This window comes from Natrarchaeobaculum sulfurireducens, assembly GCF_003430825.1.
In the GTDB taxonomy this organism is placed as follows: Archaea; Halobacteriota; Halobacteria; order Halobacteriales; family Natrialbaceae; genus Natrarchaeobaculum; species Natrarchaeobaculum sulfurireducens.
Genome location: NZ_CP024047.1, coordinates 2,083,120 through 2,197,642, shown reverse-complemented (window position 1 = coordinate 2,197,642; position 114,523 = coordinate 2,083,120). Strand labels below are relative to the sequence as shown.

108 protein-coding genes, 2 tRNA genes, 1 other RNA gene and 1 pseudogene (2 of these 112 running past the window's edge) are annotated in these 114,523 nt (G+C 61.4%); 61 read left to right on the top strand and 51 right to left on the bottom strand.

All coding sequences use genetic code 11. From position 1 onward, the window contains the following. On the bottom strand, positions 1–551 hold the 5' portion of the coding sequence (locus AArc1_RS11975) for a cobyrinic acid a,c-diamide synthase (protein ID WP_117364585.1). Its footprint begins 760 nt before the window's first position; the window shows 551 of its 1,311 coding nt (coding positions 1–551); the start codon lies at positions 549–551; the stop codon falls past the left edge of the window. Positions 552–694: 143 nt separating this feature from the next. On the opposite strand from AArc1_RS11975, the gene AArc1_RS11970 reads away from it, so the two are divergent. Then, positions 695–1,522 carry an alpha/beta fold hydrolase gene (locus AArc1_RS11970; protein ID WP_117364584.1) on the top strand — a complete coding sequence of 276 codons (828 nt, stop codon included), beginning with the start codon at positions 695–697 and terminating at the stop codon, positions 1,520–1,522. 416 nt (positions 1,523–1,938) lie between these two features. Beyond that, positions 1,939–2,094, top strand: a complete 156-nt coding sequence (locus AArc1_RS19080; RefSeq protein WP_186336597.1) for a hypothetical protein — start codon at positions 1,939–1,941, stop codon at positions 2,092–2,094. A 401-nt stretch (positions 2,095–2,495) separates the two neighbouring features. Here AArc1_RS19080 and AArc1_RS11960 read toward each other — a convergent pair whose 3' ends face one another. Beyond that, a complete protein-coding gene (locus AArc1_RS11960; protein WP_117364583.1) occupies positions 2,496–3,605 on the bottom strand; it encodes a PAS domain-containing sensor histidine kinase in 1,110 nt (369 codons plus the stop codon). Positions 3,606–3,852: 247 nt separating this feature from the next. Here AArc1_RS11960 and AArc1_RS19075 point away from each other — a divergent pair, with 247 nt between their 5' ends. From AArc1_RS19075 to AArc1_RS11950, 3 genes are all read left to right on the top strand, one after another. After that, the gene (locus AArc1_RS19075; protein ID WP_133412229.1) at positions 3,853–4,056 is read left to right on the top strand and encodes a DUF7511 domain-containing protein; all 204 of its coding nucleotides are present in this window, start codon (positions 3,853–3,855) and stop codon (positions 4,054–4,056) included. A gap of 1,035 nt (positions 4,057–5,091) precedes the next feature. After that, positions 5,092–7,236: a catalase/peroxidase HPI gene (gene katG, locus AArc1_RS11955; protein ID WP_117365881.1), complete on the top strand. Its 2,145-nt coding sequence runs from the start codon at positions 5,092–5,094 to the stop codon at positions 7,234–7,236. A 334-nt stretch (positions 7,237–7,570) separates the two neighbouring features. After that, the gene (locus tag AArc1_RS11950; RefSeq protein WP_117364582.1) at positions 7,571–8,887 is read left to right on the top strand and encodes a methyl-accepting chemotaxis protein; all 1,317 of its coding nucleotides are present in this window, start codon (positions 7,571–7,573) and stop codon (positions 8,885–8,887) included. Between the two features lie 250 nt (positions 8,888–9,137). Here AArc1_RS11950 and AArc1_RS11945 read toward each other — a convergent pair whose 3' ends face one another. Next, entirely contained in the window at positions 9,138–9,548 is a 411-nt protein-coding gene (locus AArc1_RS11945; protein ID WP_117364581.1) for a universal stress protein, read from the bottom strand. A 255-nt stretch (positions 9,549–9,803) separates the two neighbouring features. Continuing rightward, positions 9,804–11,021 (bottom strand): CBS domain-containing protein, encoded by a 1,218-nt coding sequence (locus AArc1_RS11940; RefSeq protein ID WP_117364580.1) that lies wholly within the window; start codon positions 11,019–11,021, stop codon positions 9,804–9,806. 242 nt (positions 11,022–11,263) lie between these two features. Between AArc1_RS11940 and AArc1_RS11935 the strand changes: the two are divergent. From AArc1_RS11935 to AArc1_RS11925, 4 genes and pseudogenes are all read left to right on the top strand, one after another. Next, positions 11,264–11,903 (top strand): annotated as a pseudogene (locus AArc1_RS11935) (dienelactone hydrolase family protein). A gap of 101 nt (positions 11,904–12,004) precedes the next feature. Next, a complete protein-coding gene (locus AArc1_RS19385; RefSeq protein ID WP_228442322.1) occupies positions 12,005–12,196 on the top strand; it encodes a hypothetical protein in 192 nt (63 codons plus the stop codon). Between the two features lie 18 nt (positions 12,197–12,214). Further along, positions 12,215–12,373, top strand: coding sequence for a universal stress protein (locus AArc1_RS19380; RefSeq protein ID WP_228442435.1), 159 nt, complete (start codon positions 12,215–12,217; stop codon positions 12,371–12,373). A gap of 93 nt (positions 12,374–12,466) precedes the next feature. Then, positions 12,467–13,300 carry a universal stress protein gene (locus AArc1_RS11925; RefSeq protein WP_117364579.1) on the top strand — a complete coding sequence of 278 codons (834 nt, stop codon included), beginning with the start codon at positions 12,467–12,469 and terminating at the stop codon, positions 13,298–13,300. 375 nt (positions 13,301–13,675) lie between these two features. Here the strand turns inward: AArc1_RS11925 and AArc1_RS11920 are convergent, their stop codons facing one another. Both AArc1_RS11920 and AArc1_RS11915 read right to left on the bottom strand, forming a co-directional pair. After that, positions 13,676–14,098: a CBS domain-containing protein gene (locus AArc1_RS11920; RefSeq protein ID WP_117364578.1), complete on the bottom strand. Its 423-nt coding sequence runs from the start codon at positions 14,096–14,098 to the stop codon at positions 13,676–13,678. Between the two features lie 1,116 nt (positions 14,099–15,214). Beyond that, complete coding sequence (locus AArc1_RS11915) at positions 15,215–15,571, bottom strand: helix-turn-helix domain-containing protein (RefSeq protein ID WP_117364577.1); 357 nt, start codon at positions 15,569–15,571, stop codon at positions 15,215–15,217. A gap of 1,008 nt (positions 15,572–16,579) precedes the next feature. Between AArc1_RS11915 and AArc1_RS11910 the strand changes: the two genes are divergently transcribed. From AArc1_RS11910 to AArc1_RS11895, 4 genes are all read left to right on the top strand, one after another. Beyond that, the gene (locus AArc1_RS11910) at positions 16,580–16,978 is read left to right on the top strand and encodes a helix-turn-helix domain-containing protein (protein WP_117364576.1); all 399 of its coding nucleotides are present in this window, start codon (positions 16,580–16,582) and stop codon (positions 16,976–16,978) included. A 413-nt stretch (positions 16,979–17,391) separates the two neighbouring features. Beyond that, entirely contained in the window at positions 17,392–18,027 is a 636-nt protein-coding gene (locus tag AArc1_RS11905) for a vitamin K epoxide reductase family protein (protein ID WP_117364575.1), read from the top strand. 226 nt (positions 18,028–18,253) lie between these two features. After that, positions 18,254–19,366 (top strand): MFS transporter, encoded by a 1,113-nt coding sequence (locus tag AArc1_RS11900; protein WP_394341246.1) that lies wholly within the window; start codon positions 18,254–18,256, stop codon positions 19,364–19,366. Positions 19,367–19,481: 115 nt separating this feature from the next. Then, on the top strand, positions 19,482–20,720 hold the full coding sequence (locus tag AArc1_RS11895; protein ID WP_228442321.1) for an MFS transporter: 1,239 nt from the start codon (positions 19,482–19,484) through the stop codon (positions 20,718–20,720). Positions 20,721–21,058: 338 nt separating this feature from the next. Here the strand turns inward: AArc1_RS11895 and AArc1_RS11890 are convergent, their stop codons facing one another. The 4 genes from AArc1_RS11890 to AArc1_RS11875 all read right to left on the bottom strand — a co-directional run bounded on the left by AArc1_RS11890 (position 21,059) and on the right by AArc1_RS11875 (position 24,271). Continuing rightward, positions 21,059–21,757, bottom strand: a complete 699-nt coding sequence (locus AArc1_RS11890) for a TOBE domain-containing protein (RefSeq protein ID WP_117364573.1) — start codon at positions 21,755–21,757, stop codon at positions 21,059–21,061. A gap of 85 nt (positions 21,758–21,842) precedes the next feature. Further along, the gene (locus AArc1_RS11885; RefSeq protein WP_117364572.1) at positions 21,843–22,610 is read right to left on the bottom strand and encodes an amino acid ABC transporter ATP-binding protein; all 768 of its coding nucleotides are present in this window, start codon (positions 22,608–22,610) and stop codon (positions 21,843–21,845) included. Then, positions 22,607–23,323, bottom strand: coding sequence for an ABC transporter permease (locus tag AArc1_RS11880; protein ID WP_117364571.1), 717 nt, complete (start codon positions 23,321–23,323; stop codon positions 22,607–22,609). The genes AArc1_RS11885 and AArc1_RS11880 overlap by 4 nt, the downstream gene beginning before the upstream one ends. A gap of 12 nt (positions 23,324–23,335) precedes the next feature. Continuing rightward, entirely contained in the window at positions 23,336–24,271 is a 936-nt protein-coding gene (locus tag AArc1_RS11875; RefSeq protein WP_117364570.1) for a substrate-binding domain-containing protein, read from the bottom strand. 425 nt (positions 24,272–24,696) lie between these two features. Between AArc1_RS11875 and AArc1_RS11870 the strand changes: the two genes are divergently transcribed. Further along, positions 24,697–26,928, top strand: coding sequence for an N-6 DNA methylase (locus AArc1_RS11870; RefSeq protein WP_117364569.1), 2,232 nt, complete (start codon positions 24,697–24,699; stop codon positions 26,926–26,928). 388 nt (positions 26,929–27,316) lie between these two features. Here AArc1_RS11870 and AArc1_RS11865 read toward each other — a convergent pair whose 3' ends face one another. Beyond that, positions 27,317–28,018 carry a hypothetical protein gene (locus AArc1_RS11865; protein ID WP_117364568.1) on the bottom strand — a complete coding sequence of 234 codons (702 nt, stop codon included), beginning with the start codon at positions 28,016–28,018 and terminating at the stop codon, positions 27,317–27,319. Between the two features lie 103 nt (positions 28,019–28,121). On the opposite strand from AArc1_RS11865, the gene AArc1_RS11860 reads away from it, so the two are divergent. Next, positions 28,122–28,484 (top strand): hypothetical protein, encoded by a 363-nt coding sequence (locus tag AArc1_RS11860; protein WP_117364567.1) that lies wholly within the window; start codon positions 28,122–28,124, stop codon positions 28,482–28,484. A gap of 74 nt (positions 28,485–28,558) precedes the next feature. On the opposite strand, the gene AArc1_RS11855 is transcribed toward AArc1_RS11860, so the two are convergent. From AArc1_RS11855 to AArc1_RS11845, 4 genes are all read right to left on the bottom strand, one after another. Further along, positions 28,559–29,194: an IS6 family transposase gene (locus AArc1_RS11855; RefSeq protein WP_117364566.1), complete on the bottom strand. Its 636-nt coding sequence runs from the start codon at positions 29,192–29,194 to the stop codon at positions 28,559–28,561. A gap of 151 nt (positions 29,195–29,345) precedes the next feature. Then, positions 29,346–30,392 carry a tyrosine-type recombinase/integrase gene (locus tag AArc1_RS11850; protein WP_117364565.1) on the bottom strand — a complete coding sequence of 349 codons (1,047 nt, stop codon included), beginning with the start codon at positions 30,390–30,392 and terminating at the stop codon, positions 29,346–29,348. Next, a complete protein-coding gene (locus tag AArc1_RS19530) occupies positions 30,389–30,511 on the bottom strand; it encodes a hypothetical protein (RefSeq protein ID WP_267130069.1) in 123 nt (40 codons plus the stop codon). The genes AArc1_RS11850 and AArc1_RS19530 overlap by 4 nt, the downstream gene beginning before the upstream one ends. Then, positions 30,508–30,765: a hypothetical protein gene (locus AArc1_RS11845; RefSeq protein ID WP_117364564.1), complete on the bottom strand. Its 258-nt coding sequence runs from the start codon at positions 30,763–30,765 to the stop codon at positions 30,508–30,510. Before AArc1_RS11845 ends, AArc1_RS19530 begins: the two co-directional genes overlap by 4 nt. Before the next feature lie 392 nt (positions 30,766–31,157). On the opposite strand from AArc1_RS11845, the gene AArc1_RS11840 reads away from it, so the two are divergent. The 6 genes from AArc1_RS11840 to AArc1_RS11825 all read left to right on the top strand — a co-directional run bounded on the left by AArc1_RS11840 (position 31,158) and on the right by AArc1_RS11825 (position 35,647). Continuing rightward, complete coding sequence (locus tag AArc1_RS11840) at positions 31,158–31,403, top strand: ArsR family transcriptional regulator (RefSeq protein ID WP_117364563.1); 246 nt, start codon at positions 31,158–31,160, stop codon at positions 31,401–31,403. A 190-nt stretch (positions 31,404–31,593) separates the two neighbouring features. Further along, complete coding sequence (locus AArc1_RS18505; protein ID WP_133412352.1) at positions 31,594–32,436, top strand: hypothetical protein; 843 nt, start codon at positions 31,594–31,596, stop codon at positions 32,434–32,436. After that, complete coding sequence (locus tag AArc1_RS18500) at positions 32,433–33,092, top strand: hypothetical protein (RefSeq protein ID WP_133412351.1); 660 nt, start codon at positions 32,433–32,435, stop codon at positions 33,090–33,092. The genes AArc1_RS18505 and AArc1_RS18500 overlap by 4 nt, the downstream gene beginning before the upstream one ends. 198 nt (positions 33,093–33,290) lie before the next feature. After that, positions 33,291–33,884, top strand: a complete 594-nt coding sequence (locus AArc1_RS11835) for a hypothetical protein (RefSeq protein ID WP_117364562.1) — start codon at positions 33,291–33,293, stop codon at positions 33,882–33,884. Between the two features lie 507 nt (positions 33,885–34,391). Then, entirely contained in the window at positions 34,392–34,940 is a 549-nt protein-coding gene (locus tag AArc1_RS11830; RefSeq protein ID WP_117364561.1) for a hypothetical protein, read from the top strand. A 116-nt stretch (positions 34,941–35,056) separates the two neighbouring features. Continuing rightward, positions 35,057–35,647, top strand: a complete 591-nt coding sequence (locus AArc1_RS11825; protein ID WP_117364560.1) for a tyrosine-type recombinase/integrase — start codon at positions 35,057–35,059, stop codon at positions 35,645–35,647. A 137-nt stretch (positions 35,648–35,784) separates the two neighbouring features. Here the strand turns inward: AArc1_RS11825 and AArc1_RS11820 are convergent, their stop codons facing one another. Next, entirely contained in the window at positions 35,785–35,973 is a 189-nt protein-coding gene (locus AArc1_RS11820) for a hypothetical protein (protein ID WP_117364559.1), read from the bottom strand. 105 nt (positions 35,974–36,078) lie between these two features. Between AArc1_RS11820 and AArc1_RS11815 the strand changes: the two genes are divergently transcribed. The 9 genes from AArc1_RS11815 (at position 36,079) to AArc1_RS11780 (ending at position 44,638) form a co-directional block, all read left to right on the top strand. Then, on the top strand, positions 36,079–36,501 hold the full coding sequence (locus AArc1_RS11815; RefSeq protein WP_228442320.1) for a hypothetical protein: 423 nt from the start codon (positions 36,079–36,081) through the stop codon (positions 36,499–36,501). Positions 36,502–36,605: 104 nt separating this feature from the next. Beyond that, positions 36,606–36,728: a hypothetical protein gene (locus AArc1_RS19525; RefSeq protein ID WP_267130068.1), complete on the top strand. Its 123-nt coding sequence runs from the start codon at positions 36,606–36,608 to the stop codon at positions 36,726–36,728. Next, positions 36,729–38,624: a hypothetical protein gene (locus AArc1_RS11810; RefSeq protein ID WP_117364557.1), complete on the top strand. Its 1,896-nt coding sequence runs from the start codon at positions 36,729–36,731 to the stop codon at positions 38,622–38,624. Between the two features lie 2 nt (positions 38,625–38,626). Next, positions 38,627–39,379, top strand: a complete 753-nt coding sequence (locus AArc1_RS11805) for a hypothetical protein (RefSeq protein ID WP_133412350.1) — start codon at positions 38,627–38,629, stop codon at positions 39,377–39,379. Further along, positions 39,376–40,173, top strand: a complete 798-nt coding sequence (locus AArc1_RS11800; protein ID WP_117364555.1) for a hypothetical protein — start codon at positions 39,376–39,378, stop codon at positions 40,171–40,173. The genes AArc1_RS11805 and AArc1_RS11800 overlap by 4 nt, the downstream gene beginning before the upstream one ends. Further along, positions 40,170–41,390 carry a hypothetical protein gene (locus AArc1_RS11795; protein WP_228442319.1) on the top strand — a complete coding sequence of 407 codons (1,221 nt, stop codon included), beginning with the start codon at positions 40,170–40,172 and terminating at the stop codon, positions 41,388–41,390. The genes AArc1_RS11800 and AArc1_RS11795 overlap by 4 nt, the downstream gene beginning before the upstream one ends. Before the next feature lie 165 nt (positions 41,391–41,555). After that, positions 41,556–41,939, top strand: a complete 384-nt coding sequence (locus AArc1_RS11790; RefSeq protein ID WP_117365879.1) for a hypothetical protein — start codon at positions 41,556–41,558, stop codon at positions 41,937–41,939. A 122-nt stretch (positions 41,940–42,061) separates the two neighbouring features. Further along, positions 42,062–42,418: an ArsR family transcriptional regulator gene (locus AArc1_RS11785; RefSeq protein ID WP_117364553.1), complete on the top strand. Its 357-nt coding sequence runs from the start codon at positions 42,062–42,064 to the stop codon at positions 42,416–42,418. A 450-nt stretch (positions 42,419–42,868) separates the two neighbouring features. After that, positions 42,869–44,638 carry a transposase gene (locus tag AArc1_RS11780; RefSeq protein WP_117362399.1) on the top strand — a complete coding sequence of 590 codons (1,770 nt, stop codon included), beginning with the start codon at positions 42,869–42,871 and terminating at the stop codon, positions 44,636–44,638. 263 nt (positions 44,639–44,901) lie between these two features. On the opposite strand, the gene AArc1_RS19070 is transcribed toward AArc1_RS11780, so the two are convergent. The 8 genes from AArc1_RS19070 to AArc1_RS11745 form a co-directional block, all read right to left on the bottom strand. Next, complete coding sequence (locus tag AArc1_RS19070) at positions 44,902–45,153, bottom strand: hypothetical protein (protein ID WP_186336595.1); 252 nt, start codon at positions 45,151–45,153, stop codon at positions 44,902–44,904. Between the two features lie 782 nt (positions 45,154–45,935). Next, positions 45,936–47,594, bottom strand: a complete 1,659-nt coding sequence (locus AArc1_RS11770; protein ID WP_117364551.1) for a winged helix-turn-helix domain-containing protein — start codon at positions 47,592–47,594, stop codon at positions 45,936–45,938. Next, positions 47,591–47,791 carry a hypothetical protein gene (locus AArc1_RS11765; protein WP_117364550.1) on the bottom strand — a complete coding sequence of 67 codons (201 nt, stop codon included), beginning with the start codon at positions 47,789–47,791 and terminating at the stop codon, positions 47,591–47,593. The genes AArc1_RS11770 and AArc1_RS11765 overlap by 4 nt, the downstream gene beginning before the upstream one ends. Beyond that, positions 47,791–48,300, bottom strand: a complete 510-nt coding sequence (locus AArc1_RS11760; protein WP_117364549.1) for a DUF488 family protein, N3 subclade — start codon at positions 48,298–48,300, stop codon at positions 47,791–47,793. Before AArc1_RS11760 ends, AArc1_RS11765 begins: the two co-directional genes overlap by 1 nt. Next, entirely contained in the window at positions 48,297–48,812 is a 516-nt protein-coding gene (locus AArc1_RS11755) for a hypothetical protein (RefSeq protein WP_117364548.1), read from the bottom strand. The genes AArc1_RS11760 and AArc1_RS11755 overlap by 4 nt, the downstream gene beginning before the upstream one ends. 112 nt (positions 48,813–48,924) lie before the next feature. After that, the gene (locus tag AArc1_RS19520) at positions 48,925–49,056 is read right to left on the bottom strand and encodes a hypothetical protein (protein ID WP_267130067.1); all 132 of its coding nucleotides are present in this window, start codon (positions 49,054–49,056) and stop codon (positions 48,925–48,927) included. After that, entirely contained in the window at positions 49,049–49,288 is a 240-nt protein-coding gene (locus AArc1_RS19375) for a DUF7563 family protein (RefSeq protein WP_117364547.1), read from the bottom strand. Before AArc1_RS19375 ends, AArc1_RS19520 begins: the two co-directional genes overlap by 8 nt. A 165-nt stretch (positions 49,289–49,453) precedes the next feature. Next, positions 49,454–49,528: transfer RNA gene (locus AArc1_RS11745), tRNA-Arg, on the bottom strand. 167 nt (positions 49,529–49,695) lie between these two features. Here AArc1_RS11745 and AArc1_RS11740 point away from each other — a divergent pair. The 5 genes from AArc1_RS11740 (at position 49,696) to AArc1_RS11720 (ending at position 52,565) form a co-directional block, all read left to right on the top strand. Continuing rightward, positions 49,696–49,878 carry a DUF7511 domain-containing protein gene (locus tag AArc1_RS11740; RefSeq protein WP_117364546.1) on the top strand — a complete coding sequence of 61 codons (183 nt, stop codon included), beginning with the start codon at positions 49,696–49,698 and terminating at the stop codon, positions 49,876–49,878. Between the two features lie 127 nt (positions 49,879–50,005). Next, positions 50,006–50,857 carry a geranylgeranylglycerol-phosphate geranylgeranyltransferase gene (locus AArc1_RS11735; protein ID WP_117364545.1) on the top strand — a complete coding sequence of 284 codons (852 nt, stop codon included), beginning with the start codon at positions 50,006–50,008 and terminating at the stop codon, positions 50,855–50,857. 160 nt (positions 50,858–51,017) lie between these two features. Then, positions 51,018–51,638: an RAD55 family ATPase gene (locus tag AArc1_RS11730; RefSeq protein ID WP_117364544.1), complete on the top strand. Its 621-nt coding sequence runs from the start codon at positions 51,018–51,020 to the stop codon at positions 51,636–51,638. Between the two features lie 63 nt (positions 51,639–51,701). Beyond that, on the top strand, positions 51,702–52,112 hold the full coding sequence (locus AArc1_RS11725; protein ID WP_117364543.1) for a CoA-binding protein: 411 nt from the start codon (positions 51,702–51,704) through the stop codon (positions 52,110–52,112). Between the two features lie 177 nt (positions 52,113–52,289). Beyond that, entirely contained in the window at positions 52,290–52,565 is a 276-nt protein-coding gene (locus AArc1_RS11720; RefSeq protein ID WP_394341239.1) for a hypothetical protein, read from the top strand. Between the two features lie 67 nt (positions 52,566–52,632). On the opposite strand, the gene AArc1_RS11715 is transcribed toward AArc1_RS11720, so the two are convergent. Beyond that, the gene (locus AArc1_RS11715) at positions 52,633–53,613 is read right to left on the bottom strand and encodes a PLP-dependent cysteine synthase family protein (protein ID WP_117364542.1); all 981 of its coding nucleotides are present in this window, start codon (positions 53,611–53,613) and stop codon (positions 52,633–52,635) included. Positions 53,614–53,695: 82 nt separating this feature from the next. Continuing rightward, on the bottom strand, positions 53,696–54,016 hold the full coding sequence (locus AArc1_RS11710; protein ID WP_117364541.1) for a DUF5798 family protein: 321 nt from the start codon (positions 54,014–54,016) through the stop codon (positions 53,696–53,698). Between the two features lie 138 nt (positions 54,017–54,154). Between AArc1_RS11710 and ffs the strand changes: the two genes are divergently transcribed. The 4 genes from ffs to AArc1_RS11690 all read left to right on the top strand — a co-directional run bounded on the left by ffs (position 54,155) and on the right by AArc1_RS11690 (position 57,277). Then, an RNA gene (gene ffs / locus AArc1_RS11705) (signal recognition particle sRNA) lies at positions 54,155–54,466 on the top strand. A gap of 130 nt (positions 54,467–54,596) precedes the next feature. Then, on the top strand, positions 54,597–55,391 hold the full coding sequence (locus tag AArc1_RS11700; RefSeq protein ID WP_117364540.1) for a helix-turn-helix domain-containing protein: 795 nt from the start codon (positions 54,597–54,599) through the stop codon (positions 55,389–55,391). A 91-nt stretch (positions 55,392–55,482) separates the two neighbouring features. Further along, on the top strand, positions 55,483–56,433 hold the full coding sequence (locus AArc1_RS11695; protein WP_117364539.1) for a DMT family transporter: 951 nt from the start codon (positions 55,483–55,485) through the stop codon (positions 56,431–56,433). A 49-nt stretch (positions 56,434–56,482) separates the two neighbouring features. Further along, positions 56,483–57,277: a LolA family protein gene (locus AArc1_RS11690; RefSeq protein ID WP_117365878.1), complete on the top strand. Its 795-nt coding sequence runs from the start codon at positions 56,483–56,485 to the stop codon at positions 57,275–57,277. A gap of 67 nt (positions 57,278–57,344) precedes the next feature. Here the strand turns inward: AArc1_RS11690 and AArc1_RS11685 are convergent, their stop codons facing one another. The 3 genes from AArc1_RS11685 to AArc1_RS11675 form a co-directional block, all read right to left on the bottom strand. Beyond that, positions 57,345–58,247, bottom strand: coding sequence for a mechanosensitive ion channel family protein (locus tag AArc1_RS11685; protein WP_117364538.1), 903 nt, complete (start codon positions 58,245–58,247; stop codon positions 57,345–57,347). After that, entirely contained in the window at positions 58,244–58,492 is a 249-nt protein-coding gene (locus AArc1_RS11680; RefSeq protein ID WP_117364537.1) for a YhbY family RNA-binding protein, read from the bottom strand. Before AArc1_RS11680 ends, AArc1_RS11685 begins: the two co-directional genes overlap by 4 nt. Positions 58,493–58,554: 62 nt before the next feature. Further along, positions 58,555–58,833 (bottom strand): ribonuclease P protein component 4, encoded by a 279-nt coding sequence (locus tag AArc1_RS11675; protein WP_117364536.1) that lies wholly within the window; start codon positions 58,831–58,833, stop codon positions 58,555–58,557. Positions 58,834–58,974: 141 nt separating this feature from the next. On the opposite strand from AArc1_RS11675, the gene AArc1_RS11670 reads away from it, so the two are divergent. Both AArc1_RS11670 and AArc1_RS11665 read left to right on the top strand, forming a co-directional pair. Continuing rightward, positions 58,975–60,747 carry an ABC transporter substrate-binding protein gene (locus AArc1_RS11670; RefSeq protein ID WP_117364535.1) on the top strand — a complete coding sequence of 591 codons (1,773 nt, stop codon included), beginning with the start codon at positions 58,975–58,977 and terminating at the stop codon, positions 60,745–60,747. Continuing rightward, entirely contained in the window at positions 60,747–61,565 is an 819-nt protein-coding gene (locus AArc1_RS11665; protein ID WP_117364534.1) for a phosphatase PAP2 family protein, read from the top strand. The genes AArc1_RS11670 and AArc1_RS11665 overlap by 1 nt, the downstream gene beginning before the upstream one ends. 21 nt (positions 61,566–61,586) lie before the next feature. Here the strand turns inward: AArc1_RS11665 and AArc1_RS11660 are convergent, their stop codons facing one another. After that, positions 61,587–62,057, bottom strand: coding sequence for an MGMT family protein (locus AArc1_RS11660; protein WP_117364533.1), 471 nt, complete (start codon positions 62,055–62,057; stop codon positions 61,587–61,589). A gap of 191 nt (positions 62,058–62,248) precedes the next feature. Here AArc1_RS11660 and trpC point away from each other — a divergent pair, with 191 nt between their 5' ends. From trpC to AArc1_RS11640, 4 genes are read left to right on the top strand one after another with little or no spacing between them, the layout of a single operon-like run. Continuing rightward, positions 62,249–63,031 carry an indole-3-glycerol phosphate synthase gene (trpC, locus tag AArc1_RS11655; RefSeq protein WP_117364532.1) on the top strand — a complete coding sequence of 261 codons (783 nt, stop codon included), beginning with the start codon at positions 62,249–62,251 and terminating at the stop codon, positions 63,029–63,031. 49 nt (positions 63,032–63,080) lie between these two features. Beyond that, positions 63,081–64,385 (top strand): tryptophan synthase subunit beta, encoded by a 1,305-nt coding sequence (gene trpB, locus AArc1_RS11650; protein WP_117364531.1) that lies wholly within the window; start codon positions 63,081–63,083, stop codon positions 64,383–64,385. After that, a complete protein-coding gene (trpA, locus tag AArc1_RS11645; RefSeq protein WP_117364530.1) occupies positions 64,378–65,319 on the top strand; it encodes a tryptophan synthase subunit alpha in 942 nt (313 codons plus the stop codon). The genes trpB and trpA overlap by 8 nt, the downstream gene beginning before the upstream one ends. Before the next feature lie 24 nt (positions 65,320–65,343). Next, positions 65,344–66,141 carry a 2-amino-3,7-dideoxy-D-threo-hept-6-ulosonate synthase gene (locus tag AArc1_RS11640; RefSeq protein WP_117364529.1) on the top strand — a complete coding sequence of 266 codons (798 nt, stop codon included), beginning with the start codon at positions 65,344–65,346 and terminating at the stop codon, positions 66,139–66,141. Positions 66,142–66,261: 120 nt separating this feature from the next. Here AArc1_RS11640 and AArc1_RS11635 read toward each other — a convergent pair whose 3' ends face one another. Next, the gene (locus AArc1_RS11635) at positions 66,262–67,236 is read right to left on the bottom strand and encodes a radical SAM protein (protein WP_117364528.1); all 975 of its coding nucleotides are present in this window, start codon (positions 67,234–67,236) and stop codon (positions 66,262–66,264) included. A 164-nt stretch (positions 67,237–67,400) separates the two neighbouring features. Between AArc1_RS11635 and AArc1_RS11630 the strand changes: the two genes are divergently transcribed. Further along, the gene (locus tag AArc1_RS11630; RefSeq protein ID WP_161958294.1) at positions 67,401–69,527 is read left to right on the top strand and encodes a PAS domain-containing protein; all 2,127 of its coding nucleotides are present in this window, start codon (positions 67,401–67,403) and stop codon (positions 69,525–69,527) included. A gap of 80 nt (positions 69,528–69,607) precedes the next feature. Here AArc1_RS11630 and AArc1_RS11625 read toward each other — a convergent pair whose 3' ends face one another. After that, entirely contained in the window at positions 69,608–71,833 is a 2,226-nt protein-coding gene (locus tag AArc1_RS11625) for a PAS domain S-box protein (protein WP_228442318.1), read from the bottom strand. Beyond that, positions 71,830–71,988: a hypothetical protein gene (locus tag AArc1_RS18730; RefSeq protein WP_154670599.1), complete on the bottom strand. Its 159-nt coding sequence runs from the start codon at positions 71,986–71,988 to the stop codon at positions 71,830–71,832. Before AArc1_RS18730 ends, AArc1_RS11625 begins: the two co-directional genes overlap by 4 nt. Before the next feature lie 164 nt (positions 71,989–72,152). Here AArc1_RS18730 and truD point away from each other — a divergent pair, with 164 nt between their 5' ends. Continuing rightward, positions 72,153–73,523 carry a tRNA pseudouridine(13) synthase TruD gene (gene truD, locus AArc1_RS11620; RefSeq protein ID WP_117364526.1) on the top strand — a complete coding sequence of 457 codons (1,371 nt, stop codon included), beginning with the start codon at positions 72,153–72,155 and terminating at the stop codon, positions 73,521–73,523. A 91-nt stretch (positions 73,524–73,614) separates the two neighbouring features. On the opposite strand, the gene AArc1_RS11615 is transcribed toward truD, so the two are convergent. The 5 genes from AArc1_RS11615 to AArc1_RS11595 all read right to left on the bottom strand — a co-directional run bounded on the left by AArc1_RS11615 (position 73,615) and on the right by AArc1_RS11595 (position 76,581). Next, the gene (locus tag AArc1_RS11615; protein WP_117364525.1) at positions 73,615–73,800 is read right to left on the bottom strand and encodes a hypothetical protein; all 186 of its coding nucleotides are present in this window, start codon (positions 73,798–73,800) and stop codon (positions 73,615–73,617) included. A gap of 213 nt (positions 73,801–74,013) precedes the next feature. Next, entirely contained in the window at positions 74,014–74,655 is a 642-nt protein-coding gene (locus tag AArc1_RS11610) for a 30S ribosomal protein S3ae (RefSeq protein ID WP_117364524.1), read from the bottom strand. Further along, positions 74,648–74,932, bottom strand: a complete 285-nt coding sequence (locus AArc1_RS11605) for a KEOPS complex subunit Pcc1 (RefSeq protein ID WP_117364523.1) — start codon at positions 74,930–74,932, stop codon at positions 74,648–74,650. Before AArc1_RS11605 ends, AArc1_RS11610 begins: the two co-directional genes overlap by 8 nt. Then, complete coding sequence (locus AArc1_RS11600; protein WP_117364522.1) at positions 74,929–76,104, bottom strand: exonuclease; 1,176 nt, start codon at positions 76,102–76,104, stop codon at positions 74,929–74,931. Before AArc1_RS11600 ends, AArc1_RS11605 begins: the two co-directional genes overlap by 4 nt. 6 nt (positions 76,105–76,110) lie before the next feature. Next, the gene (locus AArc1_RS11595) at positions 76,111–76,581 is read right to left on the bottom strand and encodes a 30S ribosomal protein S15 (protein WP_117364521.1); all 471 of its coding nucleotides are present in this window, start codon (positions 76,579–76,581) and stop codon (positions 76,111–76,113) included. Positions 76,582–76,866: 285 nt separating this feature from the next. Between AArc1_RS11595 and AArc1_RS11590 the strand changes: the two genes are divergently transcribed. The 3 genes from AArc1_RS11590 to AArc1_RS11580 all read left to right on the top strand — a co-directional run bounded on the left by AArc1_RS11590 (position 76,867) and on the right by AArc1_RS11580 (position 79,759). Continuing rightward, positions 76,867–76,938 (top strand) — tRNA-Ala (locus tag AArc1_RS11590). A 220-nt stretch (positions 76,939–77,158) separates the two neighbouring features. Next, complete coding sequence (locus AArc1_RS11585) at positions 77,159–78,640, top strand: PAS domain S-box protein (RefSeq protein WP_117364520.1); 1,482 nt, start codon at positions 77,159–77,161, stop codon at positions 78,638–78,640. Positions 78,641–79,090: 450 nt separating this feature from the next. After that, positions 79,091–79,759 carry a nitrous oxide reductase accessory protein NosL gene (locus tag AArc1_RS11580; protein ID WP_117364519.1) on the top strand — a complete coding sequence of 223 codons (669 nt, stop codon included), beginning with the start codon at positions 79,091–79,093 and terminating at the stop codon, positions 79,757–79,759. An 18-nt stretch (positions 79,760–79,777) separates the two neighbouring features. Here AArc1_RS11580 and AArc1_RS11575 read toward each other — a convergent pair whose 3' ends face one another. Next, entirely contained in the window at positions 79,778–80,116 is a 339-nt protein-coding gene (locus AArc1_RS11575) for a hypothetical protein (RefSeq protein ID WP_117364518.1), read from the bottom strand. Positions 80,117–80,262: 146 nt separating this feature from the next. Between AArc1_RS11575 and AArc1_RS11570 the strand changes: the two genes are divergently transcribed. After that, entirely contained in the window at positions 80,263–80,601 is a 339-nt protein-coding gene (locus tag AArc1_RS11570) for a hypothetical protein (protein WP_117364517.1), read from the top strand. A 101-nt stretch (positions 80,602–80,702) separates the two neighbouring features. Here AArc1_RS11570 and AArc1_RS11565 read toward each other — a convergent pair whose 3' ends face one another. Next, complete coding sequence (locus AArc1_RS11565) at positions 80,703–81,107, bottom strand: CBS domain-containing protein (RefSeq protein WP_117364516.1); 405 nt, start codon at positions 81,105–81,107, stop codon at positions 80,703–80,705. Positions 81,108–81,883: 776 nt separating this feature from the next. Here AArc1_RS11565 and AArc1_RS11560 point away from each other — a divergent pair. The 5 genes from AArc1_RS11560 (at position 81,884) to AArc1_RS11540 (ending at position 91,310) form a co-directional block, all read left to right on the top strand. Beyond that, entirely contained in the window at positions 81,884–83,533 is a 1,650-nt protein-coding gene (locus AArc1_RS11560; RefSeq protein WP_117364515.1) for a thiamine pyrophosphate-binding protein, read from the top strand. 67 nt (positions 83,534–83,600) lie between these two features. Further along, complete coding sequence (locus AArc1_RS11555; protein WP_117364514.1) at positions 83,601–85,913, top strand: PD-(D/E)XK nuclease family protein; 2,313 nt, start codon at positions 83,601–83,603, stop codon at positions 85,911–85,913. Next, a complete protein-coding gene (locus AArc1_RS11550) occupies positions 85,906–86,979 on the top strand; it encodes a PD-(D/E)XK nuclease family protein (RefSeq protein WP_117364513.1) in 1,074 nt (357 codons plus the stop codon). The genes AArc1_RS11555 and AArc1_RS11550 overlap by 8 nt, the downstream gene beginning before the upstream one ends. Further along, on the top strand, positions 86,972–90,712 hold the full coding sequence (locus tag AArc1_RS11545) for a UvrD-helicase domain-containing protein (protein WP_117364512.1): 3,741 nt from the start codon (positions 86,972–86,974) through the stop codon (positions 90,710–90,712). The genes AArc1_RS11550 and AArc1_RS11545 overlap by 8 nt, the downstream gene beginning before the upstream one ends. Positions 90,713–90,782: 70 nt before the next feature. Then, on the top strand, positions 90,783–91,310 hold the full coding sequence (locus AArc1_RS11540) for an 8-oxo-dGTP diphosphatase (RefSeq protein WP_117364511.1): 528 nt from the start codon (positions 90,783–90,785) through the stop codon (positions 91,308–91,310). Between the two features lie 88 nt (positions 91,311–91,398). Here the strand turns inward: AArc1_RS11540 and AArc1_RS11535 are convergent, their stop codons facing one another. Both AArc1_RS11535 and AArc1_RS11530 read right to left on the bottom strand, forming a co-directional pair. Then, positions 91,399–94,242 (bottom strand): PAS domain-containing protein, encoded by a 2,844-nt coding sequence (locus AArc1_RS11535; protein WP_117364510.1) that lies wholly within the window; start codon positions 94,240–94,242, stop codon positions 91,399–91,401. A gap of 237 nt (positions 94,243–94,479) precedes the next feature. Continuing rightward, on the bottom strand, positions 94,480–95,451 hold the full coding sequence (locus tag AArc1_RS11530) for a quinone oxidoreductase family protein (RefSeq protein ID WP_117364509.1): 972 nt from the start codon (positions 95,449–95,451) through the stop codon (positions 94,480–94,482). A 228-nt stretch (positions 95,452–95,679) separates the two neighbouring features. Between AArc1_RS11530 and proS the strand changes: the two genes are divergently transcribed. Both proS and gltB read left to right on the top strand, forming a co-directional pair. Next, on the top strand, positions 95,680–97,164 hold the full coding sequence (proS, locus tag AArc1_RS11525) for a proline--tRNA ligase (RefSeq protein WP_117364508.1): 1,485 nt from the start codon (positions 95,680–95,682) through the stop codon (positions 97,162–97,164). 702 nt (positions 97,165–97,866) lie between these two features. Continuing rightward, complete coding sequence (gene gltB / locus AArc1_RS11520; protein ID WP_117364507.1) at positions 97,867–102,474, top strand: glutamate synthase large subunit; 4,608 nt, start codon at positions 97,867–97,869, stop codon at positions 102,472–102,474. Between the two features lie 63 nt (positions 102,475–102,537). Here the strand turns inward: gltB and AArc1_RS11515 are convergent, their stop codons facing one another. The 5 genes from AArc1_RS11515 to AArc1_RS11495 all read right to left on the bottom strand — a co-directional run bounded on the left by AArc1_RS11515 (position 102,538) and on the right by AArc1_RS11495 (position 105,881). Then, complete coding sequence (locus AArc1_RS11515) at positions 102,538–102,876, bottom strand: HalOD1 output domain-containing protein (protein ID WP_117364506.1); 339 nt, start codon at positions 102,874–102,876, stop codon at positions 102,538–102,540. A gap of 157 nt (positions 102,877–103,033) precedes the next feature. After that, positions 103,034–103,522 (bottom strand): hypothetical protein, encoded by a 489-nt coding sequence (locus tag AArc1_RS11510; RefSeq protein WP_117364505.1) that lies wholly within the window; start codon positions 103,520–103,522, stop codon positions 103,034–103,036. A 155-nt stretch (positions 103,523–103,677) separates the two neighbouring features. Beyond that, positions 103,678–104,277: a peroxidase-related enzyme gene (locus AArc1_RS11505; protein ID WP_117364504.1), complete on the bottom strand. Its 600-nt coding sequence runs from the start codon at positions 104,275–104,277 to the stop codon at positions 103,678–103,680. Positions 104,278–104,342: 65 nt separating this feature from the next. Further along, the gene (locus tag AArc1_RS11500) at positions 104,343–104,765 is read right to left on the bottom strand and encodes a GIY-YIG nuclease family protein (RefSeq protein ID WP_117364503.1); all 423 of its coding nucleotides are present in this window, start codon (positions 104,763–104,765) and stop codon (positions 104,343–104,345) included. A gap of 117 nt (positions 104,766–104,882) precedes the next feature. After that, positions 104,883–105,881, bottom strand: coding sequence for an RAD55 family ATPase (locus AArc1_RS11495; RefSeq protein ID WP_117364502.1), 999 nt, complete (start codon positions 105,879–105,881; stop codon positions 104,883–104,885). Between the two features lie 221 nt (positions 105,882–106,102). Between AArc1_RS11495 and AArc1_RS11490 the strand changes: the two genes are divergently transcribed. Continuing rightward, positions 106,103–107,164, top strand: a complete 1,062-nt coding sequence (locus AArc1_RS11490; protein WP_117364501.1) for an NAD(P)-dependent glycerol-1-phosphate dehydrogenase — start codon at positions 106,103–106,105, stop codon at positions 107,162–107,164. 38 nt (positions 107,165–107,202) lie between these two features. On the opposite strand, the gene AArc1_RS11485 is transcribed toward AArc1_RS11490, so the two are convergent. Then, positions 107,203–108,228 carry a lysylphosphatidylglycerol synthase transmembrane domain-containing protein gene (locus tag AArc1_RS11485; protein ID WP_117364500.1) on the bottom strand — a complete coding sequence of 342 codons (1,026 nt, stop codon included), beginning with the start codon at positions 108,226–108,228 and terminating at the stop codon, positions 107,203–107,205. Positions 108,229–108,345: 117 nt separating this feature from the next. On the opposite strand from AArc1_RS11485, the gene yqeC reads away from it, so the two are divergent. Continuing rightward, a complete protein-coding gene (gene yqeC, locus AArc1_RS11480; protein WP_117364499.1) occupies positions 108,346–109,074 on the top strand; it encodes a selenium cofactor biosynthesis protein YqeC in 729 nt (242 codons plus the stop codon). A gap of 27 nt (positions 109,075–109,101) precedes the next feature. On the opposite strand, the gene AArc1_RS11475 is transcribed toward yqeC, so the two are convergent. Next, on the bottom strand, positions 109,102–110,907 hold the full coding sequence (locus AArc1_RS11475) for an aldehyde ferredoxin oxidoreductase family protein (RefSeq protein WP_117364498.1): 1,806 nt from the start codon (positions 110,905–110,907) through the stop codon (positions 109,102–109,104). Positions 110,908–111,065: 158 nt separating this feature from the next. Further along, complete coding sequence (gene mobA / locus AArc1_RS11470) at positions 111,066–111,749, bottom strand: molybdenum cofactor guanylyltransferase (RefSeq protein WP_117364497.1); 684 nt, start codon at positions 111,747–111,749, stop codon at positions 111,066–111,068. Positions 111,750–111,883: 134 nt separating this feature from the next. On the opposite strand from mobA, the gene AArc1_RS11465 reads away from it, so the two are divergent. Next, on the top strand, positions 111,884–112,732 hold the full coding sequence (locus AArc1_RS11465) for a hypothetical protein (RefSeq protein ID WP_117364496.1): 849 nt from the start codon (positions 111,884–111,886) through the stop codon (positions 112,730–112,732). 11 nt (positions 112,733–112,743) lie between these two features. On the opposite strand, the gene AArc1_RS11460 is transcribed toward AArc1_RS11465, so the two are convergent. After that, positions 112,744–114,523 carry the 3' portion of a S9 family peptidase gene (locus tag AArc1_RS11460; RefSeq protein WP_117364495.1) on the bottom strand. Its footprint extends 128 nt past the window's final position, so the window shows 1,780 of its 1,908 coding nt (coding positions 129–1,908); its start codon lies beyond the right edge, outside the window; it ends in the stop codon at positions 112,744–112,746.

Sequence of the window (114,523 nt, the reverse complement as noted above, 5' to 3'; positions counted from 1 at the left end):
TGACGGTCGGGAATCTCGAGGTCGGGATTCGGCGGAATCCGCCCGAAGAACTCGAGGTCGTCCGGCAGAGCGTCGCGGATGCCCTGTTCGTGACGGCCGCCGTGGGCGCGCTGGGCGACGATGCCAGCGACCTCGATGTCGCGACCGATCTCCGCGGCGAACTGCTGGAAGCCGAGTGCCGTCGCCGCGACGCTCTCCATGCCTGCTTTGGCGTCGACAACGAGCACGACCGGGAGGTCGAGCGCCTCGGCGACCATCGCGGTGCTCGAGCCGTCACCGTCGTACAGGCCCATCACACCCTCGACGACGCAGATGTCCCCCTCGCCGCGGGCGTAGTTCCGGCGAACGCCGTCGTCACCACAGAGCCACAGGTCGAGCGTCCGTGACGGCCGACCGGCGATCGCCTCGTGGTGACTCGGATCGATGAAGTCGGGACCTGCCTTGGCGGGCTGGACGTCGTACCCGGCGTCCTCGAGCGCCTGTACGATCGCGAGCGTCGCGACAGTCTTTCCGACCCCGGAGCTGACTCCACCGAGTACGAATCCGTTCATTGGTGCCCTGTTCGCACACCCCGACTTGAAAGCGTCGGTGACGGTGGCACACGTGTGCGTTCGATCAACGGTGTAGCTCGCCTGTCTTTCACCGTGGGTAACGCAACCAGCCAACCTATATGCACAGCGCCCGCACAACGTCTATGGCAGAACTCTCGCTCGATGACGGCACCCTCTGGTACGAACGAACCGGCGAGGGACCGCCGCTCGTTTTCGTCCACGGTGGCTGGATGAACGGACAGGCCTGGCAGCCACAGGTCGAACACTTCGCAGAGGACTACCAGGTCATCACGCTCGACGTTCGCGGACACGGACGGACCGGCCCGACCGACGCGACCCGGTACACGATCGACCTCTTTACGGACGACCTCGAGCGGTTGCTTTCTCACCTCGAGATCGAACGACCGACCCTCTGTGGACTCTCGCTGGGATCGATGGTCGTCCAGGAGTATCTCTCTCGCTATCCCGACCGGGCGACGGGAGCGGTTCTCGCCGGGGCAGTCCGGTCGATGCCGCCGGTTGACCTCCCGAGTGGGATGAAACCGTTTCTCTCCCCGACGCCAGCGCTCGCGACGGCGCTGTCACTGACCGGACCACGGACGACGTTCCGATCATTGCTGGTTTCGATCCAGGGGACGACCGGTGAACAGTGGCTTTCGGTCGACCCGGCCGTCCGGGCGCAGGCGCTCGAAGCCGTCGATGACGTCTCTCGATCCGAGTTCCGGAAGATCTTCGAGGCACTGTTCCGGTACGATCCGTCGGACCTCACCGGCGTCTCGACGCCGACGCTCGTCGTCCACGGCGAACAGGAGGCCCCACTCGTCAAAGGGCAAGGCGAAGCGATCGTTTCTGAAGTCGACAATGGCCAGCGGTTCACGTTCGACAACGCCGGTCACCTCGTCAATCAGGACCGACCGGTGGCGTTCAACGACGCGACTGGAGCGTTTCTCGACAGGATCGACGTCGCATAGCAGGACGGTGTGAGCCGAGTGGATGCTGCCCCTCGTCCGTTCTTCCGTTCTGCAGGCGGTGACTGTTAGTGAGGGCGGGGCAATACACTTGTCAGTAGTTCAAAGAAGCGAGACACACTATAGTGTCTGGCGTTCGTGAAGCATCATCCCCATCCGCCAGCAACACATGGGCAGTGAACATCCGGAGTCAAACGCTGTAGAGGCCCCGTTAGGGACGAACCGGTGGCAATCTCGAAACACGTCGTCAACAGTTACGTCGAGGCGAACAACGCCCTCCTCGCGACGATGGGAGTTAGCCACTCGAGCGAATCATCACCTGCGACCAATGGGGGCATCGTCCCGAACGTGTCGTTCACTCGTGGTCCCAAAGCAGATTGGAGCAACCGTGATACCCGTCTCGGCCATACCCTGTGTCAATGAGCAAGTCCCAGTCGAAGTCGAAAGTCGTCGCCAAGTGCCGATCGTGTGGGTCCGTGTTCGTCTCCGAGCAACTCTCTGACGGGACGATCCGCCCCATCGGCGTCTCCGCGGACTGCACTTGCGGCGACGGTGCCTTCGACCGACTCTCCTGAGCACGCCGATACTGGTTGTTCCACCGCCCCAGAGCAATCCACTCGTCCGCCGACCGGCCCCGGTAACCGTCGGTCAGCCGCGCTCTCATCGCCGCTGCCGGACGTAGCCAGTCGTGTCACGTCCGGGCTGACCCGGCCGCTAGAACTTGGCGCGTCGTGGCGAGGCCGACTCGAGTTCGCGTACACCGTGACCGGCTGGTGGCTGTGCAAGCGGTCACTCCCTGTACACGAACTGAACGACGTGGGTGAGTTCGATCCAGAAATGGGGGGCGCAACCCCGTGTATCATGCACAGGTGTGCGCCAGAGTCGTGCCCAGAATCGAGTTGGGCGTAGTGATCTGCCGTCGCGGGTGACAGACCAGCCCTGTATTTGGAACTATCCTATATAACAATTGTTCATCTCACACGCGTTCGGCTCGATCGACCGGCGCTCGAGGCTCGAGGTCGAGTGCGATCTTGAAAATCGATCCTCTCGGCTCGTTGTCCTCGATCCAGATCTCACCGTCGCTCTCTTCGACGACGTTCTCCACGAAAAAGAGCCCGAACCCGTTTCCGTGGTGCAGCTGATCGGTCTCTTCGCGTCCGAAGACGAGATCCTTCCGCTCGTCCGGAATCCCCGGACCGTTGTCGGCGACCGAGAGGACAACACGCTCTTCGCCGACGGTCACGCCGAGTTCGATACGCGGTCGTTCGCTGTCGTTGTGGAGGATCCCGTTCGAGAGGACGTGTGTGATCGCCTGGCCGAGATACTCGGCGGCGCGAACGCGAACCGGGCCCGGATCTACAGTCTCGACGTCGACGCCCGGAAACTTCGTTCGAACCCTCGCGAGCGCTTCCTCGAGCAGGCGGTCCAGACGAACCATCTTCGTTCGTTGGCTCGGTCCACTCGCAGACTCATCGAGAAGGTTCTCGAGGCGACGGGAGTTCTCTGAGGTCGCGAGCAGGTGTTCGATCTCGGTCTGGATGTGTGTGAAGTGATCGTGAAGCTCGTCAGTCGAATCGAGTTCGAGTTCGATGAGGTCGACGTACCCCGAGACGACGTTGAGTCGGTTTCGGAGGTCGTGTCGGAGCACGCGACGGAGGACGTCTAGCTGCTCGCGACGCCGTTCTAGCTCGGAGATGTCCTGAATCGTGCCGACGTTCACCGGTTCACCGCCGATCTCGACCCGCGTCACGTTCGTTCTGACCGGGACCGTCTCACCGCTTGCAGTTCGATGTACCGTCTCCGCGACGTGCGTTTCGTTCATCGAAAACGAGTGCCAATATTCCTCGAAGCGGGCTTGATCGAACGCCGTATTTATTTCTCCAACACTACGACCGATGAGATCTTCCTTCGTACGCCCCAGCATTCCGGCGTAGTGGTCGTTCACGTAGATGAACGTCCCATTGGTCCCGACCGCGGCCACCCCGACTCCGATGTCTTCTACTAACTGGCCGAAAAACTCCGAAACGGACTCTTCGGCACAGTCCTCGCTGCCGACGTATTTCGTCAGTTCGTGGCGTGGGTGCATGGTGTCGAGTGGATTGTCGATCGTCGTCCTAATGGTAACGGTTTAGCATGAAATACATTGTGGCACGTCGGCAGGTCTGGGAGCGCGTAACCGCCCGGCCCGGCGGGAGTTCGGCGGCACAGTCACGATCCGGCGTGTCCGGGCTTGTGCGTGGGTCCGCAAGCAGCGTCACACATTTCGCGATGAGATATCGCCCCGGACATAGTGGGCCAAAAGACAGATTTCATACTACATCCCAGCCACTTGTATGACTGAGGGGGACCAATTCGACTGGGGGAACGTAGTGTCGACGCCGTTCGAGGATCAGCCGCCGTTCCGGCTCGGCTTCGTAGTGATCCAGAACGACGATGCGCCGGACGAACTGGCTATTTACACGACCGACGAGACGGCCCAAAACGAGTGGATCGTCGCCAGTGAGGACGCGTTCGTGTCCCTCGACGACATGCAGTAGCCCGTTTCGATCAGCGTGCGGACACTGTCACGACGCTAACCCCTTCTGAGGACTGCCCGAACGGATTCTACAGGCGCTTTGAGGTGAGTGCGTCGGGGCTCGCCCTCGGGATGCCTTCACTCCCGTTGTGGCAGGCGTCTCTGTCCACGCCTCGTGGTCGACAGGAACTGACTGCTCTGAGTCGGTGTTCACCCCACCAGTTGCACCAGTCTTACGCTAGTAGTCACTGCACGTCAGTGCGCACCTGCTCGCCAGACGGATCGGCGATCGGTGTACTAATCGCTGCAGTTGGTACTATACCTGTGACCTGCCAGTTCTGGTAAACCCGTGACCGCACTACGGATAGTCCTCGAGTGTCGACTGGAACCAGTACACGGGGGCAATCGATACAGTGGCTCGAGGCCAGTCGAGTACAGGTCGTCGGGACGACTACCGCTTTCGAACGCGAAGCCACCGACAACTCAGGTGGAAAACGACCTCCACACTGGAAAGAGAGTGCAGGGTGGGTGATGGGCGTGGCGGCCCGTTGATGGACTTCAATAGAGGTTTGGGCGTGCCACGCCCGGTGGTTGGGCGACGGAACAAGTAAGTGATGTAGTACATTGTTCGAAACTGGGAATCGTCGAAAGATCCGACATGTCGGTGAAACTCGAGCGTCGTCTCGTTCGTGGGCACGCACGGGGTCAATCAAACCATTTGGCCCAGCCGAACCGTTCGACCACGAGGAGGTATTATAGGCGGATCAGGCGCAATACCACGGCCTCGTCACTGCGTACTGTGTCGAAACTGAACCGGAGTACGAGCCGGATACTCGAGCGCTCAGCGTGGCCTCTACTGCGCAAAGAGTCATACTCAGGCATGTAGTAACTCCAGTTGGAACGATAGCGTGCATCGAGGACCACCGTGTCTCGTAAATAGACGGTTCAAATATACCGGCAACAAAAATTCATAAATCGGATGGATTGGTTGGGCTGTACGAACACTTCCTTTCTGAGATAGACAATCTTATCATGCGAAAGCCGCAACTATCTGATGATGACCGACTCCGATCAAGATTGGTGGCCAGAACAGTTGAACCTGAAGATCCTCGATCAGAACGCTCGTCCGGTCGATCCGATGGGCGAAGAGTTCGATTACGCCGAGGAGTTCGAGAGCCTTGACCTCGAGGAGGTCAAAGCGGACATCGAAGAAGTGTTGCGGACGTCACAGGACTGGTGGCCGGCCGACTACGGTCACTACGGGCCGCTTATCATCCGGATGTCGTGGCACAGTGCGGGCACGTACCGGACGACCGACGGCCGTGGTGGCGCTGCGGGCGGCCGACAGCGATTCGCTCCGCTCAGCGCCTGGCCGGACAACGTCAACCTCGACAAGGCACGCCGCGTACTGTGGCCGATCAAGCAGAAGTACGGCCGTAGCCTTTCGTGGGCCGACCTGCTGGTCCTGTCCGGAAACGTCGCCCTCGAGTCGATGGGCTTCGAGACGTACGGCTTCGCTGGCGGACGCGAGGATGCCTTCGAGCCCGACGAGGGCGTCGACTGGGGCCCCGAAGAGGAGATGATGGGCGACGAACGCCACGACGAGGAGGGGACCCTCGAGGGCGACCTCGCCGCCGATCACATGGGCCTCATTTACGTGAACCCGGAGGGGCCGGGCGGCGACCCCGATCCCGAAGAGTCGGCGAAGTACATCCGCCAGTCGTTCAAACGGATGGCGATGAACGACGAGGAGACGGTCGCGCTCATTGCCGGTGGACACGAGTTCGGGAAAGTCCACGGTGCTGCCTCCGACGACCACCTCGGCCCGGACCCAGAAGAGGCCCCCATCGACATGCAGGGACTGGGCTGGGACAGCGACTACGGTACCGGAAAAGGTGACGACACGATCACCAGCGGCCTCGAAGGCCCCTGGACGCAGTCGCCGATCTCGTGGGACCACGAGTACTTCAAGAACCTCTTCGAGTACGAGTGGGAACTCGACGAGAGTCCCGCCGGCGCCTACCAGTGGACGCCGGTCGACGAGGAGGCACAGGGTGCTGCACCAGCCGCCCACGACCCCGAAGGCAGCCAGACGCCGATGATGCTCACGACGGACATCGCCCTCAAGGCGGATCCGGACTACCGTGAGATCTCGAAGCACTTCTACGAGAACCCAGAAGAACTCGAGGAAGCCTTCGCGAAGGCCTGGTTCAAGCTCATCCACCGTGACATGGGTCCGAAAGAGCGCTACCTCGGCCCCGACGTTCCCGAAGAGGAGTTCCTCTGGCAGGACCCAATTCCGGACGCCGACTACGAACTCATCGGCGAGGAGGAGACCGCCGAACTCAAAGAAGAGATCCTCGAGTCCGAACTGTCCGTCTCCCAGCTGGTCAAGACCGCCTGGGCGTCGGCCTCGACCTACCGCGACAGCGACAAACGCGGCGGCGCAAACGGTGCGCACATCCGCCTCGAACCCCAGAAGAACTGGGAGGTCAACGAGCCTGAAGAGCTGGCGACGGTACTGACGGTCCTCGAGGAGATTCAAGACGAGTTCAACAGCGCACGATCCGACGACGTTCGCGTTTCGCTCGCCGACCTGATCGTCCTCGGTGGCACTGCCGCAGTCGAGCAGGCCGCAGCCGACGCTGGCTACGACGTCGAGGTTCCGTTCGAACCGGGCCGCACCGACGCGACTCCCGAACAGACCGACGTCGAGTCCTTCGAGTGGCTCGAGCCAGACGCCGACGGGTTCCGCAACTACTACACCGAAGGTGACGTGATGGACCGCTCGGCAGAAGAGCTACTGGTCGACAGAGCCGACCTTCTGACGCTGACCGCCCCCGAGATGACTGCCCTTGTCGGCGGGATGCGTGCACTGGACGCCAACTACCAGAACACCGACCTCGGCGTCTTCACCGACGAACCGGAGACGCTGAACAACGACTTCTTCGAGGTCCTCCTCGACATGAGCTATGAGTGGGAAGCAGTCGACGAGGACGAAGAAGTCTTCGAGCTGATCGACCGTGAAACGGGTGACGTCGAGTTCAAGGCCTCTCGCGTTGACCTCGTATTCGGATCGAACTCCCGACTTCGTGCCCTCGCGGAAGTGTACGGTGCCGAAGACGGCGAAGAACAGCTCGTCGAGGACTTCGTCGACGCCTGGAGCAAAGTGATGAGCCTCGACCGCTTCGACCTCGAGTAATCGACGTAGAGCGCTCGAGTCGGTGGCTGTCTCCGACGCTCACCGACCTCTCGTCGCGGTTCCCGGTCCGAGCTCGCGACCGTGTCGGCACGGTAGTCGACTCTTTTCGGAGCGATCACCACGACGTAGTTCAGTACTATCGCATTCGTAGGTCGACGGGACCTGGTTTGCTAGTCATGTTTGATTCCACGCAGATCGAGTTTTACCGACGAACCGGTAGTGACGCCACACGAATCAAGAAACCGATGGACGAACGACGGATAGCCCACGAGTGGCGTCACAGGCCGGGAAGTCGGCCAACAATGTGATGTGTATACTCTAGAGTTGTACCACTATGGCCGACTCAGAAGGCTCTCACCTTCCCTCAGAACATTTTCAGTTACACGACGACGTCAGTACGCTCTCCGAAGTCGAGGCCAAAGTGAAGCTTCAGGAACGGTCAAAAGAACTCGAGGCGATCCAGCGGGCCAACGACCTGTTCGGCGAGGTCGACCGACCGATCGACGAACTCGTCCGGACGTACGTCGCTGAACTCCCGGAGTGGTTTCAGTACCCCGAGGTGACCGAAGCACGGATCAGCGTCGGCGACGTCGTCGCCGAGTCGGCACGGTTTCAGCGGAGCGGTCACCCGCTGACTACCGAGGTCAGCACCGACGCCGGAACGCCGGTCAGTATGGAAGTCGTCTACACGGAACGGCGACCAACGGAGGACAACGGCCCCTGGCTTTCAGAAGAGCAGGAGCTGACCGAGACGCTTGTCACGTTCATTCGCAACTACGCTACTCAGCTCGAGCAACGCCAGGCCATCACGGAGAACGTCGAGAGCGCCGTCGATGACGTGCTGGAAACCGCCGATAGCGCCGCCAGACGCACCGAACACATCAACGACCTCGCCCAGCAACAGGCGTCTTCGATGGACGGCGTCGCGAGCGAGGTCGCTGGCATGTCGGCCTCCGTCGAAGAGATCGCCTCGACGGCCGAGGAGGTCGCCGCGACGAGCGAACGAGCCGAGCAACTCTCGGATGAGGGACGCGATGCGGCGACCGAGGCGATCGACGCGATCGAGCAGGTCGACGATTCCACCCAGGAGGTCGTTAGTGACATCGGACAACTCGAGAACCGTATCGACGAGATCGACGAGATCGTCGACATCATCAACAACATCGCGGATCAGACGAACCTGCTCGCGCTCAACGCGAGTATCGAGGCTGCAACGGCCGGCGAGGCGGGAGACGGCTTCGCCGTCGTCGCAAACGAAGTCAAGTCGCTCGCTGAGGACTCCCAGTCTCACGCCAGCGAGATCGAGACGATGGTCGAGGAGATCAAAGACGTCACCTCCGCCACTGTCGACAGCCTCGAGGAGACGACCCGCGAAGTCGACCGGGGGATCGAGAAAGTCGACGACGCGATGGACACGCTTCAGGAGATCGCGCAGGCAGTCCAGGAGGCCTCGCGGGGCATCCGGGACGTCTCGGAGGCGACCGACGATCAGGCGGCCAGCACCGAAGAGGTCGCGAGCATGATCGACGAACTCGTCGAGGAGGCGGAGACGATCGCCACCGAGATCGAATCCGTCGCCAGTGCGAACGAAGAACAGGTCTCGAAGGTCCAGGAGATCAACCAGACGGTTCGAGACCTCTCGAGCAACTGATCTATCCCGAGGACAGCCCCGACGTTCTTCTGATCGAACGGACTGTCTCAGGTGAGTCCAGGCACCCTTCGACTGGTTCGGCCAAGGGGTGAGACAGCTGCTCGAGGCCCCTGTCACATCCGTCGGTTTCTGCGCGCCAGGAGGGGTACTTTCCGCTTGGCGGTCCCATCGGGAGACGAGCATGGATTCGATCGAGCTTCCGCAGCCGACTCCCGACAGTCGGCTGAGAACGGGTGGCTTCGTTTGTCGGTCAGCGGACGACGGTAACGGGAACCGGTGCGCGTCGAACGACCGTCTCCGCGACGCTCCCCAGTAACACCCGCGAGGAGCCCGTTCGTCCGTGGCTCCCGATGACGACCTCGTCGATGTCTTCGTTTTCGACGTAGGTCGTGATCTCCTGGGCCGGCTTCCCGACGACGGTGTCGGTCTCGATCGTGACATCATGGTCGGCTGCCACCGCTTCGAGTTCGGCCAGCAGTTCGCTTCCCTCCTCCTCGAGTTTCTTGGGGAACTCCTGTCCACCGAGCCACGACGAGACACTCGTCTCGTAGGGATCGATCACGTGCAACGCGGTGATCTCGGTATCAGACGCGTTTGACACTGCATACTCGAATGCGGCCCGAGCCGGGTCAGAATCGTCAACCGGGACGAGAACGTTCATGTCAGTATATTCTCCTCATTTCATAAAAAGGTAGACCCCGATGTCGACGAGCCTGGATCGCCGCCGGGCCGTTGCGTCGGGTTCAGCGGCGCTCCTGATACTGTCAGACAGATGTTATTAAAGCGCATTCGCCAGAAAGTACGGCGAACCCTCACACTATCCGGCAGTATGACAACGGCGTCGTCCCGGCGGCCGTCGACCGTCTCGTCGCGACACTCGAAACCGACCTCGTGCGTGGGTGACCGCCCCCATCGTTTACTCCTCGAGCAGCCAGCCGAAGCGTTTCTCCCAGAACGTCTCGTCCGGGGGCTTTTTCGTCCGGCCGTGGGTTTTCCGGTCCCTGATCTGGCGCTCGAGGACATCGCGTGCCTCGTTCATCGCGTGTTTCGCCCCGTAGCCCTCACCCGATGCGACGTACAGCCCGCGATCGGTGTGCAATCGCACTCGAGCGAGCACGAGCGGCGTGCCGCGTCGCTTCTCGTCGTGCTCGTGAAGGTGGACTTTCGTGTCGAGGACGTTCATCCCCTGGTCTCTGTCGTCGAACTTCTCGACCATGGCGACGATCTCGTCGTAGGTCACGTCGTCGATCAGGTCGGTCCCGTAGACCTGTACGCCGCGATTTCCGCCCGCCTCCCACGTGAGCGACTCGAGGCAGTCAGTTTTCGTCACGATCCCGTGTGGAGAGCCGTTCTCGGTGACGACGAGCGACGAGGCACCGGCGTCGAACATCTCCGTGACGGCGACGTCGAGCGTTTCGTCCGGTCGGATCGTCCGGACCGGCGATGTCATGAGGTCCCGAACGGGAACGTCGAGCATTCGCGTCGACTCACCTTCTCTCGCGCCGTACCCGCCGCGACGGGATCGAGCGGTACTACTCGAGATCTCGCCGCCGAACGGGTCGACGCCGCCGGCGTCACCGCCCTGACTCTGGACTTCGGACCGAACTGTGATCTCGGTCACGTCGTACAGGCTCAGGACGCCGGCCGCGGAGTCGTTCTCGACGACCGGGAGGTGTGTGATGCGGTTCTGCCTGAAGACGTTGAGCGCGTTGCCGAGCGTCGACGACGGCTCGAGCGAGACGAGCTCACCCGAGTAGGCTTCGGCGACGGCCGCGGCGTCGAGGTAGGGTTCGACTTTCTGTAAGATACCATCGGCCGTGACGACGCCGATCAGTTCCCGCCCTTCGAAGACTGGCAGGAGCTGTGATTCGCTGTCGATCATGAGCTGTGCGACCTTTCGGATGTCTTCGTCGGGTGTGAGACGCGGTACGTGCCAGACGAGCGACCGCAGTTTCTCGTTCGGCTGGCGATGTGACGTGGCGAGTTGTCGTCGCGTGACGATTCCCTCGAACTCCTCGTCCTGAACGACGACGCCTCTGACGTCCGAGTCCGCAAACGTCCCGACGAGCTTCGAGACGGTTGTCTCCGGGCTGTGTTCGACGTACTCTTCCGTGACGATGTCGGCAATATCCATGGGTTAGTCCGTTTCTGTTGCTGGTCGATCTACGATGCGGTTGCCGGCGACTGACAGAGAACGTCTTCGTCACAGGCCCTCAAATAGCCGCGGGTCGGTCTCGAGGCGCTCGTACTTGGTATCTAGTACATCTCGTTCGACGACCGATCGGTGGCCGAGGTCGTCTCGAGGGGCTGGCCCGTGTCACGGTGTGGTGACCGCCCACCCTGGCCATCAAGTCATTCGTTGTCGTCCATCGCGACATGGGACTACATGATAGCACGCTGGTTACGATTCCGGTCGACGACGTCACGCTCGAGGGGATGCTCGAACTGCCGCCGGCTACCCCTGGCGTGGTCGTCTTCGCCCACGGCAGCGGCTCGAGCTGGAGGAGTCCACGCAACAACTACGTCGCCGACGTCATCCGCGACCACGGACTGGGGACGCTGCCGTTCGACCTCCTCACCGAGGCAGAAGATCAACAGCGAGAGAACCGTTTCGACATCGCGTTGCTCACTGACCGCCTCGTCGGTGTCACCGAGTGGATACGAGAGCGCGAGGTGACACAGGACGCCGGTGGGCTACTTCGGCTCGAGTACGGGCGCTGCGGCCGCGCTTCGTGCGGCGACGCACCTACAGGACGACGTAGCGGCTGTCGTCTCACGCGGCGGTCGCGTCGACCTGGCGTCAGAAGTCCTCGAGGACGTCCGAGCGAAGACGCTGTTCGTCGTCGGTGGAGCCGACAGCCAGGTCCTCGCGCTCAATCGTGAGGCTGCAATGCGACTTTCCTGTGAGCACGACGTCCACGTGGTCAAGGATGCGGGTCACCGCTTCGAAGGACCGGGCGAACTCGAGGAGGTCGCTGACGTCGCCACCACGTGGTTCGCGGAGGCTATGACGTGAGCCCGATGTACGAACCGTTCTCATCGCAACTGACAGAAGCCAGGGGGCAGAGCGAGCGATCGAACACACACTCGACCTCGCACAGTCGTGTGGGGGCCTCCGTGTACGCACTGTCCGTGATCGACACCGCCGACCTCCTCGGCGTCGGCGTCTTCGGCGACCGAGCCGACTTCGAGCCGTCGGTCGAACCGCTCGGGGGGGCAGCCAGCCGTGCCGTCGGGGCGGTCGAGGAGCGTGCCCGGGAACTGAGCGAGCACGGCGACGACGTGGAGGGAGTCACCGTGGTCCGCTAGGGGTCACCGTGCGAGACGATCCTCGAGTACGCGGCCGAAATCGATGCCGACCTGATCGTACTCGGGACCTATGGTCGACGGGGCCTCTCGAGGGCACTACTGGGCAGTACGACTGAACGCGTCGTCCGAACGGCCGACGTTCCCGTCCTGGCAGTGCAGATGGGCGACGCTGGCTAGCGACCGGTCGACGCGGTCCTCGACGCCGGACGGCACAGGGGACACGTCAACGGGTGCAACAGAACAAAGACCGTGGTCGACATACCGGGAGATATGTACGACGACGTTCTCATCGCGACCGACGGCAGTGACGTGGCGACGAACGCCGCGACGGCGGGGATCACGCTCGCCGCAACGCTCGAGGCAGACGTCCACGTCGTCTCGGTCGTCGAAAGCGGGCTACGGCGTGAAGAATCACGACGAGAGCGCCACGAACGCGACGCGAGGGAGATTGCAGACCGGGCTCAGGATGCCGGCTGTCACGCCGAGGCCGTCGTCCGATCGGGCCGTCCGGCGAGTGAACTTCTCTCGTACGCCGACGACGCTGACGTCGATCTGATCGTGGTCGGCACTCAGGGTCGAACCGGCCTCCGGCAAGCCCTGCTCGGGAGCGTCGCCCTCGAGGTTATCCGGGACGCACGCCGACCCGTCCTCACGGTCGGACCGGACACGTCGTGGGAAGTCAACGACGGACCGATCGACGACGTCTGTCTCGCGACCGACGGCGCTCCAGGTGCAACGGCGGCGACCGAACACGCCCTTTCGATGGCCGACGTCTGTGACGCACGGCTCCACGCCCTCTACGCGGTGGCCATCTCGTCCGAGGCCACCGAGATCCGCGAGGCGTTCGCGGAGTACGGCGAGAAGATGACCTCGGAGGTCGTCGACCGTGCCACCGACCGCGGACTCGAGACGACGCGAACCATTGAGCACGGCGCTGCGACCGACGTCGTCCTCGAGTACACCGACGACGCCGGCGTCGACCTGCTCGTGATGGGCACCGAGAGCAAGTCGAACGTCGAGCGCCTCGTCCTCGGCAGCGTCTCCCAGCGTGTCGTGCCGAACGCGAACGTGCCGGTTATGACTGTCCGCACGCTCAAGCCATAGTCTGCAACCAGCGCCGCTTACAACGGGCGCCGTTCCGCGTCGACGAACAGCGACAGACACCGCTCGCGGACGCAACTCGAGTTCGGTCGCGGACACGGATTCGCCGTCGAGGCCGTCGAGTCGCCCGTTTTCCTCGAAAATCGTCACCTCGAAGCGTTCGTCCGTCCCACCGTGCTCTCCTCGGTTGGTGAACGACAGCCGCCTGAAGGCGTTTCCAACGAGGACGAGCACCGCGGTCCCCTGCCACGTCTCGGATGTCTCGTCCGCTGTGGCGTCGCCGTTCGCCGTCATCGAAAGTTCGACGCCATCGAGCGCCAGACAGACTGGAGGCGAGACTGGAGGCGCGCCGTTCGAGTCTGCGGCCGGTCGGTCAGCTCAGTACGGCGGTCGCTGGGCCTGGACGACGCTTGCGAGTTGCTGATGTTCGTCTGCGAGCAGTTCGTTCAGGTCGTCGACCGTGATGATCCCCTCGAGTTGTCCCGACGTGTCGACGACTGGAAGCCGACGGATTCCGTGTTCGCTCATGAGTTCGGTCGCTCGATAAAATCCCTCGTCAGACTCGATAGTGCACAGATCGGACGACATGACGTCCGCTGCGGTGACGCTGTCGGCACTCTTGCCCGCCGCGACCACTTCGATCGTGAGGTCGCGATCCGTCACGATCCCGACTGGCTCGTCGTCATCGGCAATTACGACGCTTCCGACGCTGTGGTCGTCCATCATCGACGCGAGGTTCTCGATCGACTCGTCTTTGCTGGCGGTAACGACGTCGCTTCGTGCGAGATTTTCTACTGGCATGATCCGACAGCACCTCCAATCCTCGAGCGTATAATACCGGGCCCCAGCCATTCGCTGTCCGTACTATCCGTCTCCCCAATACGTCGAGTCACGGAGAGCAGTAAGTTACGAGCAAGAGACCAGTTCAGTCGGTCGTTCCAGTGAGCTATGCGCTTGTCGAGTCATTTGATCCATTCATATATATTCAGTTTAGTGCTAACAAAATAGACTATATTGTGAGATGAACGACTTGAACCCTGGTAGGTGATTGCTTTTATACGGGTTCCAATCGGCCTATACTATAGTAACAACTGCACCGATGTACACACTGATCGCCGACCCGTCTGGCGATCGGGTGCGCTCTGATGTGCAGTGGCTGCTATACCCTACTAGCGCGTTCGTCGGGAAAACTGGCCAGAGGGGTAATGACTCGACTCTGAAAGGCGCTCAAACAGCGCCAGAGACCTCAGTCATGTGTTGGGCGCCGCACATCCCTCGAATATCCTTTCTTTCGACTCCTGAGACGACTATAGAGTATGCAGATGGGACCACTTCCTCACGAGTGAACAGCAGCTCAGAAAATCAGTAAAACGTCATGAAGCCATTCCCATCATAATGACAATCAATCTGTGGACGAAGGGAACGATCCCAGCCATCAGCATCTGGGGAGGTGACAGTGTCGATCGGACAGGAGTTCGGTCTCGAGAGACGGCTTTGCGGCTCGCCCCAGAGCACTCGACGGTGAGGCTCAGCCGCCAGCGGAAACGAATTGAGTGGTGGTCGCCCGACTAATATAATAACGCGTCATATACGGGGTTACAGAGGTACCACTGTAAACAGGGGAGGGGAAAACACAGCCGATCTTCCGAGGGGATGACCGCGAAGACTGGCCGAGAAATTGCACCTCACCGACCGACACGCGTGGGCGCTGGCAAAACCGATCGCTACGTAGTGTACCTAAACTTCCTTGTCGTAGTGGCTTCCGAATTCGATCACCCTTGAGCACCACGAGCATCTGGTTTTAGTTTCGACCGATTCCGTACGCTCCTGGGTGCCTGGCTGCTCACAGAGAGAGCGGACACCGGGTATCGATGCAGCGAGCAGCCGAATTACGAGCTTCGTGCAGACGCATACGGGTCACCGACTGGCCGTCACGATTGCCGTGACGAGCGTCGACTCGGCTGCCCGGAGGCGCTGAGAGACTGCCGACTTCGAGATCTCGAGTTCGGTCGCCAGATCTGCGAGGTCTGCTTTCCGTGGCTGGTCGTAGTAGCCCCAACGATAGGCCAACTCGAGCGCCTGCCACTGTTTGACCGTCAGATCGCTCACGTCGACCTGCGTCTTGGCGTCTACCGCGTCAGTTACCTCGAGGCTGTCGGGATGGACCGTTCCACCCATCTCGTCGAGGTGACGCAAGACTTCGTGTGCGGATTCGATCTCCGATACCAGCAGCGAAACGTGGAGCAAATCGGGTTTGGGCTCGAGTTCAGTCATCGGTGGTGAGGCTCAGGTGCATAGTTAACGTCGGTGTGAAACGCCATGGGCACGTTGCGTGGCCGGCGGTGTCCCGGTTGTGACGAGAGCGGGGTTGTCACGCGTGAGACGATCATCAACCACTATCGTCCCCCACAGCTACTCTCGACGGGCGACCCTACACGGGTTGTAGCGGTCGGAAGTAATTAAATAGCCATCCTTGCTGTAGCGAAGTGGGAATACGTTTTTCACCACGGTGGACCGGTCTTCCGTGACCCGAACTCGACCAGGAGACAGCATGCATCGTAGTCAAAACCGGGGGCTGTCTCTAACTCATGCTGCGAACGGCGACGAGCAGTGATGGGCGGCGTGTCGACAGGGCTATAGTAACAACTGCACCGATGTGCACACCGGTTGCCGATCCGTCTGGCGAGCAGGTGCGCACTGACGTGCAGTGGCTACTATAGAATCACGTATCGGACGGGCTTCGAGGAATGGTTGTACTGTCGGATAGCAGTCACTGAAGGAAATTCGCTGGACGGTGTGGCAAACCCTCACAACAGGTCTGTTCGATAGTGTGGTTCCCGGAGACCGACACCCTCGAGCAGCCGTAATCGTACAAGTATAAATCAGGGCGCAACTGACAACTATTATCAAATAAAAGAATAAATAAATTTGTTAGACCGAACGGTGTGTCTGTTATAGTACTTTTCTCAACGGTTTAGTTTGAACGCTCGGTTCGCGGCCACAGAAATCAGCATCCAACTTGGAGCAGGATTTGATCGGTTTTACCAGTAATTACTGATTCTGAAAGTATGTGAATGTAGTATTCGGAGAAGTTAGGCATCGACAATTAAATAGCTAATATAATATTCCAGTATAGTATATTATGTTGATGTGAACGTGTCAACGAGACGTGAGTGATTGGTCGAGAGTCTACTCGAGTGGTGCACCGCGAGTGTTTATCTAATATATTGTGCAATACGCACAAGGCTTATCACGGCAACGAGCCAAGTCGAACGTACGAATATGGCGAACTCGATGGCCGAGCAACTCCAGCAAGAGATGGTGTGTGAGGGGCTACTGGAGTGTATCCACGGCCTCAAAGGACTCGACAAGGCGTGCTTTCGCGTACTGGTCGAAAGTGAGGAACCGCTACCGATCGACGACGTTGCTGATCAGGTCGATCGTGAGCGATCCACCGCGTATCGATCGATTCAGCGACTACTCCAGAGTGGCTGCGTTCAGAAAGAACAGGTCAACTACGATGACGGCGGCTACTACCACGTCTATTCCCCGACCGATTCGTCCGACATCGCCGCCGATATGCAACGGCAGCTAAACGACTGGTACGCGAAGATGGGCCTACTCATCCAGGAGTTCGAGGAGACGTACGAACGCGGCGGGAAACCGGATACCGACGAGTGAAGGGGAGTAGCCACTGAACGTCAGTGTACACACGATCACACAATGGCTGTGTGATCGGTGTGTAAACCGTTTCAGTTGGTAGTATAGCAGGATGGCAACCTCGGTCGGCCTGCGTTGGGACATCCCGGCTAACTCGTCACGACGACACGTTGTTCTCGCGATCGCTGTCACAAACCCGCCCAGTGACGCTCGCGTAACGGCGAGTCAGCAAACGTCGTAGCGACCGTCAGTGGCAACCTGTGAGGCGTGCGGTCCCGACCTCATCGACGATGGGGCCACTCGCTGTCGGCTGTGTTCCCATCGCTCGACTCATCGGCTGCTACGGGGCGCTCGACTCGACTCTCTCATCACTTTGTATGGAATTGGGAAGACACCACAATACTTTTGTACTCACCCAGATAAGGAGATACTGTATGTCAACAGAAGCCTCGAGTACACTGGCGTTCGACTACGAATGGGACTACTCACCGAGAGTATCGAGCCTGTTCGGGACGTTCACGTTCGTTGCAATAGTGGGTTGGATGGTGACGGTCGCCCTCACGGCGATCCACCTGTTCGCGCTGCCAGCAATTCCCGCGGACGCTCCAGTTCAGGGGAGTATCGAAGTGATCACGAGTCCGTGGGCGTACATCTTCGGCGTGCCACTCGCGACGCTCGGTGGGTTTTACTACCTGACGACGATCGGGCTCGCCCTCTGGTGGTTCGATACGCGCCACCCGCTGATCATCAAGATCCTGACGCCCATCACGGCAAGCGGCGTGGTCTTCTCGTCGTACTTCGTCTACCTGCAGCTGGGCGTCATCGGAGAGATTTGCCCGTTCTGTATGATGTCGGCGGGCGCAACGGTGATCCTGTTCGCCCTCGAGCTGGTGATCCTGCGCAAGAGCGTGACGCCGTCGCTGTCGAACATGACCGGCGACCTCGGACGCGTCGTCGGGACGACCAACTTCGCAGTCGTCGTCTTCCCCGTGCTCATCGGACTGGTCACGCTCGCCGGCATGTTCATGGTGCCGATGCTTCCGCTGCCCGACGTGGTCCCGTTCGTCTAATCGCGCATTCGCTGGTTATTCCGGTCGAAATCTACTCGGTTCGAGCTTTTCTGGCACTGTCTCGTGACACCAACCGAGTGCAGCCCTCGAGCCGACCGTCGTTGAGGCCACTGGGAATCAGAACGCTTTCGGCTGCGCCCACGAGAGAGAGGCTGTGTACTCCGAGCGCGCAGAACGGCCCGACAGTCGCCAAAGTTGGGTCGTTGCGGCCATCGGTGCCGTGGCGATGGTGTTCACGTTCGGAACGCCGTTGTCGTACGGTATCTTCCGCGAACCGTTCAGCGACGCGTTCGGCATCTCGCCGCTCGCCCTCTCGGGCGTGTTCGCGGTCATGCTCTTTACCTTCTTTATCGGATCTGGGCTCGTCGGCGTCTTCGGTGCCCGGTTTCCCGCTCGAGCGGTGTTGCTCAGCTGTACCATCGCGACTGGCGTGATCGCCCCCTCGCTGTACGTCGTCGACTCGCTAGCTGGACTAACCGTCGTCTTCGCCGTCCTCGGCCTTGCACTAGGGACGGTCTTCGTCCTCGTCGCGTCGGTCGTCCCACGATGGTTCGACCGCCGACGTGGTGCGGCGACAGGGCTCATTTTCGTGGGGAACGGCCTCGGACTCGCCGTCCTCCCGCCGGTCTGGCAAGTCACGATCTCTGCAGTCGGCGTTCGGCAGGGCTTCCTGCTTATCTTGTCGGTGACCACGGCTGCGTTCCTCCTTGCTGGACTCGTCTGTCGCCGACCACAATGGGCGAGTCACTCGAGTGCGACCGCCGGTGAACTGCTCGAGTGGCTGGCCCGGCTCGGCGGGACGCGAAGCTTCCAGCTACTGTTCGTGGGCATGGCCCTCTCGTTCGCGTGGTACCAGTTGCTCGCGGCCTACGCGGTCGACCTGTTCGCACACCGTGGGCTGACGGCGGCTGGCGCCTCCGCAACGTTCGGTCTGATCGGCGGCGTGAGCATCGTCTCGCGAATCGGAAGCGGTTACCTGGCCGACACGATGGGGTCTCGTCGTGCGTTCCTCGCCTCGCTCACCAGTGCGGCTGCGGGGATCGCCCTGCTGTTCGTCCCCGCCACGGCGGCACTCCCGGCCGCGATCGCCCTCATTGGACTCGGACTCGGCGGCACCGCGACGCTTTACATCCCGCTGCTGATGACCGTTTACTCGCCCGAAAAGGACACCGCGATCGTCGGCCTGTTCAACGTCGCGATCGGCGTCGCCGCCCTGGCGATGCCGCCGCTCGGCACGGCCAGCGTCGCGTACACTGAAAGTTTCACCATCGCAGTGCTTCTGACGTTCATCGCAAGTATCGGTGGGTTCTGGGCTATCGCTGTCGGAACCGCTACGTGAAGCGAGTTAGGTCGATTACTCACCGCTACTGCCGACAAATCGAGCTGCATCCGACGCAGATTGATCGGTTTCCGGCTTCACAACGTTGATACTACGCTCCGATAACCTCTCACAGGTGTCACCGTTACCTGTGCCCGTTCTTTCCGTTCTGACGCGCGAGGCGAAGGGGCTCTGGAGCGACGGTCGAGGAACGATTCTGGTTGCGATCGCCGGTGGCTGGTTCCTCTCGATCGGGGTCCGAATGATCTACCCGATTTTACTCCCGCATCTGCGAACTGCCTACGGGCTCGATCTCACGACAGCCGGACTCCTGTTGACCGTGTTGTTCGTCGCTTACGGCCTCGGGCAGTTTCCAGGTGGTCTGCTAGCCGACCGGTTCGGCGAGAAAGCGATCTTGATACTGAGTTCGACTATCTCGGCGGGCACACTCGTGTTGATCGTGACCGCCCGATCGACTGTCGTACTCTTCGTCGTCACGGCACTGTTCGGAGTCGGCGTTGCACTATACGCGGTCGCCCGATACACCATCCTCGCCGACCTCTATCCAGAACGGGTCGGGGCTGCAAACGGCGTGGTCTCCGGGGCAGCCGACGCCGGCCAGTCGATCCTCCCACCGATCGCTGGATTCCTCGCTGCCGGGGTAGCCTGGCAGTTTGGCTTTGGCTTTGCGATCCCGCTGTTCGCCCTCGCCGCTGTTGCACTCTGGCTCGCCGTCCCCTCAGCCCAGTCCGCGTCCGCCCGAAACGTCGAACCACCGTCGCTCGAGTCCGCTCGAACCGTCCTCTCCGGCCTCCATACGCCGCCGGTCGTCTACGGCACCGGATTGCTGTTGCTCGGTGTAACGGTCTGGCAGGCGTTTACGGGATTTTACCCGACATATCTGATTGACGAGAAAGGGCTCTCTGCGACCCTCGCTGGCGTCCTGTTTGGACTCTTCTTCGCGCTCGGCGTCGTGATCCAGCCGCTTTCGGGGGCGGCCTACGATCGTGTCGGCGTCGCACGGACGCTGCTGTTCGTAATGGGAGTTGCTGCCGTCGGCCTCGTAATTCTCACCCGACTCGAGAGCTTTTGGCCACTCGCTGCCGTGACGGTGTTTTTGAGTTCGTTGCTCGGCTTTGCGACGGTCACCCAGACACACCTGATTCTCGCACTCCCCGAAGACATCCAGGGAACCGGGTTCGGTATCCTTCGGACCATCTCGTTTACCGTCGGCGCAATCAGCCCGGTGCTCGTTGGAGCGGCAGCCGATCGCGGGTTCTTCGACGAAGCGTTTCTGGCACTTGCAGCGCTGGCCGGACTGACAGTCCTTCTCGGACTCGTGACGCCAACCGCGAGTGGCCAGCACTCGAATTGAGCAGTCCCCAGTGTGGCCGTCGACGTCTCGACTGTCATCTCGAGACGGTCAGCCGCTGACGCAAACTCCGCCATCGGTTCTCTTCGTGCATCCCCAAGACTCTACGAACCGTGATTCCCCAAAGCTCTACGAAGTTGCTCACCGTCACGGCGAAGACAGTCACCTCCAATACACAGTCGTTGTATGATGTATCAGATAGGTACCTACAGAAACGATAGTAGCCACTGAACGTCAGCGCACACACGACCGCGCGAGTAGAGCGCGGTTCGGACCGACAATCCGAACGAGAACCGCGGACAGTGCGATCGATATGTACTCCGTTGTAGTTGTCACTATAGTTATGACTCGTTCTCGAGAGGGATTGCACGAGCTGCTGTCGCTTTAAACGAGGCATGGATCGGATTCCCCATCTCGATCGCCAACGAGCGCAGACTCGAGTGCGTGATGAGCGTTTGAAGTTCTATTCCGCCCTCGAGTTCGAGCGTCACGTTGGCGACTGCTTCTGCGGTTTCGATCGACGAGACGGTTCCCAGAAACTGGTTCCGAAAGCTCGTCTGCTTCTCTTTGTCGCCCACTGTAGGATCAGAAAGGACGACTGTATCGGATCGAACAGTAACCTGAACGGTCGTCACCCCATCTGGTACGAGCACAACGACCGGGCCGGCAGCCGTCGCTACTGTTCCAAGTTCTCCAGTCCGGTTCTGGACCGTTTCGGTAAAGACTGACTCGGTCACTCGGGCAACGCCTTCGAGTTCAGTCTGGTGGCGTTCGAACTGCTGCAAGACCTCGCGTGCTGTTTCCGTGAGATCGGTTCCACCACCACCTTTTCCACCACGGCGTCGCACCGTCAGCGCTCCGAGGACGGCCTCGAGTTCGACGACTCGCCGCTGGAGGTGGGCGTACGACCGGCCAAGTGACTCGGCTGCTGCGTGCAACGATCCATGCTGGTCGATCGATTCGAGCATCTCGATGTCACGCCGATCGATCGTGATATCGTCGACCGTCAGTTCAGCTTTGTACCCTTTTTCTATAGTCATGTGTGAGTGGTTCGTGCAGGGGGTTTTCCATCTGTTACGTGTATCAGTGCGTAGACAGCGAGGCCGAGTCATCGGATAGCATCACTTAGTATACTAGTTCCCCCTCGATGAATTTCTGCGTGCGTTCGTCAGTCGGATCCTCGAAAATGTGATCCGTGGCACCGATTTCGATAATGCCGTCTCCGAGGAGTACTGCAACCCGGTCAGCGACTCGTTCGGCCTGATGCATATCATGTGTCGCGATAGCGACGCCGATGCCACGATCTTTCGCCTGAAAAACGGCCTCTTCGATAACTGCCGTGTTTCGTGGATCGAGATCCGACGTCGGCTCGTCGAGGAGCAAAACGTCCGGTTCGTACGCTAACGCACGAGCGAACGCGACCCGTTGTGCCTCCCCGCCGGAGAGCGACGACGCGTCCTGATCAGCCAGTTCTCGTAGCCCGACGGCTTCGAGTGCCTCCATCACCTCACCCGTTCCGTTACGCCTCCCGACGAGACTCGAGAGTTCGTGGCGGAGCCGATCGGCCCACGGTTGTCGGACCCGCAGTCCATACTCGACGTTTCGACGAACGCTCGCATCGAAGAGACTCGCCTCCTGAAAGACCATTCCGATTCGTCGGCGGTACTCGAGTTGCCGTTGTTTTGAGAGTTGCCAGACGTCTTCGTTTTCGTACTCGATCGAGCCCCGGTTTGGCGCGTCAAAGAGCGCGAGCAGCCGCAAGAGCGTCGACTTTCCAACGCCGGACGGGCCGATAATCGCGACGACCTCTCCAGGCGTCACCGACAGCGAGACATCTTCGAGCACAGGTTCGTTCCCGTACCCGTGGTGTATTCCCCTGGCTTCGAGTGTCATTCGTACCGGCCACCTCCGTTTCCAAGGCGAACGACGATTGCATTGACGATCAACACGAGGACGACGAGAATTGCGCCGAGTATCATCGCCGTCTCGAATCGACCCTGCTGTGCCTCGAGCTGGATCGCAGTCGTGAGCGTCCGCGTGTAGGAGGTGCCGTCCGAACCCGCGATGTTGCCGCCGACGATGAGGACGCCCCCGACTTCGCTAATCGCCCGTCCGAATCCCGCCAGTACTGCCGTGGCAATTCCGTAGCGAGCCTCTTTGATCGTCACCAGTGCAACGTCGAATCGCGTCCCGCCCATGGCGTACGCCGCGTCGCGGACGTTCTGCTCGACACTGCTTACCGCAGCGAGGCAGACACCGGTGATCACCGGGGCTGCGAGAACGAACTGCGACATGATCATCGCCTCGGGTGTGAACACGAGGTCCCACGATCCAAGCGGTCCTTCGTTGGAGACCGTGAACAACACGAGCAAGCCGACGACGACGCTTGGAAAGCCCATTCCCGTATTGATAATCGACGTAAGGAGCGTCTTTCCGGGGAACTCTTTGAATCCGACCAGCAATGCGACTGGCAGGCTGACGAGCGTACTGAGCACGACGGCCGTCACGCTCACGTAGAGCGACACCTCGATGATACTCCGAATGTAGTTCCACTCGAACGGGAACTCGACGATCAATGGAGCGTGTATTGGGAGCCCGAGTGGCATTGGCAATCGATCTTATTCGTTACTATCTGAACCGTCCCAGCCTTCAGGAACGTACTGTTCGAAGTTCGGGTCTTCTGTGAGTGCTTCGGGGAAGAACAGTTGTTCGCCCTCCACGGTGTACCCCTCGATGATCGCCTGCCCTTCGAGGCTCGTGATGAATCCGATGTACGCCATCGCGAGGCCGTAGTCGACGGTGTCGTGGATCTCTGGATTGATCGCGAAGATTCCGTACGGATTTGCCAGTATTTCTGGCCCATCCTCGACCGGCCCTTCGACGTGGATCTCGAGGTCACTCTCGTTGCTCATCGAGAGATACGTCCCTCGGTCAGCGAGTGTGTATCCTCCGCGTTGACCAGTCTGTATGACCACTTCGCCCATTCCCCCTCCGGCTTCCCGATACCACTCGCCAAAATTCCCATCCTCGAATCCCGCTTCTTCCCAGATCTCGAGTTCTCGTGTATGCGTTCCTGAGTCGTCCCCGCGTGAGACGAACATCGAGTCCGAGTCGGCGATTCGGACGAACGCTTCGACGGCATCGTCACCGCCGGAGATTTCAGCAGGATCATCGGGGTCACCGATGATGATGAAGTCGTTGAACATGATCTCGCGACGATTGATGCCGTAGCCGTCGGCCATGAACTCGTCCTCCTGCGAGCGAGCGTGTACCATTACTACGTCAGAATCACCGCTCCGTCCGGTCTGGATCGCCGCGCCCGTTCCCTGCGGGACAGTGTCGACCGTGACGCCGTAGCGGTCCTCGAACGCGACGTTGAGTTCGTCGAGAAGGCCTGTATGGTACGTGCTCGTCGTCGTCGAGAGCGTTAGCGTCTCGCCGACAATTTCTGGCCCAGAATCGACGTCATCACCACCGAGTGCTGTACATCCAGCGAGTCCTACTGCAGTCCCACCACCGATTCCTGCGAGGAGCCCCCTTCGATGTATCGGCATAGATACTTCGAAACAGAGCGCGCATATATAGCTACGGGACACCGAAGAAACCAAATATGGTTTACAAAATTAGTATCCTACGTCTTACACTGGTTACTGAAACCGTCTATAGTTACTTGGTGCATGTACTCATTCAGCAAGATAGTCCCTCGGACGAATCGTATTAGATTTCTGGTCGAGAAATCGAGGGTAATTCCTGATGACGGTCTGCCAAGAACGCAGCTACAACGGGAGACGACCCACACAGTCGTCGTCAATTCTCTTAGTCGAGGACACGCCGAAGATTCAGTCTGTCGAGAGCACACCCAAATGGCCCTTGGTCCAGTCCACGTGAAAGACGTCCTGGCACAGTCGAAGCGCGCGTTCATCGAACGTTTATACGATAGGACACGAAAATTAGTTCCAAGGCAGTACAACGCTCTCTAATGACGGGTAACACATCGATGTTCAACACGTGGGGAAGGAACAGTCGTCTATACGAACGCTATACGTCAAACGCGGCAGAGGCACTTTCATCCGATGACGGGCTTCAAGAAGCACAGTCTGAGTGGGAACAGTTCTTCATCAACAGCCACGGGGACATCTTCAGCGGACTCGAAATCACCAACCCTCGGGAAAGCCTGTTCATCGATACTCTCTACTACGACTTCATTGTCGACCAAATCATCGAGTTTGTCGAACGCCAGGTTGGGTCCCACGTCGTCAATCAGGAAGCAACCTATAACACAAACGCTCTCTCGTTCAGCTTCCAATCGTTGCATAGTACCATCATTGACACGGACTCCATCGAGCGGCATGTCGACGAATTTATGCGTGAGGTCGACCTGGCGAACCTGGATCTAGATTTTCTACGTGGACTTTACGAGAGCATCATCTCCCACGAGATGCGTCTTCAGCTCGGGGAGTACTACACACCCAGCGGGGTCGCTCAACTATCCGTGGGAGAACTCACTGTCAACGATTATGAGACAGACACATTCCTCGATCCGGGATGTGGGTCGGGAATTTTCCTTGCCACGTGCATCGACGAAAAGAGAGAGGCATTGGAAGACGACCTCTCACCGAAGGCACTCGTGGACGCTATCACAGAGACAGTGTTTGGTGTCGATCTAAATCCAGTAGCAGTTAAGAGCGCAAAGCTCAGTTATCTTCTCTCTTTGCTCCCTCTCCTCGAGGAGGCCAGTGTTGATCGTCTTGAGCTACCCGTTTTCCTGGCTGACTCGCTCAAGCTGACAAGAGACGATCAGATCCAGTTTGGCGGTGAGGTGCTTGAGCTCAGCGTTGACCACTTGGTTGGGAATCCCCCGTGGATTACGTGGGGGAACCTCTCGGAACAAGTGCGCGACGCGTGGAGAGAAAAGTACGTGAAGCAGTTGGATTTGCTTCCACATCAGGGTGTTGAGACGCGACTGGGACACGCCAACGACGACATTTCAGTGCCGTTCATCTGGGTATGCATTCACCACTATCTCAATAAGAATGGCCATGCCAGCTTCGTTCTGAAGCGCGACATTATGAAGGGGCCGGCAGGACGTTTGCTTCGTACGCAACGGGTGAATTCACGCCCGGTCGCGGTTCGTCACGTTCACGACTTTAACCGGTTGCAGCCGTTCGGTGACGACGTGGGGGTGCATTCGGCTATCTATACTCTGCGCGCCGATAGCAAGCCCGAATTTCCAATCGTGGCCACTTCATGGAAGAAAGTGAGCGGAAAGCCCTCGTTCACCAACGTTGATGTCATGCGAGAGACGTTGAAACACGAAGAGACCGGAATGATTCCAGTGGAGGAAGACGACCCATCCTCATCGTGGGTCAGAGAGGATGCAGAAAACCGGGCTCTTGGTGAGTGTGAACACGACATCCGACACGGTGTTAAAGACGACGCAACGGATGTGTATAGCATCGATCGAGACCAACTCGGCGATCTGGAGCCTGATTTTGTCTACCCCTATCTCAAGTCGAAGCACGTGGTGAAGTACGGGTTGTTCGGTCACGAATTACACCTCGTCCCCATCAAGAAAGCCAACGAGGACAACGAAACCGAGATACAGAACAACTGTCCCAAGACGTATGAGTACCTGAAGTCGCACAGACAGGCCTTAGAAGATCGATCCTCGACGTGGCTTGATAAGGGCACTTTCTACAACGTTTTCGGGCTCGGCGAGTACACGTGGTCGGATTACAAAGTAGTCTGGTGCCGGCTCGGATTCAAGCCACATTTTACTGTAGTCAGCACCGTTGATGACGAGGACTTGGGCGAAAAGATGGTCGTCCCTGGCGACCACTTCATGTTTATCTCAACCGATGACGAGTACGAGGCTCACTTCCTCTGCGGGCTGCTCAACTCGTCTATTTACCAGAAGTCAATCAAAGGAATCGCTTCCGAGGGGAAATCAAGTCTCTCGAAAACGGTGGTTTCTAAGCTTGAACTACCTGAGTACAAGCAAACTGAGGACAGCGAGCGGCTCGCTGAACTCTCGATGGAAGCCCACGAAATCGTTCCCCAGCACACGAACGTAAGCAAGCGTAAGTACAACAAGAAAACTATCGAGGAACTGGAGATCGTACAGGCAAAGATTGACGAGTTGGTGGAGGAGATGCTGTCTGAGGGATCTCTATTCCCTGACGTTGGACAAAGCACTTTGGCGTCGTATTAAGCCGCAGATTCGATTAGTTGGCTCTGGTGAATCGCCATACTGCGCCGAGTTGTACTGTCTTGTCCTCTCGGTAAGACCGGCAAATTAGTTCGTCATCGTTGAGTCTGTGGAGGTTGCAGCCATGATTGCTCCAGCGTGGGGCCTCGAGCGACCTATTTCCCACCCGAAGTCGCCGCTGTCTAGTTATTCACCAGAGCCGTAAATTCTTCATCTCTATTACGTATCGATATTTGTTGACATTCTAGAACGTAACTCGAGAAGGCGAGTTTGTGTTCAGCAAGCTTGCCCGTGTCACCCAACAGGGCGTCTCGCTGAAGCATCGACTCGCTTTCGACCACCCACACGTATGAATTCAGGCATCTAATCAAGGCCGAAGGACGGTAAATTGCTATTCGTTTGTATCAGGCAAAGTGGTCTGATCTCCTATTGAGCCGTAGATCCGCTTAGTTCCCTCGGGGACCTCTTTTTTGACCATCTTGTTGTAGTTGAACCGCCATTGCAGGGCAGGGGTCATTGTGATCGCGCCTTTTTCGGGAGGACTCTCTTTGATTTCCTTGAATTTCTCATCACTAATCGCACCGACGCCTGTTAAATTCTCTAACTGTTCTCGAAGGTCAGCCTCGGACAGCTTGCCATCTCTGTAGTCCGCAACCAATTTGACGGCATCTTCGGACTTACGGTAGTCACTCGCGCGTTCTTTCGGGATGTAGGCACACGTCATAATCTCGAACTTGTTCCCACCGTCGACGGGTTGTTTGTCGTAGACGATCAGTAGAATGTTGTAGTCCACTCCGACGATCCTTTCACCAGGATCGTCAAAAGTGCTTGACGACTGTGGTTGGCGGTTCGAGGTCGTTTTCAAGTCTAAATTAAATGCAGGCAAGTCGAGGTCTTTAGCAACAGAGCCCTCTGAGACAAGGCCGTGTTTATCCTCGAACCAGACACGAAGTTCTTTCTCGAAGTACGTACCGATCTGTTTGGACGTGCTGCTCTTGCCCTCAGGGACGGTTCTGGACTCTATTTCCGCACAGAACTCGGCGATTGAGCCGAGATAGTTTCTGAGGTCACGTTCACTGTTTTTATCATTCATACAACACAATGTGAATCCAAGACATAAATCGGTTATGAGTTTTCCGCAATGCTGGTGATAGATTTATAAGTTCTGAATTCGAAACCCTTCGAAGGGTGTGCAAATGAGTGGCGTATCCGAGTCAGATGAACTCATTATTGCTGAAATCAAGAAAGAGACCGGAATCTCATACAACCCCGATACTGAAAATGTTGAATTCACAGGTAGTGCCAGCGACACAGAGCAGTACATTTCATTTGTCAACTATCTCGTCGAGAACAAATACATCACAAAAAGCGATCTGCCTATCTCGGCGGCGCGGGCACAAACCCGGCATCTAATCAATTCAACGGCAACTCACGAAGATCGGGGTATGGTTCGTCCCCGCGAGATTGGAGATGGTATTTATTTAGAGACGAATCACGATTCAGCGTCGAAGGCGCGGTACTCGAGCAGAGTTATTCAAGACTACGTTCTTCACGGCTAACGATTGGCGAGTTAGTCAGTCTCCTCTTCGGCTAGGCCCGGTCGCAGCAATTAGGGAACCTGAAACGATCGTGTTCAAATAAACTGGTTCCATGCGAACGCGAACGACTTGAGCCACTGATCGGCAGTTGTTGCCTTGGCGTTGCTGAAGCAGTTCGAGAACGAGGTTGTTCGTCGTTTTATCCCACAAAAGATACGTTCGACGCTGTTCCGATCACCGTGTCGTTCGTACCAGAACTCGAGGTCGTGACGCTCACAGGCGTACTGTAACAAGAGATTTCCATCGATGAGAAATACGGCGTTGTCGACGTCGTGTTTCTCTCGGAGCTCTCGAACGAAGTTGCTCGCAATAACCTTGGTTCTCGTCGGCTCGAGCTTCGTATGGAGCAATTCGTTCGATTTCGGATTGACGGCGGCGTACAGCCAGTACTGTTCGTCGTCGAGTCGGATCACCGTCTCGTCAACCGCAACATGATCCGGGTTTCGACCTGACTCCGGCTGTAGATCGGTCTTGTGAACCCAGTTGTGAACGGTCGACCGAGCCCGTTCAACACCGAAATCCTCGAGGACTCGAACAGTATTCGAAAGCAAGGGTCCAGCAAGGTGAAGTTGAATACTGAGCTTCATCAACAGCCGCAGCGTTGCTTCCCGCTCCACAGAATCCAAGTCGATCTGGCCGATGCTTCCTGTGATGCATGCGTTTTCGGGCATAGACACTCAGAAGACGCCACCCTTCACTTCCTGAACCGTATCTGAACACCGCCCCTGAAACGCCAATAGAATTGAACTAAGTGCCGATCATGGGCGCTGCAGGCCTTGCTTGGGCGGGTCGTAACTACTTTCTTGCTTGCAGTTTTCATGGTTATTTCCCCTTGATAATTTTCCAGCGTCGTGCTGCTCGCTCTCGCCGACTGGCGCGGTCGTAGTGCTTATCGAGGATTTCCTCAGAAGCGTTGAGTCGGTCCGAAACCACACCGCGTGGAACGCCGTCGTTTCGGTACTTCGTCACCCTTGCCTTCCGGACGTCGTGAGGCGATCGGCTCGAAGGACACTTGCTCATATGCGTGTGATCGATTGCCTGGCACGTGTTCGGGTCGCGATCGTGCGGGCACTCTTCTCCACGGTGGCACGGGCGGGTCCATCGATAGACTGCATCACAAACGCAGCTCCGGCTCACTCGTCCTCGCTTCGTCGTAATGAGCGGGTCGCGTCCGTGCTCGTCTGTGACGTCCGCTCTGGGACCATCGATATAATCCTGTAACATCGTCGCAGTCTGTTCGGCGAGCCGATTGTATCGCTCGCCCCCTTCGTCATTCTTCAGTGGTGTCTCGGTGTCCGGCCGGTGGACAAAATCGATACCGGGCTTACGACCCTCGAGTTCGCAGTCCTGTAGGTCGATTGCTCGGATGCCACCGAGTCGAGCACCTGTTTCCCACATCAACGTCCAAACAACGTGGTCCCGGCTCGCGTACTCGTAGCGCGAGAGATACTCGAGGATCGGCGGCACTCGCTCAGGGACGATCTTACTGTCACTCACCTCGTCACCGAGCGAGAGATCCGGCAGCGGGACTTTGAGATACAGGTCCTCGTGAACGGCCTCGATATCGCCACAGAACCGGAGGAACGCTCGAATCGTCGTCAGGTTCGAGTGCAGCGTCTTCTTTGCAAGTTCACTGTCTTTCCCGTTCGAATAGCCGCCTTCCCGTCTCCAAACCCGGAACTCGTAGAGGTGGCGGCCGTTGAGTTCGTTCATATTGTCGATGCCGCCTTCTTGACGACACCACTCGACGAACGCCCGAAGGTCGCTCTTGTGACTCGTCCGCGTCCACGCTGCAGCCCCGTCTTTCATCGCGTCGAGGTGCAACTCGACTGCCTTAGACGGGGAAATCGGCTCAAGGTCGCCGCTCATCGTTCTCCCTCCTCGAGCGCGTCGGCGATTTGCTCCAGGTCAGCTGCGATGGCCTCGAGCCGTTCGGCCATCACGATCTCCGGCGGATCCGTCGGCGTGTGGGACTCGTAGCGCTTCATGCTTCACCTCCGTTGCGGGCGTCGAGCGATCCACCGGGGCGAAGCACGAGGTCGTCGCGTTCGATGCGTTCGCCGGTCTTCTTGTCCAGTAGGACGCTAAACTCGGGGTCAACGTCGTCGCTGTAGTTGCTCGCGCACTTCTGACACCAGAAGTGGTTATTCGTCGGTTCCCAGCTACGGTGACCAACGGGACAGACGAACCGCCAGCGATCCGTCCGGTCGGCCAGCCGTATCTCTTCTTTGCTCGCAGGCATCACAAGCCCGGTATCACTATTGGATATAAACATTGGGTCAAATGCGCGGAGTGAAAGTGAAACTGAATCTCTCGACTGTCGATACGTCGTCGCTCGAGCGGGGGACTTACTTCCCCGCAGGGTGGAGTCTATCATGCTTCCGTACCTCACTTACGGAGGCCAGCGGGCCGGTGGCGCAACACCGGGTCCGCGTTTTTGCGAGGACCCGATCGGGTAGCGACGGGTCCGTTTGGCGTCCGTTGCCATCACCCAGGAACGGTGACTACTTCAAACTAGTGCATTGAACAATGCACCATGAGGAATTGAATGACGCTAAGAGCACATCATACCGAGGAATCTAACACATCTCACCACCTCGAAGGGTACGAATGCGACGCCCACGGGTGGACTGGATGACGCGAGCTGACGACTCGATCCTCGAGTTTCTACTGAACGAAGGCAATGAACCGCTCGTTGCTAATCCAGCTACTGTCGAAGCTAACATTGATTACAAAATCTCTCATGTCCGGCGGCGGCTCCGAGCACTTGAAGATGCAGATCTTGTAGAATACCACGATCCAGACCGAGGGCTATACCAGATAACGGATAGGGGCCGGGCCTACCTCGCGGGTGAGCTGAAAAAAGACGACCTTGAGTAACGGCTCTGTTGTAAATTTAGCTCAGCGATAGACTCCGTAATAGTCTTGAATTTATTACATTTTCCACCCATCAACCATCCATGTCTAAGAGTTATATTAAGAAAAGAGTGGGGGAGGAAATCAATAAAAATGCAAAATCGTAGTCCGGGGCCAGATTATTTAAGCCTACCAGCAGGAGAGATTCATCAGGATGTCTGAAACGAATCAGAATACAGGTGGAAACTTTTCATTTACCCCTTATATTTCAGAGGTGAAAGGCGAGTTACAGGGAACAGAAACACAAGAGCGGCTTGAATTAATTGAAACCAAATTACCCGGCTTATCAGATATCAATGCCAACGAACCCGGAGAAGGATATCGCAATTTCAAGTTATTATCAGAGTCGCATTCCGAAAGCCAGCTGACTAACCATCTACTAAAATCTGCATCGAAAGTAATCCATTTCGAATACATATATGAAAAGCCTGAGATCATTCAGAATATCCATGAAGGTGAATTAGTAAATGTGGAGACACTGACTGCACACTTAGTAGACATATATTGGTTTGGAGATATAATGTTACTCTCTGGAAGATCGGAAGACACCTCAAAAGCGAGAAACAGACTCCAATCCGAATTGGTTGGAGAGTTGCGAATTAAGAAGGTATCTTTCTCAACTGAAGTTCTCAACAATATCCTGAGTGGTAAGTATGATCAAGGTCTTTTAAATGAAAAGAAGCCAGAGATAACCGATATAAGGAGTCTGACGGCAAAAGGGAACGAGAACGTTTCCCAAGTCAGCATTCATGGGGGGAAAAAGATCAAGACATACGAAAAATATCTGGAAGACACAAGCAAAGTCACCCAGATGATTGCCAACTTCAAATATTTCGATTATTTAATTCTAGCAAATATATCCGAAACAAATATACATGTTTATTCGGTCACTCCAAGTGAGTCGCTGGATAACAAAGAAAAACTCCTCGTTAGCGTACTATTTTCAGTTGCGTTTCTGACAAGCTTTCACAGCTCAAGGTCGAGGCTGGCTAAATGAGGAATTCAAGGGCCATCTCCTTTATAATCTCGAACTTGAGGAAGCCAACTTGGGGAGGATTGACATTTTTCTTAACTGTGGCTGGTGGAGGTCTTTCTTTCGTGTTTACATCCGGAATTGGTCGCATGTTCAGTGTGGGGTTAGGAGTGGCTATTTTGTCGGGTGTGGCAGTAGTAAATCTCTATCTCAAAGATATCACAGTTGGGTTTGTACAGACCCAACCAACTACGTCCGCTGAGGCACACTATAACAAGAAATACCCAGTATCGGACGGCTTCGCTGAGTTCAACGTGTTCCTCAACATATCAAGTTGGGTCAAAGATTTCAGAATAGAAGTTCAAGCAAATGGTCCGTTCAACGTGAATGTATGGGAAGGACCTGCCCCAATAAAGTTAGATGACGGGATCATATATTGTAACGATAATATAGATGAAATAGCCTTCACACTTCAATTTGCAGCAGATCCTGATGACCTTGGAGAGGGTAGTTACCTCGTTAATCTCAAGAATCTTGATAATCATAGGAGTCTCTACTCTTTCAAGCTCAATACTAACCCAAAATTAAACACAGATCATGAATTGGACGATTTGCCATCTGAGGCATTAGACGAACTAAATTTAGAGCCCAACGAAGGAACAACTAGATCTGCAGGATGAAAAGGCCGACGTCGCCACGGGCGTCGTTGACCACGACCGACATTGGTGGGTCGTCGTACTCGTCGGCGGCCACAATCTCGGGGCCTGGTCAGGTAACGGGTTTGGTGATGTCTACTTTCGAGAAGGTTGCACAGTTGCTCATTGATCCCCCAAACCTTTTGCTAGTCCGTAGCCGAGTGTAGACTTGAGAAAAGCACGATGGCAACCGCTGAATCCGAATTAGCCGGGACCTGGAAATGGATGGGGAAGACCATACGGGAATTCATCGGGTATAATATCCTGGCACTGGTGTCTACGCTCCTGTTCGGACTACCAGCTCTCGCTTTCGTATTCTACTATACGCCGTCTGCTATTCCTTATGTTGGACTAGCATTTTTTGGCTTAGTGGTCTCGTTTAGCTCTCATCTCCGAGAAACAGACAGTGTGGACCCGATCGTGACTCCAGAGGAACTGAAAGAAATGACTCGCTCCGAGTTGTTCAATTTGGTCGTCTCGCTGTATGTGATTGTACTGTCGATATTAGCAGGTCCAATGCTGACAGCAACCTTTGTGGGATTATACATCGCAGAATTTGCTGGATTTGCGCTTGCTGGAGTCCTCTTCGCAATCGTCTACCCACACACAGACATGCGCTTAGCCAAGACTCTCGGGTTTTCGGCTGGTTCGCTGACAATGTGGGCCGGAATCGGAATAATTCGCTCGATGAACCAACTTTACGGAATGTCTGATGAAATCTCAAAGCAGGCGGAAGACATGGCTCGTCCCTTCCTCTATTCCAACGTAGACGTGTAGGTACAGAGAACCCACGTTTTCCATATCAATAATGCAAACCCAAGTTGAATTCCTTGTGAACCGTCTAACCCGTATGCTTCTATTCTTGGGACCTCGAAGAGAAGACCAAATACGAGCAGTGGGACCGTGGATAATGATACCGCAAGTACAAATTCGACACCTCCTTTGATAGCCATCCCAACTGCCCATTCAACAGTATTCCCATCGTTGACTGCCTCCGCAACCCGCTTTCTGATGTGAGGCACCACTTTTCAGATATGCTAATACACAGGAATTACTTAACCGTATTCATAATCATGGCCCGACACATCGCTACTGCAACTTTCGATGTCCGCTATTCGGGAGAAGCCGGACGATCTCCTCTGCTGTGCGCAGTAGATGAACATAAGGCACATGTTCTCAAAGTTGGAGTAAGCACTGTTGTTGCCACGCGATCGGCCAAAGACCAGTACCTTCGGAAATACCCAACGAAACAGTAAAATGGCTTAACTGACTGTTCGCTAACGGATGCAAGATATTCAGAAATCCCAACAAGAGGCTCTACAGTCGTATCTTAGCAAGAGCGAGTCGATGATTGATGCTCATGCATTTTCTAAAGAGTTGTCCGGTGAGAAAGCCATCCAATACATTTACCTACTCACTAGCAGTCGGTTTTTGACCTTCGAACAAAGGCTAAAAAGCGGTTCAACAACAGTTGAATCTACGTTTCTGGATACTTTAGGTTCTGTCGAGATTGAACACGTAGAATCTGAAGAGCCAGACATGACGACGATCGTGATTGGTGGTGTTCTTCTTGTTGTGGGTGTCCTGTCTTTCGGGATGTTAGGTCAGGCAGATGGGACAGTGACGGCGTTGCTTTTATTGATCGGAATTGGCGCTGCAGCTATTGGGATTTTTCTTCTTGCGGGAGCCTTCAATACCGAAGATGGGACAGTCACCGTTACGATGCGGACGATAGAGGGAGAGACTGTGGAGCATTTTTCACTTAGTGAGGACCATCTGGAGTTCGCTGAAAGCATCTCAAAAACCGCAGCAAACTCACACAGTAGTCGATAAGCCGGTTTCCGCTATCACCTGAAAGTCGGACGTGATCGGCCCCGATCGCCTCGTCCAACCCCTCCGAAACACTGACTATCCACCGGGTTGCCGTCCGCCTTACTCGCAACCCGGACATGAATCTCCAACAGCACGCCAACCGCGACGACATGAAGGTCTGGCTCAGCCAGGCTGAGGTAGCACAGTTGCTCGAGGTCGCCCAAGACACTCAACAGCGACTCGCGTTCTCGCTCGGTGCCCGCTGCGGGCTCCGCTCGCACGAAGTGCTCGACGTCTCACCGGAGGACGTCGTCGACACCGACGCGGGTACGGTTCTCCGCGTCTGGCACGGCAAGGGCGACCAGTTCCGCGAGACGCCCGTCCCGCGTGACCTCGCGACGACCATCCGAACCGTGGCCGACGTTCGCGACGCCTCCAGGAGTGCGCCGCTGCTCGAGATCTCGACGACGCGCTCGTTGCGGCGGTGGCTCGCTTCCGCTGCAGAGCAACTGGCCGACGAGACGAACGACGACGGTTGGCGCTACCTGGGCTTTCACGATCTCCGGCGGACCTGGGCGACCGCGCTGGCGGCCGCCGACGTTGACCCGTTGCTCGTGATCGACTGGGGCGGGTGGAACGATTTAGAGACCTTCCTCGAGCACTACCGCGGGACGTACTCACCAGAGGCTCAGCAGCGAGAACGCGAAAAAGTCGCCTGGTTAGGGTAGCTCGAGGTGGTCGAACTTGGGTGGCTGGCCTGCTGGTTCTTTGATTGGCTCGTCACGTTGGTTAGCCCGAGCGGGTCCAGTTTGATGCATCTCGGCCCACCGCCCACGACTTGAGGACCCGATTGCAGTGGTCTGGCTCATTCGTCAGTCTCGAGGTCGATGAGCTGAAGCGACCATTCTCCCTCTCCCTCGTACGTGACATGAGCGAAGTGTGCTCCCTCGAGTTCTCCCTCGTCGTTGAGGATGTCCTCGAGCACGAGGTCGTCTTTCGGGAGGGTCACACCGGTCGATCCGCCGCCTACTTCCTGCAGTTTTCGTATCGCCATACCCGGCGGGCAACCCGTTACCTATTATACCTAATGACTACCCAATTAGTTGAGATTTAGGGTGAAGGGGTGGAGTCCTCGAGCGTTGGGACTATGGCAACAAGTATGACTTCAGCAGCGTCAAACGCGCTGCGACGTGAGGACGGTATCGACCTTGTAGACAGTTTTCTGGCCCCGCTGTTCCTGCTGGCGACCATCAGCATGACGGGGCTGTTCATCCTCGAGACGGGCACGTTCCCGTTCGACTGGCACATGAACGCGGTGATCTACGAAGCGCACGGTTCGGAGATTACCTGGGCGTTCGTCATCACGATGGTGACGATTCTGACCGCGTGGCTCACGAACGGCGTGACGAGCTGGGATGATCTGAACGACCTCGAGTCGATGGTGGTCCTGCTAATGGTGATTCTCAACATTCTGATCGCGCTGGTTCCGGCCGTCTCGGAGACAGTCCAGACGTTCTGGTGGGTCGGCATGTTCATGATGATGCTCAACGCGGCCGGGTTCTGGGTGCTGGCGTACAAGTAGTGAGGTGCCAGAATATGGAACTTTCAAACAGACAAGAGTGGATCATCGGCCTACTCTCCGGATTGGGTATCGGGCTCGGACCCGCCTACGTGGGGGTGTTCTGAGTGCGATTCGTGACGATCTCCGAGGTGACCTACGACCTGCTCGCCGCACTCGGCGCGGCGACGGCGGGTGCTATGGCCGTCTACCTGCTGCTGCTCGTGGTGATGTTCCTGGGGGTGCTCTGAATGACGACCGCTGACGACTCGAGCCCACGGCCCACAACCCACGACCACCCGGCTGATGTAGACCAGTTGCTCGAGAACGATGCGACCCGGCGGGGTATCCTGCGCGGGCTCGGCGCTGCAGGGACAGTGACCCTCGCCGGTGCAGCCTCGAGCGGGACAGTTGCTGCTGATGCGCGGACCGATCCTGCATCAGGGAGCACTGGCCGCTTCTACACCGCTGCGGGCTGGGCCGTCGACACGTTCGACTCGTTCACCTCGAGCGGCTACGACGAGGAGGAGGTGAAAGAACAACTCGCGGACCAGCAACGTCACGAGATCGCCATGAGTGCGGACCAGCTGAAACGGCACGTCATCGAAGGCGACCTGCACGACTTCCTTCAGACCGTCCAGCCTGATGACGTCGAATCAAGTGAGTTCTTCGGCGTGTTGCTCGGCGAACTCGACACGGCTGTCTTCGAGACGGTCGTCGACGGTGGTGACCCGATCGACGCAGAGAACGAGGCGATGGATCGGATTAACGAGGTGGCTTCCGATCGCGTTCGGAACCTCCTCCGGTCGCTCAACGAACTTATGGGTGACCTCGAGCGTCACTTTGCTACGTTCGAGCGTGAGCAAGGTGACGACGGTGACTATTACATCGACGAAGAGGACGAAACGGACGCCGGCCTCGAGGCCGAATTCACCTTCCAACCGCCGATTACAACCGGCTATTCCCGAGTCAAGGAAATAGACGTTGAACTCTGGAGCGGCGATACAGAGACGGTTCGGGTTCTTGAGAGCTATATCAGCCCGAGCAGCCGGAGTATCATCGACGAGGAGACGGAACCCGATTACCTGGACACACCGGTCCCGAGTCGCTTCTTCCCGGATTCCTACGACTATGATGACCACCGTACAGATCGGACGCTGACTGTCCAAGACGAGGATTATGAAGATATAGACCTCGTGGTCGAGAAGTACAACGAAGCCATTTCTGCCGTCAGAGAGGCTCGTGACGAGATCATCGACAACATCGGTGAGTACATCGAGGACGTGATGGAAGAAGTCGATTCGGGAGAGCTTGACGAACACGAGTTGCTGTCGCCGACCGACGTGATGGATCAGTACGGCGATGTCGAAGGAATGGACTACGTGGCGGCCTCAGCAATGGCTCGCGGAATGGACGTTCCCGACGATCTCGGTTACGTCGTCGAGATCGAGCACGAGGACGTCTCCGGCCAGGAGGGAATGGTCTTCGCCAATATGGACTACTCGTCACTGCGCGAGACCGAGTACGAGTACGATCCTGATGCCGGTGAGCTTGTGATCGATCCTGACTCGATCATGGACGGAGCTATCTATACCGTTGAGTTTGAGGACAGTGACTCGGCCTCTGTTGCCTGGGGACAGATCGATACTGATGACGGGATCGTCGACGACGACGTCTCGGACGATACAGAAATTCCGTCAGATGATGCCGTCGAAGAGATCAACGTACATACGTCAGCCCAGCTACGCTCGTTCGTCGAAGAGGGCGAGACGCTCTCTGATGACCACTATAACACGATCCTGTTCAGCTACGAAGGTGGCAGCGGGACGGAAACGGAGACGATTCGAGAGGGAGACGTTAAGTTCGTCTCGATCGAGAAGGACGGCGAAGACGTCGACCGGATGCGACTCGAGGGCTTCGAGACGACGACCCGTGATCCGGCACTTGCACTCGATGTCCAGCGGGAGAGGGCAGACGGCGGGTTCGATCTCGACGAACTCGAAGATGCAGGTGGTATCCTCCCCGGAATCGACATCGATGCTGGAACGGGGGCGGCTGTTGGCGGGGCGTTCGCTGGCGTTTTGATTATCGCCGCGGTCGTGTTCACCGTCGTCGGCTGGTTTACCGACCTGCTTCCATGGACCTGATCATGAACAGGATTCTTCACTTTTCGACCGTCGCAGTAGCAACGCTGGCCGTCCTCGCCGTCGCGATGGGCATGGGCGTCGAGGTCGTGACCGCCGACAACGAGACTGCCGGCAGCAGCGTCCCCGACGATATCGAGCACATCGTGGAGCTATACGGGCCCGAGGATGCGACCGAGGTGGACGTACAGACTGTCGAACTCTGGGCAAGCGACGACCGACTCGAGCAGTTGAACGGGACCGAGCGCGACCGAGTCGAACAGTGGCTCGCGGATGTTCCGGAACCCGATCACGCCGAGGTTGGGGACGATACTGTCACCCCGAACCGCGAGAACTGGACGGCGATCGACTCCGAGACGCACATCACGGACTGGGAGTTCCAAAACGGCGAGTTCGTCGTTCACATCCACGCCCTCGAGGAGACGACCGTCACCATGGCCGAGAGTGCCGACTGGGAGGAAGGAAGCGGCACGTACCGGACGATGACCGAGGACCTGAGCGAAGGGAACAACACGATCTATGTGGACACGTTCGCTGACGAGAGCGACGGCGTGGCGCTATCGTTCGCTACCCAGTTGAGCATGGAAGAACAGCGAGGACCGTACATCAGCACCGGTACAGAGGCAGCAGACGACCCGTTCCGACACTTCGGCGGCACGTCCGGGTTGTTCTCCGGCGTGGCGATGACGACGCTCCTGGCGGCGATGGCGGCCGGGATAGTCGTCTATCAAGAAGAGAGCGGGGTAGTGAAAGCATGAGCGACACAAGTGGCACGTTCGGCGGCTGGTCGGATCGACTGACATACATCGCGGCGCACGGCCAGCTGGTCGTGCTGGGTGTCTTGGTGTCGATCGGCGCGGCGATCGTGTGGCTTCGCCCGTCAGTGCCCGGCGTTCCCCCGATCGTCTTCGGCTGGCTTGCGGCGCTCACACTTCTGGGGCCGCCGCTGCTCGCGTTGTTCGTCACAGGCGCGCGCTGGCTGCGAGAGGCCCGAATGGTGACCGTTCACCACATCAACGGCGTCACCGACGAACGCGAGAAATACTACGTAGAACCGGGGGTCTGGGAGAGCAAGACGGTCGAAGGCCCAAGCCCATACCCGGTGAACGACCGCGAAGCCTACGAGGTGCGCGAGTTCGACTGGCACGACGACACTGGCGACCTGATCGTCACCGGCTGCTACTACTCCGAACTCGCCGACTCGAAGCTCACCACGGTCAAGACGATGCTCGAGGACATCCACGGCGACCTGATCGAGACGGCGGTGGCGTACAACAAGCTACGCGCTCGCATCTCGAAGATGGGCGTCGAGATCGAACGGGACACGATCAACACGCACGCGGAGGCCGACGAGCGCGGGCTGATGACGCACCGGACCTCCGTGAAGAAACGTTTCGAGGCGGCAGAAGAGGATTCACAGGAGTGGTCTACGGACGAAATCAAGGACATTGGCGACTACGAGCACGACTTTGACCCGGCTGAACCCATGGAGCCAGTTACGATGAACAGCGGCCAGCAGGCCGCAGCGACCGACGGAGGCAACGACCAATGAGTGACCGACTCGAATACCGGCGGAATGGGCAGCGGTTAATGACCGACGGCGGTACCGACCGTGAGTCACTGCACGTCACCGCCGAGGCTCGAGAGCACCAGGAAGGATACAGCAACCGGGACAACAGGGAGATAGCAAGTCACGGCGGGATCGTCCGTGACGAGAAGGTTTCGCGAGCGATGGCTGTCCGCCAGATTCACTACGACCCGCTCGAGGCCGACCGGCCCGACAAGATGCCCGGACAGGCGAAGGACCTCGAGAAACACCGTCAGATTCGGATGGTTGAAGGGACCGAAACCTTCCGGAGAGCCATGGAGAACGGCGATATGCCGACAATCAAGCACATGGTCGGCGACACGTCGAAGCAGGCCGACGTTTCGGGGATGAAGGCGATCGGGAAGATAGACCAGCTGATCGACGGCCCGGCCCCGGTCATCGTCGTCCTGGGGGAGATGGGCGCGGGGAAGACGGACTTCGCCTGTCTCCTGGCGCAGCGGTGGCGCGACCTCAACCGGGAGTCGTCGCTGATCGGCACCAACATCCAGAGCCTCGAGGAAAAGAATCGGTGGGTCGACGACGACGGCGACGTTCAGGACGGCTGGATTCCCGATTACGGTACCCTCATGGAGTGGGTCCAGCAGGACGGTGACCCGCTCGAGCACAGCCAGCGGCCGAAGCTATTCATCGGCGACGAGTTCTCGTCGGCAGCGTCAGGGACCGGAAAACAGGGCTACCAGACGCGCCAGAAAATGGCTCCGCTGGTTTACAAGATCCGGAAGTACGGCGGGGCACTCATCTACATCGCTCACGGTGAACGGTCGATTCACCCGATGCTCTGGCGTGTGGGGAAGATCGTCAAGAAGGTGAGTCAGAAGAAGGCTGTCATCGCTGACTCGATCAAGGGCGCGAAACTGGCCGACATTGAGGCCGAGATCGAGGGCATCCCGCCGACGGACTTCCGGTACAACACGAAAGAGGCCAGTGACTGGAACTGGTCTGAGTACGGCGACGAGACGGAGGAAATGGAGGCCGACGAGGCCGTTCGAAAGACGGCGATCTGGACGGTCATCCGGTGCAAGGAGGAAGGAATGTCGAACCGTGAAACCGCCAGATTCGTGCCGTACAGTCACGGATGGGTCGGTTCCCGCTGGCGCGAGTACACAGAAGACGGGAAACACGTCGAGACACTTGCCAAGGTCAACGAGGTAATCGCATGACCGCAACGGGATGGATAGCTGGATACGGATACCGACCCCCGTTTAGTCGTATGGGCGGCGCGGCCCGACAGGGCCGCGACGCGTGGCCCATCCGTCGCATTTCCTTGTTGGATGGCAGAGGAGGAAAAAAGAAAGGCGCGCGACGAGCGCACACGTAAGCTCGAGATGAATCGATCCAAGCGAGCGAACCACTTCGGGACGATCTGCGAGAAGCGAATGGCTCGGAAGCGCCGGTTCGTTCTCGAGAGAGCCAGCTGGCACGACGCCCGCTTTCAGAACGGAACACCGGTCGAAATCAAGAGCACCATGCTCGAGCACAGTGACGGCCAGCCGGGGAACTTCAAGATCTACCGGAAGTACCACGAGAAGCTACGTCGGGCCGACGGCTGGTACTGCTTTGTCGTCTACCGTCCACACGGACGGTCTGGCTGCACGATCGTCAAAGACCAGATGTGCAAGGCGTCGAACCTCCCGCTGCTGCGATGGCACGGCGGTGGAGATCACCGAGACACCCAGCAGGCGAAGATTGCGATAGCTGACGTCTTCTGAGCACATTCCTGTCCCTGGGCTATACTGCTTGTCTCCTCAGAACTGCCGTGCCGTGAATTTTAGTTTAGCCAAAAGAGTTAGCTATCGCTAACACCGACCCTCACTTGTAATTGGTACTGATTATGAAACTCCGCCAACCAACGGATTTCCTGGTTCTCGAGGCGCTCGAAGACAAGGGACGAAACGTCGCAACGAATCTTTCGCATCACACAGACAAGAGCAGAAAGAACATCAATACCCGTCTACCGGTTCTCCAAGACTATGGGCTTGTTCGCAAGATTGGACCAGCTGAACGGTCCGGGCTGTACGAAATCACGTCGCTTGGGAAGGCTGCACTCCTTTACCAAGACCAGTACGATGAGGTCGACGACTTCGATAGTCTGATCCAAGGTCCGAAGGCAGCTCAGTCTACGGATGGGAACGGTGGCCAGGAGAGTTTCGCTCGTGGCGACGACGAGACACCGTCCGAGGACGAGTAACCGATACAAACTGAGTCGGGTGTCTTGTTACCACCCACTCTCGTGAATACGAACCGATATCCTGGGTTTTGGGATCACTCTCTGTCTGTTTGATTTTCAAGGAGAGGCTCAGAGTTCGATGTGATCGGTTTGATAATCGAATCCAATGCGACGGCGATCGTCACGATATGAACACGGCTGTCTCAGGCTCGTGTTCATATTCGGGAAATTGATGTTTGTGACGCGTGAGTTCTGGTGGTTGTAGCGAAGTTGCGTTCATCAGGTAGACTCTGGTGGAAAATCCATCAGCTGACAGAACAGATCTGCTGAATACAGAGGATGAGGGCGCAGTAAAAAGGAGTCCCTTTTGACGATTCATTGGTCACAGGTAGGCACTGAAAAACTTACCGAGATTATATGCGATAGCTATACGTTACTTCAGCTCGATTAGTTGCTAAACTGGGTGAAAATGTGTTTAGGGAAAACTACGAACATCAGCAGGAGAAGCTCTTTTCGCCCGTCAAAGACCTTCCTACTGGACCGAAGAAGAAATTGCGAAATCACTGGTCTACCCATTTTTACGAACACGTCTTCACTCAGATAGATGAGAGAACGTTCGGACGGCTATACCATGGCGGGTATAGCCGTCCGAACAAGCCAGTCAACGAGTTGGTTTCGCTGGAGATTATCAAGCACCTGCTTGGACTGTCCGATAAGCAGCTCGAACATGCCTATCTGTTCGATTTTCGCGTCCGAAACGCCCTGGGTAAAGAAACACTCGGCGACAATATCTGTGCGAAGACGTTCACGAATTTCCGCCGACGGTTGATGGAGTACGAGGAAGAAACCGGTCGAGACCTGTTGCACGAGGTTTTCCAGGATCACCGAAGTTACATCCAAGACGAGTTCGAGATTGACGCCAGCACCCAGCGGATGGATTCAACGTTTATCGAGGCTAACGTCAAGCAACTCTCTCGAATCGACCTCATCGCTAAAGTCGTTCACAACTTCCTGGACGATCTCCCTGACGAGATCGTCCAGGAACTTCCGGCTGGTCTAGACGAATTCGCCGACACGGAGAACCTGGAACTGTCCTATGAACTGGACCCAGGTGAGGTTGGGTCGACCATGGAAACGCTCATCGAGCACGCTGTCTGGTTAATCGACGCGTTCGAAGCGGAGGAAAACTACGCTGAACTGGAGAGCTTTGCTCATCTCCAGCAAGTCCTCGACGAACAGTGCTACCGCATTCCTGATCTCGAAGATGATCACCGTGAGCACGATGAAGACGAGGATGACGACCATCCCGGTGACTCGCCGTCACCGGGATGGGAACCACTCAGAACGTTCACATCCAGCGACGGTGAGCCAAGCCACGAGCAGGCGACCGATGAGCCAGCTCAGCCCGACGAGGACGGTCCCGAGCACGATCGCATTGGGCTGAAAAAACCTGAGGAGATCAGTAGCGGTTCGATACAAAACCCGCATGACGTGGACGCGACTCACCGCCGGAAGGGCGGTGAGTCGTACTGCGGGTATAAAGCGAACGTCGCCGAGACCTGTGATGCGGAAAACCCGTTTCGCCTGATCACGACGATTCGCGTTGACACGAACAATACAGCCGATGGCGACCTGTTAGCCGAAGACGTCCCAGAATTGCCAGAAGAGACCGGGTTAACTGATCTCCTCGTCGACGGCGGCTACATGCACAAAGAAGTGGAGGCGTGCTGCGGTGATCACGGGATCACGCAGCACTTCACAGGACTAACGGGGCAGCCCCCGCCTGCCGAGAAGTTGTCGCTAGCAGAAGCAGAGTGGGATGAGCATCGAATGGTTGCCTGTCCTGCCGGACACGAACCATTCGAGCAGCGATACATGTCCGAGAGTGGTCGTATCTCAGGACGAATGGACAAAGAGTTCTGTGAAGGCTGTCCACACAAGGAGACCTGTTTCGTCAAGGAGAAAGAGGAGTTCTACAGTTACGGCTTCTACGAGCGAAAATTAGCTCTCGCCCACCGACGCAAGCGGTTGGACGATCCGGCAGAGAAGGAGTTTCTGAACTTACGCGCTGGGGCTGAGTCGTTGGTCAATGAGGTGTATCACCAGGACGGGGAGAAAACACGGTTCACCGGGACGATCAAGGTGAAAAACGCGTCGATAGCGAAAGCTATCGGGACAAATCTCAAGCGGGCCTCACGATTCCTCGAATCGGAGGCCCAGCGGAAGCAATCGGCGGGATAAACCGGGAAAGGATTGGTTTTTGTCGATATAGCGGATGGAGAGCGACGCATTTGGCTTAAGTGTGTGATCACTGCCGGAGATGAGCATGTCATCCGGGTCGGGGTGCTCCTGCCGGAACACCCCTTTCTCCTGCGCCCTCAGAGGATGAGTGCAGCACAAAGGCCCATTGGTATTACGCCGAGACCGATGATTCTGCTGGTCGGTATCTCACAGTTAGTGATTGATCATTTGCGAAAAGAACCCGCTGTTGCCCGCGTATCGGCTTATCCGCCAATGCCGCCACCGTTTCCGCCGTTGTCACCACCTCCACGACCCGGGAATTTGATGTCGATGATGTCTTTGGCTCTTTGTGCCGCATTCGGCGGGAGCTGTGGGCCTTTCCCTTTCCCTTTTCCTCTGGCCGCTGACTGTTGCTGTGCTTGCCGCCCCCGTTGTGCGCTGGCGGTGCCGACGCCCATGGTGAGGAGTCCGGCGACACCCGCACCACGGATTACGGTTCGGCGGGTAGCCCGCATAGTTTCAGTTTCGATTTCATCTCCTGTGTGGTTTTGGTCGTCACCCATGGCTACTTACCTCTATTGAGCCTTGTAAAGCGGGAATTCCGCAACCGACTCACACCATCATAGGTCAGACTCCTATATAACTTGGTGACGGTGGTATCACATATTTTCTTGACAGGTGGAAAGTACGGACTGACGAAAAAACCACTAATCCTCGATATGCTACGTGACCCCTCTGTACTCACCGATCACTTCTCTTTGCAGATCAGCCCCCTACCTGTGACACATTCGCGCTCTGTATTCTGCAAGAGTCCTGAGCTACATCACAACCTGCATATTTCAATCAGTCCTCCCTCCTAAGCAGACTCGGCAAGGTGAGCTATCGAGGTCCCGCCATCCCGCGGGGCCGCCGTAGGGCCTACTCATCCGCCCGGTATCGGCTGGTACGTCTTTGCGCTAGCGCGGCGCGCGCTCTGCGCGCCGCGCAATTACCCTGCCCCCTTAGGGGCACTTACCGTAGGGGTGCCTGCTAGTCGCGGTGCGCGAACGGCGGCCCAAATCACCCGCTTTCGGGGCTGAAAACCCGGTATTCTGCCGGTTCGTTTCCACGCCTCGAGCGACGAAACTGGCCGAACCTCGAGGGAATTCGCTCGCTTACACCCAGGTGAAAGTGAAATTCGCGTCGAAAAACACACGTGTCGGATAGGAAACCAGGGAACACTGTCACGCAGGTGTGAAAGAAAGGGACGAAACCGACTGCTGTAGCTATTCACCGGACAAACCCGGCCAACGACGACCTACCGCAGTGGTGGCGGCAGATCGTCGCGACGGACCCGGACGTCGCGATCGTCGAGCTGGTCGCGCTCGATTAGATAGGCGACGTCGTGGATGGACGCACTGAGTCGGGCCAGATACTCGAAGCCGGTCCCGCCGGTGCTGCTGGCGTCCTCGTCGTTCTCGTTGCCCGTGCCCCCCGGGTCATCGTCTGCGTCCTCCTGTTGCTTCTCGCGGCGCTCACGGCGTTCCTCGGCCCGTCCGTCACGGTCCTCCGGGGTGTCCTCGGGTCGAACCTCGCGAAGGATCTCGCGGGCTCGCTCCAGGACGACCTCGGAGACGAAGTAGACCATCACGGGGTTGCCCTTTCGGTAGACGATCCCCTCCTCGGCGAGTCGTCGAACGTGGTACCGCACCGTCGATCTCGCCAGCCCGGTGCGTTCCTCGAGGGCGTCATAGTTCGCACCGTCGTGTTCGGCGATTACCCGCAGGATGTCGTAGACGGCCGTGGTGGACTCCTTGAGCGCTTCGCGGTAGATGTCGGTCGAAAGGTCCTCGTACCGACGTTTGAGCATCTGCCGGCGGCCTGTCGGCCGCTCGAAGTCCCACGGCTCTGACTGTGGCCCATCGAAATAGTCGTCTTCGATGAGGTCCGATCGTTCGATACCGGCCCATCGTGCGTGCGTCGCGACGACCGTCCGCAGGTGCTCGAGAACATCGTCCCACTCGGAGACGTGCGGGAGTTTACCCCGATCGACACCGGCGTAAGACGCCTCGAGCTTCGGATGATGAGCGTAGTAGCTGCGGGGCTTCCGGTGCCAGTCGTTTGCCTGATAGACCTTCACCTCGGTGCTGTATCGCTGTGGCTCGAATCCAAGCAGGTGCCAGCGGTCGCTCGTGAATACCCACTCGAGCCACCCCTCTTTCTGACGCTTCTGGTGGGCTTCGATCTGCGAATCCCCACCCCAGTCGATGAGTGCTTTCGACTGGTCCAGCGTCTCGATGAGCGGCGCTTTCTTGTCAATGTCAAACCGGATGTGCGCCTCGGCCTTCGGAAGCCGGCGGGCCTCGTCGACGCGATCGTCCAGGTCAACTGCGCCGGGACCGTACACCGCTCGAAGGGCGTCGTACATCCGCCGCTCGATCTCGAACGGATCTTCAGCCCACGTCGTCCAGCCCAGCAGCCGGGTTCCCTCGCCGTACGGGCACTCGAGCGGGTCGCCGCTCTTGTAGACCATCTGCTCGAACTGGGGGATGATCTCGACGTGCAACGCCAGCGGCGGCTTCCGCAGCTGCAGTTCGCCGTCGTCGACGTCGTACTCACGCAGCTTCAGGTGCTGCTCGTAGTATGCTCGATAGTCGTCACCCGTGCCGGTGCCGGCTTTCCACCGCGAGGACGTCAAGATGAGTGCGTATCTGCCGTCTGGCAGCCAGTCGGCGTCGAAGTCCTCCACAGCCAGATACGGCTCTTCTTCGACGTCACCGACGTGCTCACGCCAGTAGGTGAGGGCTCGATCGTACAGGGTGCCACGGTCAGCAGCCCGATCCGCGTCCGGGTTCACGACGTCGGCGAGGTGGTTACTGACTGCTGCACCGTGGGCTCGAGGGAGCGGAAATGTGTCGGCTTCGGACCCGGTGACGTCGTCGAACTGCACCGGGTCGTCGGAGACGTCGATACTCACTGCAACCCCTCCCGGTCAGCGAAGCACGTCGGACAGAGCGGAACGGTGTACCGTGTCCGCTCTTTGACGTCGTAGCCGGCGTACTCGCAGTCGACACACGCCGACCAGACCTCGGCAGCATCCCGGTTCACGTCGTCGCTCTCGTCGCCTGCTGACGCCTCCTGTGGCTCGAGGCCGAAGGCGGTCAGGTCGACCATCAGGCACCCCCAGACGCGAAGTCGGCCAGCGTGGGGCCGCTCTCGTCGTCGCTCGCCTCCGTGACGGGGATCGTCGTCGGGTCGGGATGGTGGACGATCTCGACGTCTTCGAGCTGGGCAACGACTACGTTCGCCAGCAACCGACGGTGACACCAGCGCGCGTCTTTTTCCCAGCAGACCAGCCAGACGTCGTGCTCAGAGGCTCTTTCGACCAGTTCGGCGAGGACTGCTTGCTGTCCCCGCCCCTCGAGGTAATCGAGATAACGACGTTCGTAGCTGACCGAGTTCCACGCGATCGCGGCGGGGTTCGGCTCGCCATTGTCCTCGGCGGCCTCTTCGACGGTCTTGTAGGCGGTCAGCAGGTCCTCGGGAGGTGCAACAGCCGGAATGTTCCGGTCAGTCACCCGCTCGACGAACTCTTTCGGGTAACGAACGACGCCGAAGACGTCAGCGCTCTCGCTCGGCTCGTACTGACTGACACCGCCGAAATAGGTCGTGTGGACCGTCACAGCCGCTCACCCCCTGCGAGGTCGACGGTCCCCGGATCGATCACGTCCGACCAGGTGAGCTTCGCAACCTCGGACTCCGAGCGCGAGCCGGCAACGTCGTACCACTTCGCGCGCAGCAACTCGTCGACGATCGACGCCGGCACGAGCGCACGAGCCACCTGGGGAAGCCCCGGCCGCGGGACGTAGACGACAAACAGGTACATCCCGGCGGCCTCGAGCAGCCGCTCGTGGGCCGCACGCTTGACGTAGAACCGGCCGCGGGTCGAGCGGGACCCGTTACTCGTCTCGACCTGGCAGCCCTTGATCTCGACCGGCGTGTCCGGTTCAACGACGACGATGCTGTAGAACGGCAGCCACTCGCTCGGCTCCAGGAGCGTCGTAGTCCGGGCGTCGTGCCAAGTGGCCGTTCGGTCACCGACGTACTCGAGAGCGTCAATCTGCTGGATCAAGTCGGCCTCGAGGGCGTCCCCGCTGGCTTTCGAACTCTCGAGTTCCGACGCTCGAGAACTCACAGCGGACCACCCCGAGCACGGCGGACCTCTCGAGCGCAGCTCGCACAGAGCCGCTGGGTGGCCGGAATCGACTCGTCGCACCGCTCACACTCGTCGGACTCGACGAGACGACTCATTGAGAACCACCGTCCTCGAACGTCTGACGGACGTCGTTGTCAGTCACCAGGTAGGCGGGATGGACGATGGGCGTCCTACTCGAGACGTCGTACAGTTCGCTCGCAGGGACGAACACCGCTTTACGCATCGGGCTCACCTCCATGACGACCGTTCGACGTCTCCGGGTCTGGGACTGACACCTCGAGCCCGGCAGCGGAGCCACGGCTCAGACGGGCGTAGGTGTCGCATTCACCGCAACGGTGGGCGCGGTCGCGATCGTCACCGAAGACACGAGCGAACTGCTGTGTGACGTGGGCTCCACAGTGAATACAGGCCGATTGATCGACCGGGCTCCAGGGCGTGGAACTCACGCAGACCACCCCGTGTTTGTGAATGGAATCGCATGACAGCGAGGTGCCGCAACGGGTTGGTCGTTTGGATCAGATTTTGGCCCCTCGGGCCAAAGTGGAGAAACCGATGAAACCGGGCGGTCAGAAGCTTCTACTGGGAAGTTAGTATTAGTGTAGAAACAACCCGTTTCGGAGTGGGCGCTGCAGGATTTGAACCCGCGACAACTTGGTCCGAAGCCAAGCACTCTGTCCAGACTGAGCTAAGCGCCCTTACACTCAGTTTCCCGGCGACTCTGTATAAGTCACTCGATTTCGACTGCTGTTGCTATCCCCAAGCGTACCACACTCGAGCGCCAGCTCGACGACGGTTTTGATTCTCAGCCGATGAAAATTACCGGAGGTAGCCTATGTGGGTTGAACCAAGACTCGAGTATACCATGACGGTGAACGACGCTCCTGTGCCGGAGGATGCCCAGTGCAGCGGTGTGCCGCTGGAACTACTCACCGACGACGAACGCGTCTGGACCGCCGTCCCCGTCGACGCAACTGGCGAAGACCGGATGTGCAAGTGGATCTCGGTAGACGCCGATGTCCTCTGTGACCTCGAGGAGTGGCGGTGACTGCGTTGCGCGGGTAGTCGAGTCCGTTGCCGTACCGGTCGCGGGTCGTGGTGGGGAGTTGGTGTCTATCGATCGTCGAGCGGACGAGACCGTACCGTTTAACCACACCGCCTGAGGACGGGTGGCTATGGCAGCGGTGGAGACGGTTCGTGGGCTAGTCGAGTTGACGCGGCCGGTAAATGTGATCGCAGCGAGCGTGTTGACGTTCATTGGTTCGTTTGTTGCTGGTGGTGTCACAGCGTACCCGCTCCAGACTGGGGCGGCCGTGGCGGCAACCGGCCTCGCTGTTGGGGCTGGAAACGCGATCAATGACTACTTCGACCGGGAAATCGACCGGATCAACCAGCCCGAGCGGGCGATCCCGCGTGGAGCGGTTAGTCCGCGCGGGGCGCTTGTTTTTAGTGTCGTCCTCTTCGCGATGGCGGTCGGGTTTGCGGTCACGCTTCCCGTCGTAGCAATCGCCATCGCTGGGATCAATCTCCTCGCACTCGTGGCGTACACCGAATACTTCAAGGGACTGCCCGGTCTGGGTAACGCCCTGGTAGCTTACCTCGTCGGAAGTACGTTCCTGTTCGGGGCAGCGGCTGTCGGCGAGGTCGGGCCAGCCGTCGTTCTCGCCGTTCTCGCGGCGATCGCGACGTTGACGAGAGAGATCGTCAAGGACGTCGAGGACCTCGAGGGGGATCTCGAGGAGGGGTTGAATACGTTACCGATCGCGGTCGGGGAACGCCGTGCGCTCGTCATCGCGACGGGTCTGCTGGCCGTTGGCGTCGCCGCAAGCCCGATCCCGTACCTGCTCGGATACTTCGGTGCGGCCTATCTGGTCGTCGTGGTTCCGGCCGATGCGATCATGCTCTACGGTGTGGCCAGGAGCTTCGACGATCCGACGGCTGGACAGGTCCAGCTCAAGTACGGCATGTTTCTCGCCGCGCTGGCGTTTATTATTGGCCGCGGTGCCCTCGAGTTCGGCGGCGTCTAATTCAAGTCCCCGTGCGTCCCTAAAACCAATAACCATCAACAACTAGTAAGTAATCAAAAGGACTATATTCTGGATACTGTATTTTCTTACCAGATCAGGTGTGGACAGCGGTATCAGTAGTGGTCGTCGACGCGGCTGTAGAACTTAGTGACTATCCGACATGTATGACCTGGTAGACGACGTTCCGGTGGCTGAAATCGATCCGGGAACGAACGTTCTGATCGTTGGCCCACCGATGGTGGGAAAGCGTACTCTCGCATACGATATCCTTAGAAACGGGATCGTTCACAACGAGGGGACGATCGTCGTCACGACAAAAGACAGTGGCGACAAGGTCCTCGAGGAGTTCACCGGAAACCTCGAGGGGAACACCGATCACCTCGGCATCGTCGACTGCGTCACGAAACAACGCGGTATCGGCACGGTTGACGACGACCCCCGGATCAAGTACGCGTCGTCACCGGTCGACATGACGGGTATCGGGATCAACCTCTCAGAGTACCTTCAGGAGTTCTACGAGGGACGTGGCGTGCGGAACAACCGTGTCCTCGTGCATTCGGTGTCGACGCTGCTGATGTATTCGAATCTCCAGACCGTTTTTCGGTTCCTGCACGTCTTTACCGGTCGAATTCAGAGCGCTGATGCGCTGGGTCTGTACGTCATCGACGCGACGGCGCACGACGAACAGACGATGAACACGCTCAAACAACTGTTCGACGGCGTGATCACGGTCGAAGACAGTGGAGGCGACGAGCCGACGATCGAGACCGCTGGCCTCTGAGAGTCAGCACCGACCAGCGATCAGTCGACGAGGAGTTATTCCTGGCCCCCCAAATACCAGAGCATGCCAGTCGAAACCGACGCCGCCATCCGGGACATTCTCGAGGACGAGACGATTGCCGTCGTTGGCTGCTCGAGTACGCCGGGGAAAGCGGCACACGACGTCCCGTCGTATCTCCTCGGGCAAGGGTACGAGATTGTTCCAGTCAACCCGTTTGCCGACGAGGTGTTCGGCCGAGAGACGGTCGACTCGCTGGCCGACGTCGAAGACGAGATCGACGTCGTCTGCGTGTTCCGTCCGAGCGAGGAGGTCCAGGGGATCGTCGGCGACGCACTCGAGCGCGACGACGTCGATTCGATCTGGACCCAACTGGGGATCCGCGACGACGAGGCGGTCGCGCGGGCCGAGGCCAATGGCCGCGCAGTCGTTCAAGACCGGTGTATGAAAGTCGAGCATCGGCGCCTCATCGCGTAAGGTCCGGTCGGGTGCCGAGCGAGGGGTCGAGTCAATCCGGAGACGAGCCGAAAACCCGAAAACGGGCTCGAGCGCAATTGTCGTTTCCGATCGCGACAGCCGTCATGGAGACCTACCGCATCATTGTAACCACCGACAGAGACTTACCCGCAAGTAGTCTACGGGCGAGTAGAATTCATGTGTGACCAGTTCGGGGACTGTTCGAACAATGGAACCTGCCAACTCGTGCTCAGGAACCGGCAGACGGGGATGGAACTGGTCGAACACCATTGCAAGGCACACCTCGTTCTCCGGGTCTGGGAGGTCGAGCGCGACGACACGTTCGAGGTCGTCGATGCACAAGCCCTCGAGCGATCGTCCGACTCGCTAGACGCGCCACCGCAGGACGTCTCCCCGATGTCGTCACTGGGTGAGCACGAGCCCCCGTTCGAACCCACTGATCACGACCAGTAGCCTGCGACGGGGCGGAGAACGCCGTCACAGGGATTTTGCGTGAGACACCGTCTTCTCGGTTCGTTGGCTAGGAACTCCACTCGTCGAACGAGCCATAGATTCCTTTCGAGAGATATCGTTCGCTCGAGTCCGGGAAGATCGTTACTACCGTTTCGTGTGGTGTCGTAAGTTCACCGTTGTCGATCTCGCTGGCGACGCGTTTCGCTGCAACGCTGGCCGCGCTGGCACTCGAGGCGACGAGGTGTCCCTCTGCTCGCGCGAGGTGTTTGAGTTCGTCGTGGGCTCGCTCGTCCGAAACCGGATAGACGTCGTCGACGAGTTCGGGATCGAAGAGCTCGTTCGTCGACGGGTTGTGCGTACCGATTCCCTCGATCTTGTACTCGTCTTCCTTGCGGGCTGCGCCGAGGACCTCGCCGTAAAGCGAGCCCTCGGGCTCGACGGCGGCGACGTAAGTGTCGGGGTCTTGCTCGAGTGCGTACCGAGCGATTCCCATGAGCGTCCCTGCAGTTCCACAGCCAGCGACGACCGCACCGACCTCGCCGTCGAGGGCCTCGTAGATCTCGGGGCCGGTCGTCGCGTAGTGGGCTTCGGCGTTGAGCGGGTTCGAGAACTGTTGTGGCACGACTGCGTCGTCGAGTTCGTCGGCGAGTTCGTACGCGCGCTCGATTGCACGTCCCATGCCGTCCTCGGTGGGTGTGTTGATGATGTCTGCGCCCAGGGCGGCCATCAGCTGCTGTTTCTCGACGCTGAACCGTTCTGGGACGACGAAGATGGCGTCGAGTCCAAGCTGTTGGGCTGCGATGGCCAGTCCGATTCCGGTGTTCCCCGCCGTCGGTTCGACGATCGTTCCACCGGCCGGCACGTCACCACGCTCGAGCATCCGTTCGACCATGTAGCGGCCGATCCGGTCTTTCACGCTCGCTCCGGGATTGAACGACTCGAGTTTCGCGTAGATCCGTACGCCGTCGGGACCGTCCTGCAGCCGGACGAGCGGCGTCCGACCGATCGTCTCGAGTACCGAGTCCAACGGTCGCTCGTGGGTCGTCATCGTTCTGGCAAAAGTTGCCTTTACTGTTAGCTTTTGCTGTTGGCTCCGGCGGGCTGAGAAAAGGTCGCAGTTGGTTGGTTGGTTACGGTTCCACAGTCGTCTCGCTCGAATCACTCTCGTCGCTGGTATCGTCTCCAGCGTCTTCGGACGTGTGCTCAGCTTCGTCGATCGCTGCCTCTGCGAGGACCTCCTCACCGTCGATGTCGAGTTCGTCGGCGATCGCGAGCAAAAGCGCCCGTTGTTCGGTGAGCTGGTGATCCAGTCGTTTCACCGTGTCGTGGGTGTCGTCGACCTCTTCTTCGAGGTGGATGATCCGCTTTTGGAGTTCCTGAACTTGTTTGTACATCGCCTCGGCGCGATCCGAGAGTCCCTGTAGCTTCTTTGCAGTGCTTCCAAGTCCCATGTCGTGTCGATGCGGTGGCTGGCTAATGGGCCTTTTCCTCTCTCGCACGCGATGGACCACCGGCTGTTGACCAGGCCAACGGCTTGCCGGCGGTCGATTCGGGAGACGAAAGGTCCTTAAGTTGCAACCACCTACGGGAAGATGGATAGGTCGGGCAGTTAGGCCCTGCTCGTCACCCGCAGTATGGCCTTTAGCGGGGACCAAATGCCGTGGGCGTCCGGTCAGACCGGCCGGGGCCCCGGGAGCCAACAGAGAAGCCTCGTCCGTCGGGGACAGCGGTCCACGGTGGCCGTCCGCAGGGACGATCCATCGTGGTTGATCGGCGACAGCCCATCAGGCGCGGAAGCGAGCAGTGGACCGCCGGACACCTGTCGCTCGACGGGTTGCGGGGTGGAGGAGGCAACCGGGATTCCCCCGGCCGGAACGCCGGGCAATCGCGGAATCCACCATTCATACCGATTTTAGCGACACTCAGCCACTGCTTTCGCGCACGGTCGTATCCGGATATCGCTTCCGGCCACGTCGACGACCCGTTCGCCGTAATCGCAAGGGGATTACTCGTCGGCCGTCAGGTTCCCGTATGATCAACCTCTCGCTGTCCGTTCGCCAGTGTGACTGTCCGCTGAGCGCGGCGAGCAGGACCCACGACGTTGCGTTCGTCACACCCCACTGGCACTACCACCACGACCGCTCGAGCCTCGAGCTCCGGGTGCTCGCCGAGGGTCGAGATCGGACGGCCCTCGAGGACGGACTCGAGATACTCAGTTCACACGAGGGAACGGAACGGTTCGAACTGCTGGCGAAGTCGGGATCGACCGCCAGAGCGCGACTCACGCTCGGGACCACAGAGACGATGGGAACGATCGTCGAAAACGATGGCTACCTCACGGGTCCGTTCGAGAACGTCGACGGACGCGAACGGTGGGAAGTGGGGTTCGACGACGAGGCCGCCGCTGATCGGGCGCTCGAGACGCTCGATCGCACCGAAGACGAGTACGAACTCCACGACCGACGCCGCCTCGATCCCGAGACGGTTCTCGAGGGACTCTGGGCAGAAACCGTCGGTTCAGCCGTCCTCGATGGCGTACGCGAACTGACGCCGACAGAGCGCCGAACGCTCCGGCGAGCCGTCGAGGACGGCTACTACGCCGTCCCACGGTCGACGACGCTCGGTGATCTCGCTACCTCGCTCGAGGTCTCCGACGCAGCCGTTTCGAAGACGCTCCGGCGTGCCGAGCGAAAAGTGCTCGCGCCGACGAAGGCCGCCCTGGAGTCCGCCGACCCGAGAGGAGACGGACGGCAGCCGGGTGCCCGCCGGGAGACCGGTCGTCGTGGGAGAGATCGACGCGAACCCGATCGTCACGGGAGTGCTTGACACGGGTTAAGATACTAACGCGGACAATTATCCCAGCATACTGGGGGTTAACATCCTAACGAGAGCAGCCAACGGGTGGCGGTCGAAACAGATGTACGTGACTCGAACTACGGGCGTGTCGCTTTCGACGCCGACTGTGTTGGCACGGTTCTCGAAGTATCTGTTCGCGCTGGCTCCGATGGCCGCAGCGGCGCTGTGGGGCGGGCTCTACGTCGTCAGTATGTGGGGATTCGACTCGGTGCCGCCGCTTACGCTTGCGTTCATGCGAGTGGCCGTCGGCGCCGTCGTCTTGCTCACCGTCGTCCGACTGTTCTACCCCCGACGGACGTTCTCTCGGAGCGATCTTGCAGGATTCGCGCTCCTCGGCGGCGTCGTCACCGTCTCGCTAGCGACGCAGTTTCTGGGAACGGCGCTCACGACCGCGAGTCAGGGATCGCTCATTACCGTCATGACGCCGATCTTCACGGTCTTACTCGGTGTCACGCTGCTTGGTGAGCGTCTGACTGGCCGCCTGCTCGTCGGCATTGGGCTGGCGACTGCGGGGACAGTCGTCGTTCTCTCGGGCCAGTATCAGCTCTCGGAGCTGGCCGGTGCTGCGGCTTCCGGCGTCGTCTTGCTCGTGATTGCAGGTGCAACGTGGGCGCTGTATACCGTCTGGGGCAAACCGCTGGTTCAGCGGTACTCGGCGCTCGAGACGGCGACGTACTCGTGTGTCGCTGCCGTGCCGATGCTCGCGGCACTCGTCCCGCTCGAGGTCGTGACGACGGGCACCTCGCTGCGGTCGATCGTGGTGACGCCGGAACTGGTCGTCGCGGTGTTGTATCTCGGCGTACTCGGGACGGCTGCAGCCTGGTACCTCTGGTACAAGGGAATGGAATACGTCGACGCCACCGTCGTTTCGGCGTTTTTCTTCGCCCAGCCGCTCGTCGGGGCGTTGCTCGGCGCGACGCTGCTCGGCGAGTCGCTTGGCTCCCGGTTCGTCCTTGGCGGCGTCGTGATGGCTGCAGGCGTCTTCCTCGTCTCGACGAGTTCTGACGCGTAATCGCCGCGGAAGGTAAAGCATACAGTCGTCGTTTATCTTCTATTACATGATGAACCGTCACCGCGTCTCGGCCGGGGTCGTACTCGTCGCGTTTCTCATGCTGGTGGCTGGCTGTCAGGCACCCGCCGTTCCGTCCACGGACGGTCCCGACGACCCTGATCCCGAAGCGGTCTTCGAGGCAGCGTTCGTCCACGCCGAGGACCTCGAAGCCGTCTCGGGCGAGCGGACGACCGTCGTTACGGCCGGCGATGAAACACAAGCCGAACGCGTTGCTGTGACCGAACGACCGTACGCAGAGTATCGAAGCGAGGTTCTCGAGTCAGAGAGAGCCGACCGCGAGGGGGCTCTCTACGTCTCCAACGCGGCTGGCTCGTGGTGGTACGATCCTACGGCGAACACCGTGAGCGTCTACGAGGCTAACGAGTCGTACGAGAGCGAAGCAGTACGCATGGCCCGAGCCGACGTGGCGGCCGACCGGCTCGAGTACTACGATCTCGAGTATCGCGGCACCGAAACGGTTGCCGACCGCGAGGCCCACGTACTCGACGTGACGGCGAAAGACGAGGCCGTCACTGATGGGGTCTCCGTCCTCGTTGGCGACACCGAGTTCGTCTACGCCCTCGAGACGGTCGATCCAGCCGACGAACTCGAGGTCACCGAACAGACGGTCTGGATCGATGCCGAGTACGACTATCCGCTGAAAGAGCGCGTTGTCAGCGAGGATGTCGACGGGGAGCCCTACGAGTTTACCGAGCGGTTCGAGACAGTGATCTTCAACGACGTCGACGAGGGGACGTCCGCGTTCGATCCCCCTGAGAACGCGACGGCCGACGACCTCGAGTAGTCGCGTCACCTGTGACAGTCGCTGACGCCAGCGTCGGCCGCCGGGTGTCGACGCGGCCGGACATCGGTCATTCGAGGGGCTGTGTGATGCCCGCGGGTTCGGCCAGTTCGAGGCCCCCCTCGAGCGTTCGGACGGGGTAGGGGATATCGATGCCCTCCTCGTCGAAGCGTCGTTTGACGGCGGTGACGTACTCGCCTCTGATCCGGACGAAGTCGGCGCGGCCAGGGTCGGCGATCCAGAACCGCGACTGAAGGCCGACGTCGGAGTCGCCGAGTTCGGTCAGCCGGACGGTCGGAGCGGGATCGTCGAGGATGTCGGGGTGGCGTTCGGCCTCCTCGACGATGACGTCCGTTGCCTGCTGGATGTCGTCGCCGTAGCCGATCCCGAAGACGAACTTCAAGCGAAGCCGGTCGGCGTCCGTCGGGTTCTTGACGACGCTCTCGGTGAGTGCAGAGTTCGGCACCGTCAACAGTTCGTTATCGAACGTTCGCACACGCGTCACGCGCAAACTGATGTCCTCGACGACTCCCGAATGGTCGTCCCACTCGATCCAGTCGCCGATCTTGAACGGTTTGTCGGTGTAAATGAAGACGCCCGAAACGAAGTTCGAGATCACGTTCTGCATGGCCAGCCCGATTGCGAGCGCGCCGGCCGCAGCGATACCGGCCATCGAGACGAGGAAGTTGCCGAAGCCGGCGAAGCCAAACGCGATCGCGACGGCGACGAAGAGGACGCCGAATCGCGTGATCTTCACCAGTGGAACCTGGGCGTGTCGATCGACCTCGCGGCTGTCGAGTGCGCGGCTCACGAGCGGGAGGACGACTGCTCGCCCGACCACCCAGACGGCAAGGAAAGCGAGGACGAACAGGATAAGTCCTTGCGCGCTGGTCGCGACGGGCTCGGGAAGCCCCGCTTGCTCGAGCGTGGCTCTGATCGGGCCGGCCTCGAGTGCCACGAGAGGCAGCGTCATCGGTAGAACACGGCTGTGTGTCCACGAGTCTCGATGAGTTCGGCGTCGACACGGTCGGCCAGGTCAGCCGCCTTCTCGTCAGTTGAACTGCCCGCACGGGCTGCCCGGAGGAATTTTACCTTTACGAGGTCTTCGTTTGCGAGTTGGTCGTCGAGTTCGTCGACAACGGCGTCGATACCACTTTTGCCGACCCAGACGGTGACGTCGAGGTCGTGTGCACGGCGTTTGAGTTCCTGTTGATCCATAACGCGCCATAGCCGGGCCTGTGATTTGAATCTTCGCGAAACGGACCGAGAATCTGATTCGGCTACTCGTCGTACGGATATCGCGCATGGGTGCCACAAGAGCAGGTGACGACGACGTGACCGTTCCGGAGTCTGATACGGGCGTTGTTGCCTGGAATGAGGTACACGTCGCAGGCGTCACAGGTCGACCGCTTGAACGATTTCGGAAGCGAGAGCCGATTACGCTCGGCGATCCGCCGTGCGAGCCGGACGTATTCCCTGGCGCGCCCTTCCTCGCCGGCTTTCGTCGCCGCTCGAGCGAGGGCCTCGAGCCGGTCGATACGTTCGGCGGCGACGTCCATGTACAGGTGTTTCGTCGGTTCACGTATTGGTGTTTCGTCCGCTGTCGCCCGGTTGCCCCATTGTTCCGGCGCGAACGTTCCAGTTGGACGAGATAACGCAATGCAGTTATACTGCCACGGCTGAATTCACACGAGAAACCGATGAACGGATCCGTGCCGGACGGCGGCCGCGACAGACTCGACACGAGCCGTCGCGCCATGCTGGCAGCGGGTGGGGTTGGCCTGACGGTCGCGACCAGCGGCTGCGTCAGACAGGTCCGTAGTGCCGTTAATCGCGACGAGATCGAACAGCTCTCGGTAACCATTACGACGGTGCCGGCCGACGGCGACCGGGAAAGTATCCAACTCTCCCGCGCGATTCGGTCGGCACTCGAGGACGTCGGGATCGCCGTCGACATCGACATGCAAGCCGAAGAAGAGTGTAGACGAACGATCCTGGTCAACCACGACTTCGACCTCTACGTCGGTCGCCACCCCGGCGATGTCGACCCGGACTTCCTCTATGAGAGTCTACACTCGCGATACGCCGACGAAGCGGGCTGGCAGAACCCCTTTGGCTTCGCGAACACGGTGGTCGACGACCTCCTCGAGAGCCAGCGGGACGCTGGCGACGACGAGCGTGAGACGGCCATTGCGGAGACGCTCGAAGCCGTCACCGCCGAACAGCCGTTCGTCTCGATCTGTGTCCCCGAAGAGTACCGACTCGTCCGGACCGACCGGTTCGGCGGCTGGGAGGACGGTCACCTCGCGACGCGTCACGGCTATCTCGGCCTCGAGGCGGCCGACGACGAGGCGGTGATCCGTGCGGTACACACCGATGCCAGGGTGTCGAAGAACCTGAATCCGCTCTCTGCGGAGTACCGCGAGCAGGGGACGATCGCCTCGCTCGTCTACGACTCGCTGGCAACGATCGACGCTGACGGCGAGGTGAGCCCCTGGCTCGCAGCCGACTGGACGATCGACGATGGGACGGTCGACCTCGAACTCCGCGAGGAGTGTTCGTTCCACGACGGCGAGGCGGTCACGGCGGCGGACGTTGCCTTCACCTACGAGTTGCTCGCTGACACGACACTCGGTCGGCGGGAGTTTTCGGCCCCGACGCCGCTCTATCGCGGCCACGTGTCGGCCGTCGAGGACGTCTCGTACGACGACGAGGATGGCCGTCACCTCGAATTACGGATCGAGGCGAGCGAGGCGGTCGCCGAGCGCGCACTGCTCGCACCGATCCTGCCGGCGCACGTCTGGACCGAGCGTGCCGCAGCCGCGACCGTCCCGGGTGTTCAGATCGCTGAGGGGACGACCGAGGCACTCGTTACTGACGATGTCCCGCCGGTCGGCAGTGGCCCCTACCGGTTCGACGACCGAAGCGAACGCGATTACGTCGCGTTCGAACGCTTCGAGGACCACTTCACGCTCCGTGATGCCGTCGACCTCCCAGAGCCGGCCGCTGGCGTCCGGTTCCAGATCGATCCTCGCAGCACCTCGGCGATCGAACTCATCGAGAGCGACGACGCCGACGTCACGAGCCTTCCACTCGAGAGCTACGTCGTCGACGACGTCCTCGAGGAGACGGGTGACGATGTCGACGTCCACCAGTCCGAGTCCTGGTCGTTCTACCACCTCGGGTTCAACGCGCGGCGGGCACCCTTCAGCAACCCGAACTTCCGTCGAGCGGTAGCGCAGGTGCTCGATAAGGCGTGGTTGGTCGAGACGGTGTTCGACGGCCACGCTCGGCCCGTCGCCGCGCCGGTGAGCGACGAGTGGCTGCCCGAGGAACTCGAGTGGGATGGTGCGGACCCGGTCACGCCGTTTCTGGGGACCAACGGAGAGGTAGACTTCGCCGCCGCGCGAGACGCATTCGAAGAGGCGGGCTATCGGTACGCAGACGACGGAACGCTTCGGGTGAGACGCTGATGTTGGTTCAGGTCCTGGCCCAGCTGGCGGTGGTCGTCAGCCTGTTTACGATCGTCGGCATCGCAGTCGTCGTCGGCCGTTACCGGCTCCGGGATACGCACAAAGAGTGGCGAGAGCGCGTGCGAGCAGCCGCGCCGATCACCATCTTCCTGGCTGTCGTGTTGCTGTTAAACAGCGTAGCCCGCGAGGTCATCCCGGACCTCTCGTGGATGATCAGGTGGAAATTCACCTGGTACCCGATCTACGACCTCGAGGGGCAGTTCATCCTCTGGCTGCAAGACCAGGCGACGCCGTGGCTAACGGCGTACTTTTCGTTTATTTACATCTACGCCTACGTCTTCATGCTGGTGTTTCCGGTCGTCGCTTACTTCGCGCTCTCGAACACCCGGCCGCTCCGGGAGCTGTTGACTGCCTATACGCTCAACTACGCGCTCGGGCTCTTGCTGTACACGCTCGTGATCGCCTACGGCCCGCGCAACCTGATGCCCGAACTCGTCGAGGCACTGCTGTACGACACGTACCCACAGTACCAGCATCTCACCCGACAGGTCAACCGGAACACGAACGTCTTCCCATCGTTGCACACCTCGCTCGCGGCGACCGTCGCTTTCCTCGCCTGGCGGACGCGTGACGTCTATCCGGTCTGGAACGTCGTGGCCGCGATCCTCGGTGTCTCGGTGGCGATCTCGACGATGTATCTCGGCATTCACTGGGTGATCGATGTCATCGCGGGGATCGGCCTCGCGTACGTTAGCGTCGTCCTCGCGGGCCACCTCGTCGGTCGCTGGTCACTGGCGTCGCTGCGTGGCAGTCGGTGATCCAGCGCTGGGACGGGGTCGCTACAGTTCCTCGAGCGACCGGAGCTTCTGCTCGATGGCCGGCGGCGCGGCGCTCGGCCCGTCACGTACCCGGTGGTCGGGGAGCAACAGTGGCGCAGGGTTCTCGTCGAGTGCCGTTCTGACCAGAATAAGATCGTCCTCGTTGTCGGGGTCGAGTTCGGGAGTCATTCGAGCGAGGCGCTCGACGTCGACCTGATTTCCGTACGGGATCTCTCGAACCTGCTCGAGCACCGCCCGCTGGTCAGTCGGCATCGTCAGTGCGACCTGGACGTTCTCGAACGTGACGGGTTCGATGCCGTCTAAGTACTCGAAGATTTGCTCGAGAACGGGATGTTCGGGTTCTGCCTCTCCGTCCGGTGTCTCCGGAAACGAGACGCTCAGTACGCGTCCGCTGGCTACGCCGAGTTGTACGTATCGGTCGAGATACGTCGATTCCCGCGCGTAGATACCGGCGTCCGTGACGTCCTCCATGCACCGTGAATACGGACCATGGACTTGAATAATCGCCGGTCTCGGCTCCGCCGTCTTCGGTCAGGGTGTTCGAGGCACGTTCACAGACGGGGTTGTGTTGTACGTGCGACAAAACAAGTGGGCCGATCGACCACCAACGGGGTTCCGATGACGCAAGGCTTTTGTACATATGAGTACGTTGATGTACAACAATGAACTCCGAAACGGAGCTCGCGCCCGCGGTGGCTTCGATCCTCGAGGCCGCTCGTGAGCGCCCGGGAGGCGGCGACCGCGTCTCTGTCGACGCACGCTCGCTGTCGGACGCGATCGACCGTGCGGAGGCGGCGGGCCGCGTGCCGGTCGTCGCCGAAGTGAAACCGACGAGTCCAACCGCCGAGGGGACTCGAGACGACGATCCTGCGGCTCTCGCCGAGGCAATGGTCGAAGGCGGGGCTACGGCGATCTCGGTGTTGACCGAGCCCGATCACTTCGGCGGCTCCGCCGAGTCCCTGCGACGGGTTCGAGATGCCGTCGACGTCCCGGTCCTCCGAAAGGACTTCATCATGCACGAAGCGCAGTTGGACGTCGTCGAGGCCGATCTGCTCCTGCTGATCGCACGCTTCGTCGACGATCTCGAGGCGCTCGTCGCAGCTGCTCGCGAGCGTGGGTTTCAACCGCTGGTCGAAGTTCACGACCGAGCGGAACTCGAGTCCGCTCTCGAAGCAGGTGCCGACCTCATCGGCGTCAACAACCGCGATCTGGCTCGACTCGAGGTCGATCTCGGAACCTTCGAGTCGGTGGCAACCGAGGTACCCGACGACGTCACCCTGATCGCCGAAAGCGGTATCTCCTCGCCCGAAGACGTCCGACGGATGCGCGAGGCGGGCGCAAACGCCCTGCTGGTCGGCAGCGCGATCATGGACTACGGTACTGGAGAGACGGACATAACGGCGAACACACGACGACTGACACAGGCGACGACAGGAGACGAGTGATCATGAGGACACCACAACCGACGACCGACGCGACGAACGGAGAGAAACCATGAGTACGGACGACCGCGACGCCGACCCGACGTTCGGCGACTACGGCGGCCAGTACGTCCCCGAGGCGCTGATGCCGGCGCTGCAGGAACTCGAGGACGCCTACGAGCGGTATGTCCTCGAGAACGAGGACGGCTTCATGGACGAGTTCCGCGAGCGGCTCCGCGAGTTCGGTGGCCGGCCGACGCCGCTGCAACGGGCCGACCGACTGAGCGAGCGCTACGATCGCGAGATCTATCTCAAACGCGAGGACCTCCTCCACGGCGGCGCACACAAGCTGAACAACGCCCTTGGGCAGGTCCTGCTCGCGAAGTACATGGGCAAAGAACGGATCGTCGCCGAAACCGGCGCGGGCCAGCACGGCACGGCGACGGCGATGGCCGCAGCCCACCTCGAGATGCCCTGTGAAATTTACATGGGTCGAACCGACGTCAATCGCCAGCGCCCGAACGTCTACCGGATGCGGATGAACGGTGCCGAGGTGAACCCCGTCGACGCCGGTAGCGCCACCCTGAAGGAAGCGATCAACGAGACGATGCGCGACTGGGCGACGACCGTCGAGAACACCCACTACGTCATCGGGAGCATCGTCGGCCCCCACCCGTTCCCGAAACTCGTCCGGGACTTCCAGGCCGTCATCGGTCAGGAAACCCGCGAGCAGATCCAGGAGCAGGCCGGCCGACTCCCCGACAGCGTGATCGCCTGTGCCGGCGGCGGCTCGAACACGATGGGGACGTTTCACGCGTTCGTCGACGACGAGGAGAGCGCGGAGCTACGCTCCACGGATGACTCGAGCGGGCAGAGCCCGCGAGAGCACGTCGGGCTGTACGCCGTCGAAGCCGGCGGCTCGAGCCTCGAGATCGACGAGGAGAACGCGCTGGCACCCAACTCCGCGACGCTCTCGACGGGCACCGACGGCGTCCTCCACGGCGCGATGACGAAACTGCTCCAGAGCGGCGACGGCCAGATCATGGAATCACACAGCGTGAGCGCAGGCCTCGATTACGCCGGTGTCGGCCCCGAACTGTCCCATCTCGTCGAGACGGGGCGGGTCACCCCAGTCAGCGTCGGCGACGAGGCTGCACTGAACGGTTTCCACCGACTCTCCCGACTCGAGGGGATCATCCCCGCCCTCGAGACGAGCCACGCCTTCGGCTATCTAGAGGAGTCCCACGGGGACCTCGGCGACCTCATCGTCGTCAACGTCTCCGGCCGGGGCGACAAGGACCTAGAGACCGTCCTCGAGGAAACCGAGAAACGCGACCTCGAGGCCGCACCGGACGTGGAGGTGTTCGACGGTGAATAGCGAGGATCGACGACCGGCGGGAGGAGATCCTCGGAACCACCGAACGGGGAGTGACGGCCAGGAGCGAGCCGTTCGCGCCGATGGCGGTACGGACAGCGACATCGAGGCCACGATCCGCGAGAACGACCCCGCGCTCATCACCTACGTCACCGCGGGCGACCCGTCGCTCGAGGACACGAAAGCGTACGTCGAAGCCCTCGACCGCGGTGGGGCGGACCTGATCGAACTCGGGTTGCCATTTTCCGAGCCGATCGCGGAGGGGCCGACGATCCAGGCGGCGATCAACCGCGCGCTCGAGGCCGGCACCACGCCCGACGGCTTCTTCGACCTCGTCGACGACCTCGAGACGGAGGCACCGCTGCTGGTGATGACATACTACAACATGGTGTTGCAGTACGGTCCCGAGGCGGACGTCCGGCCGTTCGTCGAACGCGCCGCCGAGGTCGGGCTCTCGGGGATCATCGTTCCCGACCTCCCTGCCGAGGAGGCCGACCCGCTCCGGGCGGCCTGTGACGAGCACGGACTCGACCTCGTCTTCATCGTCGCGCCGACGACCGAAGGCGAACGCCTCGAGACCATCATGTCCCAGGTGTCCGGCTTCGCCTACGTCCAGGCGCGACTCGGGACGACCGGCGCGCGCGGTGACGTTTCGACGGCGACCCACGAGAGTCTGCAACGTCTCGCCGACTACGACGTCCCAAAAGCGGTCGGCTTCGGCGTCAGCGAGGGCGACCACGCGACCGAGATCGTCGAGGCGGGCGCCGACGGCGTCATCGTCGGTAGCGCACTCATCGACATCATCGCCGATAGCGACGACACTGCCGAGGGCGTCGACCGCCTCGAGGCGAAAGCGACCGAACTCAAAGCCGGCGCGGTCCGCGGCACCGGCGACGGCCGACCCGATCCGGACGCCCCGGAACCAGAACACCCATAACTGCAAGCTTGCTACTGATCCGCAATGACCACCACAGGCACTGAGGCACGACTCGAGCGAATCGGCACAGACGGCAAATTCGTCATCATCCCCATGGACCACGGGATTACGATGGGAGCCGTCAAAGGACTGAAAGACATCGAATCGACGATCGACGGCGTCACTCGCGGCGGTGCTGACGCCGTCCTCACACAAAAAGGGGTCGCCCCGCGCGTCCACGAAAATAAAAACGGCAAGGGCTACATCGTCCACGTCAACGGCTCGACGACGATCGGCCCGGACGAAAACGACAAGCGGATGACAGCCACGGTCGAGGAAGCTCTCCGGGCCGGTGCCGACGCCGTCTCCTTGCACATCAACGTCGGCTCGACGTACGAACCGAAACAGATCGAGGACCTCGCCGAACTCAGCCGAGACGCCGCCCGGTATGGCCTCCCGGTCCTGGCGATGGCCTACGCTCGCGGTCCCGGCATCGATTCGACGGACGCAGAGTCCCTCGGCCACGCTGTCCGCCTCGCAGAAGAACTCGGTGCTGACGTCGTCAAAACCGGCTACAGCGGCGACGCCGAGAGCTTCCAGCACGTCGTCGAGTCGACCCGACTCCCCGTCGTCATCGCCGGCGGCTCGAAAGGAACCGACCGCGAGACCGTCGAGATGGTTCGTGGCGTAATGGATGCGGGCGGCGCCGGCGTCTCGATGGGTCGATCGATCTTCCAGCACGACGATCCCGAAGCCATCGCCACCGCCGTCTCAGGCGTCATCCACGACGACCTCGAGACCGACGACGCCCTCAAACGGGCGGGTCTTGCCCTCGAAGCCTGAGCACGTTTTCCAGCAATCCTGCTCGAATCACGTTCTGACTCATACTGTTAGATAGAACTCAGTCAAGCGCATTCGTCTGACGGGAATAATGAATGCTCACACTCGTTCTGTCCGGCAGCATCAGAAGTATCCGAGGAGTCCCGAGCGTCTCTCGAGCATCGACGCGTCGAGCGAGAGTCGCTCGAGCCCGACCTCGCAGGCGTAGGCGATTACGGCCTCATACTCTTCGGGAGTGATCGGACGACCGATATCCGCGTAGCGTTCCTCCGTTTTGGCCTTGTAGTACGGCTGGTACTGCGCCATGACGTTGACGAACGTCTCCTCGGAGAGTTCCTCGGCGACGAACTCGAGAATCCGCTCCGCGTTCTCGACGTGATTCGGCATCACGAGGTGGCGCACGAGGAGGCCGCCAGTCGCGATTCCGGTGTCGTCCAGTCGGAGGTCACCAACCTGGCGGTGCATCTCGCGTACTGACTCCTGGACGGTCTCCCAGTAGTTCGGTGCCTTCGAGTACATCGCCGCAGCGCCGTCCTCAGACCACTTGACGTCCGGCATGTAGATGTCGACGATCCCCTCGAGGCGCTCGAGGATTTCCGGCGACTCGTAGCCGCCGCAGTTCCAGACGATCGGCACCTCGAGACCCCGTTCGCTCGCGAGCTTGATCGCCTCGAGGACTCGCGGTGAGTGGTGGGTCGGCGAGACGAGATTGACGTTATGACAGCCGTTGGCCTCGAGTTCGAGGGCCATCTCGGCGATCTCCACCGGCGTAGCTGGCTCGCCCTGGGCGTCGTGGCTGCTCTCGAAGTTCTGACAGAAGACGCACTTCATGTTGCAGCGGGCGAAAAAGATCGTGCCGCTGCCGTTGTGGCCCCGCAGGCAGTCTTCTTCGCCGAAGTGGGCGAAATACGAGGCGATGTGTGCCGTATCGTCGGACTGACAGGCTCCTATCTGCCCGGCCGTTCGGTCGACGCCACAGTCGTACGCACACAGATCGCAGTCGGCGTACCGTTCACGGAGGTCTGCGATTCGGTCATCGAACTCCACAGCCGAGAGCTGTCGATAGTTCGGCGTCTCTGCGGACGGATCGACGCTCATGACAGTCGTTCGCAGCCACGAGACATACGTGTGTCGCGTGACACCACTTCGGACGGTCAGCCGAGGTTACACTAGACAATACAGCGAGAGTACATGTGTCGCGATGGCGACGCGCTCCGCGATACGAGGGCTTATCTGTCGAAACTGACTACATTCCGGTCACGGTGAACGAAACCCCGCTCGGTTCGCTTCCAGCGGCTACCGTCCTCGACGCGATCCCGGAGCCGACCGTGATCGCCGAGGCCGACAGTCGGCGGATCACTGGAGCCAACGATGCTGCAGAGCGGCTTCTCGGCTGCTCGAGAGACGAGCTGTGTGGACGGGAGCTACTCGACCTCCACCCGGAGCGAACGCGAACGGCCCACGGCGAAGCACTCACAGACGACGGGCGGGTGGAACGACTGGTCGACGGCTCGCCGCTCGAGGTCGAACGGTCGGACGGCGAGCGACGTCGCGTCGTTGTCGCCACCCAACGAACCGAACACGACGATCAGGCGTACGTCGTCCGACGCTTCGAGGAATCACTCGATCGAGACCGCGATCGAGATCGTTCCAGGGAGGTCATCGAGGCAGCTCTCGAGATCGGTGGTATCGGCGTCTGGGAGTACGACTCCAGTACCGACGACTTCTGGTGGGACGATCGGGCTGCTGAGCTCTTCGGCTGTCGACGTCCCACGGCCGACGGACTGACGACAGTCTTCGAGTCCGTCCATCCGGCTGATCGACGCACGCTCCGGAACGAACTCGGCCAGACGATCGATTGTGGCGTTTCGATCGATCTCGAGTTTCGGATCGTCGCGAAAGCGGCGGAGACCAGATGGGTCCGTATCCAGGCCGATCCCCGACACGAGGCTGGTGATCCGCGCTGTGTCTACGGAACGGTTCGCGACGTGACGGCCCAAAAGGAACGCGAACGGGAACTCGAGCGCAATCGAGAGCGGCTACAGGTCCTGTTCGACCAGTCGCCAAATGTGATCATCGTCCACGGGCTCGACGGAACCATCTACGACGTCAACGAGAAACACGCGAAGAATCTGGGATATACGCGTGAGGAGCTGCTTTCGATGGAGGTCCCAGATTTCGAAGTCGGCGTCGATGCTGAAACACTCCGTCGACGGTGGGCGGAGATGAGTATCGGCGATCGACACGAACTGGTCGGCGTCCACCGGAGAAAAGACGGTTCGACGTTCCCTGCGGAAGTCTGGCTGAACAAACTCGAGATCGACGGCGACGAACGGATCCTCGCAGTTAGCCGCGACGTGAGCGAACGGGAGGCACGCGAGCGAGAACTCGCCCGCTTCCGGCAAGCGATCGAAGCCGCCGGTCACGCCATCTTTCTCACCGACGTCGACGGGACGATCACGTACGTCAATCCTGCGTTCGAGGAAATCACGGGATATGCAGCCGAAGAGGCGATCGGTGAACGGCCCAGTATTCTCAACTCCGGCCAGATGGATACCCGATACTTCCAGGAACAGTGGAGCGCGATCCTCGCTGGCGAGCTGTGGGAAGAAGAGATCGTCAACCGCCGCAAATCCGGCGATATCTACCACGCTCATCAGACGATCGCTCCCATCACCGACGATGGAGACGTCCAGGAGTTCGTCGCGATTCAGACCGACGTCACCGAGCGCAAAGAGCAAGAACGACAGCTGAACACGTTAGATCGTGTACTCAGACACAACCTTCGGAACGAACTGAACGTAATCAACGGACACGCAGAGGTAATCCAGGCGATGGGAACCCAGACCCACGTAACCCACGCCGAACGCATCGTCGAGAGTGCAACCAGCCTCCTCGAGACTGCAGAGAAAGGACGCAAGATCACGTCGCTTCTCTCGGAACCGGCTCGCCGGAAGCCAGTCGACGTCGGTGTGGCAGTCGAACGCGCTGTCAGCTCCGTTCACGACACCGAAGTCGACATCCGTGTTTCGACACCCGGGGAAGCCATCGCCACGGCAACGGACCGGCTCGAAGAAGCCATCGAAGAACTCGTCGACAACGCGTCTCGCCACGCGGATCGGTCAACACCGACCCTCGAGATCGACATCACTGTCGACGAGACGGTGACCGTTCGCATCGCCGACGACGGCCCCGGCATCCCGGAGATGGAACGACAGATCCTCGACGAAACGCAAACCGAGTCCGACCTCTCACATGGTAGCGGCCTCGGTCTCTGGTTCGTCTACTGGGTCGTCCGCCGATCCGGTGGTCGTCTCAGCTTCGAAGAAAACGACCCGCGCGGAAGCGTGGTCACGATCGAACTCGAGCGGGCGCGCTCTGTCGAGTAACGGCACAGAGACTCGAGTGGACGCCGCATCGAAGGCCGGACGGATTCGAGACGGAGCCGAGTATCGTCTTCGAGACGGACTCAGGCATCATCTACGTTACAGAACTCGAACCGAGCGCCGCCGGCAGCGCCGTCGGTCACCGATACGTCCCAGCCGTGGCCCTCGGCTATCTGGACGACGATCGCCAGCCCGTATCCCGTGCCCTCATCGTCGGTCGTAAACCCACGTTCGAGTACGCGGTCGCGGTCTGACGGTGGGATTCCGGAGCCGTCGTCCTCGATGAAAAAGCCCGGCCCTGTCTCGAGCGGCCCGACCCGGACATCGACGTCGGCACCGGCGTGTTCGATCGCGTTCCGGAACATGTTCGAGAGGAGTTCACGCAGCCGGTCGAAATCGGCGTCGATGACGGTCTCTTCGGTGAGCAGCGTCGCCTCGGTCGAACCGAGCTGTCGCCAGGCGTCCTCGGCGACGGCCTCGAGCGAGACCGGCTCCGGATCGAGCACCAGTTGCCCTTGCTCGGCCATCGTCAGCAAGTCGTCGATCAACGCGCGCATCCGATCGGCGACCGACGTGACGTCCTCCCAGCGCTCGAGCAACTGGTCGGGGTCGATCGGTCCGTCGGTCGTCTCGAGGTCGTGTTCGATCGTCGCAAGTTCGGCTTCCAGCAACGTCAGTGGATTCCGAAGGTCGTGTGCGACCGTCTGCCCGTACTGCTTGAGCCGCTCGTTTTGTTTCTCGAGTTCTCGTTTGTACGATTTGAGCTGGGTGATATCGCGGTTGATCGCGACGAAACCGTCGACGTCGCCGTCCTCGTCGGTAATCGGAGCGATCGTCTGGTCGATAACGTACCGACTGCCGTCTTTGCGTTCGTTGGTGACTTCGCCATGCCAGACCCCACCGTCGAGGATCGTTTCCCACAACTCACTGTAGAACGCCTCTTCGTGGTCGCCAGATTTGAGGATCGACGGCGTCTCACCGACGATTTCAGCCGCAGAGTAGCCGGTTAGCTCCTCGAACGCGTCGTTGACGTATTCGATCACCCCATCCGAATCGGTGATGATGACCCCGTGTCCGGCGTACGTGACTGCGCTCCGGAATCGCTCGAGTTCCTGCTCGCGTGCTTTCCGTTCGGTGACGTCCCGGTTGATCGCGACGAACCCTTCGATCGACCCTTCGTCGTCGGTGATGGGAGCGATCGTCTGGGCGATGATGTATCGCCGGCCATCCTTTCGTTCGTTGACCAGCTCTCCTTGCCAGACGTCGCCGTTTCCGATCACCCCCCAGAGGTCCTGATAGAAGGCCCGATCGTGAAGACCGGATTTGAGCAGGGCTGGCGTCTGACCGAGGACCTCGTCTCGGTCGTAGCCGGACAGTTCCTCGAACGCGGGGTTGACGTACTCGATGAGACCGTTTGAATCAGTGATCAACACGGCGTGGCCAGCGTGTTCGACCGCCTGGCTAAACCGTCGGTAATCCCGTTCTCTTTCCTTCTGTTCAGTGATATCACGGTTGATCGCGACGAACCCCTCGAGCGTTCTGCCGCTGGTGATCGGGGCGATCGTCTGGTCGATGACGTATCGGCTGCCGTCCTCGCGTTCGTTGATCATCTCGCCGTGCCAGACTTCGCCGTCGAGAACCGTCTCCCAGAGTTCGCGGTAGAACGCGCGATCGTGTGCGCCGGATTTGAGCTTCGCTGGCGTCTCACCCACGAGATCAGATCGATCGTACCCTGAAAGTGCCTCCATCGTCGGATTCGCGTACGTAATCGTTCCCTGCGTGTCGGTGACGAGCATCGCGTGCCCTGCGTCCTCGATCGCCCCGTACAGATCGTTGAGCTGGCGTGTTTGCCTGGCTCTCGTCACGCAGTTGCGGATGCGGTTTGCGAGCAGATCGTACCGGGCCTCGCCGGTATCTTTCTGCAAGTAATCGTCGGCACCGTGTTGGATCGCCTTGCTGGCGACCGCTTCCGAGCCTTGCCCGGCGAACATCACGAACGGAAGCTCCGGATAGGTTTTCGCCACTACCTCGAGGAACTCGAGCCCGTCCGTCTCGGGCATCTGGTAGTCGCTGACGACGCAGTCGATCCCGTCTTCGTCCTCGAGTATCGCGAGCGCCGACGTCGGGGAAGTTACTGTTCGGGTTTCGAACCCGTGTTCGCGTGTCAAATAGTTCGCAACGAGGTCGATGAACGACTCGTCGTCGTCGACGAGCAACACCATCGGTGGGTGCATGAGAATCCCGTCTTCGTGAGGGAGCGCTCCCGCTGTCGGTTCGTCTGCGGCGAGAGGGGGTTTAAAGCCAGTCATTCGTCGTACTCGTGGTCCACCCGACCGGCGTCGGTCGACTCGGACGGGACGCCTGTCGTGGTTCCCAGGTGCTTCGCTCGAGTCGTGACGGTGCGTTCACGCAGTCGATGGCCCAACGCATTCCCCCGTCGTTCGACGGTTACTGCTCCCCCCATCTACTCGTGTAGTCCGAGTGAATTGATATGAATACACCGGCCGAGGGTGAGCCTAACCGAGAAAGTGCTTCGGGCAACCGGGTGAGTTCTCGTCGGCGGGGTGCCAGTGACGGTCGCGAGAACGAACCGCTTTATCACCGGGCTTCGAAGGACGCTCAATCAGTATGCGTCCGGCACACCCCACAGAGCAAGCCGTCGGGATGCGATACTACGTCAGCGAGACCGAGGGCGTCGGCGGCCGACTCCGCGCGAACGACGAACACTTCCGCGTACGCGAACTCGAGCGGTTCTCGACCGAGCCCGTCGATGCGCCGACGGATGCCTACTCCCACCTCGTCTTCCGGGCGACTCTGCAGGGATGGGATACCAATGATTTCGCTTCTCGACTCTCCGACGCACTCGGTATCTCACGCCGACGGGTCGACTGGGCCGGGACGAAAGACAAGTACGCCGTCACGACCCAGTTGTTTTCCGTCTCCGGAATCGATCCCGAAGACCTTCCCGAGATCGGCGGCGCCGAGATCGAGGTCATCGGTCGGGCCGGCCGATCGCTCGAGTTCGGTGACCTGGCGGGCAACGCCTTCGACCTCGTCGTTAGCGAACCGGAGGCCTCGGAGCGAGCCGAAGCGATCAGCGACGAACTCGTCGCGTTCGGCGGACTCGGTGATGAGGAGACAGAAAGCGTCGGCTCGAGCGACGAAACGTGGACGATCGGCGTCCCCAACTTCTTCGGCCAGCAGCGCTTCGGTAGCCGCCGGCCGGTTACCCACGAGGTCGGCCTCGAGATCGTCCGTGGCGACTGGAAGGGCGCTGTGATGGCCTACCTCGGCAACCCGACCGAGGCCGAACCCGAGGGGACACAGGAGGCCAGAGCGTTCGTCCAGGAGACCCACGACTGGCAGGCAGCCCTCGAACGGTTCCCGCACCGGCTTCGCTACGAGCGTGCAATGCTCCACGAACTCGTCGAGTGTGCGAGCGAACCTGGTGCGAAGACGTTCCGCGCTGCACTCGAGCGCCTGCCGGAGAACCTCCAGCGGCTGTTCGTCCACGCTGCCCAGTCGTACGCGTTCAACCTGATGCTCAGCGAACGCCTCGAACGCGGACTGCCGTTCGACCGACCCGTCGAAGGTGACGTCGTCTGTTTTGTCGATACCGACGCGCCCGACGGCCTCGAGCTACCGGACGTCGACCGGCTTCAGCGCGTCGACGACCGACGCGTCCGCTCGGTGACTCGTCATTGCGAACGCGGTCGGGCGTTCGTCACCGCCCCGCTGGTCGGCACCGACAGCGAACTGGCCAACGGCGAACAGGGCGAGATCGAACGTGCCGTTCTCGATGACCTCGACCTCGAGCCCGCGGACTTCGACCTGCCCGGCGAGTTCCACTCGACGGGGACCCGACGGTCGATACTGGTTCGGACGGATCTCGAACTCGGAACCGACCCACTCGAGTTGTCGTTTGCGCTTCCGAAAGGATCGTACGCGACGGTTGTCGCCCGCGAGTTCCTGAAAGTCGATCCGGTCGACCTCGGGTAGGTTCGGTGCTGACCTCGAACGTTCACCGTTGACTACCCTCTCGAATCGAGCGCTGGCAAACAGCGTGTCGTCGGTTCCCGAGAGGTGGCGTTCACTCCCACGTCTCGAGTTCGACGGCGTAGTCCGATTCGATCCACCGCGTAGTCGGATGCCGGCGGCTGTACAAGCGGTATGGACCGGACACCATCACGTCCAGTTCGTCGCCGGGAACCCCTTCGGGTTCCGCCGCGTCCCACTCATCGTCTCGTCCGTTCGGTCCTGGGGTTGCTGCACTCATGATGCGTTCACACTTGCTTCGCTCTTCGGTCGGGATCCGAATACCCGAGGGGCCTAACAGTGTCGTTTCGCTCGCTGTTGGCCGCTAGCAGCGCCGAACCGACGGGTCGGCGTCGATCGATTCGACCGACGGCAGACACGCTACCCGGTGATAGCCAGTTCGCGCTCTCGAGTCAATTACTGTAAAAAACGAAACGAGATAGCTCCGAAACGGTTAGTCGTCCGCTGCGACGTCGTCTTCGTCGACGTCGACGGAGGTCGCTTCCTCTTCGGCGACTTCCTCGGGACGAGCCTCGAGGGTGGTCTTCTGGATCTCGACGCGGCGCAGCGGGTAGATCGTCTTCGCCTCGCCGTAGATGGCCGACGAGAGTCGACCCTCGACGACGCCGTCGATGAGCTCCTCGAAGGTGCGGTCGGCCGCGGCCTCTTCGATCATCTCGACCATCGTCTCGCGGATGGCCTTCTCCTGGCTCGCGTCGGCCTTCTTGGTCGTGAAGGCAACGGGCTGGATCTGAACGCGGTAGTCGTCCGTCGTGAGGACGGTGACGTAGGCCTCGACCTTCGAGGCACCGCGTCGGACCAGCGAGCGCAGGTAATCCCGTGTCAGCGAGTGCTCTTTGAACTCGGTGTACGCCGCGTCACTGCCGACGTCGGTCACCTTGAACGTGAGCTTCGTGTTGTTCTCGCTGGCGTTGTTCGTGAGTTCACCGAGCGTCGTCTCGATCGTTCGGTCGTAGACTTTCTCCGGTTCGTCAGCGGGGGTCTCGCCGAGTTCCTGACGGTCGAACTGCTCCGGTGCCAGGACGGTGTACCACCGCTTCTCCTGCTTTGCGCGTGAAACTGATCGTTCACTCATTGGTTGTATCGTGTTCTTGATCGGTGGACGCAGAACCCGCGTCCGCTGGGCGGTCGTGCTGTACTGCTGTGGCCTGGGCGATGTCCGTGGCAACCTCGAGGTTGACGACGTAGTCGTCGACGGTCGAGTGGAGTCCGCCGGTCGTCCCGCGGTCGATCCGTGTCACGACGGCATCCCCGTCGACGGTCGTCTCCATCTCGTCGGTGTTGTCCGGGCGTAGTGCCCGGGCAACCAGGTCAGGGTCGTCGTGGGTCGTTCGAATCGTCGCGCGTCTCATACCGACTCCCTCGCGCAGGCGATGATCGTCGACTCGTCGAGAGCCGGTTCGAAGCGCAGATAGCCGCGGCGGCGGCCAACGTCGTACTCGACGTCACCCTCACTGGCGAGGTCGCGGGCGATCCGCTCGACCGTCGACGCCGAGAGTTCCTCGTGTGCGACGAGCGCGGCTTCCTCCGGGCCGACGACGAGCGTCGTCGGCTCCGGCGATCGGTACGCGGCGGCGATTCGGGCGACCGCCTCGACGGGGCCGTCGTCGATCTCGACGACGAACAGCCCATCGTAGCGACCGGTCGACGCACTCGAAAGCGCCTCGTGTGCGCGTCGGCCATAGCGTCGCCAGGCAGCGAGTGCTGGCTCGTGGGCGTCGTGGCCCATGGCGAGTGCAGCCCCCGTCCCCGGCTCGATCCGGGCGGTCGCCTCGAGTACGTCGGCGTATCCACCAACCGTCTCGAACGGCCCTGCTGGTGTCGCGTACGGATTCAACGTTTGCGCGACGGTATCGGCCGCGCGTTCGTTCGCCGCTTTCGCACCGACGACGTCGAGAGCGACCACCGAGCCGACCGTTTGGCGGAGGTCCGGCTCGAGTGACGTTGTCTCTGGGTCCACCCCGACGGCGCCGAGTGCGTCGGCCGTCGCCTCTCGATCACCCGACCACGGTGCACGTAGTCGAGTCGAGTATGCCAGGCCGTCGACCGGCGCAGCGGTTGGAATCGCGATCCCTGGCCGACGTTCGACCAGGTCGCGGTCGATGGCGCTCTCGAGAACCCACTCGCTTTCGCCCGCTCCCGGCTCGACACCCGCCGCGACGAGGCCCGCGAGTGCGAGCATCGGATCCGGCGTCGTCTCGAGGTCGCGGGCGAGTTCGAGCGCCGCGAGCGTCGCTGGGCGATCCGGTGCATCGACACGGGGTACTTCAGCATCCACCGCGCCGACAGCAATTAGCAGCTCGTCGTCACCGACGTCGGGTGCCTGCATTCGGGCCGTCCGCTGACTTACAGTTCGACGGACGGCCACCTGAAACGGCGTTCCGCGCTCTGCCAGCGACCGGGCGATGATACCACTCGCTGCGAGTGCGTCGCCGTCCGCTCGCGTGATGAGTCGGACGAATCCAGCGCTCTCGAGCCCGGGCGTAAGTGGCGGCTGATCTGCGGAACGGCCGTCGACGGACATCTCGCGTTAGTTCTCCTCGAGGATCGCTTTGGCCACGTCGTAGGAGTACGTAAAGTCAGCCTCGAGTTCGTCGCCACGGTAGTAGTCGACGAGTCGGCGGACCTTCGACTCCGTGTTCTGTAGGGCGCGTTTGTTCTGGTAGTCCTGGGGGTTCTCCTGGACGTGTTCGCGCAGGCCCACCGCACGCTCCATCAGGTTGCGCAGGTCCTCGGGAACCTCGGGGTCGGCGTCGTTCTCTTCGAGGATCGTGCTGATCTTCTTGCCCGTCGCCAGCTTGACGTCGGGCACGGGCGTGCCGGTGACACCTTCATCACGCAGCTTGATCCCGATCTGGCTGGGATCGTGGCCCTGCTCTGCTAATTCGACGACCCGGTCTTCGATCTTCTCCGGGTCGACGTCGCTCCACTCCGGCGGTTCGTCTGCCGCGGGCTTGTCCGAACCGGACGAGCCACGACGGCGGGTATGCATTCGTGCCATTGGTCGAGGATAGGAATCGCACTGACCGCTCGAGTGAGACGGTCCACGCTGGACCGTCGGTGCACTTCCGCAATCCCAAGCCGCTCGAAAGAGTGAGCGGCACAGTCAGATTTGCGGCCGTGCGCTTCCCATCGGTCGATATCGCGGGCGCGAACTAAAACGTTCCGTAACCGTCTCGAGCAGGAGCCTCGAGAGCGACCAGGCCGTGCGAGAGAGTCACCCCCTCCCGCCGGGTGAATTCGAGGGGTTTATACTCGAGGCCGGAAAACTGAGTAATGCGAACGAGGGCTCGTAGATCAGCGGTAGATCACTCCCTTGGCATGGGAGAGGCCCCGGGTTCAAATCCCGGCGAGTCCACTTCTCTCGGTTCGTTTCACTAACCCCGTTCAGTGAACTCGCCGAACATCGCAAACGCTTCGCGTTTGCTCAATCCCGGCGAGTCCACTTCTTAAAGTCGATACCTCCGTTCAAACGAGACCACGTGATTCTGCAGCTTAGTTGGTGGTAGTGCTAGTCGAGTCGTGAATGTCGGGCGTGGTACCCACAGATTTATGTCAGTAGAAACTCGCATCCGACTGTGACAAACACCGAGAGGCCAGGTTCTGGCGATTCCAACGGCAGGGATGGAGACCAGCTGGCCTCACCGCTCGCTCCGTACGATGAGCCAGGTTTCTTCCGTCATCTGGCCGCGAACACCTCGGAGGGGATCCTCACCATCGACGAAGACAGCACGATCGTCTTCGCGAATCCGGCCATCAAAGACGTCCTTGGGTACACTCCCGACGAATTGATCGGCAGCTCGAAGATGATCCTGATCCCTCCGCGTCTCAGGGATGCTCACGCTGCAGGACTCGAGGCGTATCTTCGAACAGGCGAAAAACACATCGACTGGGACGGAATCGAGCTACCGGCACTGCACAAAGATGGCCACGAAATCCCCGTCCTCGTGAGCCTCCGAGAGCACGATGAGAACGGTGACAGCCGTCTCTTCACTGGACTGTTTCGTGATCTATCCGCGAGGAAAGAGCGAGAGCGACAGTTCGAGGCTGTGTTCAACAACACGTATCAGTTCACCGGATTGACTGACGTGGATGGAACGGTTCTCGAGGCCAATGGGGCGGCACTTTCTTTCGCTGGCCTCGAGCGATCCGAGGTCGTTGGCAAGCCACTCTGGGAGTCGTACTGGTTCCAGTTGAGCGATCGGGCCAAACGAGTCGCTCGAGAGGCCGTCGAACAGGCCCGGACGGGTGCATTCTTCCGCGACGAAGTTCGCGTGCAAGGAGCAGAACGGACTGCGATCATCGACTTCTCGGTTCGCCCTGTCACCGACCAGAACGGGGAAGCACAGTTGCTTATTCCCGAAGGGCGAGATATTACGGATCTCAAGCTGCGCGAACAGCACTTACAGGTTATCCACCGACTTCTCAGGCACAACCTGCGAAATGACCTCAACATCGTCAAGGGATTCGCAGAGACACTCACGGAGGAACTTGAGGTCGACAGACATCGGGAGTACGCCGCTGAGATCGACGCGACAGCCTCGCGACTGCTGGACGCGAGTGAAACGGCAAAAACACTCGCGAGCGCCACATTCGGTACAGCTCATTACCAGGAGGAGACGAAGATGGTCCCAGTCCTCGAGCGCGTTGTCGACAATTTTTCTGCGCAGAACCCGGAGGTAACGATCACGCTCGCCTGCATCAACGTCGAGGACCCGACCGTGCTGGCCGACGACCGTCTTGAGACCGCATTCGTCGAACTCGTCGAGAATGCGGCCGAACATACGGTCAATAGCGATCCAGTCGTCACGCTCGAGGTTTGCGATCATGGCACAGATGTCGCGGTGCACATCCTCGACAACGGCCCGGGAATCCCCTGTAGTGAGCAAACCGGTATCTTCAACGACGAACCGGTCACGCAGATCGATCACGGGAGTGGGCTCGGACTCTGGCTCGTAGCCCTTGTCATCGACGATTACGGCGGGTCGCTCGAGTATCGGCCGCGAGATGGTGGTGGGAGTCGCGTGATCGTCGTTCTGCCCGCTCGTGAGGACGAATGACTGCCGAAATCATCGTCACCGTGAGTGGTTTATCCCAATCACGAGTGTTTGTCACACGCTCACGACTCGTTGAAGTGGGCTCGACGGCGTCTCGCCGGTAACTTCTCGATCTGAATACGCTAGTAGTCTTTAACGTCCCGTACTGCGAAGACGGTATACAACAGGGGGTTAGAGGATGGAGGAAGCCACCCAGGAAGACGTTTCAGAAGCGATTCGGCGCCTCGAACAAGAGGACGAGGAGGAGTCCGAAGAGATCATCATCGCGGACGAGTAGCACGTTCGCTGCGATCACGTCTGGATTCGATATCGAAGCCGTTCTGAGACCTCCTCTACTCTGTGGCGATGGGGTGGCGGTTTGATTCTGTGATTGGTACGAAAATATATGGGTCAGCAGTACGATTCGAGAACTGTGCCAGACCGTACTTATCGGTAGCTAAACAAGGCCCAGCCATGACACGAGATCGACGACCGGTCTACCGGCGTAGCGTTCTTGGAGCAGTTGGTATCGGAGCGACAGCCGCCATCGCTGGCTGTCTCGGTGACGACGAGGCCGATCCGGACGACGATACCGACGACCTCGAGGACGAAGCCGACGACACTGCGGAGACGGACGACGAGGAAATGGACGATGACGAAGACGAGAGTGCCGATCTGTCCGAGCCAGTCGACTTTCCGGAAGATCCGGACGAGGGTGAGTGTGCAGCCTGCCAGATGCTCGCTGCGGATTATCCTGACTGGAACGCCCAGCTCGTTCACGCGGACGGCCACCGCGAGTACTTCTGTTCGAAGGGCTGTCTGACCGTCTACTATTACGCACCCGAAAAGTTCACCAGCGGCGATCCGGACGAGGAGATCGACGGAGTCTGGGCGACCTGCTTCGAGAGCGGCGAACTCATCGACGCGACGGAAGGGTACTTCGTCTACGAACAGGATCGGGACCGCCACGATTACCCGATGCCGCGTGGGAGCCCACTCGCGTTCGCAGAACGTGATGCAGCGGTCGAATACGTCGAGGATGACGACGAACTCACCGAGGACGAGCACGTGTTCACGCTCGAGGACATCGATCGCGATATCGCGGAGTTCTACCGCGGGCCACTCCTCGAAGACGAAGCGTAAAACCGCGTGACGAGTTGGCTAACACTTCCTGTGGGCCGAATCGCTGACCCACGTGGTGACGGCGTCGACCACCACTGCGGCGATCACATCGGCGAGTCGATCCGCGACATCGGTGAGGTCCCAGACGGCGGTTCCGGTATTGCTGTAGGAGACACACTCGAGGTATCCACGTCGCTCGAACTCGAGCAAGAGGGACTCGAGCATCACTTCCGAGATAGTTATGCCGGCGGCGTTCTCGAGGGCGTCGACGACCTGCGCCGTCGTTGCCAGCGTGCGCTCGTCGTGCGTGGGAACGTTCGGGGAAGTGATAGTCGGCGAAGCGGGGGCGAAGGTCGGCGATGGCGGCCGGGCGGGCATGCTCGAGCGGGTCGTTGTGACCCAGAGGTATGACGGTCCCGGTTCACCTCGACAGCACTCATATGAGGGGTCGATCGTCGTCTCGTCGGGTGGTCCCGTCCGTCGTCGGGAACACAGCCAAGGGGGTGGGGTGCGAACCCCCGAATATGGCAGACGAGACTACGGCTGGCCACGACGAGTCGATCGAAGACGACCCGACGGACTCGCTGGACGTAGAGCATGCAGAACAGGTACAGATCGGCGTCAGTCGGGGCGAGTCCGACCTCGAGATCGGTCCGCCACGGGACTATCCGGACCGGGCGGACGTTGCGGTGCGGCCGAAAGACGACGACACCAAGCGGCTGGTGCTCAGTGTCGACGCGATGGCGGGCGACCACGGAACGGGACACGCGGACGTGGAGCTCACGCCGACGGAGGCCAGCCGCTTGGCCGAGCAACTCGAACGGACCGTCCGCTGGATGACGGACGACGAGCTCGGCAACTGAGTTAGGGCCACGCCCAGAGAGTGGGAGAGCGGCAGTCCGTCTGCAAGACGGAAGTCGTCGCCGACAGGTCCGTGTATCGGGTGTCGAGCTGGAACCTGTCTCTACTCGGGGCTCGGGGTGTGAACACGTGAGAGGTACGATGCGAGGTCGGTCGTCGTTACGATGCCGATCGTCCCTTCGGTTTCGTCGACGACGGGGACGTGTTTGACCCCGTTCTCGATCATCGTATCCGCGACGTCACGGATGCTTTCTTGAGCGGTGGCCGTCACGAGATTGGAACTCATGTACCGTTCGACGGTCGTCTCGGCTTTCGGGCTGCTCTTGGCAACGATGTCGACGAAGTCCGTCGAGGTCAAGATCCCCTCGAGCTGGTTGTCGTCGTCGACGACCAACACTGAACTGATCTCCTCGTCTAACATCAGATCGGCCGCGTCTTCGACGAGCGTGTCAATGGATACGGTTTGCAGCGACGTCGACATGACTCGAGCGACGAAAATGTCTTCCATACGCTATCATGTCGCAGCCACTGTATAAGAATTGCCGTTACGGGTCGGCGGTTGCTGTTTCGTCGTCGATCAGCTCTCGGTTCGGTCCCGAGTCGGTCCCAGCAAGTCGTCGGTAACTATGACATCCTCCTCGGCGTAAACGCCGAGGGTTCCTCTCGCGTGAAGTCGGGCGGTCCGACCCTACCGGAGGCAAGATTCCCTTTTTCAGGTACTCCGGTTTGCACGCAAGCCGTCAGTCCCGTGAGGGAGTGGTGTGCTTGGAGATCCGCTTGGCCCGTGCGGGCGGTGCCATCCACCTGACTTGGACTCGCGTCCGAGTCTGACTCGGGCAGGCTCGCGTTTTTGCTGACGGGTGAACGCCAAACCACACCCACTTTTCCCGAGTTGTTACTTCGAGAAACGTCCCCAGTAGGCGTAAATCATGCAAAGCGGAGTGAAAGTGACGCGATTCACGCCCGCCCTGTTCGGTCCTCGGTTTCGACAGCAAGCGTCGGAACACTCGTTCCTCAGGGGAAGGGCGGGATTCTCTCGCTGAATCGAGATAGTAGCCACTGGACGTCAGTGTGCACCTCTAGGAACGGCCTCAGATCGTTCTCACGACCGTCGCCGGCATGACGGTCTTCGCTGTCTCCCCATCATCGCGACGCTCGTCGACATCGGCTCTCTGACCGTTTTCGAGCTGGGCCACGACGAGTAGTCGAGCAGCCCTGTGTGCCGTCCGCGGCCGAATGTCTCAGGAGGACTGAATATAAGTAGCCTGTCGACGAGCGTCGACTATGCAGGTCAGCCGTACTGTCGTCGACCGACTGTGTGCCAACGGTATCGACGCGGTGTTCGGGATTCCCGGCAAACAGACGTTACCGCTGAACGACGCGATCGACGCGAGAGCAGACGTCCGGTTCGTGATGGCGCGACACGAAACCGCCGTGACTCACCAGGCGTGGGGGTACGCCGAGACGAGCGGCCGGCCCGCCGCGACGGTCGTCGTCCCCGGCCCGGGCGATATGAACGCGATGAACGGACTGAAAAACGCGCTCAACGACTGCACGCCGCTGGTCCACCTCGCCGTCGAGACCGAACCCGAGGTCCGCGGCGGCGACGGCATCCACGAGACACCGCCCGAGACGTACGACACCGTCGTGAAGGCGAACCTGCTCGTGGAGTCGCCCGAAAGCGCAGCCGTCGTTCTCGAGGAGGCCATCGCCATCGCTGAGACGCCACCGAAAGGCCCCGTCAGGGTCGGGATTCCGAAGAACTTCCTGCGACAGGACGTCCCCGTTGCGACACCCGGCGAGTACAGCCAGGGAGGCGTCGAGACGGTCGACGAGGGCGACCTCGAGGCCGCAGCCGACCTGCTCGCGGCGGCCAACGAGCCGGTGATCGTCGCCGGCGGCGGCGTCCGGACGGCGAACGCGAGCGACGACCTCCGACGGCTCGCCGGTCGACTCGGTGCGCCGGTCGTTACGACCTACAAGGGAAAGGGCGTCCTGCCGGAGACCGGCGACGCTCCCGTCGCGGGCACGCTCTCGGGCAGTGCCGCGCCGGAGCTCCTCGAGTGTCTCTCGAGTGCCGATGCGGCGATCGGGGTCGGAACGGACTTCGACGCGGTCGCCACCCGCGCCTGGAGCGTCGACCTTCCCGACGACCTCGTCCACGTGACGCTCGATCCGGGGGACCTCGCCAACGGCTACGATGTCGCGGTCGGGATCGTCGCCGACGCTCGAACGGCGATGGTCCGCCTCGAGCGCGCGCTGGCCGACCGTGGCGTCGACGAGCAGCCGACGCGGGCACGCGACCGAGCCCGGGCCGTCCGCGACGCCACCGACGACCGACTCGAGAACCTTCGAGTCGAATTGGCACCGCTTACCTCCGTCAGTGCGCTCGAGGCCGTCCGTGAGTGCGTGCCCGCCGAGGCCATCGTCGCCGCGGATGCCGGCGGCTTTCGCGTGTGGGGGCTGAACGTCTTCGCGGCTGGCGGTCCGCGATCGTACGTCAACCCGGGGTCGTGGGCAACGATGGGGACCGGCGTCCCGTCGGCGATCGGCGCGCAAGTGGCCAACCCGGACGCTGACGTCGTGGCGCTGACCGGCGACGGTGGACTCATGATGTGTGTACACGAACTTCACACGGCCGTCGCCGAGTCCCTCCCGATCACCGTCGTCGTCTTCGTCAACGAAGACTACGCGATCATCAGCGACCAGGCGAAACGCGGCTACGACTTCGAGGCGAGCGAGTACGGCTGGGGAGACACGCCGATCGAATTCAGCGCACTCGCCGAGAGCCTGGGGCTACGTGCCGAGCGAGCGACGACCCCGACGGCGATCGAATCCGCACTCGAGTCGGCCATTGGGGCCGACGAACCGGTCCTCGTCGAAGTACCGACCGACCCGTCCGAACCGCAGGCGAGCGACTGGATGGGCGAGTGAGTCCAGGCTGACCACGCCTCGCCGTACATTTATATACCGAGTCGCCAATAAACGGGGCATATTACGAATGCCGCCCACGGAACCGTCGCTCGAGGGCACCTGTAAACTTCGCGCCGTCCCAGAGGCAGGCCTCCTCGAGTTCGTCGCCGCGGAGTACGCCGCACTCGCCGACGCTCATGGCGCGCGCAACGTCCTGGTATTGAAACGACAGCCGACCGGACTCGAGCGCGTCCGCGCCACACTGGCCGACGTCGAGCTTTCGGACGGCTCGCCGTCGTCCCCCCGCGTTGAGTCGGTGCCCGAACACGCCTCGAAGGTGATCGAGGCCCACGACCCGACCCTCGACCGACTCGAGTACGAAGAGCGGATCGAGCTCATTTCGCTCGTTATCGGTGGCGCGAGCCGGGAGGTTCCGACGTACCTCGAGAACGCGTCGGCTCACGAGAGCTTCGGCCGCGACGTCGGACAGCTCTTACTCGAGGCGACCCGCCAGCGAATCGGGCGCTCGGCGCTCGAGGCTGATGCCGATGGGGGCTCTGTCGAGGACCACGACCGCGATGGCGACGGCCCTATCGGCGTCGCTCGGGAGTGTCTGTCTTTCCTCTATGCGATGAACGACCGGTTCCACGAGGAACTGACGGAGCGCGGGTTCGTCGAACGGGCCGACGTGATCCCACGTGCTGTCGACCTGCTCGAGGCGAACGCCGACGGCCTCCGTGCGCGGGTCACGTCCGAGTTCGACGCCGTACTCGCCCTCGAGTTCGAGGAGTACCGCCGACTCGACCGACGGTACCTCGCGGCCCTCTCTGCGAACGCGGATCTCGTCTGTCTCGGTGAGCGACACGCGAGCGTCGAACGGACCCGCGTCGAGCCGGGTCGGATCGACGACCTCGTCGGTGACGGCCTGGCGGTCGAATATCACGACGGCCCCGACGGAACGGGCGACGTCGAGTCGAGGACCCCACCGCACGCTGCAGTCACGCGGTTTCTCGCCGCCGGCACGCCGCCGACTGACGTGGTGTCCGACCCAGCGGACGGCCCTGACGGGACGCGAACGGCCACCAGTGGTCGACGACCTTCCGGGACGGTCCGGACGATTAGCACACGGACCGCCCGTGAACAGGTGCGTGCGGTCGCGACCGAGGTCCAGTCGCTGTGTGAGCGCCACGGCTGGCGCTACGACGCTTTCGCGGTCGCTGTGCCGTCGATCGAACGGGTTCCCGAAACCCGACGGCGTCTGCGCGAGTCGGGGGTCCCGACAGCGACGATCGGGACTCCCTCGCTCGCCGAAGATCCGGCGGTCAACGAACTCTACGCCGTCGTCTCCCTCCAGTGTGTCCGAGCCCGTCGGCGACGCAGTTCCGACCGGCACGATCTCGAATCCGAATTCGGCGAGGACCGGACGGCCGCTATCGAACGGCTTCGCGCCAGGGTCCCGGCGTTTACGCCCGAGTTGCTCGAGGCGTGTGCCGACGCGAGCGTCTCTCGCTCGCTCGAGCGATGGATTCGACGAACGGATCTGAAAGGCCGCATCGCAGCAGCGGAACCGTGGGTCGACGCCCGCGAGCAGTTCGAAGGCATTCGACGGGTGCTCGAGATCGCTCGGTTCGTCGAGGAGACGGACCTCGTCGGCCCCGACTGGGAGGGACTGCGACGGATGCTCGAGCGGACGATCCGTTACGACGCACCCTACGTGCACGCAGTCGAGGCGAACCCGCCGACTGGTGGTGTTGCGGTCTGTCCGGTCGACGCACTCAAATACGACCGTCGACGTGCCGTCTTCGTCCTCGACCTGATCGACGAGGTCTACCCTGGCGAACAGTTTCTGACCCAACTGTTCCCGACAGCCTGGCTCCGCGACGTCTCGGCGTACCCTGCCGTCACGGATCCGGCTCCGGAGACCGTCGTCGAGACGTTCGCGCCGGCCGACGCCGACGCGGTCGGCGATCCGTTCGACGCCTACCACGCCCAGCGCGCCAGACGGCGGCTCGCAGTCGCCTCGAGAGCGGCGACCGACGTCTGTTACTTCTGCTCGTACGAGCGTGGCTCCGGGGGCCTCCGCCGGACACACGACGAGTCTCGGTATCTCGACCTGCTCAGGGCGACGCCTGGTCTCGAACTCGAGCCCGTCGATTCGGGGTCGGCGAGGATCTACGGCGAGGCGAACGCCCTCGAGACGATCCTCGACCAGCCACGCGCGGAGTTAACGCGAGTCCTCCGGGAGGCGAGTACGGGCGGCGACGCCGACCTCGCCGCGACCGAGGAACTGTTCGAGGAGATCGCGCTCGTTCTCGAAGCGGACGGCGTCGACGATGACCTCATCGAGGCGGTCCAGTCGCAGTTCGAGTTCGCTGCTGGTGAGGTGGTCCGCGGTGAGTGAGCCGACCGACGCGATCCCGATCGAGGCCGTCAGAACGTGGCTTCACTGCCCTCGGCGCTACGAGTTCGCACACGTCGACGCCCTCGAGCCCGAGCCAGACGGCGATCGAGATAGCCAGCAGGCACGCGTCGACGTTATTCGGCGGTCGATCTGTACGGCGCTGCGACGCGGCGAAGACGATGCCGACACGCTCTATGAGGCCGCGGTCGACCGACTGGCGACGCTCTGGGACGCTCACGACGAGCGATTCCACTCGAGGGCCCAGCGAACCCACGAGCGAACCGTCCTCGAGGCGACGCTACGGGCGTACATCGACGAGTTCGGGGCCGACCACGCAGCAGGTATCCGCCGGCTCGAGGCGGAGACCGACGGTGAGGTGATCGGCCCCGTACTCCCCCTGGCGCGGTCCGTCTCGCTTCCAGCGCCGGACGGATCGACCGCCGATGGGCCGACCGCCGACGACGAGTCGACCGCCCGCTCGCGGACGGTCCGTATCGATGCCACGGTCGACTACGTCTACGCCGACGGCTCGTCCATCGTCGGCGTCAGGTTCGTTCCGACGCTCGCTCCGCTCGGGTTGGTGCGATACCGATCGGACTGGGAGGGCGACGTCGAGCGCCTCTTCACCGATCACTTCGACACCGAGACCGACGCGTTCGATCCCGAACCGGTCGCAGCGCTGTTCGAGACGAGCGTCGTTCTCGAGGGCCTTCGACGCCTCTGTGATCGCCTCGGCCTCGAGCGACGAACCTGTCGGTATGTCCAGCTCCCGCTCGCAGACCGGACGGCGACCGCGGTCAACTGGATCCGTGGCACCGTCGAAACCTCCCTCGAGGTCGCAGACCTCACCGACGCCTACGTCGACCACCACACGTTCGGGATGACGCTCGAGCATCGAAACCGGAGCGTCGACGACCGGCTCGCTCGCGTGGTCGCGCGGCTTCTCGATGGCGGATACGCCCCGGCCGATCGCTGGCCCCAGATCGAACGGAACGCCTGTCCAGACTGTGAGTACGCCGTCTGCTGTCCCGAGTACATCGCCAGCGAGGTGCGATTCGATGGGTGACCGGTGGGACGGCGCGGCCCTCGAGCCGAAAGGCGACCAGCAGGCAGTCATCGACGAGCGGGCGTCCTGTCTCTCCGTCGACGCCGGAGCGGGGACGGGCAAGACGACGACGATGCTCCTCCGGATCGAGCGTGCTATCGACCGCGGCGAGGTCGACCCGGACGACGTGTTGGTATTGACGTTCGCCAACGAGGCCGCCGGGAGCATCCGTGAGGCGGTTTCCCGTCGACTCGAGCCCGAGGCGGCGGCCGCGATCGACGTCTACACCTACCACTCGTTCTGTCACCGGCTCGTTCGCGAGTACGCCTACCACCTCGGGTACTCGCCCGACTTCGAGATCGTCACCGACCGAAAACGCCGCCGGATCATCGGTCGACTGCTCGCGGAGACCGACTACGGCTTCGCGGCTCCCTTCGTAGAGAGCGAAGCGTCGACCGCCGACCTCGTCGATCGCGTCGATACGTTCGTTGCGACGATGAGCCGCGAAGACGTCTCGCCGGCGGACCTCCGTGCGGGACTGCCCGACGTTCGCACCCTCGAGCTCTGTACCGAGTTCGTCCTCTGGCTCGAGCGCCGGGCCGATGACCGGCTGTCGTTCGACGAGGAGGCGTTTCGGTACTTCAACCGGGAGGAACACCTCGAGACGGCCCGGGAATCGCTCGTCGAGTACGGCAAACTCGTCGAGTACTGCCGCGAAAAGATCGCCGAGTCGCCGGCCCCGTTCCGGGACGACGATGTCGTCCGCGACATCGACCGCTACTTCCGCGCGCTCCAGACGTGCGTGACGAAGACGATCGAGACGCTCTCGCTCGACGACCCGACGACGAAACACCTGCCGAGGGCGCTGTTCGGAAACCAAATTCATGGCACGGCAACGACGCGCATCGAACAGACGCCGCTCGGTCGTCTCAAACACCACGTCGAGTTCCTCCGGCTCGCCCGCCACTACGCCGACGTCTACGCTGACTACCACGCCCACCTCGAGGCCGAACGGGCGCTCGATTTCGACGAACTCGTGCGGACTGCGACGGCCCTCGTCGCCGGTGAGCCCGACCCAGCGGGGGTCGATCGGCCGACAGCCGAGCGGATCGCCGACGGACTCACCGCCGAATGGGACCAGGTGTACTGCGACGAATTTCAGGACACCGACGAGACGCAGTTCTCGCTCATCACCGCGCTGACCGACGGCCCCGACCGTCCCGAACTGCTCGCTATCGGTGACAAAGACCAGGCCATCTACGGCTGGCGAGGCACCGATCGAGAGGGCCTAGACCGGCTCGCGGACGTCTACGACGACCACGAAGCGCTCGCGCTCGAACTCAATTTCCGCTCGCGCCAGGAAATTCTCGACCTAACGAACCACTGCTACTACGACGGCCAGTCGACGAAGACCCTCCGCGAAGACGGGCGGACACCTGGCGAGTACTGGTGTGTCGACGAACCCGACGACCCCGACGGGCCGCCGGATCGCGTCGTCGTGGTCGAAAGCGACGACCTCGAGAGTGATCCGGCCGATCAGGTCGCCGCCACCGTCTCACGGCTACTCAACGGCGAAGCGACGAACGTTCCCAGACGTGACCTGGCCGACGTCGCCGTCATTGTCCGGACGAACCGTCACGCCCAGGCCGTCGCCGGGGCACTTCGTGACCGCCAGATTCCCTACGAGATCTCCGGCTCGCCACGGGGCACGGTCGCACCCGGGATCCAGACCCTGCTGTCGTACCTCCGCGCCCTCGTCGATCCGGACGCGGACGTCCACCTCCGTCGGGTACTCACCTACCGGTACCGCCTTCCTGCGGCCGATCTCCGGACGCTCCAGCGTCGAGATGGCTCGCTGTTCGAGGCCGTCTTCGACGTGAATCCGGAGACACTCGAACGCCCCAACAGACTCGAGACGGCGCGTACCCACCTCGAGATGCTGTCCGAACAACGGGACGTCTACCCGCTGTCGGGCTTCCTGCGTCGGTTTCGCGAGCTGACGCGACTCGAGTGGTTTCTCACCGGCGAGGAGCGGGCGGAACTCGACCGGCTGGATCGGTTCGTCGACGCTTACGGAGGCGACGACATCATCAGGCGGCTGACCGACGAGTTCGTCGACGCACTTGAGCGGCTGTTCGCCGGGAGCGGAAGCGACCGAACGCGGGGGACGCGCTCTGAGGACTGCGTCGACGTGATGACGGTCCATCAGGCGAAAGGCCTCGAGTTCGACACCGTACTCGTCCCGTATCTTTCGGATGAGGAGTGGTGTGTCGACCGCGACTACGCCGAACGTGCCCGGTACCGACTCCTCGCTGCGACGCTCGCCGAGGACGTGCAGTCGCCGCTGTGTGCCGACCTCGAAGCCGAATCGGTCGCCGAGGAGTGGCGCGTCCTCCACGTCGCGCTCACCCGCGCCGAAAACCACCTGTTCGTCTTCGGCTCGGCGTACGACTACGACGGCGAGGAGGGCGACCTCGCTGCCTCGAGTGCCGACGCCTGTCTCGCTCCCGAAGTCGAGTGGTCCGTGACCGGCCGTCGGATGGACCTCTGGGAGACGCTGCGGTCGAGTTTCGAGCGCGTCCGCGAAACCTACCCCCGAAGCGTCGCCGACCGGACCGACGAGATCGGCCGCTCGGCCGGGACCAGCCCTGGAACGATCACTTACTACGCCGGCTACGACGACCGCCCCATCGAACCGCTCGAGACGCGCGAGGCGATCGAGACCGTCCACCGACTGGGGCGGCTGCTCCGGACGGAAACGTTGCTTCCGGCAGCCGACGCGGCGGACGTCCGCGAACGCGTCGCCGACGTCGACGGTGACGTCCCGACAATCCGCGTCCCAAACGGACGGTCGCTCTCGGCGCTGTCTGCCGACACCGTCCGGTTCCCACTCACAGCCCTCACGAGTCGAACCGACCTGGAGGCTGCGATCTATCACAGCTACTCGGCGCTCGAGACCCACGAGACCTGTCCGCGAAAACACTACCTCGAGCACGTCGTCCGAGCGATCGACGACCCGGAACCGACCGGGGCAGGACGTCGGCGTCGGGCAGACGGACGCTCGAGCGCGCGAGTCGTCGGGACGGTTTTTCACGACGTCGCCGAGGAGGCGTTCTACCGGGAGTACCGGACCCGCGAGGAGTGGCGCGAGGCGGCCGTCCGTCAGCTGACGGCCCGGGGCCTCCTCGAGTCTCGTGACGAACTATTGGCCTGCGTCGATCGCTATTTCGAGGCTCACGCGCCGACCGTCGACTCCCCCATCGCCGAGTGGCCACAGCTGGCTGCGGAACTCCCGTTTTCGCTCGCGGACGTACCAGGGCTGGCGGGCGACGTCGTCGGCTACGTCGACTCGGTTCGTCGGTTGCCCACGAGCGACGCGGCAGCAGGCGAAGCTGGCGACGGACTGGTGGTCCTCGATTACAAGACGACCGCCGAGCGGATCGACCCCGAAGACGCCGTTCAGCTCGCCCTCTACGTGCGAGCCTGTAACGACCGGTTCGACGAACCGATCGTGGCCGCCGGCTACGTCTACGTGGGCGACGTCGACGGCCCAGGTGTCGAACTGTTCGATCCAGCCGAGTTACCCGCATGGGACGACGTCCGCGACGCCCTCGAGGCCGTCGACGATCCGTCCTATCAGGAGACGAGGCCGGGTGCCCACTGTCGGTTCTGTCCGCACCGCTCGCTTGGCTGTGCGCCTGCGGAGTATGGGCTCTCCGAGATCGATGCGCTCGAGGGCACCGGCGACGACTGATGCCTCGGGTACATCCACTGTCCTATACGATTTCTCGACGGTTTATGTGTCGTCGAACCAAGGGGCAGATATGACCGAGGCGACGCTGTGTTTTCCGCTCCGGGGGACCGACGGCGTGACTCCAGAGGAGGTACTGCTAATCGAGAAACGTCGCGGGCTCGGCGAAGGCTGGTACAACGGCCCAGGTGGCAAGCTCGAGGCCGAAGAGACCCCACGGGAGTGTGCAATTCGTGAGACGCGTGAGGAAGTCGGCCTCGAGGTCGACCCGGCGGCACTCGAGAAGGCAGCCGAACTGACGTTCCGGCTCGACGGTGACGTCCACACGGTCTGTCATGTCTATCGGGCCGACCGCTTCGAGGGTGAGCCCGTGACGACGCCCGAGGCACGCCCGGAGTGGTTCTCAGTCGAGGAGATCCCCTACGATCAAATGTGGGAGGACGACCGACTGTGGCTCCCCGGTGTCCTTTCTGGACGGACGGTCGTCGGCGAGTTCGCGTTCGAAGGTGGGCCCCCGCTAGACGAAGCCGACTTCGTCGATCACGATCTCGAGTGGGACGTCCCGATCACGGACGGCTCGACGACGCGATCTCGCGGGTGAAACGCCGTCTCGACGACCGAGCCGACACACCGTCTCTTCGATATTCGTGGGTGCAAACCATGCCGTCGGCCGTTTGTGACCCACCACGTTAGCCGTCGGCCGCGATACGCAACCGAACGACGACCAGGCTACCTTCGGGCGCAGCATCCTCCCCCTGAACTCGACGGTCTCTGTCCTCGATCCAGACCTCACCGCCGTACTGGTCGATCAGCGTCCTGACGAGATACAGGCCGAGTCCCGTCCCGGGGCTCTCGAGCCCCTTCTCGTCTTTCCCGAAGACGTCTTCCTTTCGGTCGTCGGGAATCCCCGGCCCGTCGTCGGCGATCCGGAGTTCGACCCACTCACGGTCGTCGTCGACGGCTGCCGATACCGCCACCCGTGGTCTCGACGAGTCGTTGTGGACGATTGCGTTCACGAGGAGGTTCTCGACGACCGACTCGAGCATCTCGTCGGCGATCACCGTCACGTCGGGAACTGGCCGCTCGAGATCGATCCGGGCGTCCCCGTAACGTGAACTGACGGAGTCCGCTTCAGACGACAACAGCGGCTCGAGCGGGATTTGCTCCGGACCATCGGTTCGCTCGAGCATCGTCTCGGTCAGATCGCGTGCGGTCTTGGTCAACTCGATCGCCTCTTCGGCGGCTTCGAGCACTTCCGAGACGTGGACTGCCACATCGGATAGCCCCTCTCGCTCGAGTCGATCCGCGAGCAACTGGGCCCGACCATGGACCACCTGTAGGTCGTTACGGACGTCGTGACGGACGACCTGATTGAGCAGATCGAGCCTGTCACGTTGGGTCTTAACCTCCGTTATGTCACGCGAATACCACAGCACGGCAATCTCCCCGGTTCCGGCGACCTCGAAAGGAATCTTCGTCGTCTCGAGAACGCGCGTGCTCCCGTCCGCTGCTGTCAGTTCCACATCCGAAACGTGTGTCGCCTCCATCGACTCGCCCACCGCCTCGTCGTCCGCCGAAAGCGAGGCCACGTCGGCTTCCGACGGGAGCACCTCGGCATCAGTGCGTCCGACGATCTCGTCGACCGGTCGTCCGTACACCGTCGCGACGGTTTCGTTCGCCAGCACGTACTCACCGTCGCGGTTCTTCGCGAAGATCAGGTCCGGAACCAGGTCGATGACCTGTCTGAGCTGGGTCCGTGCCAACTCGAGTTCGCGTTCGCGTGCTTTTCGCTCGCTGATGTCTCGGGTCGTACAGATGAGCTTGTCGCCGTCGAGCAGCGAGAGCGTGACCTCCTGCTGGACGGAACCGCCGTCACACTTCTGTGCGACGGTCTCACCTCGCCACTCGCCGTCGTCCACGAGTTGTGGAAACACTTCGTGCTCGAATCGCTCGATTTCTTCAGTATCGTATAACTGATGCCACGTGGTTCCAATGAGATCGTCGACGTCGTAGCCAAAGACGTCGGCGTGGGCCTGGTTCATGTAGACGTATTCGTCGCCATCGAGGATGGCGATCCCGTCCATCGACGCTTCCATCGCCGCCGACTGAAGTTCGAGATCCTGCTCGTAGCGCCGCCGCTCGAGTTCGCGGCCGACCCACTGGGCGAGCGCTTTGACAGTCGATTGCTGTACGCGACCGACGTGGGGCTGTCTTGGCTCCGAATCGGCGAAACAGACCGTCCCGAACACCTCATCATCGACGAGGACCCTCGCGCCGATGTAACAGCTGAGGCCGAACCTGTCGAACGCCGCATCAGCTCCCCACTCGGGGTCGGCCTCCGCGTCAGTTACCACGACCGGCTCATCCGCGTCGATAGTTCGCCGACAGTAGGTGCGCTCGAGTGGATCAGTCGCTCCCGTCTCGATCGTCTCGTGTTCACCCACTGCCGCGATAACCTCCTGTGTGCCGTCGTCGATCCGTGTGACGTATCCGATGGGAAGATCGAGCGACTCGGTGACGGTCTCGAGCAGGCGCTCGAGTTTGGACTCGATCGGTTGGTCCAGCCCGAACGCCGAATCGTGGAGTTGTGAGAGGGTCTCGGCGGATCGTTCGATCTCCGCTTCGAGCCGTTGGCGGTCGGTCACGTCTCGTTGGACCGCGACGAACTTCTCGACGGCACCGTCGTTGACGATCGGAGAGATCGTCTGGTGGGCGTAGTACCGCTCGCCGGACTGTCGCTCGTTGACGACCTCTTCTTCCCACACCTCCCCGTCTAGGATCGCATCCCAGAGTCGTTCGTAGTAGGTCTGGTCCTGCTCGCCGGATTTGAGGATCCGGGGGTTCTTACCGACCGCGTCATCGACATCGTAGCCGGTGATCCGCTCGAACGCGGCGTTGGCGTACTCGATCGTCCCGTCGATGTCGGTGATGAACACGGCGTCGGCAACGTGGTCGATCGCTGCCTCGGCAGTCGGCTGCGAGGAGTCACGTTCTCCGTGCGGTTGGACGCCGGCGACGAGTCGATGGGCGAGTAGTTCGTATTGCTGGCTGGTCGCCGGGAGCGCTTCGACTGTGTTCGTCGCCGCAGTGGGACGACTGTCGGATCCGGTCGTCGAAGACGCACTATTGACCCCGACGTCCTGATCCGTCCGCTGGCGGTCGTTTCCGACCGCTGTACGTCGGGGTTCCGTCTCGGGTTTTCGAACGTAGTCAGTTACGCCCGCTTCGAACGCCGCAGTGACGGTTACGCCCGCCTCTTCTCCAGCGAACACCACGGTGGGAACCGACGAATCCCGCTCTCTGACTCGCTCGAGGAAAGCCAGCGTCGGCGCGTCGCCCTCGCCTCGTTTCGAGTCGGGAAGTGGAGCCCCACAGAGAAGACAGTCAACCTCCTCGAGTGCCGGAAGTGCGTGCTCGGGACGTGTCACGGTCTGCACGTCGAACTCGGCGGCCTCGGTTTCTTCCTCGAGGTACCGACGAACCGGCTCGAGTGCGGACTCCTCGTCGACGTACAGCACACGAAGCGACGCCATTCGTCTCTAGCTGATCGTGAATTACCTATTCAACCTGAACGTTTTTCTCGCGACACAGGAAGGGACCGGTCGTTTATATTCGGCTAAGTCGACCCGTTCGCCCGCTGCCAGAGATAGCACGACAGAAGCGATCGAACTCCACCTCGAGTACGAGCATGCGTTCGATGGGCGGGCGTCGATCAGGCGGTCACCGAGACGCGAGCCGTTCACAATCGAACGTATCGCTTCACTCTCGGCTTAGGGCGTTAAGACGACCTTACCCGAGCTCTTCCGATCCTCGATGTACTGGTGTGCCTCGGCTGCGTCCTCGAGCGCGAACGACTCGCCGAGGACGACCTCGAGGTCACCGCTCGTCAGTCCCTGGGTGAGTTCGGGGACAGCCTTCATGATCTTGCTCGGGTCGTGGGAGGCGGCCTGTCCGAGGTGGAACCCTGTGACGGTCTTGTTCTCGAAGAGCAGCCGCTGATTTTCGGCCGAGGCAGGGACGCCGCTCGCGACGCCGAAGGTAACCATCCGGCCGAAGTGTTTCATGGCGTCGAGGCTGCGGTCGAAGACGTCGTCACCGACGCTCTCCAAAACGAGGTCGACGCCCTCGGCGTCAGTCTCCGCCTCGACGACCTCACGGAAGTCCGTCTCGGTGTAGTTGATCGGGTGGTCACAGCCCAGGTCGGCCGCGAGCTCGAGTTTCTCCTCGGTACTCGCGGTGCCGAAGACCTCCGCGCCGGCGTTCGACGCGAGCTGGACGGCCGCGGTTCCAACGCCACCCGCGGCGGCCTGGATGAGGACCGTCTCGTCTTCCTCGAGGCCACCCCACTCGAACAGACAGGAGTGAGCCGTGAGGAACTGGACGGGGAAGCCGGCGGCTTCCTCGAAGCTCATCCCCTCGGGAATGGGAAAGAGCATCTGCGCGTTGGCGGTGGCATACTCGGCGTATCCGCCGGTGTTCAGCATCGCGACGACGCGGTCGCCTTCCTCGAGGCCGACGCCCTCGCCGGTCGCATCGATCGTCCCAGCTGCCTCCATGCCCGGGACGTACGGAGCGTCGGGTCCGCCGGGGTACAGGCCGCGGCGTTGCATGATGTCCGCGAAGTTGATCCCTGCTGCCTCGACGTCGATCCGGACTTCGCCGGGGCCCGGCTCGGGGACGTCGGTCTCGACGGGCTCGAGTTCGTCACTGGTTCCGTATTCTGTTACCTCGATGGCGCGCATGTCCTACCAGTTGTAAGCGAACGTCATAAGTGTGTGAGAACAGGAAGGAATCGGTCCAGGGTTGTTTCGGTCGCGTGGTCGCCACGCCCCTGTGGGCCGTCGCTTCACGCTCTCGTTGACGGTTCCGATACGCTCCAGTGAGCGTCCCTGACACGGCTGTATGGAATGGACGACGGGCAGCGGCGGCCTTCGTATGGTTTAAGGGTGCGCTGACTGAGTGTCGAAGCAATGAGCGACGAGAGTCAAGAACTCGGGATCACCGAGTCGAAATCGCACAAACCCGGCGAGTGGTACGCCGAGGTCGTCCAGAAGGCGGGACTTGCGGACTACGCGCCGATGGGCGGATTCATCGTCACCAAACCCCGCGGGTACGCCCTCTGGGAGCGCATTCAGGACGCCCTCGACGGCTGGTTCAAACAGACCGGTGTCGACAACGTCTACTTCCCGATGTTCATCCCCGAGAGTTTCTTAGAGCGCGAGAAAGACATCGTCGAGGGGTTCGACCCCGAGGTCGCCTGGGTGACCCACGGTGGCCACAACGAACTCGACGAGCGCCTCGCTGTCCGACCGACCAGCGAGTCGATCATCGCGCCGTTTATGGCCGACTGGACCCGCAGCCACCGTGATCTGCCGTTACGGATCAATCAGTGGTGTTCCGTGGTCCGGTGGGAAGCGACCGAGACGAAGCCGTTCTTCCGAACGAAGGAGTTCATGTGGCAAGAGGGCCACACCGCCCACGCGACGGACGGAGAAGCCTGGGAGGAGGTCTGGACTCGCCTCGACCAGTACGCCCGCGTCTACGAGGAGGTGCTCGCGATACCGGTCTTGCGCGGTAAGAAACCCGAACACGATAAGTTCCCCGGCGCTGATACGACGACGACCGTCGAGGCGCTCATGCCCGACGGCAAGTCCGTCCAGGGTGGGACGAGCCACCATCTCGGCCAGTCGTTCGCGGAGGCGTTCGACATCACCTTCGCCGACGAAGACGAAGAGGAACAGACCGCCTACACGACCTCGTGGGGTCTGTCCTGGCGCGCACTGGGGGCGCTCATCATGACTCACTCCGACGATCAGGGTCTCGTCCTCCCGCCAACGATCGCACCCACGCAGATCGCTATCGTCCCGATCTGGCAGGAAGACACCATGGACGCCGTCCTCGAGTACTCCGAAGCCATCGCCGACGATCTCGAGGCGGCCGGTTTCCGCGTCGAACTCGACGACCGCGACGAGCGCAACCCCGGCTTCAAGTTCAACGAACACGAGTTGAACGGCGTTCCCCTCCGCCTCGAAATCGGCCCGAACGAGGTCGACGACGGGGAGGTCACGCTCGTCCACCGTCCGGACAACGAGCAGTCCGTCGCCGACCGTGACGAGATCGTCGACGCCGTCGACGAACACCTCGAGACGGTCTTCACCAAACTGTACGACACCGCCGCGGAGAACCTCGAAGAGAACGTCCGGACGGCCGACACCCCCGAGGAGATCATGGGGACGATCGGCAAACACGGTGGCTACGTGAAGGTGCCGTGGTGTGGCGATTCGACCGAAGAGGACGATATCAAAGAGAAGGTCTCCGCCGAGATCGTCATGCAACCGGTAGTCGACAAGGGCGGCCGAAGTGCTGGCGAACCCGAACGGCCGCCTGAGGGGACCGAGTGTGTGTTCTGTGGCGAGCCGGCCGACCAGTACGCCTACTTCGCGAAGTCGTACTGACGAGTCCGGACACTCGAGGCGACTCCCTCGAGTCCATGTGAGATGCTGGGCCGACGAAACGGTTCTCGAGCCCGTTCGACGGTTTTGTTTGCTGTGACGTGTCGACACTGTGTCGTAAGCTGTCGCTGCCGTCGACCGGTGAGCCATTCGTACCGTCGACAGGCGAACCACCATTGCCGTCGATAGGCAAGCCGTCGCTATCGCCGACGGACGACTCACCGCTGTCGCCGGTCCGCCACTCGTCTTCCCGCCCTGCCCCGGCCGCCCCTGCCATTGAATCTCTCTCAAACCTAATTCTTTAACCCAAGAGTGCTTACCACTGGATCCGTCATCTATGTCTGTGGTGTTCACTCTGCCGGGGTGGGCACTACGTGCCTCTGACACTTTCCGTGCAACCGAAACTGTCCAGTAGCCACTCCATCGGGTCATGATTCGTTCACTGACCGGATGCTGTGTATGCTATCGGCACACATATTGTCGCCCACTCAGTTCATAAGCTCGTTGACTGGGCCATAATCGGGTATACCGCTGGGAGTCTACTTCGACGAGCGCCGCCCGGCTCGAACTCGAATACTGGTGCCGAACCCGATCCCGTACTGGTGTCTAAACATGCCCATACACCTTATACACAACTATATGAGCTAATAATACACTTAGTCATTATGGGCCAGCCTCATATAGGAGATACCACAAGTGGTGTATATGTCACAGCCACACAGAGCGCCATCGGCCGACCGTTCGCGGGGTCTCGCTGACCTCGAGGACGAACGGTCGAACTGTGGCGTCGGCGTCGTCATGGACCTCGAGGGCGGTCGAGGTCACGACGTCGTCGCCGACGGACTCGAACTACTGGTAAACCTGGAACATCGCGGCACGACCGGGGCTGAGAAAAACACCGGAGATGGGGCCGGGATCATGCTCCAGCTCCCCCACGAGTTCTTCGCCGATGTTCTCGAGACCGACCTGCCGGAGACCTACGCCGTCGGTTCTATTTTCTTCCCACAGGACGACACTGTGCGTGCAGAACTCGTCTCACTCGCGGAGGACACATTCGAAAGCTACGACCTCGACGTCCTCGAGTGGCGCGACGTCCCGACGAGCAACGACGACCTCGGAGAGACGGCCCTCGAGTCCGAACCCGACGTCTGGCAAGTCGTTGTCACACCGCAGGACGACGTCACTGGTGACGCGTTCGACCGCCGACTCTACGTCGCCCGCCGAGCGCTCGAAAACGCCGTCGAGCAACGTGCTCGGCGAGCCTCAGCTCGCGACGCTCACGGAGACGCCGTTGAAAACGCCACCGCCGACGGTGCCGACCGATTCTACGTCTGCTCACTCGACTCGAAAACGCTGGTGTATAAAGGGTTGCTCAAAGGCGAGCAGGTGCCCGCGTACTACCCGGATCTCACCGACGAGCGACTGCAGTCGAATTTCGTCATGGTTCACGAGCGGTTCTCGACGAACACGCTCGGTGCCTGGCATCTCGCTCATCCCTACCGGAACATCGTCCACAACGGCGAGTTCAACACTATCCAGGGTAACGTCAACTGGATGCGCGCCCGAGAGACCGACATCGAGAGCGACGTACTCGAGGACCTCGAGGCAGTCAAGCCGATCATCGACGACCCCGACCAGTCCGACACCGCAAGCGTCGACAACGCCCTCGAGTTGCTCATGCAGGACGGCCGAGATCTGGCGCACGCGCTACGGATGCTCGTCCCGGAGGCCTGGCGCGGCGACGAATCGATGGACGAAGGTCGCAGAGAGTGGTACGACTTCCACGCTTCGCTGGTCGAGCCGTGGGACGGACCCGCCCTCGTCGCGGCGACCGACGGCGAGCGCGTCGGCGCGGTGCTTGACCGCAACGGGCTGCGCCCGTGTCGGTACGACGTCACGACGGACAACCGTCTGATCGTGGCCAGCGAGGCCGGGGCGCTCGACATAGATCCCGAAGAGATCGAAGAGCGTGGGCGGCTTCAGCCAGGTCAGCTCTTCCTCGCCGATCCGGAAGAAGGCCGCGTCATCCCCGACGACGAAGTGTTCGACGACCTCACCGACGACCGCTATGGGGAGTGGATCGACGACCAACAGGTTCATCTCGACGACGTGCTGACGACAGCAGACAGCACGCCACGGAAGCCGGTTTCGTCGCTTCGCAACCATCAGGCTGCGTTCGGATACACGCACGACGAACTCGAGAACATGATCGAGCCGATGACCCAGAAGGGCAAGGACCCCGTCGGCTCGATGGGCGACGACACGCCGCTGTCGGTGTTAACCGAGTACAACCGGCCGCTGTTTTCGTACTTCAAACAGCTGTTCGCCCAGGTGACGAACCCGCCGCTCGATTACATCCGCGAGGAACTCGTGACGAGTCTCGAGTCCCGACTCGGCTTCCAGCGGAACTTACTCGACGAGTCGCCAGCACACGCCCGACAGCTCGTTCTCGACTCGCCGATCCTCACGGACGCCGAACTCGAGGCGATCCGGGACAGCGACGCCAACGGTATGACTGCCGCAACCGTCGACGTCACCTACGAGCCGACGAGCGAGGAGCCGGGGCCGGATCTCGAGGCCGCGATCGAACGCGTCCGCGAGGACGTCGTCGAAGCGATCGACGAAGACGGACACGAAATCATCGTCCTCTCGGACCGGCGTGTCGGTGTCGACCGCGTTGCGATCCCAAGTCTGCTCGCGACCGGTGCCGTCCACCACCACCTCGTCCGTAACGGCCTCCGAAATCACGTCGGGCTCGTCGTCGAGTCCGCCGACCCCCGGACCGTCCACCATTTTGCCACGCTGGTCGGCTACGGCGCGGGCGCGGTCAACCCGTATCTCGCCTACCAGACGATCGAGGACCTGACCGCCGGCCCACAGGGGGCCGACACCGAAGTGGCGATCGACGCTTACGTCGGGGCGGTCGAGGACGGCCTCCTCAAAATCATGGCCAAGATGGGCATCTCGACGGTCGAGAGCTACCAGGGCGCCCAGATTTTCGAGGCCGTCGGCCTCGACTCGGGGCTCGTCGCCGACTACTTCGAGGGCACCGAGAACCGAACCGAGGGGATCGGCCTCGCGGAACTCGAGTCCGACCTCCGCGAACGTCACGCCGTCGCGTTCGAGACCGACGAGGAGTCGACGCTCGAGCGCTCCGGCGAGTTCAATCACCGCAAGCAGGGGATCCACCACCAGTGGAACCCCGAAACCGTCGGCACGCTCCAGCAGGCCGTCCGCTCGGGCGATTACGAGCGCTACCAGGAGTTCGCCGAACTGGTCAACGACCAGCAGGAGACGCTCCAGACGCTGCGTGGACTGCTCGAGTTCGACTCCGACCGCGAGTCGATCCCGATAGAGGAGGTCGAACCGATCGAAGAGATCGTCAGACGGTTCTCGACTGCGGCGATGTCGCTCGGCTCGCTGTCGCCGGAGGCCCACGAGAACAACTCGATCGCGATGAACCGTATCGGCGGGAAGTCGAACTCCGGCGAGGGTGGCGAGCCGCCGGAACGGTTCGGGACCGAACGGGAGTGTACCGTCAAGCAGGTCGCGTCGGGCCGGTTCGGCGTTACCTCGACGTATCTTTCGTCGGCCGACGAACTCCAGATCAAGATGGCTCAGGGCAGCAAGCCGGGCGAAGGCGGTCACCTCCCCGGCGAGAAGGTCAACGAGATGATCGCTCACGTCCGCAAGTCGACGCCAGGCGTCGGGCTCATCTCGCCGCCGCCGTTGCACGATATCTACTCGATCGAAGACCTGAAACAGCTGATCTTCGACCTCAAAACGGCAAACGAAGACGCCGACATCAACGTCAAGCTCGTTTCCGAAGCGGGCATCGGCACCATCGCCGCCGGCGTCGCGAAGGCGAACGCCGACGTCGTCCACATCTCCGGTCACTCAGGCGGGACGGGCGCGTCACCACGGACGTCGATCAAACACGCGGGCCTGCCGTGGGAACTCGGGCTGGCCGAAGCCAACCAGATGCTGTGTGCGACGGGGCTGCGCGACCGCATCCGCGTCTCCACCGACGGCGGACTGATGACCGGTCGTGACGTCGCCGTCGCCGCCCTCCTCGGCGCGGAGGAGTACATCTTCGGCACCTCGAGTCTGGTCGCCGAGGGCTGTGTGATGGCCCGGCAGTGTCACAACAACACGTGTCCGGTCGGCATCGCGACCCAGCGTGGCGATCTGCGCAAGCGCTTCCCCGGCGAACCCGAGAACGTCATCAACTACATGACGTTCATCGCCCAGGAGCTGCGCGAGATCATGGCCGAACTCGGCTTCGCGACGGTCGACGAGATGGTCGGCGCGGTCGACGTCCTCGCCCAGCGCCAGGACGTCGAGCACCCGAAAGCCCGCACCCTCGACCTCTCGGCAGTGCTCGCGACTCCTGAAGGTGACGTTCGCCGGAAGATCCGCGACCAAGACCACGGCCTCGAGAACCAACTCGACCGCGATCTGATCGAGGCCGCCCCCGAGGCGATCGACGAGAAGACGCCCGTCGCGCTGGCCGCAGACGTGACCAACGTCGACCGTACGGTCGGCGCGATGCTCTCGAACCGGATCACCAGTCGCTACGGCGAAACCGGCCTCCCCGAAGATACGATCACGGTCGACCTCGAGGGGACAGCCGGCCAGAGCTTCGGCGCGTTCCTCGCAAGCGGCGTCTCCCTCCACCTCGAGGGCAGCGCCAACGACTACGTGGGGAAGGGACTCTCGGGTGGTAAGATCACCGTTAGAACGCCCGAATCGGCCGGTTACGAGCCGACGGAGAACGTCGCCATCGGCAACGTCGCGCTGTACGGTTCGACGGGCGGCCAGCTGTACGTCAACGGTGTCACGGGCGAACGCTTCGCCGTCCGCAACTCCGGCGCGAAGGCCGTCGTCGAGGGCGTTGGCGACCACGGCTGTGAGTACATGACCGGCGGCGTCGTCGCCGTCCTCGGCGAGACCGGGAAGAACTTCGCCGCGGGGATGTCCGGCGGCGTCGCCTACGTCTTCGACCCCGACGAGACGTTCGAAGACCGCGCGAACACCGAGATGGTCTCGCTCCACGACGACCTAGAGGACGAAGACGAGGCAATGCTCCGACGACTCGTCGAGAACCACGTCGCCTACACCGGCTCCGAACGCGGCCGCGACCTGCTCGAGAACTGGGAAGCAACGCTCGAGTCGTTCGTGAAGGTGATGCCCGAGGCCTACCACGCGGCCATCACCGAGCAGGGCAGCGACGACGTCCGCAGCGAACTGCCCGAGGCACCCGGCGGCGACGCCGAGGCCGATTCCGTCGGGTTCGCCGCGAGCGACGACTGAGCGGGGCTACTGTCGTCGGTTTTCGACACGTCGAAACTGACGCCATATCGCCGCAATCGAGTGTTACTCCGGCTGCTCTTCGAAAATCGGTTCGAACCCGTTGCGGTCGGTTGCATCACAGACGCGAATAGCCCCATCAGATCGGACGAACACGTTCCACTGCTCGATTTTGAAACTCAGAACCATCGTATCGACGGCCTTGTCGCTAGTGTCGAACAACCGCTCGAGCGCGTCGCAGTCGACGTAGTCGTTGAGCGGTGGGAGCGCTCTCATCTCGGTCCCACTGGCTTCCGCCAGGGCTTCAGCAATCATGACCACCGGCGAGTGTGTCTCTTCGTCCCCGTAGATAGTGTCGGCAACTGGTGAGCAGCGACGGTGTAGCTCGAGCTTTCCCGTATCCATGGTTCCGAAAATCCTCTAAGCCCGCCTTAAGGTTACGGCCAGGAGTGTGATGATCGCAATCACAGACACACGTGCGTTATACCGTCGACCAGCAATCGCTGACGTACACTCACGAGACCGGTGTAGCAACTTCTCGTGCACGCGCTGTTCGGCAGTATCAGTCGTCCGTACTCGAATCCGATCGGTCGTGCAGATGGGCTGCGCCGTAGGCGACCAGTGCGGCGTTGAGCGCGACCAGTGCAGTTACCAGCAGCGGCCCGATGGCTCCGTTCTCGCCACCGGTCACTGCGACGGCTCCGAGGGCACCGATGCCGACCACGACCAGTCCGATCACTAGCAGACGGTCGAGGCGGGGGTCGTAGTCGGAGGAAACGGCTTCGCGAACGCGTTCGTCCTTGCGCTCGCGACGCTCGCGGTATCGCTCGGCGGCCGGATCGTCCTCAGGGATCGACCGAACGCCGAAGGTGAGCAACTCGTCGAGGCCAACCCGAACTCTCGCGATGGTGCCACACGTGACGACGACGAACAGTAAGACGACGGCCGTAATTCCGAAACCGAGCGCAGCGGCTGGGACCAGCAGGACGAGTGCGACGATCGCGACCACCGCTGCGACTCGCTCGAGACGTGTCGGAACGCTGTCGACCATCCTCGAGACCGGATTCGATGGCGGCACAAATGAACGTTCACTCGGGTCACGTCGGTGTGGTAGGTCGACTCATAGTGAGTCGCTCGAGTCGGTGGCGACGTCGAACCGCCGGTGGCGACGCCGATCGGGCGATGGATTCGAACCGGCGTGAAGGGCTACCGGCCCAGCGTGTGGAACTCGTCGTTCGGACGCATCTCGGCGAAGGCAGCCATCCGGTTGCTGAGGTTGTAGAACGCAGTGACGGCGGCGATGTCCCAGATCGCCTCCTGGCTGAACCCCGCCTCGCGGAGACGGTCGTAGTCGGCGCGTTCGATCGCGTTCGGTCGCTCGGTGAGTTTCACTGCGACATCGAGCATCGTCCGGTGGGCGTCGCTGATATCTGCCGTGCGGTAGTTCGCGATCAACTGATCGGCCAGTGTCGGATCGTCGGCGTAGATCCGGACGAGCGCGCCGTGGGCGACGTTACAGTAGTAACAGTGGTTGACGCCGGAGACGGCAACGACGATCATCTCGATCTCTTCGCGCTCCAGAGCGGTGTCCTCGACGAGCGCGTCGTGATAGTCGAAGAAGGCCCGGAAGTGGGAGGGCTTGTACGCGAACGCCGAGAAGACGTTCGGGGTGAACCCTGCCCGGTCGGTTTCCTCGGCGATGCGCGCTTTCAGATCCTCGGGCAGGTCCTCGAACGCCGGCACGGGGAAGGCGTCCATCGCGTCGTCGTCGAGTTCTGGATCGGTCTCTGTCTCTGAGTTGCCCATAGCTACCGCTTCGCAATGGTTGCTAATAACTTGCCGGTCGTCGACCGCCGTTCGCCCTCGAGCGCTTACGAACTGTCGCTCTCGAGACGGACCCCGCCTGCCTCGAGCGCCGCCTCGAGGACGGTCTCGGTCGTTGGCGCAGCCAGCAGGTGAGCCGAACATCCGCAGTCGGAGGCTCCAAAGTCAGGGACGGGCTCGCCCGGAAGCGAGGTGGCGAGTTCACACTCTCGGTCGGCGTCGGGGAAGGTGACGACCGACTCGAGCGTCGTTGCCCGGTGGCCGAGCAGGTAGTCGACGTGCCAGTGACGCGTCGTTCGCTGTCCGGTTGCGAGTTCACGATGGCGCTCGACTCGTGAGAACCCGCCCGGGCCGAACGCGCTGCCGACGTAGGCGTACGCACCGACCTCGAACGTTCGATCGCCCAGCGCACCGACCTCAATCGTCGATTGCTCGGCCACGTTGACCACGAGAACGTAGGTGCCGCCCATGTCGAGATGGAAGGACGACTCGAAGAAAAACCGATGTGGTTCGCACTCGAGAAGCGGAACGGTTCACAGGCGGTTAGGCGACCACAGAGGCGGCGAGTCGGTGACTCGAGCGCCGGTTTACTGTGGCGGGGGCGCGTTACGGTCGTCGGCGGCCGTCGATTGCTGGGCTGGGCGCGACCGTTCGAGGGCGACCAGCCCGTGGACGGGCTCGTACTCGTAGGTTACCCACTGTGGGAGGTACCGCGCTCCGACCAGCTTCCTGACGCCGAGCTGTGTCACCCTGGCTCCCGGAGTCAGCTCCTCGGTCAACCGGAGGTCGACGATCCCGTCGAAGACGTACTCCTCGTCCGGATAGCCGTCGGCGCCCGCGGTCGTCGCTCCCGCAACGATCGGCACGTACCGCGCCTTGCAGACGGTCGCTCGGACGTCCTTGACGAAGTTGTGGACGAGCTGGTCCTGAACCAGTGTCCCGAGTTCGTCGAGCGAGTCGATCGTCACGAGCCCCGTCTCGCTCATCTCGAGGTCTTCGAGCGCCCCGAGCAGGTTGGTAGCGACTGAACGGACGTCGTCGGGCTCTGTGACTTCGATGACGGCGTCGGCACACGTCTCGCCGACGAACGTCGCCCACTTCGTTCGGGTCTCGAGGAACTGCTCGCGGTCGGCGAGTCGGTGGGTGAAACAGTCGAGGATGCGCAGCCGGTCGTTCTCGAGCGCGGGCAGGACGTTCCAGCCGTTCTCGAACAGCCGCTCGAGCGTCGCTGTCGGCGGGTTGGCGTAGGAAACGATGACCGCCGGCTCGCCGCGCTCGAGCGCGCGCCAGACGAGCTCGCTGAGCAGCTCGTCGCGTCTGGTTCCTTCGTCGCCCGAGAGCAAGACGAACGAATCCGCCGGGACGCCGTTGTGGACGAGCGAATCGATCGGTTCGATCCCCGTGACGATGCGCTTGTACGCACCGGGGTCGGGCATCGTCGAGTCGTCTTCGGCTGCCTCGAGACAGGTCGTCGAACAGAACTGCCCGTCGTCGGACTCGTTCGGTTCGCCGGGGATCGGGTAGTAACAGTGGCCACACTCGAGTGGGTGCTCCTGGGACCGCTCCGTCCGCAAGTGCTCCGTCATGGATGGCCGTTCGACGACGGGGAAAAAGAATCCCTTTCTGAGTCGTGGTGACTGTTCAGCCGACGGATCGATCAGACTGGTTGAATTCGATGGGCTGGGCTGGCGGCCGGAGACTGCTGTGCTCGGCTGGCGGGTTGGCAATCACTGGCGAGTTTTCACGTGTCGGCGGGGACGATCTCGTGGAGAAAACACGTATGGTCCGGGGGTGTGACTGGTGAGGTATGTTCGAGAAGTCGACGTGGATTCGCCTGCCGCGAAACGTCGTCGTCGGTCACGGCGTCCTCGAGTCGGTCGTCGAGGTCGTCGACGACCTCCACTTGCAGGGGCGGCCGTTGATCGTCACGAGCCCAACCCCCCGATCCGTCGCTGGCGAGCCGATCGCCGCCGATTTCGAGGCCGCAGGGATCGACCCCGCCATCGTCTCGATCGAAGCAGCGACGTTCGAGTCGGTCCAGACCGTCATCGAGGCAGCCGAGGCCGAGGAGGTCTCCTACCTGATGGGCGTCGGCGGCGGGAAAGCCATCGACATCGCGAAGATGGCCAGCGACCACCTCGAGATGGGCTTTTGTTCGGTGCCGACAGCGGCGAGCCACGACGGGATCGTCAGCAACCGTGGGTCGGTCCCGGACGGGGATACGCGCCACAGCGTCGCCGCTGAACCCCCGTTAGCCGTCGTTGCCGATACAGCAGTCCTCGCCGAAGCGCCGTGGGAGCTGACGACTGCCGGCTGTGCGGACATCATCTCGAACTACACGGCCGTGATGGACTGGCGACTCGCCAAGCGGCTCAAAAACGTCGAATACTCCGAGTACGCCGCCGCACTCGCAGAGATGACCGCCGAGATACTCGTCGACAACGCCGACCTCGTCCGTCCCGGTCTGGAGGAGTCCGCCTGGATCGTCACGAAGGCGCTGGTCTCTTCCGGCGTCGCAATGAGCATCGCCGGCTCGTCGCGTCCGGCAAGCGGCGCCGAACACCTCTTTTCACACCAGCTCGACCGACTCGCCCCCGGGGCTGCTCTCCACGGCCACCAGGTCGGCGTCGGTTCGATTATGACGGCCTACCTCCACGGCGGCGAGCGCGGCTTCTGGCGCGAGATCCGGAGCGCACTCGACAGCATCGACGCGCCGACGACGGCTCGAGAACTCGGAATCGACGACGAGACCGTCATCGAAGCACTGACGACCTGCCACGAGATCCGCGACCGATATACGATCCTCGGCGACGGCATGGACGAGCGCGCGGCTCGCGAGGTCGCGACGAAGACTGGCGTTATCGAGTGATCGGACATGCTGGTCGCCGCGAAGCGGACAGCGGTCTGTCACGCGCTGGCGAACCGATCAGTTCCGAATACGGAGAGCGAGACGGCAACACAGCCGCCGATCGCGAGGTGTGTCCAGTAGGTCGTCACCCGGTAGAGCAAGGCTGCCGCCGCAGCCACGCCAACCGGAACGCCGACAGTCGCGACGAGCAGACTCGCGAGGACGACCTCGATGCCGCCGGAGCCGCCAGGCAGCGGGACGACACCACCGAACGACGCCAGTGGCGCACAGACGAGCACCAGCGCGAACGGAACGTCGACGCCTAACGCCACCAGAACGACGTACAGGGGCGCGGCGTTGAACACCCAGCTCACCACCGCAATACCAAACGCCGCGGCGAGCGTGCGACGGGAGGCCTGGATGGCCTCGAGCGTCTCGAAGAAGCCGTCTATCCGTCGCGTGAGGACGCCATCGAGCCGCGAGAGCCTCGGTAGCGCCCCGATCGTGCGCTCGAGTCGCGTGACCAGATCGAGGGTGACTGTCCTCGCGATGCCGCTGTTGAAGACGACGAGCACGAGTCCGGCGGCGAGAAGTCCACCACCGCTAGCGAGCGCGACGCTCGTCGAGACGGACTCGATCGAGCCAGTGTCACCGAGTGCGGCGTAGAGTGCGACTCCGGCGGCGGCGACGACGAGACTCGCAATGGCGTTGAACCCCTCTGCGGCGGCGACGACCGCGAGGTTGTCCTCGAACTCCGAGTCGGAGTGGGTCGACAGGAGATAGGCCGTGATCGGCGTCCCCGTCGATCGGCCCCAGGGAAGCGCGCTGCGGGCGAAATACCCCGCGAGGTAGGCCGTCGCGAACCCAGCGCCGCGGGCAGATCCGTCGACGGGGTCGAGGAGCCGCCACACGAGCGCCCCTCGGAGCACGAGCATCCCGAGCCCAACCACGAACGCGGCCGCGAGAAATCCGGTATGGGCGGCTCGGACGTGATCGACGACGGTGTCCCAGCCGACGCCGTAGACCAGCAAGGCGACGACACCGACGGCGATCGAGAGCCCGACGACGGCTCGTCGCCAGTGCATGCATCCACCTACGGACACGGGGCTGGTTAACGCAACCGAATCGGTCTGACTTGCCGACTCTCGAGTCCCAGGATCGGCGACGAGTACACTCAAGGGCTCGAGCCGCCTCTACTCGGTATGGACCTCGTCGAGGCACTCGATGCCGACGGCAACGTAACCTGCGTCGTCGGTGCCGGCGGCAAGAAATCGACGCTTTACGCACTCGCCGGGAGACTCGAGCGGGCGATCGTCACCGCGACCGTCAGGATTCCACCGTTCGACGATCACGTCGCGGCCGTTCACGTCGCCAAAGCGCCGCTGTCGCCCGTCGAGGAAGCTCGAGAGTGGCCGATCGGCCTCGTCCGCGCTCGAGAACGATCCGACCGGTATCGGGGATACGAGACGGAGACGGTGGACGCCCTCGCAGCCGACGTCGACGACGACGTTTCGGTGCTCGTCAAAGCCGATGGCGCACGAACTCGCTGGTTCAAAGCACCCGGCGAAAACGAACCCCAGATTCCGGATTCCGCCGACATCGTCGTCCCGATCGCCAGCGCACGTATCGTCGGCGAACCGCTGACCGACGAGCACGTCCACCGGCCCGAGCGCGTCGTCGAACTGACCGGTCTCGAGCACGGCGACCGGATTTCGGCGGCTGACGTGGCGACCGTCCTCGCGAGCGACCGAGGCGGCTGGGCCGACGTTCCGGCGGATGCGACGGTCGTCCCGCTGATCAACATGGTCGACGACGCCGACACAGAGCGGACGGCCCGCGAAATCGCGGCACAGCTACACGAGCAGCGCCTCATCTCACGCGTCGTTCTCACGAGCTTTCTCGAGGACCAGCCGGTCGTCGACGTCGTCTGAAGTCGCTGGCGAGGTACGACGGCCGATTCAGGTCTCCGGCGTCTCGTCTGTCGAGCGGCCGGCGGGTGTCTCGTCTGAGGAGCGCCGGACCGGTGTCTCTGCGTCCGACACGTCACACAGATCCAGCCGACGGAGGGTGGTCTCGGTCGGTTGACCCCGATTGTTCCAGCCGCGGATCGCGTAGTATCGATCGAGCAACGCGTCGAACGCCTCCGGATCGAGGCCCGCTGTCCCGTCGTCCTCGAGCGGTTCGGTCAGCGTCGAGGGCAGTTCGTCGTCGGCTCGCGAGAATCCCTCGCGAAGGTTGAACAGCTTGACCAGGGTCCAGACCCGCTCGCCAACCCGTGCGAGTTCGTCCTCGTCGCACTCGTAGCCGACCGCCGAGAGCCACTCCGCGGCGACTGTCGGCCGCAATACGTCCTCGAGAAAGTCGTCGGCGATCAGACTCCACAGGACGGCCCGTCGGTTCTGCTCGTCGACGACGGCTGCGACCTTCCGCGCCGGGTCCCACGTGCCACCAGCGACGGGCTCGAGTTCGACGGGGCGGGCACGGCGGTGACAGCCGCCGCGGTCGCTCGTCGCGTACGCGAGCGCCATTGTCTCCGCGTTTCGCGGGTCGTACGAGGAGAGTTCCATTCCTTTGACCGTCGGGATCAGATCGTCGCCGCCGAACCGGGCTGTCGCGGCATCGACGCCGTCAGCGAGCGCCTCGCCGAGGGGGGTCGATCGGGTGGCGATTTCGTCGATCAGGGTTCGGGCGGCCGCCTCGTCGCCGAACTCGAGGTCGCGCTCGAGCAGCCCTTCCTGGCTCGCTCGCATCGACCAGGCGACCGCGTTGCCCGCGGTGATGACGTCCATCGCGAGTCGGTCGCAGATAGCCCCCAGCGTGGCGACGGCGTCGAAGTCGTCGATGCCGAGGCCGGCCCCGAGGACGATCGGCGCCGCGCCGCGAGGGACGCTCTCGCCCTCGTCACTGTCGACGCGAAACCCTCCTGGGACGGGATCGTCGGGTCGTTCTCGACCGTGGGCGGCTTTGCGAACCCGTTCGATGCCGAGGTTGTCGGCGCCGTCGAAAGAGCGAGCCTGCCAGCCTCGGGTCGGCAACACGCCGACCTCGTTCGCGAAGTCGACCGTCTCGAGGGTGTCGCTGGCTGCGAGCCACCGACCGGCGTCACTCTCGGCGAACGCCGTTTCGTCGCGCTCGTGCAGGTCCTCGAGCCCGTCGGGGGCCGATCCGTGGGCCACGACGGCTTTCAGGTTCTTCGCGCCCATCACGGTGCCTGCGCCGCCGCGGCCAGCGTGATGGTCGCCGCCGTCGGAGGCGATGGTCGCGAACTGGACGCCGTTTTCGCCCGCGGGGCCGACGCAGGCAACGGCGGCGTCCGGGAACCGATCGCAGGTCGCCTCGGCGTTGAGCCCCCACAGGTCGTCGGCAGACTCGAGTCGCGCCTCGCCGCCGTCGACTTCGAGGACGACGGGCTCGGCAGCTACACCCGTTACGAGTACGCCGAGGTGTCCTTCGAGCGAGCCAGCCAGTCGCGCGGGGAAGGTGCCACCGCCGTAGGAGTCGAGAAACGCACCCGTCAGGGGCGACTTCGTGATCGCCGCGTATCGCTGGTCGCCGGGTGTGTAGCCAGTGAGCGGCCCGAGCGCGAACAGGAGAACGTTCTCCGGCGCGTGCGGGTCCGTTCCTGCCTCGAGTTCGTCGTAGAGGTATCGAGCGCCGAGGCCTTTCCCTCCCACGTACTGCTCGAGCCACCGCTCCGGGATCGCCTCGCTGGTTACACGTCCTGCTGAGAGGTCGACTCGCACCAGGACGTCCCTGTCGGGCATCGTCGCTAGGTGACGGGAGTGGGAGATAAAAGCCACGCGGTGGGTCCTCGAGACGGCGTCTGGGCGGTGAAATCGGGATCGGCCGGTCCACGGTGGACGACGAAGCTCGAAGTGTCAAACTGGATATTGGTTGTGGACCATCGGAATCGGGCGTTCGATCACTCGCTGTCCGGGCCATCCGCGCGATAGCGGCGCTCGGCACGTTTCAGGTCCGCACTGGTGTTGACGTTATCGAACGTCAACTCGGTGGTAACGTCACGGATCGCATCGTCGTCGACGACGACGTAGTCGAGGTCGAACAACGGCTCGAGGATCTTTCTGTCGCCGCGAGCGAGCGCCCGGTCACAGGCGTCCGCCATCGGCGCCGAGCGGTAGACGGCCTGAGTCGTCTGATACCACTCGTCCTCGAGTCGGGGAACTGCCGCCTCGTGATCTCGAGCCACCCCACAGAGGTAGCTGACGAGAGTCGGGTCGACAAACGGCATGTCGCAGGCGACGATAACGGTCCACTCGTCGGGCGCGCCTCGACAGGCGTTTCGGATGCCGGCCATCGGTCCCTGGTCCGGCGTCTCGTCCTCGACGTAGGCGACCTCGAGTGGATACCCCGCCATCGCGTCGGCGATCGGTTCGCGCTGGTCGGCTCGGCAGTTGACGACCAGGTTGTCGATGACGGGTTCGCCGTCGCTGGCCGCCGCCGCGCCCGGTTCGACCGGCGGTGCCGTCCCAGCGAGTCGATCTGCGACCCGGCGGATCATCGGCGTTCCTGCGAGTGACGCAACGGCTTTGTCCTCGTCGCCGAAGCGGGTCGATCGGCCGCCGGCGAGAATCGCGCCCGTAACCATAACTGGTCGTTCGCAGGCGGCCGAAAAAGGTGTGGCGTCGATCGATCCGCAGTCTGTCGACCAGAGTCTGCCCGTCCACGTCGATCAGTCATAACGTTGATACTGACAGCGAGGAATGAGTACGCCGTCCCCGAATGAATTTCGAACTCGATGGCGGCAAGGTGTTGTACGTCCTCGGCGTCCTCTTCGCACTCGGCGCGCTCCTGTATTTCGCCCGTGACGTAGTGTTCGGCCTCTCGATTACGGTGACGGCTGCGTTGCTGTTCGCTGCGTTCGTCGCCTTTCTCGTCGCTGGCCTTACCCTCGAGCGCGACGTCCTCGACGTGGTCGCCTACGCAGTTGCGGGGCTGTCGTACGCCGTGTTTCTCGGGTACGTAGCGACTCGCTATACGGTCGACGAGACCGGCGTCTTCCTTTTGCTTTCGGCCTCGGCAGCGCTGTTCGTCGGCCTCGGGTACGGTGTTCGCCGGCAGCGACTCGACGTCGGCCGCCGGGCCGCTGGCTACGTCGTCGTCGGGATAGTTGCTGTGAGTTTCGTCTTCGTCGGCGCGGACGTCGTCACCGGTGACGTCCAGTATTCGGTCGAACTCGACGACGAAACGACGGTCGACGTTCCACAGACGGACGACGATGAGGACCGGGTCCGCGCCGAGGCGACCGTCGGCACGCTCACTGTGACGAACCCCTCGCCGTTTGCGCGCCCGGTCGATCTGCCATCGGCAGCGGGCTGTGTGGTGGGCACCGACGTCGAGACGGATCAGGTCCCCGTTCGGTACGAGCCCCGGAGTTACGACGTTCCGGACCGAATCGACCGCAATGACGAGCGCACACACGAACTGGAACTGCATGCTTCGGTCCCCGCCAACGAGACCGGAGAAATGACTTACGCCGTCGAACGCGGTTCCGACTGCGACGTCGACCGTGAGGCGCCGACGGTCATCGTGATGTTCGAGGAAGACGGAGACGCCAGTCGACCCGTGTAGGAACCCGAGGCTCAGACGTGGTCGTCGAGGAAGTCAGCGATCGCCGAGTAGGCCTCGATGCGATTCTCGAGTTTCGAGAAGCCGTGGCCCTCGTCCTCGAAGATCAGCGTGCGAACGGGAACGCCCTGGGCGTCGGCCTTTTCGGCGATCTGTTCGGCCTCGCCGACCGGCACACGGGGATCGTTTTCCCCGTGGAGGACGAACAGCGGAGCCTCGATGTTCTCGACGTTGTTGATCGGCGAGATCGACTCGAGGAAGGCACGATCTTCTTCGAGACTGCCGTACTCGGCCTCCCGAAGCTCGCGGCGCCAATCGCCGGTGTTCTCGAGGAACGTGACGAAGTTAGCGATGCCGACGACGTCGATCCCGGCAGCCCACAGGTCGGGGTACTCAGTCAGCGCCGCGAGTACCATGAAGCCGCCGTAGGAGCCGCCTTTGGCGGCGATCCGGTTCGGGTCGATTGCGGGATGGTCCTGCAGCCACTCGACGCAGGCTTCGATGTCGGCGACCGAGTCCATCCGTTTCTCGACGTCGTCGAGGGCGGCGTAGTCAGCCCCGTAGCCCGCCGAACCGCGGACGTTGGGCTCGAAGTAGGCGTAACCGCGATCGACGAAGTACTGTTTCACGCTCGAGAACGACGGTCGGCGCTGGCTCTCGGGGCCGCCGTGGATGTCGACGATAACGGGCGCGCCGTCCTCGCTCCCGCCTGCAGGGTTGTCAGGAAGCGTGAGGAAGCCAGGGACCTCCAGCCCAGCCGACGGGGTTTCTCCGTCGACGCCGAAACTCTCGACGTGGACGAGTTCGGACTCCTGGAACGTCTCCCGCGGGATACCGGCCGTCGGAGCGTCGGTCCACCGCTCGGCCTCGCCGCTCTCGAGGTCGACCACGAAGACGTTCGTGTTCACGGTGTCGCCCGTCGTCGACAGTGCGAATCGGTCGGCGTCGGGGTCGAAGCTCACACCCCCGGCGATACCGCCCGGCAGATCGGGTTCGGGGAACGTCTCGAACGCGGTGGGATCGTCGGCGTCGAACTCGCCAACGGTCAACTCGGTGTAGCCCTCGACGTTTCGGGAGTAGACGAACCGCCCCGTCTCGTCGTCCAGCGCGATGCCGTCGACGTTCCACCCATCGCCGTCGGCGACGGTCTCGAGTGCTCGAGTGTCGAGGTCGAGATACGCGAGGTAAAGCGTGTCGGCGTCGCCCTCGTCGGTCACCAGGTAGATCCCCTCGCCGTCGGGTGCCCAACTGGCACTCTGATACCGGACGTTGCCTTCGTGGGGCGTCAGATGCTCGAGGGTCGGCTCGTCGGCCTCGAGGTCGAGTACGTAGAGGTCCTGGTCGAAGTTCGAGTATGCCTGCGAGACCAGCAGCCGGGAATCGTCGGGGCTCCAGCCCGCGAGCGAGAGCCACCCGTCGCCCTCGCAGACGAGTTCGGCCGCGTCGCCGGTCTCGTCACGGTTCTGGACGTATACGTCGAAGACCGACTCATCACGCCGATTGGAGGCGAACGCGAACCGCTCGCCGTCGTGGCTCCAGCCGCCCCATCGGTGTTTCGCGTGAGCGATGCGAGCGCGAGGCTCGTTGTGGCTCCCCGAGCCACGACGTTGTTCGGCCTCGGGGCTCGCCGTCAGGCTCTCGATGACGCCCGTCTCGGCATCGAGTCTGAACAGCTGGACTTTCTCGTTGCCACCGTCGTCCATCCCGAAGATCAACTCCGGCCGCTCGGGCGACCACGAGGCGAACGTTACTCGTTCGTCGTAGAACGTGCGTTGCTCCGGCCACTCGCGGGGG

Bases quoted from the DNA above. Each gene is read 5' to 3' on its own strand.
- AArc1_RS11600 (WP_117364522.1), bottom strand. From the start codon at position 76,104: ATGTCCGTCGACGGCCGTTCCGCAGATCAGCCGCCACTTACGCCCGGG.
- AArc1_RS11700 (WP_117364540.1), top strand. From the start codon at position 54,597: ATGATCAACCTCTCGCTGTCCGTTCGCCAGTGTGACTGTCCGCTGAGC.
- AArc1_RS11960 (WP_117364583.1), bottom strand. From the start codon at position 3,605: ATGCACCCACGCCACGAACTGACGAAATACGTCGGCAGCGAGGACTGT.
- AArc1_RS11680 (WP_117364537.1), bottom strand. From the start codon at position 58,492: ATGGATCAACAGGAACTCAAACGCCGTGCACACGACCTCGACGTCACC.
- AArc1_RS11860 (WP_117364567.1), top strand. From the start codon at position 28,122: ATGAGTGGCGTATCCGAGTCAGATGAACTCATTATTGCTGAAATCAAG.
- AArc1_RS11675 (WP_117364536.1), bottom strand. From the start codon at position 58,833: ATGGACGTCGCCGCCGAACGTATCGACCGGCTCGAGGCCCTCGCTCGA.
- AArc1_RS11900 (WP_394341246.1), top strand. From the start codon at position 18,254: ATGGTGTTCACGTTCGGAACGCCGTTGTCGTACGGTATCTTCCGCGAA.
- AArc1_RS11640 (WP_117364529.1), top strand. From the start codon at position 65,344: ATGACCACCACAGGCACTGAGGCACGACTCGAGCGAATCGGCACAGAC.
- AArc1_RS11635 (WP_117364528.1), bottom strand. From the start codon at position 67,236: ATGAGCGTCGATCCGTCCGCAGAGACGCCGAACTATCGACAGCTCTCG.
- AArc1_RS11820 (WP_117364559.1), bottom strand. From the start codon at position 35,973: ATGGCGATACGAAAACTGCAGGAAGTAGGCGGCGGATCGACCGGTGTG.
- AArc1_RS19530 (WP_267130069.1), bottom strand. From the start codon at position 30,511: ATGAAGCGCTACGAGTCCCACACGCCGACGGATCCGCCGGAGATCGTG.
- AArc1_RS11710 (WP_117364541.1), bottom strand. From the start codon at position 54,016: ATGGGACTTGGAAGCACTGCAAAGAAGCTACAGGGACTCTCGGATCGC.
- AArc1_RS11505 (WP_117364504.1), bottom strand. From the start codon at position 104,277: ATGGGCAACTCAGAGACAGAGACCGATCCAGAACTCGACGACGACGCG.
- AArc1_RS11925 (WP_117364579.1), top strand. From the start codon at position 12,467: ATGTACGACGACGTTCTCATCGCGACCGACGGCAGTGACGTGGCGACG.
- AArc1_RS11940 (WP_117364580.1), bottom strand. From the start codon at position 11,021: ATGGATATTGCCGACATCGTCACGGAAGAGTACGTCGAACACAGCCCG.
- AArc1_RS18505 (WP_133412352.1), top strand. From the start codon at position 31,594: ATGTCTGAAACGAATCAGAATACAGGTGGAAACTTTTCATTTACCCCT.
- AArc1_RS11610 (WP_117364524.1), bottom strand. From the start codon at position 74,655: ATGAGTGAACGATCAGTTTCACGCGCAAAGCAGGAGAAGCGGTGGTAC.
- AArc1_RS11685 (WP_117364538.1), bottom strand. From the start codon at position 58,247: ATGACGCTGCCTCTCGTGGCACTCGAGGCCGGCCCGATCAGAGCCACG.
- AArc1_RS11515 (WP_117364506.1), bottom strand. From the start codon at position 102,876: ATGGATACGGGAAAGCTCGAGCTACACCGTCGCTGCTCACCAGTTGCC.
- AArc1_RS11720 (WP_394341239.1), top strand. From the start codon at position 52,290: ATGTGTGACCAGTTCGGGGACTGTTCGAACAATGGAACCTGCCAACTC.
- AArc1_RS11535 (WP_117364510.1), bottom strand. From the start codon at position 94,242: ATGGCGTCGCTTCGTGTGCTGTACGTCGACGAGGAGTCCGCACTCGAG.
- AArc1_RS19075 (WP_133412229.1), top strand. From the start codon at position 3,853: ATGACTGAGGGGGACCAATTCGACTGGGGGAACGTAGTGTCGACGCCG.
- AArc1_RS11945 (WP_117364581.1), bottom strand. From the start codon at position 9,548: ATGAACGTTCTCGTCCCGGTTGACGATTCTGACCCGGCTCGGGCCGCA.
- AArc1_RS18500 (WP_133412351.1), top strand. From the start codon at position 32,433: ATGAGGAATTCAAGGGCCATCTCCTTTATAATCTCGAACTTGAGGAAG.
- AArc1_RS11920 (WP_117364578.1), bottom strand. From the start codon at position 14,098: ATGCCAGTAGAAAATCTCGCACGAAGCGACGTCGTTACCGCCAGCAAA.
- mobA (WP_117364497.1), bottom strand. From the start codon at position 111,749: ATGGTTACGGGCGCGATTCTCGCCGGCGGCCGATCGACCCGCTTCGGC.
- AArc1_RS11595 (WP_117364521.1), bottom strand. From the start codon at position 76,581: ATGGCACGAATGCATACCCGCCGTCGTGGCTCGTCCGGTTCGGACAAG.
- AArc1_RS11625 (WP_228442318.1), bottom strand. From the start codon at position 71,833: ATGACTGGCTTTAAACCCCCTCTCGCCGCAGACGAACCGACAGCGGGA.
- AArc1_RS19070 (WP_186336595.1), bottom strand. From the start codon at position 45,153: ATGCGGGCTACCCGCCGAACCGTAATCCGTGGTGCGGGTGTCGCCGGA.
- proS (WP_117364508.1), top strand. From the start codon at position 95,680: ATGAGCGACGAGAGTCAAGAACTCGGGATCACCGAGTCGAAATCGCAC.
- AArc1_RS11565 (WP_117364516.1), bottom strand. From the start codon at position 81,107: ATGGAAGACATTTTCGTCGCTCGAGTCATGTCGACGTCGCTGCAAACC.
- yqeC (WP_117364499.1), top strand. From the start codon at position 108,346: ATGGACCTCGTCGAGGCACTCGATGCCGACGGCAACGTAACCTGCGTC.
- AArc1_RS11735 (WP_117364545.1), top strand. From the start codon at position 50,006: ATGGCAGCGGTGGAGACGGTTCGTGGGCTAGTCGAGTTGACGCGGCCG.
- AArc1_RS11815 (WP_228442320.1), top strand. From the start codon at position 36,079: ATGACTTCAGCAGCGTCAAACGCGCTGCGACGTGAGGACGGTATCGAC.
- AArc1_RS11840 (WP_117364563.1), top strand. From the start codon at position 31,158: ATGACGCGAGCTGACGACTCGATCCTCGAGTTTCTACTGAACGAAGGC.
- AArc1_RS11580 (WP_117364519.1), top strand. From the start codon at position 79,091: ATGACACGAGATCGACGACCGGTCTACCGGCGTAGCGTTCTTGGAGCA.
- trpB (WP_117364531.1), top strand. From the start codon at position 63,081: ATGAGTACGGACGACCGCGACGCCGACCCGACGTTCGGCGACTACGGC.
- AArc1_RS19520 (WP_267130067.1), bottom strand. From the start codon at position 49,056: ATGCGTAAAGCGGTGTTCGTCCCTGCGAGCGAACTGTACGACGTCTCG.
- AArc1_RS11905 (WP_117364575.1), top strand. From the start codon at position 17,392: ATGTCAACAGAAGCCTCGAGTACACTGGCGTTCGACTACGAATGGGAC.
- AArc1_RS11660 (WP_117364533.1), bottom strand. From the start codon at position 62,057: ATGGAGGACGTCACGGACGCCGGTATCTACGCGCGGGAATCGACGTAT.
- AArc1_RS11475 (WP_117364498.1), bottom strand. From the start codon at position 110,907: ATGCCCGACAGGGACGTCCTGGTGCGAGTCGACCTCTCAGCAGGACGT.
- AArc1_RS11715 (WP_117364542.1), bottom strand. From the start codon at position 53,613: ATGACGACCCACGAGCGACCGTTGGACTCGGTACTCGAGACGATCGGT.
- AArc1_RS11970 (WP_117364584.1), top strand. From the start codon at position 695: ATGGCAGAACTCTCGCTCGATGACGGCACCCTCTGGTACGAACGAACC.
- AArc1_RS11785 (WP_117364553.1), top strand. From the start codon at position 42,062: ATGAAACTCCGCCAACCAACGGATTTCCTGGTTCTCGAGGCGCTCGAA.
- AArc1_RS11865 (WP_117364568.1), bottom strand. From the start codon at position 28,018: ATGAATGATAAAAACAGTGAACGTGACCTCAGAAACTATCTCGGCTCA.
- AArc1_RS11730 (WP_117364544.1), top strand. From the start codon at position 51,018: ATGTATGACCTGGTAGACGACGTTCCGGTGGCTGAAATCGATCCGGGA.
- AArc1_RS11885 (WP_117364572.1), bottom strand. From the start codon at position 22,610: ATGACACTCGAAGCCAGGGGAATACACCACGGGTACGGGAACGAACCT.
- AArc1_RS11890 (WP_117364573.1), bottom strand. From the start codon at position 21,757: ATGACTATAGAAAAAGGGTACAAAGCTGAACTGACGGTCGACGATATC.
- AArc1_RS11555 (WP_117364514.1), top strand. From the start codon at position 83,601: ATGCCGCCCACGGAACCGTCGCTCGAGGGCACCTGTAAACTTCGCGCC.
- AArc1_RS11855 (WP_117364566.1), bottom strand. From the start codon at position 29,194: ATGCCCGAAAACGCATGCATCACAGGAAGCATCGGCCAGATCGACTTG.
- AArc1_RS11540 (WP_117364511.1), top strand. From the start codon at position 90,783: ATGACCGAGGCGACGCTGTGTTTTCCGCTCCGGGGGACCGACGGCGTG.
- AArc1_RS11670 (WP_117364535.1), top strand. From the start codon at position 58,975: ATGAACGGATCCGTGCCGGACGGCGGCCGCGACAGACTCGACACGAGC.
- AArc1_RS11490 (WP_117364501.1), top strand. From the start codon at position 106,103: ATGTTCGAGAAGTCGACGTGGATTCGCCTGCCGCGAAACGTCGTCGTC.
- AArc1_RS11880 (WP_117364571.1), bottom strand. From the start codon at position 23,323: ATGCCACTCGGGCTCCCAATACACGCTCCATTGATCGTCGAGTTCCCG.
- AArc1_RS11665 (WP_117364534.1), top strand. From the start codon at position 60,747: ATGTTGGTTCAGGTCCTGGCCCAGCTGGCGGTGGTCGTCAGCCTGTTT.
- AArc1_RS11530 (WP_117364509.1), bottom strand. From the start codon at position 95,451: ATGCGCGCCATCGAGGTAACAGAATACGGAACCAGTGACGAACTCGAG.
- gltB (WP_117364507.1), top strand. From the start codon at position 97,867: ATGTCACAGCCACACAGAGCGCCATCGGCCGACCGTTCGCGGGGTCTC.
- AArc1_RS11575 (WP_117364518.1), bottom strand. From the start codon at position 80,116: ATGCCCGCCCGGCCGCCATCGCCGACCTTCGCCCCCGCTTCGCCGACT.
- AArc1_RS11910 (WP_117364576.1), top strand. From the start codon at position 16,580: ATGGCGAACTCGATGGCCGAGCAACTCCAGCAAGAGATGGTGTGTGAG.
- AArc1_RS11830 (WP_117364561.1), top strand. From the start codon at position 34,392: ATGCAAGATATTCAGAAATCCCAACAAGAGGCTCTACAGTCGTATCTT.
- AArc1_RS11725 (WP_117364543.1), top strand. From the start codon at position 51,702: ATGCCAGTCGAAACCGACGCCGCCATCCGGGACATTCTCGAGGACGAG.
- AArc1_RS11915 (WP_117364577.1), bottom strand. From the start codon at position 15,571: ATGACTGAACTCGAGCCCAAACCCGATTTGCTCCACGTTTCGCTGCTG.
- AArc1_RS11485 (WP_117364500.1), bottom strand. From the start codon at position 108,228: ATGCACTGGCGACGAGCCGTCGTCGGGCTCTCGATCGCCGTCGGTGTC.
- AArc1_RS11810 (WP_117364557.1), top strand. From the start codon at position 36,729: ATGACGACCGCTGACGACTCGAGCCCACGGCCCACAACCCACGACCAC.
- AArc1_RS11615 (WP_117364525.1), bottom strand. From the start codon at position 73,800: ATGAGTGCAGCAACCCCAGGACCGAACGGACGAGACGATGAGTGGGAC.
- AArc1_RS11740 (WP_117364546.1), top strand. From the start codon at position 49,696: ATGACGGTGAACGACGCTCCTGTGCCGGAGGATGCCCAGTGCAGCGGT.
- AArc1_RS11870 (WP_117364569.1), top strand. From the start codon at position 24,697: ATGACGGGTAACACATCGATGTTCAACACGTGGGGAAGGAACAGTCGT.
- AArc1_RS11845 (WP_117364564.1), bottom strand. From the start codon at position 30,765: ATGCCTGCGAGCAAAGAAGAGATACGGCTGGCCGACCGGACGGATCGC.
- AArc1_RS11850 (WP_117364565.1), bottom strand. From the start codon at position 30,392: ATGAGCGGCGACCTTGAGCCGATTTCCCCGTCTAAGGCAGTCGAGTTG.
- AArc1_RS11800 (WP_117364555.1), top strand. From the start codon at position 39,376: ATGAGCGACACAAGTGGCACGTTCGGCGGCTGGTCGGATCGACTGACA.
- trpC (WP_117364532.1), top strand. From the start codon at position 62,249: ATGAACTCCGAAACGGAGCTCGCGCCCGCGGTGGCTTCGATCCTCGAG.
- AArc1_RS11605 (WP_117364523.1), bottom strand. From the start codon at position 74,932: ATGAGACGCGCGACGATTCGAACGACCCACGACGACCCTGACCTGGTT.
- truD (WP_117364526.1), top strand. From the start codon at position 72,153: ATGCGTCCGGCACACCCCACAGAGCAAGCCGTCGGGATGCGATACTAC.
- AArc1_RS11790 (WP_117365879.1), top strand. From the start codon at position 41,556: ATGAATCGATCCAAGCGAGCGAACCACTTCGGGACGATCTGCGAGAAG.
- AArc1_RS11875 (WP_117364570.1), bottom strand. From the start codon at position 24,271: ATGCCGATACATCGAAGGGGGCTCCTCGCAGGAATCGGTGGTGGGACT.
- AArc1_RS11795 (WP_228442319.1), top strand. From the start codon at position 40,170: ATGAGTGACCGACTCGAATACCGGCGGAATGGGCAGCGGTTAATGACC.
- AArc1_RS11500 (WP_117364503.1), bottom strand. From the start codon at position 104,765: ATGGGCGGCACCTACGTTCTCGTGGTCAACGTGGCCGAGCAATCGACG.
- katG (WP_117365881.1), top strand. From the start codon at position 5,092: ATGACCGACTCCGATCAAGATTGGTGGCCAGAACAGTTGAACCTGAAG.
- AArc1_RS11950 (WP_117364582.1), top strand. From the start codon at position 7,571: ATGGCCGACTCAGAAGGCTCTCACCTTCCCTCAGAACATTTTCAGTTA.
- AArc1_RS11560 (WP_117364515.1), top strand. From the start codon at position 81,884: ATGCAGGTCAGCCGTACTGTCGTCGACCGACTGTGTGCCAACGGTATC.
- AArc1_RS11545 (WP_117364512.1), top strand. From the start codon at position 86,972: ATGGGTGACCGGTGGGACGGCGCGGCCCTCGAGCCGAAAGGCGACCAG.
- AArc1_RS11825 (WP_117364560.1), top strand. From the start codon at position 35,057: ATGAATCTCCAACAGCACGCCAACCGCGACGACATGAAGGTCTGGCTC.
- AArc1_RS11495 (WP_117364502.1), bottom strand. From the start codon at position 105,881: ATGACGGAGCACTTGCGGACGGAGCGGTCCCAGGAGCACCCACTCGAG.
- AArc1_RS11765 (WP_117364550.1), bottom strand. From the start codon at position 47,791: ATGGTCGACCTGACCGCCTTCGGCCTCGAGCCACAGGAGGCGTCAGCA.
- AArc1_RS11835 (WP_117364562.1), top strand. From the start codon at position 33,291: ATGGCAACCGCTGAATCCGAATTAGCCGGGACCTGGAAATGGATGGGG.
- AArc1_RS11510 (WP_117364505.1), bottom strand. From the start codon at position 103,522: ATGGTCGACAGCGTTCCGACACGTCTCGAGCGAGTCGCAGCGGTGGTC.
- AArc1_RS11805 (WP_133412350.1), top strand. From the start codon at position 38,627: ATGAACAGGATTCTTCACTTTTCGACCGTCGCAGTAGCAACGCTGGCC.
- AArc1_RS11695 (WP_117364539.1), top strand. From the start codon at position 55,483: ATGTACGTGACTCGAACTACGGGCGTGTCGCTTTCGACGCCGACTGTG.
- AArc1_RS19080 (WP_186336597.1), top strand. From the start codon at position 1,939: ATGAGCAAGTCCCAGTCGAAGTCGAAAGTCGTCGCCAAGTGCCGATCG.
- AArc1_RS11690 (WP_117365878.1), top strand. From the start codon at position 56,483: ATGAACCGTCACCGCGTCTCGGCCGGGGTCGTACTCGTCGCGTTTCTC.
- AArc1_RS11570 (WP_117364517.1), top strand. From the start codon at position 80,263: ATGGCAGACGAGACTACGGCTGGCCACGACGAGTCGATCGAAGACGAC.
- AArc1_RS18730 (WP_154670599.1), bottom strand. From the start codon at position 71,988: ATGGGGGGAGCAGTAACCGTCGAACGACGGGGGAATGCGTTGGGCCAT.
- AArc1_RS11465 (WP_117364496.1), top strand. From the start codon at position 111,884: ATGAATTTCGAACTCGATGGCGGCAAGGTGTTGTACGTCCTCGGCGTC.